The organism is Streptomyces sp. NPDC046727, assembly GCF_040645635.1.
In the GTDB taxonomy this organism is placed as follows: domain Bacteria; phylum Actinomycetota; class Actinomycetes; order Streptomycetales; family Streptomycetaceae; genus Streptomyces.
Map to the genome: position 1 here is coordinate 1 of NZ_JBEYYR010000044.1, position 82,170 is coordinate 82,170.

The 82,170-nt window shown below is 73.3% G+C and carries 80 protein-coding genes, 1 tRNA gene and 4 pseudogenes; 45 read left to right on the plus strand and 40 right to left on the minus strand.

Annotation, left to right across the window (positions count from 1 at the left end; genetic code table 11):
- Positions 1 to 99 precede the first annotated feature (99 nt).
- On the minus strand, positions 100 to 1,545 hold the full coding sequence (locus ABZ937_RS36400; RefSeq protein ID WP_361698491.1) for a glyceraldehyde-3-phosphate dehydrogenase: 1,446 nt from the start codon (positions 1,543 to 1,545) through the stop codon (positions 100 to 102).
- A gap of 247 nt (positions 1,546 to 1,792) precedes the next feature.
- Between ABZ937_RS36400 and ABZ937_RS36405 the strand changes: the two genes are divergently transcribed.
- Positions 1,793 to 2,485 (plus strand): alpha/beta hydrolase, encoded by a 693-nt coding sequence (locus tag ABZ937_RS36405; RefSeq protein WP_361698493.1) that lies wholly within the window; start codon positions 1,793 to 1,795, stop codon positions 2,483 to 2,485.
- A gap of 38 nt (positions 2,486 to 2,523) precedes the next feature.
- Here ABZ937_RS36405 and ABZ937_RS36410 read toward each other — a convergent pair whose 3' ends face one another.
- The gene (locus ABZ937_RS36410) at positions 2,524 to 2,838 is read right to left on the minus strand and encodes a hypothetical protein (RefSeq protein WP_361698495.1); all 315 of its coding nucleotides are present in this window, start codon (positions 2,836 to 2,838) and stop codon (positions 2,524 to 2,526) included.
- Between the two features lie 223 nt (positions 2,839 to 3,061).
- On the opposite strand from ABZ937_RS36410, the gene ABZ937_RS36415 reads away from it, so the two are divergent.
- The 5 genes and pseudogenes from ABZ937_RS36415 to selB form a co-directional block, all read left to right on the plus strand.
- On the plus strand, positions 3,062 to 3,382 hold the full coding sequence (locus ABZ937_RS36415) for a hypothetical protein (RefSeq protein WP_361698497.1): 321 nt from the start codon (positions 3,062 to 3,064) through the stop codon (positions 3,380 to 3,382).
- A gap of 109 nt (positions 3,383 to 3,491) precedes the next feature.
- On the plus strand, positions 3,492 to 4,328 hold the full coding sequence (locus ABZ937_RS36420) for a PP2C family protein-serine/threonine phosphatase (protein WP_361698499.1): 837 nt from the start codon (positions 3,492 to 3,494) through the stop codon (positions 4,326 to 4,328).
- 60 nt (positions 4,329 to 4,388) lie between these two features.
- Positions 4,389 to 5,402, plus strand: coding sequence for an MASE1 domain-containing protein (locus ABZ937_RS36425; protein ID WP_361698636.1), 1,014 nt, complete (start codon positions 4,389 to 4,391; stop codon positions 5,400 to 5,402).
- A 98-nt stretch (positions 5,403 to 5,500) separates the two neighbouring features.
- Positions 5,501 to 6,928: an L-seryl-tRNA(Sec) selenium transferase gene (gene selA / locus ABZ937_RS36430; protein WP_361698501.1), complete on the plus strand. Its 1,428-nt coding sequence runs from the start codon at positions 5,501 to 5,503 to the stop codon at positions 6,926 to 6,928.
- Positions 6,928 to 8,661, plus strand: a pseudogene (gene selB, locus ABZ937_RS36435) (selenocysteine-specific translation elongation factor); the annotation flags it as partial. The gene selA and the pseudogene selB, both read left to right, overlap by 1 nt.
- A 31-nt stretch (positions 8,662 to 8,692) precedes the next feature.
- Here the strand turns inward: selB and ABZ937_RS36440 are convergent.
- A tRNA-Sec gene (locus ABZ937_RS36440) sits at positions 8,693 to 8,789 on the minus strand.
- A 37-nt stretch (positions 8,790 to 8,826) separates the two neighbouring features.
- Between ABZ937_RS36440 and selD the strand changes: the two genes are divergently transcribed.
- On the plus strand, positions 8,827 to 9,840 hold the full coding sequence (gene selD, locus ABZ937_RS36445; protein ID WP_361698503.1) for a selenide, water dikinase SelD: 1,014 nt from the start codon (positions 8,827 to 8,829) through the stop codon (positions 9,838 to 9,840).
- A 6-nt stretch (positions 9,841 to 9,846) separates the two neighbouring features.
- Here the strand turns inward: selD and fdh are convergent, their stop codons facing one another.
- The 5 genes from fdh to ABZ937_RS36470 all read right to left on the minus strand — a co-directional run bounded on the left by fdh (position 9,847) and on the right by ABZ937_RS36470 (position 16,269).
- Complete coding sequence (gene fdh / locus ABZ937_RS36450; RefSeq protein WP_361698505.1) at positions 9,847 to 13,107, minus strand: formate dehydrogenase; 3,261 nt, start codon at positions 13,105 to 13,107, stop codon at positions 9,847 to 9,849.
- Between the two features lie 117 nt (positions 13,108 to 13,224).
- Positions 13,225 to 14,238, minus strand: coding sequence for an NrfD/PsrC family molybdoenzyme membrane anchor subunit (gene nrfD, locus ABZ937_RS36455; RefSeq protein WP_361698507.1), 1,014 nt, complete (start codon positions 14,236 to 14,238; stop codon positions 13,225 to 13,227).
- Positions 14,239 to 14,299: 61 nt separating this feature from the next.
- Complete coding sequence (locus ABZ937_RS36460; RefSeq protein ID WP_361698509.1) at positions 14,300 to 15,238, minus strand: 4Fe-4S dicluster domain-containing protein; 939 nt, start codon at positions 15,236 to 15,238, stop codon at positions 14,300 to 14,302.
- 138 nt (positions 15,239 to 15,376) lie between these two features.
- Positions 15,377 to 15,826, minus strand: a complete 450-nt coding sequence (locus tag ABZ937_RS36465) for an ATP-binding protein (protein ID WP_361698511.1) — start codon at positions 15,824 to 15,826, stop codon at positions 15,377 to 15,379.
- Between the two features lie 269 nt (positions 15,827 to 16,095).
- Positions 16,096 to 16,269, minus strand: a complete 174-nt coding sequence (locus ABZ937_RS36470) for a CsbD family protein (protein WP_361698513.1) — start codon at positions 16,267 to 16,269, stop codon at positions 16,096 to 16,098.
- Between the two features lie 157 nt (positions 16,270 to 16,426).
- On the opposite strand from ABZ937_RS36470, the gene ABZ937_RS36475 reads away from it, so the two are divergent.
- Positions 16,427 to 16,597: a hydrophobic protein gene (locus ABZ937_RS36475; protein ID WP_361698515.1), complete on the plus strand. Its 171-nt coding sequence runs from the start codon at positions 16,427 to 16,429 to the stop codon at positions 16,595 to 16,597.
- A gap of 92 nt (positions 16,598 to 16,689) precedes the next feature.
- On the opposite strand, the gene sph is transcribed toward ABZ937_RS36475, so the two are convergent.
- From sph to mgrA, 5 genes are all read right to left on the minus strand, one after another.
- Positions 16,690 to 17,673: a sphingomyelin phosphodiesterase gene (sph, locus tag ABZ937_RS36480; protein WP_361698517.1), complete on the minus strand. Its 984-nt coding sequence runs from the start codon at positions 17,671 to 17,673 to the stop codon at positions 16,690 to 16,692.
- 407 nt (positions 17,674 to 18,080) lie between these two features.
- Complete coding sequence (locus ABZ937_RS36485) at positions 18,081 to 19,298, minus strand: cation:proton antiporter (protein WP_361698519.1); 1,218 nt, start codon at positions 19,296 to 19,298, stop codon at positions 18,081 to 18,083.
- 5 nt (positions 19,299 to 19,303) lie between these two features.
- Complete coding sequence (locus ABZ937_RS36490) at positions 19,304 to 19,789, minus strand: TrkA C-terminal domain-containing protein (protein WP_361698521.1); 486 nt, start codon at positions 19,787 to 19,789, stop codon at positions 19,304 to 19,306.
- A 103-nt stretch (positions 19,790 to 19,892) separates the two neighbouring features.
- Positions 19,893 to 20,075 (minus strand): hypothetical protein, encoded by a 183-nt coding sequence (locus tag ABZ937_RS36495; RefSeq protein WP_361698523.1) that lies wholly within the window; start codon positions 20,073 to 20,075, stop codon positions 19,893 to 19,895.
- Positions 20,076 to 20,228: 153 nt separating this feature from the next.
- Entirely contained in the window at positions 20,229 to 21,272 is a 1,044-nt protein-coding gene (mgrA, locus tag ABZ937_RS36500; RefSeq protein WP_361698525.1) for an L-glyceraldehyde 3-phosphate reductase, read from the minus strand.
- A gap of 164 nt (positions 21,273 to 21,436) precedes the next feature.
- Between mgrA and ABZ937_RS36505 the strand changes: the two genes are divergently transcribed.
- The 3 genes from ABZ937_RS36505 (at position 21,437) to pgm (ending at position 25,841) form a co-directional block, all read left to right on the plus strand.
- A complete protein-coding gene (locus ABZ937_RS36505; protein WP_361698527.1) occupies positions 21,437 to 22,987 on the plus strand; it encodes an MFS transporter in 1,551 nt (516 codons plus the stop codon).
- 147 nt (positions 22,988 to 23,134) lie between these two features.
- Positions 23,135 to 23,974 (plus strand): chitosanase, encoded by an 840-nt coding sequence (locus ABZ937_RS36510; RefSeq protein WP_361698529.1) that lies wholly within the window; start codon positions 23,135 to 23,137, stop codon positions 23,972 to 23,974.
- A 226-nt stretch (positions 23,975 to 24,200) separates the two neighbouring features.
- Positions 24,201 to 25,841, plus strand: a complete 1,641-nt coding sequence (gene pgm, locus ABZ937_RS36515; RefSeq protein ID WP_361698531.1) for a phosphoglucomutase (alpha-D-glucose-1,6-bisphosphate-dependent) — start codon at positions 24,201 to 24,203, stop codon at positions 25,839 to 25,841.
- A gap of 40 nt (positions 25,842 to 25,881) precedes the next feature.
- Here pgm and ABZ937_RS36520 read toward each other — a convergent pair whose 3' ends face one another.
- On the minus strand, positions 25,882 to 26,799 hold the full coding sequence (locus tag ABZ937_RS36520; RefSeq protein ID WP_361698533.1) for an SGNH/GDSL hydrolase family protein: 918 nt from the start codon (positions 26,797 to 26,799) through the stop codon (positions 25,882 to 25,884).
- 242 nt (positions 26,800 to 27,041) lie between these two features.
- On the opposite strand from ABZ937_RS36520, the gene ABZ937_RS36525 reads away from it, so the two are divergent.
- The 4 genes from ABZ937_RS36525 (at position 27,042) to ABZ937_RS36540 (ending at position 31,211) form a co-directional block, all read left to right on the plus strand.
- The gene (locus ABZ937_RS36525) at positions 27,042 to 27,401 is read left to right on the plus strand and encodes a hypothetical protein (protein ID WP_361698535.1); all 360 of its coding nucleotides are present in this window, start codon (positions 27,042 to 27,044) and stop codon (positions 27,399 to 27,401) included.
- 64 nt (positions 27,402 to 27,465) lie between these two features.
- A complete protein-coding gene (locus tag ABZ937_RS36530) occupies positions 27,466 to 28,122 on the plus strand; it encodes a 1,4-alpha-glucan branching protein (protein WP_361698536.1) in 657 nt (218 codons plus the stop codon).
- Positions 28,123 to 28,423: 301 nt separating this feature from the next.
- The gene (locus ABZ937_RS36535; RefSeq protein WP_361698537.1) at positions 28,424 to 30,283 is read left to right on the plus strand and encodes a M1 family aminopeptidase; all 1,860 of its coding nucleotides are present in this window, start codon (positions 28,424 to 28,426) and stop codon (positions 30,281 to 30,283) included.
- 193 nt (positions 30,284 to 30,476) lie between these two features.
- Positions 30,477 to 31,211, plus strand: coding sequence for a lysozyme (locus ABZ937_RS36540; protein ID WP_361698638.1), 735 nt, complete (start codon positions 30,477 to 30,479; stop codon positions 31,209 to 31,211).
- Positions 31,212 to 31,216: 5 nt separating this feature from the next.
- On the opposite strand, the gene ABZ937_RS36545 is transcribed toward ABZ937_RS36540, so the two are convergent.
- Entirely contained in the window at positions 31,217 to 31,630 is a 414-nt protein-coding gene (locus tag ABZ937_RS36545; protein ID WP_361698539.1) for a DUF6234 family protein, read from the minus strand.
- 197 nt (positions 31,631 to 31,827) lie between these two features.
- On the opposite strand from ABZ937_RS36545, the gene ABZ937_RS36550 reads away from it, so the two are divergent.
- The gene (locus ABZ937_RS36550; RefSeq protein ID WP_361698540.1) at positions 31,828 to 32,808 is read left to right on the plus strand and encodes a hypothetical protein; all 981 of its coding nucleotides are present in this window, start codon (positions 31,828 to 31,830) and stop codon (positions 32,806 to 32,808) included.
- Positions 32,809 to 32,881: 73 nt separating this feature from the next.
- On the opposite strand, the gene ABZ937_RS36555 is transcribed toward ABZ937_RS36550, so the two are convergent.
- The 3 genes and pseudogenes from ABZ937_RS36555 to ABZ937_RS36565 form a co-directional block, all read right to left on the minus strand.
- The gene (locus ABZ937_RS36555) at positions 32,882 to 33,241 is read right to left on the minus strand and encodes a hypothetical protein (protein WP_361698642.1); all 360 of its coding nucleotides are present in this window, start codon (positions 33,239 to 33,241) and stop codon (positions 32,882 to 32,884) included.
- Positions 33,242 to 33,330: 89 nt separating this feature from the next.
- Positions 33,331 to 33,756: pseudogene (locus tag ABZ937_RS36560) on the minus strand (5'/3'-nucleotidase SurE); the annotation flags it as partial.
- Positions 33,757 to 33,794: 38 nt separating this feature from the next.
- Entirely contained in the window at positions 33,795 to 35,042 is a 1,248-nt protein-coding gene (locus tag ABZ937_RS36565; RefSeq protein WP_361698541.1) for an MFS transporter, read from the minus strand.
- Between the two features lie 322 nt (positions 35,043 to 35,364).
- Here ABZ937_RS36565 and ABZ937_RS36570 point away from each other — a divergent pair, with 322 nt between their 5' ends.
- On the plus strand, positions 35,365 to 36,366 hold the full coding sequence (locus ABZ937_RS36570) for a LacI family DNA-binding transcriptional regulator (RefSeq protein WP_361698543.1): 1,002 nt from the start codon (positions 35,365 to 35,367) through the stop codon (positions 36,364 to 36,366).
- A gap of 49 nt (positions 36,367 to 36,415) precedes the next feature.
- Here the strand turns inward: ABZ937_RS36570 and ABZ937_RS36575 are convergent, their stop codons facing one another.
- Positions 36,416 to 37,363 (minus strand): alpha/beta hydrolase, encoded by a 948-nt coding sequence (locus ABZ937_RS36575; protein ID WP_361698545.1) that lies wholly within the window; start codon positions 37,361 to 37,363, stop codon positions 36,416 to 36,418.
- 318 nt (positions 37,364 to 37,681) lie between these two features.
- Here ABZ937_RS36575 and ABZ937_RS36580 point away from each other — a divergent pair, with 318 nt between their 5' ends.
- The 4 genes from ABZ937_RS36580 to ABZ937_RS36595 all read left to right on the plus strand — a co-directional run bounded on the left by ABZ937_RS36580 (position 37,682) and on the right by ABZ937_RS36595 (position 40,752).
- Positions 37,682 to 37,876 carry a hypothetical protein gene (locus ABZ937_RS36580; RefSeq protein ID WP_361698547.1) on the plus strand — a complete coding sequence of 65 codons (195 nt, stop codon included), beginning with the start codon at positions 37,682 to 37,684 and terminating at the stop codon, positions 37,874 to 37,876.
- A gap of 142 nt (positions 37,877 to 38,018) precedes the next feature.
- Positions 38,019 to 39,194, plus strand: a complete 1,176-nt coding sequence (locus tag ABZ937_RS36585) for a PP2C family protein-serine/threonine phosphatase (protein WP_361698549.1) — start codon at positions 38,019 to 38,021, stop codon at positions 39,192 to 39,194.
- A 326-nt stretch (positions 39,195 to 39,520) separates the two neighbouring features.
- Positions 39,521 to 40,036: a molybdenum cofactor biosysynthesis protein gene (locus ABZ937_RS36590; RefSeq protein WP_361698551.1), complete on the plus strand. Its 516-nt coding sequence runs from the start codon at positions 39,521 to 39,523 to the stop codon at positions 40,034 to 40,036.
- Positions 40,037 to 40,083: 47 nt separating this feature from the next.
- Positions 40,084 to 40,752 (plus strand): hypothetical protein, encoded by a 669-nt coding sequence (locus ABZ937_RS36595; protein WP_361698553.1) that lies wholly within the window; start codon positions 40,084 to 40,086, stop codon positions 40,750 to 40,752.
- Between the two features lie 156 nt (positions 40,753 to 40,908).
- Here ABZ937_RS36595 and ABZ937_RS36600 read toward each other — a convergent pair whose 3' ends face one another.
- Positions 40,909 to 42,966 carry a heavy metal translocating P-type ATPase gene (locus tag ABZ937_RS36600; protein WP_361698555.1) on the minus strand — a complete coding sequence of 686 codons (2,058 nt, stop codon included), beginning with the start codon at positions 42,964 to 42,966 and terminating at the stop codon, positions 40,909 to 40,911.
- Between the two features lie 99 nt (positions 42,967 to 43,065).
- On the opposite strand from ABZ937_RS36600, the gene ABZ937_RS36605 reads away from it, so the two are divergent.
- Positions 43,066 to 43,464 (plus strand): metalloregulator ArsR/SmtB family transcription factor, encoded by a 399-nt coding sequence (locus ABZ937_RS36605; RefSeq protein WP_361698557.1) that lies wholly within the window; start codon positions 43,066 to 43,068, stop codon positions 43,462 to 43,464.
- Between the two features lie 100 nt (positions 43,465 to 43,564).
- Here ABZ937_RS36605 and ABZ937_RS36610 read toward each other — a convergent pair whose 3' ends face one another.
- Entirely contained in the window at positions 43,565 to 44,737 is a 1,173-nt protein-coding gene (locus ABZ937_RS36610) for an FAD-dependent monooxygenase (RefSeq protein WP_361698559.1), read from the minus strand.
- A 91-nt stretch (positions 44,738 to 44,828) separates the two neighbouring features.
- Here ABZ937_RS36610 and ABZ937_RS36615 point away from each other — a divergent pair, with 91 nt between their 5' ends.
- Positions 44,829 to 45,386 (plus strand): TetR family transcriptional regulator C-terminal domain-containing protein, encoded by a 558-nt coding sequence (locus ABZ937_RS36615; RefSeq protein WP_361698561.1) that lies wholly within the window; start codon positions 44,829 to 44,831, stop codon positions 45,384 to 45,386.
- Positions 45,387 to 45,422: 36 nt separating this feature from the next.
- Here ABZ937_RS36615 and ABZ937_RS36620 read toward each other — a convergent pair whose 3' ends face one another.
- The 3 genes from ABZ937_RS36620 to ABZ937_RS36630 all read right to left on the minus strand — a co-directional run bounded on the left by ABZ937_RS36620 (position 45,423) and on the right by ABZ937_RS36630 (position 47,885).
- The gene (locus tag ABZ937_RS36620; protein ID WP_361698563.1) at positions 45,423 to 46,592 is read right to left on the minus strand and encodes an AI-2E family transporter; all 1,170 of its coding nucleotides are present in this window, start codon (positions 46,590 to 46,592) and stop codon (positions 45,423 to 45,425) included.
- Between the two features lie 213 nt (positions 46,593 to 46,805).
- Positions 46,806 to 47,300, minus strand: coding sequence for an ANTAR domain-containing protein (locus ABZ937_RS36625; RefSeq protein WP_361698564.1), 495 nt, complete (start codon positions 47,298 to 47,300; stop codon positions 46,806 to 46,808).
- 162 nt (positions 47,301 to 47,462) lie between these two features.
- The gene (locus ABZ937_RS36630; RefSeq protein ID WP_361698565.1) at positions 47,463 to 47,885 is read right to left on the minus strand and encodes a DUF2267 domain-containing protein; all 423 of its coding nucleotides are present in this window, start codon (positions 47,883 to 47,885) and stop codon (positions 47,463 to 47,465) included.
- A 185-nt stretch (positions 47,886 to 48,070) separates the two neighbouring features.
- On the opposite strand from ABZ937_RS36630, the gene ABZ937_RS36635 reads away from it, so the two are divergent.
- The 14 genes from ABZ937_RS36635 (at position 48,071) to hypE (ending at position 61,970) form a co-directional block, all read left to right on the plus strand.
- Positions 48,071 to 49,339: an FAD-dependent oxidoreductase gene (locus tag ABZ937_RS36635; RefSeq protein WP_361698566.1), complete on the plus strand. Its 1,269-nt coding sequence runs from the start codon at positions 48,071 to 48,073 to the stop codon at positions 49,337 to 49,339.
- Positions 49,340 to 49,400: 61 nt separating this feature from the next.
- Positions 49,401 to 50,036: a GAF domain-containing protein gene (locus ABZ937_RS36640; RefSeq protein ID WP_361698568.1), complete on the plus strand. Its 636-nt coding sequence runs from the start codon at positions 49,401 to 49,403 to the stop codon at positions 50,034 to 50,036.
- Positions 50,003 to 50,554 (plus strand): PP2C family protein-serine/threonine phosphatase, encoded by a 552-nt coding sequence (locus tag ABZ937_RS36645; protein ID WP_361698570.1) that lies wholly within the window; start codon positions 50,003 to 50,005, stop codon positions 50,552 to 50,554. Before ABZ937_RS36640 ends, ABZ937_RS36645 begins: the two co-directional genes overlap by 34 nt.
- A gap of 95 nt (positions 50,555 to 50,649) precedes the next feature.
- Complete coding sequence (locus ABZ937_RS36650; RefSeq protein WP_361698572.1) at positions 50,650 to 51,057, plus strand: nuclear transport factor 2 family protein; 408 nt, start codon at positions 50,650 to 50,652, stop codon at positions 51,055 to 51,057.
- A gap of 153 nt (positions 51,058 to 51,210) precedes the next feature.
- Entirely contained in the window at positions 51,211 to 52,725 is a 1,515-nt protein-coding gene (locus tag ABZ937_RS36655) for an AMP-binding protein (RefSeq protein WP_361698574.1), read from the plus strand.
- A 273-nt stretch (positions 52,726 to 52,998) separates the two neighbouring features.
- Positions 52,999 to 53,526, plus strand: coding sequence for a hypothetical protein (locus ABZ937_RS36660; RefSeq protein WP_361698576.1), 528 nt, complete (start codon positions 52,999 to 53,001; stop codon positions 53,524 to 53,526).
- A gap of 91 nt (positions 53,527 to 53,617) precedes the next feature.
- Positions 53,618 to 53,986, plus strand: a complete 369-nt coding sequence (locus ABZ937_RS36665) for a hypothetical protein (RefSeq protein WP_361698578.1) — start codon at positions 53,618 to 53,620, stop codon at positions 53,984 to 53,986.
- A 66-nt stretch (positions 53,987 to 54,052) separates the two neighbouring features.
- On the plus strand, positions 54,053 to 55,756 hold the full coding sequence (locus tag ABZ937_RS36670) for a hydrogenase maturation protein (RefSeq protein WP_361698580.1): 1,704 nt from the start codon (positions 54,053 to 54,055) through the stop codon (positions 55,754 to 55,756).
- Positions 55,753 to 56,316, plus strand: coding sequence for a hydrogenase maturation protease (locus tag ABZ937_RS36675; RefSeq protein ID WP_361698582.1), 564 nt, complete (start codon positions 55,753 to 55,755; stop codon positions 56,314 to 56,316). Before ABZ937_RS36670 ends, ABZ937_RS36675 begins: the two co-directional genes overlap by 4 nt.
- Positions 56,317 to 56,391: 75 nt before the next feature.
- Positions 56,392 to 57,117, plus strand: coding sequence for a hydrogenase nickel incorporation protein HypB (gene hypB / locus ABZ937_RS36680; protein WP_361698584.1), 726 nt, complete (start codon positions 56,392 to 56,394; stop codon positions 57,115 to 57,117).
- Complete coding sequence (hypF, locus tag ABZ937_RS36685; RefSeq protein ID WP_361698586.1) at positions 57,114 to 59,465, plus strand: carbamoyltransferase HypF; 2,352 nt, start codon at positions 57,114 to 57,116, stop codon at positions 59,463 to 59,465. The genes hypB and hypF overlap by 4 nt, the downstream gene beginning before the upstream one ends.
- 3 nt (positions 59,466 to 59,468) lie before the next feature.
- The gene (locus ABZ937_RS36690; RefSeq protein WP_361698588.1) at positions 59,469 to 59,759 is read left to right on the plus strand and encodes a HypC/HybG/HupF family hydrogenase formation chaperone; all 291 of its coding nucleotides are present in this window, start codon (positions 59,469 to 59,471) and stop codon (positions 59,757 to 59,759) included.
- Positions 59,756 to 60,898: a hydrogenase formation protein HypD gene (gene hypD / locus ABZ937_RS36695; protein WP_361698590.1), complete on the plus strand. Its 1,143-nt coding sequence runs from the start codon at positions 59,756 to 59,758 to the stop codon at positions 60,896 to 60,898. The genes ABZ937_RS36690 and hypD overlap by 4 nt, the downstream gene beginning before the upstream one ends.
- Positions 60,891 to 61,970 carry a hydrogenase expression/formation protein HypE gene (gene hypE, locus ABZ937_RS36700; RefSeq protein ID WP_361698592.1) on the plus strand — a complete coding sequence of 360 codons (1,080 nt, stop codon included), beginning with the start codon at positions 60,891 to 60,893 and terminating at the stop codon, positions 61,968 to 61,970. Before hypD ends, hypE begins: the two co-directional genes overlap by 8 nt.
- A 50-nt stretch (positions 61,971 to 62,020) precedes the next feature.
- On the opposite strand, the gene hypA is transcribed toward hypE, so the two are convergent.
- The 8 genes from hypA to ABZ937_RS36740 all read right to left on the minus strand — a co-directional run bounded on the left by hypA (position 62,021) and on the right by ABZ937_RS36740 (position 68,555).
- Positions 62,021 to 62,362, minus strand: coding sequence for a hydrogenase maturation nickel metallochaperone HypA (hypA, locus tag ABZ937_RS36705; RefSeq protein WP_361698594.1), 342 nt, complete (start codon positions 62,360 to 62,362; stop codon positions 62,021 to 62,023).
- 7 nt (positions 62,363 to 62,369) lie between these two features.
- Positions 62,370 to 62,573 (minus strand): hypothetical protein, encoded by a 204-nt coding sequence (locus ABZ937_RS36710; RefSeq protein WP_361698596.1) that lies wholly within the window; start codon positions 62,571 to 62,573, stop codon positions 62,370 to 62,372.
- 19 nt (positions 62,574 to 62,592) lie between these two features.
- Positions 62,593 to 62,799: a hypothetical protein gene (locus ABZ937_RS36715; protein WP_361698598.1), complete on the minus strand. Its 207-nt coding sequence runs from the start codon at positions 62,797 to 62,799 to the stop codon at positions 62,593 to 62,595.
- Between the two features lie 22 nt (positions 62,800 to 62,821).
- A complete protein-coding gene (locus tag ABZ937_RS36720) occupies positions 62,822 to 63,421 on the minus strand; it encodes a DUF5947 family protein (RefSeq protein ID WP_361698600.1) in 600 nt (199 codons plus the stop codon).
- Positions 63,418 to 63,972: a NifU family protein gene (locus ABZ937_RS36725; protein WP_361698602.1), complete on the minus strand. Its 555-nt coding sequence runs from the start codon at positions 63,970 to 63,972 to the stop codon at positions 63,418 to 63,420. Before ABZ937_RS36725 ends, ABZ937_RS36720 begins: the two co-directional genes overlap by 4 nt.
- Positions 63,965 to 65,758 (minus strand): nickel-dependent hydrogenase large subunit, encoded by a 1,794-nt coding sequence (locus ABZ937_RS36730; RefSeq protein ID WP_361698604.1) that lies wholly within the window; start codon positions 65,756 to 65,758, stop codon positions 63,965 to 63,967. Before ABZ937_RS36730 ends, ABZ937_RS36725 begins: the two co-directional genes overlap by 8 nt.
- Positions 65,759 to 65,822: 64 nt before the next feature.
- Positions 65,823 to 66,926: a hydrogenase expression protein HypE gene (locus tag ABZ937_RS36735; RefSeq protein WP_361698606.1), complete on the minus strand. Its 1,104-nt coding sequence runs from the start codon at positions 66,924 to 66,926 to the stop codon at positions 65,823 to 65,825.
- 102 nt (positions 66,927 to 67,028) lie between these two features.
- A complete protein-coding gene (locus ABZ937_RS36740; protein ID WP_361698608.1) occupies positions 67,029 to 68,555 on the minus strand; it encodes a hypothetical protein in 1,527 nt (508 codons plus the stop codon).
- Between the two features lie 305 nt (positions 68,556 to 68,860).
- Here ABZ937_RS36740 and ABZ937_RS36745 point away from each other — a divergent pair, with 305 nt between their 5' ends.
- Both ABZ937_RS36745 and ABZ937_RS36750 read left to right on the plus strand, forming a co-directional pair.
- Entirely contained in the window at positions 68,861 to 69,802 is a 942-nt protein-coding gene (locus ABZ937_RS36745; protein ID WP_361698610.1) for a glycoside hydrolase family 11 protein, read from the plus strand.
- A gap of 44 nt (positions 69,803 to 69,846) precedes the next feature.
- Positions 69,847 to 70,545 (plus strand): annotated as a pseudogene (locus ABZ937_RS36750) (polysaccharide deacetylase family protein); the annotation flags it as partial.
- Between the two features lie 81 nt (positions 70,546 to 70,626).
- On the opposite strand, the gene ABZ937_RS36755 reads toward ABZ937_RS36750, so the two are convergent.
- Positions 70,627 to 71,523, minus strand: a complete 897-nt coding sequence (locus tag ABZ937_RS36755) for a LysR family transcriptional regulator (protein WP_361698612.1) — start codon at positions 71,521 to 71,523, stop codon at positions 70,627 to 70,629.
- Positions 71,524 to 71,585: 62 nt separating this feature from the next.
- Between ABZ937_RS36755 and ABZ937_RS36760 the strand changes: the two genes are divergently transcribed.
- Positions 71,586 to 71,936 (plus strand): DoxX family protein, encoded by a 351-nt coding sequence (locus tag ABZ937_RS36760; RefSeq protein ID WP_361698614.1) that lies wholly within the window; start codon positions 71,586 to 71,588, stop codon positions 71,934 to 71,936.
- Between the two features lie 11 nt (positions 71,937 to 71,947).
- Here ABZ937_RS36760 and ABZ937_RS36765 read toward each other — a convergent pair whose 3' ends face one another.
- The 3 genes from ABZ937_RS36765 to ABZ937_RS36775 form a co-directional block, all read right to left on the minus strand.
- A complete protein-coding gene (locus tag ABZ937_RS36765) occupies positions 71,948 to 72,526 on the minus strand; it encodes a hypothetical protein (protein ID WP_361698616.1) in 579 nt (192 codons plus the stop codon).
- 123 nt (positions 72,527 to 72,649) lie between these two features.
- Entirely contained in the window at positions 72,650 to 73,864 is a 1,215-nt protein-coding gene (locus tag ABZ937_RS36770) for a PP2C family protein-serine/threonine phosphatase (protein ID WP_361698618.1), read from the minus strand.
- A complete protein-coding gene (locus tag ABZ937_RS36775; RefSeq protein WP_361698620.1) occupies positions 73,861 to 74,934 on the minus strand; it encodes an FUSC family protein in 1,074 nt (357 codons plus the stop codon). Before ABZ937_RS36775 ends, ABZ937_RS36770 begins: the two co-directional genes overlap by 4 nt.
- Before the next feature lie 276 nt (positions 74,935 to 75,210).
- Between ABZ937_RS36775 and ABZ937_RS36780 the strand changes: the two genes are divergently transcribed.
- Positions 75,211 to 76,746: a hypothetical protein gene (locus tag ABZ937_RS36780; protein ID WP_361698640.1), complete on the plus strand. Its 1,536-nt coding sequence runs from the start codon at positions 75,211 to 75,213 to the stop codon at positions 76,744 to 76,746.
- Between the two features lie 12 nt (positions 76,747 to 76,758).
- On the opposite strand, the gene ABZ937_RS36785 is transcribed toward ABZ937_RS36780, so the two are convergent.
- From ABZ937_RS36785 to ABZ937_RS36795, 3 genes are all read right to left on the minus strand, one after another.
- Entirely contained in the window at positions 76,759 to 77,172 is a 414-nt protein-coding gene (locus ABZ937_RS36785; RefSeq protein ID WP_361698622.1) for an SRPBCC family protein, read from the minus strand.
- 84 nt (positions 77,173 to 77,256) lie between these two features.
- On the minus strand, positions 77,257 to 77,487 hold the full coding sequence (locus ABZ937_RS36790) for a helix-turn-helix transcriptional regulator (protein WP_361698624.1): 231 nt from the start codon (positions 77,485 to 77,487) through the stop codon (positions 77,257 to 77,259).
- A gap of 173 nt (positions 77,488 to 77,660) precedes the next feature.
- On the minus strand, positions 77,661 to 78,479 hold the full coding sequence (locus tag ABZ937_RS36795) for a serine hydrolase (RefSeq protein WP_361698626.1): 819 nt from the start codon (positions 78,477 to 78,479) through the stop codon (positions 77,661 to 77,663).
- A gap of 234 nt (positions 78,480 to 78,713) precedes the next feature.
- Between ABZ937_RS36795 and ABZ937_RS36800 the strand changes: the two genes are divergently transcribed.
- The 4 genes from ABZ937_RS36800 to ABZ937_RS36815 all read left to right on the plus strand — a co-directional run bounded on the left by ABZ937_RS36800 (position 78,714) and on the right by ABZ937_RS36815 (position 81,853).
- Entirely contained in the window at positions 78,714 to 79,712 is a 999-nt protein-coding gene (locus ABZ937_RS36800; protein ID WP_361698628.1) for a permease, read from the plus strand.
- On the plus strand, positions 79,709 to 80,497 hold the full coding sequence (locus ABZ937_RS36805) for a TIGR03943 family protein (protein WP_361698630.1): 789 nt from the start codon (positions 79,709 to 79,711) through the stop codon (positions 80,495 to 80,497). The genes ABZ937_RS36800 and ABZ937_RS36805 overlap by 4 nt, the downstream gene beginning before the upstream one ends.
- A 129-nt stretch (positions 80,498 to 80,626) precedes the next feature.
- Positions 80,627 to 81,229, plus strand: coding sequence for a hypothetical protein (locus ABZ937_RS36810; protein ID WP_361698632.1), 603 nt, complete (start codon positions 80,627 to 80,629; stop codon positions 81,227 to 81,229).
- A gap of 174 nt (positions 81,230 to 81,403) precedes the next feature.
- A complete protein-coding gene (locus ABZ937_RS36815; RefSeq protein ID WP_361698634.1) occupies positions 81,404 to 81,853 on the plus strand; it encodes a peptidoglycan-binding protein in 450 nt (149 codons plus the stop codon).
- A 53-nt stretch (positions 81,854 to 81,906) separates the two neighbouring features.
- Here ABZ937_RS36815 and ABZ937_RS36820 read toward each other — a convergent pair.
- Positions 81,907 to 82,170 (minus strand): annotated as a pseudogene (locus ABZ937_RS36820) (CTP synthase); the annotation flags it as partial.

Below are 82,170 nucleotides of genomic sequence, written 5' to 3' on the forward strand. Positions count from 1 at the left end.
GGCGACCGTCAACCAGCCTTCCGGCCCGTCAGGTCCCCACAACCCGACCGGCCGACCGGAACCCCGGTCGGCGGCCGTACGTGTACTGCGGGACAGGGGTCAGACCGCCGTCGCCGGGTACGTCGGGTACTCCACGCCCGACACGTGCTGGACGACCCGGACGACCTGGCAGGAGTAGCCGAACTCGTTGTCGTACCAGAGGTAGAGGATCGCGTTGTCGCCGTCGACCTTCAGGGCGCCGGCGTCCACGATCGAGGCGTGGCGCGAGCCGATGAAGTCGCTGGAGACCGCGTCCGGCGCCGTGATGAAGTCGATCTGGCGCTTGAGCGGCGAGGTCAGCGAGATCTCGCGCAGGTAGTCGTGGACCTCCTCACGGGTGGCCTCGCGGGCCAGCTGGAGGTTGAGGATCGCGATCGAGACGTCCGGCACCGGGACACGGATCGAGCTGCCGCTGATCTTCGCCTTGAGGTCGGGCAGCGCCTTGGCGACGGCGGAGGCGGCGCCGGTCTCGGTGATGACCATGTTGAGCGGCGCGGAGCGGCCACGGCGCTCGGACTTGTGGTAGTTGTCCAGCAGGTTCTGGTCGTTGGTGAACGAGTGGACGGTCTCCACGTGGCCGCGCAGCACGCCGTACTCGTCGTCCATCGCCTTCAGCGGCGGGACGATCGCGTTGGTGGTGCAGGAGGCGCAGGACAGGATCTGCTCGTCCGGCTTGATGGTGTCGTGGTTGACACCGTGCACGATGTTCGGGACGTCGCCCTTGCCCGGCGCGGTCAGCACGACCTTCTCGATGCCGGGGCGCAGGTGCTTGGACAGGCCCTCGCGGTCGCGCCACTTGCCGGTGTTGTCGATCAGGATGGCGTCGCGGATGCCGTACTCGGTGTAGTCCACGTGCGACGGGTCGTCGGCGTAGATCACCTTGATCTCGTTGCCGTTGGCCACGATCGTGCTGGTGTCCTCGTCCACCGTGATCGTGCCCTGGAACTGGCCGTGGATGGAGTCGCGGCGCAGCAGCGAGGCGCGCTTGACGATGTCCTGGGCGCCGCCGCCGCGCACGACGATGGCGCGCAGCCGCAGGCCGTTGCCGGAGCCGGACTTCTCGATCAGCAGGCGGGCGACGAGGCGGCCGATGCGGCCGAAGCCGTAGAGGACGACATCGCGCGGCTCGCGGCGCTCGATCTTGTTGGCGCCGGTGGCGCCGGCCACCGCCTCGGCGGTGAACTCGGCCACGCTCAGGCCGCGGTCGTCGGCCTTGTACATGGTGGCCAGCATGCCGAGGTCGATCTGGGACGGGCCGAGGTCGAGGGCGGTCAGGGCCTGAAGGAACGGCATGGTCTCGGTGACCGACAGCTCGGCACCGGCGATCTGCCGGGCGAAGCGGTGCGTCTTCAGAATGCTGACCACCGACTTGTTCACCAGGGAGCGGCTGTGCAGCAGGACGGTCACGTCCTGCTCGCGGTGCAGCTTCCCGATGAGCGGGATCATCGACTCCGCGATCTCCTCGCGGATCTTCCAGTTGGTGAACGAGTCGTCGTTGACAGTCACAGATCCATCTTTCGAGCTAGGCAGCGCTCATATGATAACCACATGCCCGAGCGGGGTCCGGAGGGGGTGCCCGGGTGACCCCGGACGGCTGGATCAGGGGGGAAGTGCGGCACGACGGCCCAGAGCGCGACCAGCGCGGTGGCGACCCCCCGCCGGACCGACCGGGCGTGGGTCGTCCGTCGAGGGTGGAACCGGCACCGGCCGTGATGACATGATCAGACGCATTGCGACGGGGGAGGAACTACCGATGAGGCTGCACACGCACGAGTGGGGTACCGGCGACCGGGTCGCCGTCCTCGTGCACGGGATCATGTCCGACCACCGCACCTGGCACCGGGTCGCACCCGTCCTCGCGGGCAAGGGATACCGGGTCATCGGCGTGGACCTGCGGGGGCACGGCGCGAGTGGCCGGGGCGAGTACAGCCCCGAGAGCTGGGCGGGCGACCTCGTCGAAACCCTCCCCGAGCGACCGGAGTTGGTGATCGGCCACTCGCTCGGGGCCATGGCGCTGGCCGGTGCCGTCGAGCGCCTGGCGCCCGAGCGGGCCGTCTACTGCGACCCCGCCTGGGAGATGCGCGAGAAACTGGTCCAGGCGTCCGCGTACTTCGCCGCCTTCAAGAGCGCGAACCGCACGATGATCAGAAGCCTCAACCGGCGCTGGGACGACCTCGACGTGGACATCGAACTGGCCACGCTCGCGGACTGGGATCCCGCCTCGGCCGCCGTCCTGCCGGGCATCTACTCGGTCAGCCGGACACCGGCTCGCCCGGTGGTGCCCTCGCTGGTGGTGCTGGCCGGCACCGGAGACCTCGTACGACCCGGCCTGGCCGAGGAGCTGGTGCGGCGCGGCTTCGAGGTCCGCACGGTCGAGGGGGCCGGGCACAACCTCTTCCGGGACGACTTCGACGGCTTCATGGGCGCGCTGGACGGCTGGATCTGAGGGGGGCTCACGCCCCCCGGGGGGGCGCGACGGTACGGTCAGCGCGGATTGAAGATCACGCTGGCGAAGCGGGCGCTGTCGGACGCCGACCTACCGGGGGCGAGCCGCAGCGCCGAGCCCTTGCACTTCTTCTTCGTGTAGACGACGAGCGGCTTCTTCGTCGCGTTGCGGGCGCCGCGCGCCTCCTGGGCCATGTCGAAGCACTTGTTGTCCGGCGGGCTGTCGATGGCGTACGCCTTGCCCTTGGGTCCGATCCAGGCGAACGTGCCGTCGGCGGCGAGCGCGGAACCCGTGGTGGTCAGAACGAGGGCGAGCCCGCCGAGTGCGGCGGCGAGCGGACGACACAGGCGCATGGGGGTCCTTCGGGAAGGAAGACGGGAAGGGAGCGGGCGGAGGCCGCACCCGTAATCTCCCACCCCCGCCCCGCCCTCCCCGGAGCCGACACGGGTACGTCCACCGTCCGGGGGACGACGGCGCGGCGGCGGTGACAGCGATATGGCCCCGCGGCCCGCCCTCCGCTGTGCGAAGCCCGCGAATCGGGGTAGACGGGGGGACGCCCGAGGAAAGGACCGTCTCATGACGACCTACGTGATCACCGTCCCCGGCACCTTCACCACCGGAATCGAGGACGGCACCCGCACCCGGCTGGCCCAGGCGCTCCGGCCCGCCGATCCGCACGGCACACGCATGGGCAGCGCCGAGGGCCTGGACGTGCTCAGCGTCAACGAGGACAACACCTTCATCCTCCGTCTGACCGTCGACGCGGACACCGGCCCGCACGCCGAGGAGGAGGCGCGCAGGCTCGCGGACTCCGCGCTCCGGGACGCGGGACTGGACGAGCGGACCGCACCGCTCGGGCCCGCGCTGATCACCGGCATCGACTCCGGGATCCGCTGAGCGGGATCTTCCCCGGGGCGCGATCACCTCATATAGGTAAAATCTAGACGTTTGCCGAAAATTCAGGTGGCAGGCATTCCGGGAGCCGCCGCCCCGCCGGAAGTGATCGATGCCCCGCAAGCGCCCCACGGACCACGGCGACGAGCTGCTGGCCAGGCTCGGTTCGCTCACCGCCCAGGCGCGCCAGCGCGCGGAGGCGCAGCGGACCCAGGTCGAGCTGGCCATCGCCCTGCAGCGCGGCATGCTCCCGCGGGACCTGCCTGCCGCGCCCGGCCTCCGTCTGGCCGTGCGGTACACGCCCGCCAACCGCGGTCTCAACGTGGGCGGCGACTGGTACGACGCCTTCGTCCTGCCGGACGGCCGGATCGGGCTGGCCATCGGGGACGTGCAGGGGCACAACATCGAGGCCGCGGCCTTCATGGGGCAGGTCAGGGCCGGACTGCGGGCGCTCGCCTCGGTCACCGGCGAGCCGGGCGAACTGCTGGCCCGCACCAACGACCTGCTGCTCTCACTGGGCAGCGATCTCTTCGCCACCTGCACCTTCATGCGGCTCGACCCGGCCACCGGCGTGCTGGAGAGCGCCCGGGCCGGCCATATCCCCTTCGTGTGGGCCACGGCGGACGGAAAGTCCGGCGTCGTCGATGATGAGGGCGGACCGCCGCTCGGCATCCAGCCGGGCGTCGAGTACCCGGTGAGCCGGCACCGGCTCACCACCGGCGCGGTGTTCGTCCTGCTCACCGACGGTGTCGTGGAAGGGCCCTCGCTGTACATCGACGACGGCCTCGACCAGGTGGTGCGGCTCGCGGGTATCGCCGCCGTCGCCGGTCTGAAAGTCCACGCGCTCGCGGCAGCCGTGATCAAGGGCGCGGAGAGCGTCGGGCACGAGGACGACGCCGCCGTCCTGGTCGTGGGCCTGGACGGACCCGACACCGGCGTTCAGCCATAGGGCCGGACGGGAACGTCTCTCGCCTCGCCGACCCGCGGCCATCGGTGTGGGATGGCTGCTGTGGTGGGTATCGAGGAGCTGCGCCGGCCGGGCGGCCTGGTCGTCCAGACGCTGGCCGTCGCCGCCTGCTACTACGCGGCGGCCCGGCTCGGCCTGCTGCGCGAGCTGACCATCGAGAGCGCCGTCGTCACCCCCATCTGGCCGCCCACCGGCGTGGCCGTCGCCGCGCTGCTGATCCTCGGCCTGCACTGCTGGCCCGGCATCACGCTCGGCGCCTTCTTCTCCGTCCTGTACCTCACCACGCCCGACATCTCCGTGCTCGGCATCCTCTTCGGCAACACCGCCGCACCCGTGTGCGCGGCGCTCCTGCTGCGCCGGGCCCACTTCCGCACCGACCTCAGCCGGCTGCGCGACGGCCTCGCCCTGGTGTTCCTTGCCGCACTGGCGGCCATGCTGATCAGCGCGACCGTCGGTGTCGGCCTCCTCGTCCTCACGGACCATCTGGCCGCCGACGGCTTCTGGCCCGTCTGGCTCGCCTGGTGGGTGGGCGACGCGATGGGCGTCCTGATCGTCACCCCGCTGCTGCTGTTGCTGTACCAGGCCCGCCGCCCGCTGCCCCTGGGGCGCTGGAAAGAAGCGACCGCGCTGGCCGTCGTCACCTGCGTGCTCGTGCCGCTGGCCGCCCACAGCTCGCTCAGCCTGCTCTTCCTCGTCTACCCGCTCATCATCTGGGCGGCCCTGCGCTTCCAGCTGGTGGGCAGTGTCCTCTGCGCGCTGTTCACCTCCGTGGTGGCCACCGTCGCCGCCACGGACGGCGTCGGCGCGTTCGCCGGGCTGAACCGGATCGAGGTGATGGTGAAGCTCCAGGCGTTCAACGGCGCCATGGCCCTGACCGCGCTGCTGCTGTCCGCCGTGATCACCGAGCAGCGCACCACCCGCCGGTCGGTCGAGAAGGCCTGCCAGGAGCTGGTCGAGGTGCTGGAACACCTCACCGCCGGCGAGGCCCCGCCGCCCCGGCCCGAGACCGAGATCGACGAGATCGACGACCGGCCCTGGCCGACCGGGGCGCCCTGACCTCCCTCCCGGCGTGTCGGACGGCCCGCCGGGGGCACTGGGAGACGATGAGCGGAGCCGTACAGGCACAGGGCCGGACCGGGAGGGACGGGGGCGCCATGGAGCAGCGGCCGGTACCAGGACGGACGGGCGAGGAGACCACGCCGAGCGTGCCAGGGCCCGGGGAGCCGCCCCGGCACCGCGACGCGGCCGACGCACGCCGCCGCATCCCGCGCACCGACACCCTCCTGAACGACCCCCTGCTGTCCGCCGCCGTGCACCGGCTCGGCGCGCGCCGCGTGAAGGCCGCCGTACGGCAGGCGCAGGAACGGGCCCGCACCGGCGGCATCACCCCGGAACAGGTCCCGCGGACGGCCCTGGACCTGCTGCCCGGCACCGCGAGCGGTCTGCGCCCGGTGATCAACGCCACCGGCGTGCTGCTGCACACCAACCTCGGCCGGGCCCCGCTGTCCGCCGCCGCCCGGCAGGCGGTCCGGGAGGCCGCCGGGCCCACGGACGTCGAACTCGACCTCGCGACCGGCGTCCGGGCGCGCAGAGGACGCTCCGCGCTCGCCGCGCTGCGCGAGAGAGTCCCGGCCGCCGGCGCGACGCACGTCGTGAACAACGGCGCCGCCGCGCTCGCCCTGGCCGCCACCGCCCTCGCGGCGGGCAGGGAGATCGTCGTCAGCCGGGGCGAGATGGTGGAGATCGGCGACGGCTTCCGCCTGCCCGACCTGCTCGTCTCGACCGGCGCCCGGCTCCGCGAGGTGGGTACGACCAACCGGACGACCGCCGCCGACTACGCGGCCGTCATCGGGCCCGACACCGGGTTCGTGCTGAAGGTCCACCCGTCCAACTTCCGTATCACCGGCTTCACCCGGTCGGCCGAGGTCGCCGACCTCACCGGCCTCGGCGTCCCCGTCGTCGTCGACATCGGCTCCGGGCTGCTCGCCCCGCACCCGGCCCTGCCCGGGGAACCCGACGCCGACACCCAGCTGCGCGCCGGAGCCGCGCTCGTCACCGCGAGCGGCGACAAACTGCTCGGCGGACCCCAGTGCGGGCTCCTGCTCGGCCGGGAGGACCTGGTCCACGCCCTGGCGCGGCATCCGCTGGCCCGCGCCCTGCGCGTCGACAAGCTGACCCTGGCCGCCCTGGAAGCCACCCTCACCGGCCCGCCCACCCCGACCGCCCTCGCCCTCACCGCCGACCCGGCCCGGCTCACGGCCCGCGCCGAGCGGCTCGCCGCCGCGCTGGCCGCCGACGGCATCGACGTACGGCCCGTCGAGAGCGCGGCCACGGTCGGCGGCGGGGGCGCACCCGGGGTCACCCTGCCCAGCGCGGCCCTGTCCCTGCCCGAGCCGTACGCCGCCGCGCTGCGCACCGCCCGCACCCCGGTCGTCGGCCGCCTGGAGACGGGACGCTGCCTGCTGGACCTGAGATCGGTACCACCGGAGGAGGACGACCGACTGGCAGAGGCCGTGCGATCGGCATCGACGAAGCGACCGGAGGCCGTGGTGGCGGAGGGCGCCGTGGAAGGGCGGGCGTGATGCGGGTTCTCGCCACCGCCGGTCATGTCGACCACGGCAAGTCCACACTCGTACGGGCCCTCACCGGCATGGAGCCCGACCGGCACGAGGAGGAGCGCCGCCGGGGTCTCACCCTGGACCTGGGCTTCGTGTGGACCCGCCTCGCCGGGGAGGATCTCGCCTTCGTCGACGTACCCGGGCACGAGCGGTTCGTCGCCACCATGCTGGCCGGCGTCGGCCCCGTCCCCGCCGTGCTGTTCGTGGTCGCCGCCGACCAGGGCTGGCAGCCCCAGTCGCAGGAGCACCTGGCCGTCCTCGACGCGCTCGGCGTCCGGCACGCGGTCCTCGCCGTGACCCGCAGCGACCTCGCGGACCCGGAACCGGTGCGCGCCGACGCCGTCGAGCGCCTGGCCGGGACCTCCCTCGGCAAGGTGCCGCAGGTCGCGGTCAGCGCGGTCACCGGCGCGGGACTGGACGAACTCCGCAGCGAACTGGCCCGCCTGGGGGACGAGTTGCCCGCGCCGGACACCGACGCCGACGTACGCCTCTGGCTGGACCGGGCGTTCACCGTCCACGGTCACGGCACCGTGGTGACCGGCACCCTCGGCGCGGGCACCCTGCGCGTCGGCGACCGGCTGGTCACCGCGGACGGCGAGGCCGCGCTGCGGGTGCGCGGCCTGCAGGCCCTGCACGAGGAGCGGACGGCCGTCGGCGCGGTGGCCCGCGTCGCCGTCAACGTGCACGGTGCGGGGGACGGCACCCTGCGCCGCGGGCAGGTGCTGCTGACCCCGGACCGCTGGCTGCGCACCGAGGTCGCCGACGTACGGGTCACCGGGGAGCCGGTGGCCGACCTGCCCCGGTGCGTCACCCTGCACATCGGTACGGCCGCCGTGCCGGTGACCGTCCGCCCGCTCGGCCCGGACACCGCCCGGCTCACCCTTCGCCGGGGGCTGCCCCTGCGGGTGGGCGACCGCGCGGTGCTCCGCGAACCCGGCGGCAGCCGCCTGCCCTGCGGTGTCACCGTCCTGGACGTACGGCCGCCCCGGCTGACCCGGCGCGGCGCCGGCCGGGCCCGCGCGGCCGAGCTGGACGGCATGCACGGCCGACCCGACGGAGCCGCCGAACTGCGCCGGCGCGGACTCGTCCGGCGCGCCGACCTGCGGGCGATGGGCATCGCGACGCCAGGCGATCCGGTCGCCGGGGACTGGCTGGCCGACCCGGCGCACTGGAGCGCCCTCCAGGACCGGCTGGCCGCCCAGGTCCGCGACCACGCCCGCGCCCACCCGCTGGAGCCGGGCCTGCCCACGGAGGCGGCCCGCCGACTGCTCGGCCTGCCCGACCGCGCCCTGGTCGACGCCCTGGCCGCAGCGACGCCCCTCCTGTCCCGGCAGGGCCGGTTGTACCCGCCCGACAGCCTCCGGCCCGCTCTGCCCGCGCCCGTCCGCGCGGCCGTGGACGCCCTGCGCCAGGACCTCGCCCGCACTCCCTTCCGGGCCCCCGAGGCCGGACGCCTCGCCGAACTCGGGCTCGACCGCAGGGCACTGGCCGCCGCGGCAGCCGCCGGGGCCCTGCTGCGGATCGCCGGCGGAATCGTGCTGCTGCCCGGCGCGGACGCCGACGCCGCCGCCGTCCTGCGCGCGCTGCCGCAGCCGTTCACGCTCAGCGAGGCCCGGCGCGCACTCGACACCACCCGGCGGGTGGCCGTACCGCTGCTGGAGTTCCTGGACGCCCGGGGGCACACGGAACGCGTCGACGAGCAGCACCGGCGCTGCCGTCCGGACGCGGTGGACGGAGACGGACAGGAATCGAACCTGCCTGCCCGAGATCCTCGGGCACCTCGGTTTTGAAGACCGGGAGGGCCACCAGGCACCCACACGCCTCCACCGCCCGTCAGGCTACTGCCCCAGGAGACCACCGGCATGACAACGACACCGGCCCATCAGACGCCCGTACGGCTCACCCAGTTCGCCCACGGCGGTGGCTGCGCCTGCAAGATCCCGCCCGGTGAACTGGAGGAGGTGGTCGCGGGGCTGACCGCGCCGCCGCTCACCGGCGGGGACACACCGCTCCTCGTCGGCCTCGCCACCGGCGACGACGCCGCCGTGGTCACGCACCGGGGGACCGCCCTGGTGTGCACGGCCGACTTCTTCACCCCCGTCGTGGACGACCCCTACGACTGGGGCCGGATCGCCGCCGCCAACGCCCTGTCCGACGTGTACGCGATGGGCGGCCGGCCCGTGCTCGCCGTCAACCTGCTCGCCTGGCCGCGCGACCGGCTGCCGTTCGACCTCGCCCGCGAGGTGCTGCGCGGCGGGCTGGACGTCGCCACGGAGGCCGGCTGCCACGTCGGCGGCGGGCACAGCGTCGACGACCCGGAACCCAAGTACGGCATGGCCGTCACCGGCCTCGCCGATCCCGAGCGGCTGCTGCGCAACGACGCGGGCCGGCCGGGGCTGCCGCTGTCGCTGACCAAACCGCTGGGCACCGGCATCCTGAACAACCGTCACAAGGCCACCGGAGAGCGGTTCGCACACGCCGTCGCGACGATGGCGGCCCTCAACCGGGAGGCCTCGGAAGCGGCGCTGGTCGCGGGGGCCGACTGCGCCACCGACGTCACCGGGTTCGGTTTCCTCGGCCATCTGCACAAGCTGGCCCGCGCCTCCGGGGTGACCGCCGTCGTCGACACCGCCGCCGTGCCGTATCTGGAGGGCGCCCGGGAGGCCGTACGGGACGGGTACGTCAGCGGCGGCACCCGGCGCAATCTGGAGTGGGTCGCGCCGCACACCGACTTCGGGGACACCGACGCGGACACCCGGCTGCTGCTCGCCGACGCGCAGACCTCCGGCGGGCTGCTCGTCGCCGGAGAGGTGCCCGGAGCGCCGGTGGTCGGCGAACTGGTGCCGCGCGGAACGCACTCCGTCGTGCTCAGGTAGGACCGCTCACAGCTCCGTCCCGGTGCGTGCGTCGATGCCCGCCCGGACCCGGTAGGCCCGCACCAGCGCCACGGCCGCCGGACCCCGCGGGCGCCGGCCGGGGCGGATGTCGACGGCGAACGCCTTCGTCTCCTGGATGTGCGTGTTCGGGTCCAGGGACAGATGCAGCAGCTCGTTGGCCGCGTCCCCGGTGCTGTAGCCGTTCGGACCCCAGTGGTACGGCAGCCCCACCTGGTGGAGCCGGCGCCCGTGCACGGTCAGCGGTGTCATCCGGTCGGTGACCAGCACCCGCGCCTCGACCACGCCCCGCGCGCTGACGATCGTCGCCCACCCGGTGTGCGCCAGGCCCCGCTCGGCGGCCAGCTCCGGGGACACCTCGCAGAAGAACTCCGGTTGCAGCTCCGCCAGATACGGCTGCCAGCGGGACATGCCGCCCGCCGTGTGGTGCTCGGTCAGCCGGTAGGTGGTGGCCACGTAGGGGAACACCCGGGAGCCGGGCTCGCCGCCGCTGGGCTGGTAGCGGTTGTCCGGATGCGGCGGCGGCAAGTGCCGTACCGGGTTGCGCTGCTGGTCGTAGACCAGGTTCCGGAACGGGGAGTCCTGCGGCTCGTAGTGCGCCGGCAGCGGTCCGTCGGTGAGCCCGGACGGCACGTACAGCCAGGCCTTGCCGTCGGCCTGCATGATGAACGGGTCCGTACCGGACAGGGCCTCCGGGCCGGTCGCGTCCTCGGACGGCCGGTGGTCCGGCGCCTTGTCCTTCTTGAAGTCGGGGACGTCGTGCCCCGTCCACTCACCCCGCTCCGGGTCCCACCACACCAGTGCCTTGCGCTCGCTCCACGGCCGGCCCCGCGGGTCGGCGGAGGCGCGGTTGTACAGGATCCGCCGGTTGGCCGGCCAGGCCCACGCCCATTCGGCGGCCACCCAGTCCTGCTCCCGGCCCGGCTTGCGGCGGGCCGCCTGGTTGACGCCGTCGGCGCGGACCCCGCAGTAGATCCAGCAGCCGCAGGCCGTCGAGCCGTCGGGCTTCAGCTGCTCGTAGGAGGAGAGCGGACGGCCGTCGGCGTCCCGGCCGTTGATCTCGGCGAGGACCGCCTCCGCGTCCGGTTCGGCGTGCCTGCCCTTCGTCGGGTAGTCCCAGGTCAGGTCGAGCACCGGCCGGTCCATCTCGTCGGTGGACCCGGCGAGCTTCTCCCGGATGATCCGGCCGAGGTGGTACGTGAACCACAGGTCGCTGCGTGCCTCGCCGGGCGGCTCGACCGCCTGGTGGTGCCACTGCAGCAGCCGCTGGGTGTTGGTGAAGCTGCCGTCCTTCTCGGTGTGCGCGGCGGCCGGCAGGAAGAACACCTCGGTGCGGATGTCCTCGGTCCGCAGCTCGCCGGTCTCGATCTCGGGGCCGTCCCGCCACCAGGTCGCCGACTCGATGAGCGAGAAGTCGCGGACCACCAGCCAGTCCAGGTTGGCCATGCCGAGGCGCATCAGCTTCGCGTTGGCGTTGCCCACCGCCGGGTTCTCGCCGACCAGGAAGTAGCCCTTGCAGACCCCGTCCAACTGGGCCATCGTCGTCTCGTACGTCGAGTGGGAGCCGGTCAGCCGGGGCAGGTAGTCGAAGCAGAAGTCGTTGTCCGCGGTTGCCGCGTCTCCCCAGTACGCCTTGAGCAGGCTCACCAGGTACGCGCGCATGTTGCCCCAGTAGCCCTTGTGCGCGGCCTCGGCCTCGACGAAGGCGGCCAGGTCCTGGTTCTGGTGGGCGTGCGGCATCGGGATGTAGCCGGGTAGCAGGTTGAACAGGGTCGGGATGTCCGTCGAGCCCTGGATGGAGGCGTGGCCGCGCAGGGCCAGGATGCCGCCGCCGGGCCGGCCGATGTTGCCGAGCAGTGTCTGCAGGACGGAGGCGGCCCGGATGTTCTGCACCCCCACCGTGTGCTGCGTCCAGCCGACCGCGTAGGCGAAGGCCGTCGTCCGGTCGCGTCCGGAGTTCTCCGTGAGCAGCTCGCAGACCTGGCGGAACAGGTCCCGCGGCACCCCGCAGACCTGCTCGACCAGCTCCGGCGTGTAGCGGGCGTAGTGCCGCCTGAGCACCTGGAACACGCAGCGCGGATGCGTGAGCGTCTCGTCCCGTTCCGGCTCGCCCTCGCCGATCACCGGGCCGCCGGCGCCGTGCGCCTCGCCGCGTGCCGCCTCGGTCACCGACCGGCCGGCGCCGGTGCGCTCCTCGTACTCCTGGTCGCGCTCGCCGGAGGCCGCCTGCATCTCGGTGCCCTCGTACTGCCAGGTGGTGTTGTCGTAGCTGCGGCCGGCGGCGTCGAGGCCGGAGAAGACACCGGCCAGGTCCTCGGTGTCCCGGAAGTCCTCCCGCAGGATCACCGGCGCGTTGCTGTACGCCACGACGTACTCACGGAAGTACTTCTCGTGCTGGAGCACGTGGTTGACGATGCCGCCGAGGAAGGCGATGTCCGTGCCCGCGCGCAGCGGCACGTGCACGTCGGCGAGCGCGCTGGTGCGGGTGAACCGCGGGTCGACATGGATCACCTTCGCGCCCCGGGCCTTGGCCTCCATCACCCACTGGAACCCGACCGGATGGCACTCGGCCATGTTCGAGCCCTGGATGAGGATGCAGTCCGCGTTCTGCAGGTCCTGCTGGAAGGTGGTCGCGCCGCCGCGGCCGAACGAGGTTCCCAGACCGGGAACGGTGGAGGAGTGTCAAACACGCGCCTGGTTCTCGATCTGGATCGCGCCCAGGGCGGTGAACAACTTCTTGATGAGGTAGTTCTCCTCGTTGTCGAGCGTGGCCCCGCCGAGGCTCGCGATGCCGAGTGTGCGCCGGGTGCGGGTCTCGTCGACCTCCCACTGCCAGCCGGCCCGGCGCGCCGCGATCACCCGGTCGGCGATCATGTCCATCGCCGTGTCCAGGTCCAGCCGCTCCCAGTCGGTGCCGTGCGGGCGCCGGTAGAGGACCTGGTGCTCGCGGGCGTCCCCGGTGGTCAGCTGGAGGCTCGCCGCGCCCTTGGGACACAGCCGCCCGCGCGAGACGGGGGAGTCCGGGTCGCCCTCGATCTGGGTGACCTCGCCGTCCTGGACGTACACGTTCTGGCCGCAGCCCACCGCGCAGTACGGGCAGACGGACTTCACCACCCGGTCGGCCGTGGCCACCCGTGGCGTGAGCCGCGCGCTGCGCGCGCTCTTGGCGGCGGCTCCCCGGCCCAGCGGGTCCGTGCCCGTGAGCTGGCGGTAGACCGGCCAGGAGTCGATCCAGGTGCGTACGCCCACGACTCCACTCCCTCCACCCGCTGGATTCCTGGATTTTCCCGCAGCCGCGCGATCACGGCATCTCGGCCGCGGAACGCCCCGGCCGGACAGGGCCGGACGGGGCGGGCTCCCCACGGGTCAACCGCCCCGCCCCCGGAGCCGTTCCCGCTGGGCTACGACCGTGTACCGGGGGTCCTCGGCGGAGGCCACGCCCGCGTGGAACACGCCGAAGCGCAGCGCCGCCGAGCCGGTGAGCAGCGCGGCACCGGCCGCCACGGCGACGCCCCGGCGCCGTCCTGAGCGAAGCGCCAGGACGGCTCCGCCCGCCGTGAGCGCCTCGGCCGCGCCCAGCAACAGGTGCGGCAGGCCCTGGCTGTAGGGCTCGGCGGCCAGGCCCATGCGCCGCCGCATGACCCGGAAGGCGCCCAGTTCCAGCGCGGCACCCAGCACGGCCAGCCGGCGGGCGGGCCCCGCCTCGGCGACCGGGGCCGCGGCCAGGGCGAGTCCGGACGCGGCGGTCGCGGCGGAGCCCGCGAAGACGAACGGCAGCTCCCGGTGGCCCTCGTGCCAGGCGGGCACCGCCGTGTCCGAGAGCAGCACCGCGGTGTACGTCGCCACGGCCGGGCCGAGGACGGCGGCGGCCAGCGTGGCGGCCGAGCCCAGCAGCCGGTACCGGCCCGCCACCTCGGTGGCCGCGGCGGTCAGCGTCAGCGGCGCGTACCCCGCCAGCAGCCACGAGCCCACGCTCATCGGGGAGGTGGGCTTGATCACCCGGAGCATGTTCAGGAACCGGGCCGGCCGGCCCAGGTCGTGGATGAGGGCCGCCAGGGAGAGCGAGACGGCCCCGGCCGCGCCCGCCTTCGCCGGTGCCGCGAGCCCCGCCCGGCCGGTCAGCTCGGCCCCGGCCGCCAGCAGCGAGGAGGCCCCGGCCAGCCCGCCGAGGTACAGGTACCCGGCGATGTCCAGCGGCTTCCACGTCGGCCTGTTGAGCACGGGTGTGCCGTAGTACGACGCGAACTCGGCGTCCGGCACCAACGGCTGCTCGCCCCGGCCGCGCCGGCGCCTGCGACGGCCCGCGGGGGCACCGGTCACCGCCTCCCGGCCGGGCCGCCCGCCCCGCACCCCGTCCCGGGTGACGTCCGACTCGCTCATCGCGGCCTCCTCGCCGAATCGCCGAGTGTCATCGTCCGTCTCCTCGCCGAACCGCCGAGCGTCATCGCGGCCGCCTCGCGAAGCTGCCGGCGGCGAACGCGGTCAGTGCGACGGCCGCCAGCGCCGCCTGCCGCCACATGCCGGGCAGGTCCCGGGTGGTGACCACGGGGTCCGGAGGCAGGCCGTACACCTCGGGCTCGTCCAGCAACAGGAAGAACGCGCCGGCGCCGCCCACCCCGTCGTCCGGGCTCTCGCCGTACAGGCGGGCGTCGGTCACGCCGGCCGCGTGCAGGCGCGCCATCCGCTCCCGCGCCCGCTCCCTCAGCTCCTCCAGCGGGCCGAACTGGATGGAGTCCGTCGGGCAGGACTTGGCGCAGGCGGGCTCCAGTCCGACGCCGAGCCGGTCGTAGCACAGGGTGCACTTCCACACCCGGCCGTCGTCCTTGCGCTGGTCGATGACGCCGTACGGGCAGGCCGGCACGCAGTACCCGCAGCCGTTGCAGACGTCCTGCTGGACGACGACCGAGCCGTACTCGGTGCGGAACAGCGCGCCCGTGGGGCACACGTCCAGGCAGGCGGCGTGGGTGCAGTGCTTGCACACGTCCGAGGACATCAGCCAGCGCAGTTCGGTCGCGGGGCCGGGGGAGGGGGCGTCGGTGCCGAGCCGGGAGGCGGCGGCGAACACGTCCACATCGTCGTGCGCGACGCCGGGTTCCTGCCCGCCGAGCAGCTTGCGCTGTTCCACGAACGCCACGTGCCGCCAGGTGTCGGCGCCGAGGCCGCGCGTGTTGTCGTAGGACATGCCGGTCAGTTCGAGGCCGTCCTCCGGGATCGCGTTCCACTCCTTGCAGGCCACTTCGCAGGCCTTGCAGCCGATGCACACCGAGGTGTCGGTGAAGAACCCCACCCGTGGCGGGGCGTCCGGGTAGCCGGAGGCCCGGGACACGTCCGGCTGCGGGCCGTACAGCGCGTTCCCGCGCCCCGCGTCGGCTTCGCTCATGCCGTCCCTCCTCGCTCACGATCTGGCTGCGGCCCGCCCTCCGCCCCGTGCCGGATCCCTCACTCTCGGTGCTCCCCTTCGAGCCTGGCACGGGTGCCCCCGCTCCGCGCGCCCGAAACGGGCCCGCCGGCCCACCGCTCAGCCCGCTGCCGCGGGCACGAGCGGCACGGTCACCGTGACCCGCTTGCCGTGGGGCAGCCGGGTCACCTCCAGGTCGCGGGCGAGCATCGCCACGAGATGCAGGCCGTGGCCGCCGATCCGCCGGGGGTCGTGGGGGCGTCGGCGCGGCGGCTGCCGGGAGGTGTCCGTGACGGAGACGCGCAGCGCCATCGCGCCGGGCAGCAGTTCCAGGCGCAGCGCGCAGGGGCCGGGCGCGTGCTGGGCCGCGTTGGTGACGAGTTCGCTGACGACGAGCTGGGCATCCTGCACCGGGCGCCGGCCGGGGGCGGGCCGCGCCCGGGCGAGCAGGGCGGCGACGGCGTCCCTCGCCTCGGCGATGCCGGATACGCCGGTGGCCCAGGTACGGCTGTAACGCAGGGGCGTGGCGCGGTCCTGCGTCGTCGCGTGGGTCCGGAGCGGGATGTTCATACGCGTTGCCCTTTTCCTACGGGATCAGGAGCCCTTCCGGCGCACAGGGCGGTGTGCCGTCCCTGCCCGGCTACCCGCTGCACCGCCGGGCAAGGGCGGTCTCCGCCAGGAATCCCCCGGATGCGCCGGAACGCCCGCTGAGGGCCGCGCGGCCGCGGTGACAGCCGTGGCCGGCCGCTCCCGGCCACCCGGGACACACCAGGAAACGGGCCCGGGAATTCCGCTTGCGCTGGAATTCCGGACCCGTTCCGCAGTCGAATCGGGGCACGTCAGTGCTTGAAGGTGTCCTTCGCCTTCTCCTTGGCCTGGCGGGCGTCTCCGCGCGCCGCCTCCGTACGGCCCTCGGCCTCCAGCCGCTTGTCTCCGGCGACGCGGCCCGTGGCTTCCTTGGCCTTGCCCTTGACCTGCTCCGCCTTGGCCTTCGCCTTCTGGTTGCGGGCCATCGCGTGTCACATCCCAACGTCGACGCGGTTTCCGGTCCATCTCCGGATTACCGCTCCGCCGTCGTCCAAACCAGAAATCCGGATCCCGTACCCGGCGGGACGGGGGAGGGCTGATCGCGGAATTCGAGGGCACCCGTCGATGCGGAGGTGGATGGAAATGGTCGCTTTGCTTCTGGTTCTTCTGCTGGCACTGATTCTCTTCGGCGCGGGTTTCGCCCTGAAGGCGCTGTGGTGGATCGCGCTCGTCGTGCTCGTGCTGTGGCTGGTGGGTTTCGTCGTCCGTCCGGCCGGGACCGGAGGCCGGCGGGGCCGCTGGTACCGCTGGTAGGCGCGGCACCCGCCCGTGGCAGGGGCGGCACCCGCCCGGAGGAGCGGGCCCCGGCTTCGGCCGGGGCCCGCCGTCGTGTGCCGTGCCGACGGCTATTGCGCGAAGGCCCGCAGCGGGTAGTGGTCCGAGAGGTTCGTGTACGTGTACGACGTCCCCCAGCTGCTCACCGTCCAGGGCGCCGACTGCTCCTTGACGACCTCGTTGCGCCACCCGGCCGGGCGGGCGTTGCCCGCGCGGGCGAGGACGTAGTCCAGGTCCTCGCGCGGGTCGTCCGGGTAGCGGTCGTGGGCGATGGAGTTCTCCTGCGTGTCGAAGGAGTACGGGTGACCGGTGCGCGCGTCGGCCCCCGCCAGGTCCGCGTCGGCGAGCATCGTCGCGTACTCGGCGCTGCGCGAGTCGACGTTCAGGTCGCCCGCGATCAGCACCTCCTCGTTCGCGGGGATGTTCTTGGCGTCCAGGAAGGCGTCGATGGCCCGGAACTGACGGGACCTCATCTGCGCCGCCTCACCCGCGCCGCACCCCGGGTCCGTGGACTGGGCGTGGGTGCCGATGACATGAACCTTGGTGCCGTTGACGTTCAGCACCACATACGCGAAGCCCTTGTTGGACCACCAGTCGGCACCGCAGGCGTCCTTGTAGATGTACTGCTCCTTGCGCAGGACCGGCCACTTGCTCAGCACGGTGACCCCGCCGTCCTCGGGCGTGGTGGCGGAGTACGCCCCGCCGGTCGCGTCCCAGCCGTCGCGGCTGCGTCCCACCACCGGCGTCTGGTACGGGTACTGGGCCGCCGCCGCGCGCTTCAGCGCGTCCGACGCGGAGTTGTCGAACGCCTCCTGGAGGACCACCACGTCGTTGCCCTGGAAGAAGGACGCCTTCGGTATCTCCGCGGCCCGGTGGTCCTGTCCCCAGTTGGGGTACAGGTTCTTGCTCATGAGAAAGACGTTGTACGTCAGGACCCGCAGTGCCGGTGCCGGTTCGGCGGCTGCGGCCGGCGCGGTACCGGCGAGCGCCGCCGCGGGCAGGGCGAGGGCGAGCACGGCCGCGGCGAGGGCGCGGCGCGGTGCGAAGGGCGTCACTGGATCTCCCTGTCGATGAAGGGGCTGAGTGGCGCCGCACATCAAACCATCCGGGATTACCCACAGGTAACACCCAGGCACGCATCAGATGGCGCCCAGCGGAGGAACGGGAGCCGGACACGACGAAGCTCCCCCAGCACTTCTCCGAACCGGGGGAGCCCGGACCGGTACGACTGACGACCGGTCTGCCATCCAGTCTGCTCCCGGCGGCCGGACGCATACCAATGGCTGTACCCCAGCGAGGTACAACCTGTCCCTATGGGTGCCCTGTACGGCACACCCATGGTCACGGCCGACGGCACGAGCCCGCCGGCCGGCCGATCGGAGAGCCGAGGTCGTCCCCGGTGACGGCCCCGGCGAACGCGGTGGCCGCCACGGCACGACGTCCAGCCGCCCCACCCGCTCGGTCAGGGGCCGGTGGCCGGTGCCTGGTCCTGGGGCATGGCCTCCGGTGCCGTACGCCGGTCCCGGGGGCCGGTCAGGCGTAGGGCGAGGGGCTCGGTGTACCGGGCGGTCAGCGGGCCGAGGACGACCAGGATCAGCACGTAGGCGGTGGCCAGCGGGCCGAGGTCGGAGTCGATGCCGGAGGTGACGGCGAGCCCCGCGATGACGATCGAGAACTCGCCGCGGGCGACGAGGGTGCCGCCGGCCCGCCACCGGCCGCGGGCCGAGATGCCCGCGCGGCGGGCCGCCCAGTAACCCGTGGCGATCTTCGTGAGGGTGGTGACGACGGCCAGGGCGAGCGCGGGCAGCAGCACGGGCGGGATGCTCGCCGGGTCGGTGTGCAGGCCGAAGAAGACGAAGAAGACCGCCGCGAACAGGTCCCGGAGCGGTGCCAGGAGGTGGTGGGCGCCCTCGGCGACCTCCCCGGACAGCGCTATCCCGACCAGGAACGCGCCGACCGCCGCCGAGACCTGCAGCTGCTGGGCGACACCGGCCACCACCAGCGTCAGGCCGAGCACCACCAGCAGCAGTTTCTCGGGGTCGTCGGTGGAGACGAAGCGGGAGACGTGCCGGCCGTAGCGCACCGCTGCCAGCAGGACCAGGCCCGCCACCCCGAGCGCGACGGCCAGGGTGACGCTGCCCGCGGCGAAACCCGTCCCGGCCAGCAGGGCCGTGACGACGGGCAGGTAGACCGCCATGGACAGGTCCTCCAGCACCAGGATGCTGAGGATCACCGGCGTCTCCCGGTTGCCGATCCGGCCCAGGTCGCCGAGGACCTTGGCGATGACGCCGGAGGAGGAGATCCAGGTGATGCCGGCCAGGACGACGGCGGCGATCGGGCCCCAGCCCAGCAGCAGGGCCATGGCGGCGCCGGGCAGGGCGTTGAGGGTGGCGTCGACGATCCCGGCCGGGTACTGGGTCTTCAGGTTGGAGACCAGGTCACCGGCCGTGTATTCGAGGCCCAGCATGAGCAGCAGCAGGACCACGCCGATCTCGGCGCCGATCGCGACGAACTCCTCGCTGGTGCCGAGCGGCAGCAGGCCGCCCTCGCCGAAGGCCAGGCCGGCCAGCAGATACAGCGGTATCGGCGAGAACCGCAGGCGGGCGGCGAGCCGGCCGAGCAGTCCGAGGCCCAGGATGATGGCGCCGAACTCGATCAGGAAGACCGCGGAGGAGTGCACCCGGATCACTCCCGCCCGAGTATCGCGGCGGCCGCGTCGACGCCCTCGCGGGTGCCGATGACGATCAGCGTGTCCCCGCCGGCCAGCCGGAAGCCGGGGCCGGGGGAGGGGATCGCCTCGGCGCGGCGCAGGACGGCCACGATCGACACGCCGGTCTCGGTGCGCATCCGGGTGTCGCCGAGCAGGCGCCCGTTCCAGTGCGAGACCGCGGACAGCTCGATCCGCTCGGCCACCAGGCCCAGCTCTGTCGTGGACAGCAGGGTCGGGCTGTGGTGGGTCGGCTTCAGGGCGTCCACCAGGGCCTCCGCCTCCTGACCGGTGAGGCGGACCGACAGCCCGCAGGCGTCGGGATCGTCGTGCCGGTAGGCGCTCAGTGTGCGTGAGCCGTCCCGGTGCGCCACCACCGACAGGTGGCGGTGCTCGCGTGTCGTCAGGTCGTACCGGACGCCGATACCCGGCAACGGCGTCCTGCTGGTGCGTGCGGCGCTCATGGCTGCCCCCTGCCCGGCTTGAACAGTTCTTGGTGAAACCGTTACCCGGACCCTACCCGGCGCATGATCGCGCGGGGAGGGTCCGGGGCAGGGGAGGCGAGTGCTACGAGCCGGAGGCGGCGGTGCCCTCGTCGACGGCGGGGTCGGACTGGCACATGTGGCACAGCTCGTGGTCCCCGTCGCGGGTGACGACGGTTCCCCAGCCGAGGCACGTCTCGCAGTCGCGGGCGAGGGTCAGGTCGGGGTGCGGCGGCAGAAGGTGGCTGCGCTGGGCTCCGTACGCCATGCGGTGAGCGGCTCCTTGCAGTCGTGAAGGGAATGCGCGGTGAGCGCGATCAGAACTAAGTCCATTATGTCCGACTTATCCGCCATGTCAGTGACGGGTGTCACCGGAGGCGCTCCGGACGCGCTCACCTATGCATTGACCAGCCACGACGGCTCAGCCGATATTCCCCATCCGGGCATCCCGCCACAGGTCCACGCCGCCGTCGGTCGCGTACTTGTCGATCTCGGCCAGCTCCTCGTCGCTGAAGGCGAGGTTCTCCAGGGCCGCGACGTTCTGCTCCAGCTGCTCGACCCGCGAGGCGCCGATGACGAGCGACGTCACCCGCTCGTCCCGCAGCGCCCAGGCCAGCGCCAGCTGGGCCAGGGTCTGCCCGCGCCGGGCCGCGATGTCGTTCAGGGCGCGCAGCCGGTCCCGCATGTCGTCCGTCAGCCAGGAGGCGTCCAGGGACGTTCCCCGCGCGGCCCGCGAGTCCTGCGGGACGCCGTCCAGGTAGCGGCCGGTGAGCAGCCCCTGAGCGAGCGCCGTGAAGCCGATGACCCCGAAGCCCTCCTCGTCGGCCGCGTCCAGCAGGCCGTCCGTCTCGATCCAGCGGTTGAGCATGCTGTACGACGGCTGGTGGATCAGCAGCGGAGTGCCCAGCTCGCGCAGGATCGCCGCCGCCTGCCGGGTGCGCTCGGCGTCGTAGGAGGAGATGCCCACGTACAGGGCCTTGCCCTGGCGGACGGCGGTGTCGAGCGCGCCCATGGTCTCCTCCAGCGGCGTGCTCGCGTCCAGCCGGTGGGAGTAGAAGATGTCCACGTAGTCCAGGCCCATCCGGCTGAGCGACTGGTCCAGCGAGGCCAGCAGGTACTTGCGGGAGCCGCCGCCCTGCCCGTAGGGGCCGGGCCACATGTCCCAGCCGGCCTTCGTGGAGATCACCAGCTCGTCCCGGTGGGGCGCCAGGTCGCGCTCGATCAGCCGGCCGAAGTTGCTCTCGGCCGCGCCGTACGGCGGGCCGTAGTTGTTGGCCAGGTCGTGATGGGTGATCCCGAGGTCGAAGGCGCGCAGCGCGATCTCGCGCTGGGTCTCGAACGGGCGGTCGTCGCCGAAGTTGTGCCAGTAGCCCAGGGAAAGGACCGGGAGGTCCAGTCCGGAACGGCCGGTGCGCCGGTAGCGCATGGTGCCGTCGTAGCGAGCGGGGTCCGCGACGTACGTCATCGGGTCTTCTCCGGGTGGTGCGGTACGGGTGCCCCTGCGTGTGCGCACGGGCCCGTCCACCCTGCTCCCTGGTGCCGCGCAAGTCCAACCGCCGTCCCGGATGGGATTGAGCGGTTCAGTTTCTGAATCGGCGAAAGGGGCAGGCGGCCGGGAAGGAGGTGCTCATGAGCGGTGCTACGGCCGGTGGCGAACCGTACGCCCCGAGCGACCCGCGGGCACCGGGGGCCGTGGCACGGCTGCCGCGCCAGGTCCGCACCGACCTGACCCGCAGGCTCTGCCGCGAGCGGCGGCCCTTTCGCGCGGACGACGTCCAGGTCGTCGAGCCTCCGCTGCTCCGGCGCGCCGTCGGCGCCTCCGCGCTCGGCAACTGCATGGAGTGGTTCGACTTCGGGGTCTACAGCTACCTCGCGGCCACCATCGGCAAGGTGTTCTTCCCGGGCGCCTCCCCGGCCGCCCAGGTCATCTCCTCGTTCGCGACCTTCGCCGCCGCCTTCGTCGTACGGCCTCTCGGCGGGCTGGTCTTCGGGCCGCTCGGCGACCGGATCGGCCGGCAGAAGGTGCTCGCCACCACCATGATCATGATGGCGGCCGGCACCTTCGCCATCGGGGTCATCCCCGGGTACGCCACGATCGGCATCGCCGCGCCCGCTCTGCTCCTGCTGGCCCGGATGGTCCAGGGCTTCTCCACCGGCGGGGAGTACGGCGGGGCCACCACCTTCGTCGCCGAGTACTCCCCGGACCGCCGGCGCGGCTTCCTCTCCAGCTGGCTCGACTTCGGCACCTTCACCGGCTACGCCCTCGGCTCTGCCCTGGTCACCGCGCTGAACGCGGCCCTGACGGACGGCCAGATGCTCTCCTGGGGCTGGCGCGTCCCGTTCCTGGTCGCCGGACCGCTCGGCGTGATCGGCCTCTACATGCGGCTGAAACTGGAGGAGTCCCCGGCCTTCCAGCAGCAACTGGACGAGCACGAGAAGGCGCTGGCGCAGGAGTCGGCGGGCAGCGAGTTCAAGGACATCGTCCGCAATCACTGGCGGCCCCTGCTCGTCTGCATGGGCCTGGTGCTGCTCTACAACGTCACCAACTACATGGTCACCGGCTACCTGCCGACCTACCAGACCGAGACCCTCCACCGCTCCAGCGGCTCCGCGGACCTCCTGGTGCTCATCGGCATGGTGTGGATCGTCGTCCTGATCACCTTCCTCGGCCGGCTCAGCGACCGCGTGGGCCGACGCCCGGTCTACGCCGTCGCCGCCGCGGCGATGATCGTGCTCGCCGTGCCGGCCTTCCTGCTCATCAAGGCGCACGGCACCTGGCCGCCGATCCTCGGGGCGCTGCTCCTGTCCACGCTGCTGGCCTGCTTCGCCGCCCCCAGCGCGGCCACCCTGCCCGCCCTGTTCCCGACCGCCGTCCGCTACGCGGCCATGGGCATCGGCTTCAACTTCGCCGTCGCCGCGTTCGGCGGCACCACCCCGCTGGCCACCGCCGCGCTGGTCGACCTCAGCGGCGACGACCTCATGCCCGCCTACTACCTGATGCTGGCCGGCGCCATCGGCCTGCTCACCGTCAGGTTCCTGCCCGAGAGCGCCCAGGTCCCGCTGAAGGGCTCGCGGCCGATGGTCGGTTCGCGCAAGGAACGGCGCGAACTCATCGCCACCTCGAAGGAGTTGTACGCCTTCACGCGGGAGCAGGAGCGGGAGCAGGCCCGGCGCGGCTGAGCCTGCCCCCGGGGGCGCCAGAGCTTGTTCGATCCTACGAACTTCTCGCGTGCCGGGTGACCGGTCCCCACCGTGTTTGATAGGAAACTTTCCTACCAGTATCGGTACGGACCAACTCACCACCCCCCACTCCCCCTTGGAGCCCCTGTGGTGCACACAGACCGCGAGACAGCTTCCTCCGCCCGCCTCTCCCGCCGGGCCGTCGTGGCCGCGCTGGGCGCCGTCGCCTCCGGCGCCCTGCTCGGTGTCGCGCCCGCCGCCACGGCCCGGGCCGCTGCGCCGGGCCTGGACGACCCCGCGCAGAAGGAGATCGCCATGAAGCTGGTGTCGAGCGCGGAGAACTCCTCGCTCGACTGGAAGGCCCAGTACAAGTACATCGAGGACATCGGCGACGGCCGCGGCTACACCGCCGGCATCATCGGCTTCTGCTCCGGCACCGGCGACATGCTCGACCTCGTCCAGCTCTACACCGACCGCAAGCCCGGCAACGTCCTCGCCAAGTACCTGCCCGCCCTGCGCAAGGTCAACGGCACCGACTCGCACACCGGCCTGGACCCCAACTACCCCAAGGACTGGCGCAAGGCCGCCCAGGACACCGCGTTCCAGCAGGCCCAGAACGACGAACGCGACCGCGTGTACTTCAACCCCGCGGTCGCCCAGGGCAAGGCCGACGGGCTGCGCGCCCTCGGCCAGTTCGCCTACTACGACGCCCTCGTCATGCACGGCGACGGCGACGACCCGACCAGCTTCCGCAGCATCCGGGCGCGCGCCCTGCGCAGCGCCAAACCGCCGGCCCAGGGCGGCGACGAGACGGCGTACCTCAACGCCTTCCTGGACGCCCGGGTCTGGGCCATGAAGCAGGAGGAGGCGCACAGCGACACCAGCCGCGTCGACACCGAGCAGCGGGTCTTCCTGCGCAAGGGCAACCTCGACCTGAACACCCCGCTCGACTGGAAGGTGTACGGGGACAGTTACCACATCGGCTGAGCCACCGGCCCCGCGAGGCGTGCGGCGGGCCGGCGGGCGCGGACCCGGCATCCGGGGTGCGCGGCCCGGCGGCCCGCCGTGCCGCGACACGCCGGATCGGCCGGGCGAGCACGGCCCGGGCGGCCGAGTCGCGTCGTTCCTGGAGGGGCGCACTCGCACCCCACGCCCCTGACGAGGAAAGATGGGCGGTGAGCGAACGATCCCACCGATGCGGAGGAACGGACTCATGCCGCACGAGCGAGCCGGCCGGCCGGCCGGTCCCGAGGACCTTGTCGACGTGGCCCGGCTGGTCACGGCCTACTACACGCTGCACCCCGACCCGGCCGACCCGGGACAGCGGGTGGCGTTCGGCACCTCGGGGCACCGCGGTTCGTCCCTGGCGAGCGCCTTCAACGAGGACCACATCGCCGCCACCAGCCAGGCCATCTGCGAATACCGCGCCGCCCAGGGCACCGACGGCCCGCTCTTCCTGGGCGCCGACACCCACGCGCTGTCGGAGCCCGCGAGGGCCACCGCGCTGGAGGTGTTCGCCGCCAACGAGGTGACCGTGCTGATCGACAGCGCGGACGGCTACACACCCACCCCCGCCGTCTCGCACGCGATCCTGACGTACAACCGGGGCCGCACCTCTGGCCTCGCCGACGGCGTGGTCGTCACGCCCTCGCACAACCCGCCCGCCGACGGCGGCTTCAAGTACAACCCGCCGAGCGGCGGCCCGGCGGCCTCCGACGCCACCTACTGGATCCAGGACCGCGCCAACCAGATCATCACGGGCGGCCTGAAGGACGTACGCCGACTGCCGTACGCCCGCGCGCTCGCCGCGGACACCACCCGGCGGTACGACTTCCTCGGCACGTACGTCACCGATCTGCCCAGCGTCCTGGATCTGGACGCCGTCCGCGCCGCCGGCGTGCGCATCGGCGCCGATCCGCTCGGCGGTGCCTCCGTCGCCTACTGGGGCCGGATCGCCGAACAGCACGGCATCGACCTGACGGTGGTCAACCCGCACACCGACCCCACCTGGCGGTTCATGACGCTGGACTGGGACGGCCAGATCCGCATGGACTGCTCCTCGCCGTACGCGATGGCCTCCCTCATCGAGCAGCGCGACCGCTTCCGCATCGCCACCGGCAACGACGCCGACGCCGACCGGCACGGCATCGTCACCCCCGACGCGGGCCTGATGAACCCCAACCACTACCTCGCGGTCGCCATCTCCTACCTCTACCGGCACCGCGACCGCTGGCCGGCCGACGCGGGCATCGGCAAGACCCTCGTCTCCTCCACGATGATCGACCGGGTCGCCGCCGACCTCGGCCGCAGGCTCGTCGAAGTGCCGGTCGGGTTCAAGTGGTTCGTGGACGGACTGGTCAGCGGGGCGCTCGGGTTCGGCGGCGAGGAGTCGGCCGGCGCGTCCTTCCTGCGCCGGAACGGCTCGGTGTGGACCACCGACAAGGACGGCATCATCCTCGCCCTCCTCGCCTCCGAGATCACGGCCGTCACCGACAAGACCCCGTCGGAGCACTACGCCGACCTCACCGCCCGCTTCGGCGCCCCGGCCTACGCCCGCATCGACGCCCCCGCGACCCGCGAACAGAAGGCGCTCCTCGCCAAGTTGTCGCCGGCCCAGGTCACCGCGGACACGCTGGCCGGGGAGGCGGTCACGGCCGTCCTCACCGAGGCGCCCGGCAACGGCGCCGCGATCGGCGGCATCAAGGTCACCACGGAGAACGCCTGGTTCGCCGCCCGGCCCTCGGGCACCGAGGACGTCTACAAGGTGTACGCCGAGTCCTTCCTCGGCGCCGACCACCTCGCCCGGGTGCAGGAGGAGGCCCAGGGCGTGGTGCTGGGCGCGCTCGGCGCCTGACCGGACCGCGGGGCGGCCTCCGTCGGGGGCCGCCTCCGGCTCAGCTCCGTCCGCGCCCCCGCTCCAGCCGGGCCAGCACGGCCTGCGCCATGGCCTCTTCCCCCTTGGCGTTGGGGTGTGCCGGGGCGGCGGGGGAGGCCGGTTGCAGCGGCTCGATCCAGCGGTCCGCCGGCGCCTTGCACATGTCGTGGCCGACCGTGGCGCCGTAGGTGTCCACGTACTCCGCCCGGTTCACGGCGGCCACCAGCCGCAGCATCAGGTTCAGCCGCTTCTCGGTGTCCCGCAGATAGGGGAAGTCCTTCTCGGCGAACGGGACCTGCGGGAAGCAGCCGCTGCCGTCGTCGGGCAGCAGGTCCGGGTAGCCGACGACGACCACCCGGGCGTGCGGCGCCCGGGCGTGCACGGCCCGCAGCACCCGGTCGACCTTGGGCGCGGCCCCCGCGATGCCGAGGGCCAACTGGTCATGGCCGGAGGCCTTGTAGAAGCGCTCGCAGGGGTTGCCCGCCGGGTCCTGTGCGGCGAGGCGGGCGCAGGTGCCGATGATGGAGCCGAAGCCGACGTCGTTGCCGCCGATCTGCAGCGTCACCAGGTCCGTGTGCCGGTCCAGGGCGTCGAGCTGGGGCTTGTTGGTGCCCTGCGCCTGCCACATCTCGGCGGTCGTGGCCCCGCCGCAGCTGACGTCGGTGAACGCGGTCACCTGCCGCCGGGCGGCCACGAGCGAGGGGTAGTTGTGGTCGGAGCGTGCGCAGTCGGCGTCCACCTGCCGGGGGATGCCGGGGCCCGAGGTGTAGGAGTCGCCGAGCGCCACATAGGCGGTCTCGCGACCGTGCCCGCCGGAATGCGCGGCAGCGGGTGTCGTGCCGCCGACGACGAGGGCGCAGCCGCCCAGCACCGCCCCGAGCACGGCCGCCCGCCGCCGGTTCCTCGTCCCGCCCGCCGGACGCGTGTCGTACGCCATGAATCCTCCCCCTGTGACCGCTGCGGCGCGCGGCGGCGGCACCGGAGAGCGGCCCTCGCGCGTTCGACCTGGCTTGTATACCGTCCGGTTGGTCACGCGGACCAGAAGCGGGAGGCAATGAGTTCCGGGGGAGGGCGAGGGCTGGGCCCCGGCGCCTGACACCGGCTCCCTGCGGCGCCGGCCCGCACCCACGCGGTCGTCCTCAATCCGGCGGGCGGGCGCGGCAGCGCGCCTGCCCCCGTGTGCACGGCCGCCGCCCGAGCCCTGCGCACGGCCGGGCCCGGCTGCTCGGCCACGTCAACACCGGCCACGGCGTCGGGGATCGGGACCGGACCACCGAGGGCGTGCGCCGGCACCGGACCTGGTACGCGGCCGACGGCTGCTGCGTGGACCGGGTGACCGCCGGCCCGGAGAGTCTGCCCGTCTGCCGTCGGCCGGGCCGGGAGGTGCGGCGGCTCGGCGCCGGGACCGTCGTCCTCGACCCGGACGTCCACCCGGGCCTCGGCCATGCAACCACGTACCTCTCGGCGTCCGCCCGGCCGTCCCGGAACGCCCGACACCCGGGCCGAGTTGCCGCCGCGCAGGTCGAGGCGGACGGCTGACCAGCGAGAACGGTGTGCGAAGCTACGGAGGTTCGTGTCCCGCACGACGGAAGGGAACCGCCGCATGGCCATCGTGCACCAGACCACCCTGAAGCCGACCAAGCTGGAACTGGTCACCGGCTGGCTGCCCGGCCGCCCCTGGTACCGGGCCGGAACGGGCGCCCCGGCGCTGGAGAAGTCCGGCGGCTTCCGGCTGGACGACCCCGCCGGTGAGGTCGGCATGGAGATCATCGTGATCACCGACACCGCCACCCCTGAGCCGACCGTCTACCTGGTGCCGCTGACGTACCGCGGCGCGCCGCTGCCGGACGCCGAGCACGCCCTCGTGGGCACGATGGAGCACGGGGTGCTGGGCACGCGCTGGGCGTACGACGGCTGCCACGACCCGGTGCTGGTCGCCGAGTTGCTGGCCCTGATCGAGGGCAGGGCCGAAGCGCAGGACCAGAACGCCAGCGAGGCACCCGACCCGGAGGTGACCCGCTCGTACACCGGCGCCCCGTTCACCGGCGAGCCGTCGGCCCCGGATCCGGTCGACGACGAGAACGGCACCCGCCTGCCCGCACCCCACGGCACGACGCTCCGCGTCCACCGGGTCCTCACGCCCCGGCCCGAGAACCCGCCGGTGCGGCCGGACGGGGCGATCGGCCATGTGGCGAGCGGCTGGCAGGCACCGGACGGCAGCCGGGCCCGCGGCGTCTTCGCGGTGCTGGAGCCCCACTGACCCGTCAGGCCCGACTTGCTGACGCCGCATCACCGCTGATCCCTCACGCGCCCGGACCTCGACCGCCGGAGGCCATCGCCCGCCGCGGGTCGAGCCGGGCGCGCACCCGCCGATGACCGTCTGGCATGCCCCGGACAAATCTGTCACTCTTTCGGCAGCCCGCGCCCCGACCCACAGGAGCGCGGCGCACCTCCCCGCACGACGAGCGCGCAAGCCCCATCCGGACCGCCCCCGGCGCACCCAGGCCGACCGGACGGTCATCGAGCAGGCCGGACCCCGGCCGCCGCAAAAGGAGTAGCGTGTGAGATCGACCCCCCACAGGGCCCTCGGCGCCGGTGCAGTCACCGTCGCCACGCTGGCCGCCCTCTTCCTCCCCGGCACCACCGCCACCGCCCAGCCCGCCGAGGCCCCCGACGCCGCCGCCTGCACCCCGGCCCAGGTGGTCACCAACGGCGGCTTCGAGAGCGGGACATCACCGTGGACCACCTCCGCGTCCACCGTGATCACCAGCCGCTCCGGACAGACCGCCCACACGGGCAGCTCCTACGCGTGGCTCGACGGCGTCGGCAGCACCCACACCGACACCCTCACCCAGAGCGTGACGATCCCGTCCGGCTGCGGCACCGCCACCCTCTCCTTCTGGCTGCACATCGACACCACCGAGACGACCTCGTCCGTCGCCTACGACAAGCTCACGGCCAAGATCGGCAGTACGACCCTGGCCACCTACTCGAACCTGGACAAGAACACCGGCTATGTCCAGAAGTCCCTCGACGTGTCGTCGTTCGCCGGCCAGACCGTGAACCTCTCCTTCACCGGAACCGAGGACTCCAGCCTTTCGACGAGCTTCGTCCTGGACGACATCGCGCTCGACGCCTCCGGTGGCACCACTCCGCCGGCGGACTCGACGCGCACCCCGGCGGCCCCGTCGTACACCGTGAACCTGAGCAGCGACACGAGCGGCACCGTCTGGACCGGACACGAGAGCGTGACCTTCACCAACGCCTCGGCCACCGCGCTCGGCGAGGTGTACCTGCGGCTGTGGGACAACTACCACGGCACCTGCGACGCGATGCCCATCAGGGTCAGCAACGTCACCGGAGGCACCGCCGGCGCCCTCTCCGTCGCCTGCACCGCCCTGAAGATCGACCTGCCGAGCCCGCTCGCCCAGGGCCAGAGCACCACCATCGGCTTCGACCTCGGCATCACCGTGCCCAGCGGCGCCGACCGCTTCGGCCACGACGGCGCGTTCAGCTTCCTCGGCAACGCCCTGCCCGTCCTCGGTATCCGCGACAGCGCGGGCTGGCACCTGGACCCGTACACCAACAACGGCGAGTCCTTCTACTCCCTGGCCGCCGACTTCAAGGTCACCCTCGACCATCCCAGCACCCTCCTGGTCCCGGCGACCGGCACCTCCACGGACACGCCCGGCTCCAGCGGCCGTACCGTCACCACGGCCACCGCCACGAAGGTCCGCGACTTCGCCTGGGCGGCCGGCCCCTTCACCAAGATCTCCGGCACCTCGGCCGCCGGCGTCCCGGTGAACGTCTACTCGGTCTCGGGCATCAGCTCCTCCAGCGCCCAGTCGATGCTCAGCACCGCCAAGACCGCGGTCGACGCCCACGCCGGACGCTTCGGCGCCTACCCGTACGGCGAACTGGACGCGGTCATCGACAACAACTACTGGTTCGGCGGCATGGAGTACCCCGGCTTCGTCCTGGACCTGGTCAGCACCACCGCGCTCACCCACGAGATCGGCCACCAGTGGTGGTACGGCATCGTCGGCGACGACGAGTACACCAGCCCCTGGCTGGACGAGGCGTTCACGGACTACGCCACCGACCTCGCCCTCGGCAAGACCGGCAGCAACTGCTGGAGCGGCGTCTCCTGGGCCTCCAGCGCCGAGAAGATCACCAACTCGATGGCGTACTGGGACGCGCACTCCTCCCGCTACTCCACCGTGGTCTACGGCTACGGCAAGTGCGCCCTGCACGACCTTCGGCGCGTCCTCGGCGACACCGCCATGGCCAAGCTGCTGAAGGACTACGCCACCGCGCACTGGTACGGCGTGTCCACCACGGCCGAGTTCAAGGCCGCGGCCCAGGCCGCCACGAGCACGGACCTGACCTCCTTCTGGACCCAGCACCGCATCGAGGGCTGAGGAGCACCCGCATGGGCTAAACGCCGGCCGCGGACAGCTTCGTTGGGCGCAACCCGGGGTGCGGGACGACCCGCCCCCGGGTCAGATGGACAGCGTGCGAAACTCCATCACCTGCATCCGCGGCCGGGCCCGCCGGTGCCTCCTCACCGGCACCCTGACCGGCCTGCTCCTGCTCCTGTCCAGCCCCCCGGCCATGCCGGATCCGAGCGGTGGCGTACTCACGCGTGGCAGCGCCTACATGGGCATCGGCGTCCTCGCCCACGACGGCACCGACGGCACGCCGCCCCCGGCCCCGCGCGCCACCCAGACCGAGGGGGTCGACGTCTCCAGCCACCAGGGCGACGTGGCCTGGTCGACGCTCTGGGGCAGCGGCACCAGATGGGCGTACACGAAGGCCACCGAGGGGACGTACTACACCAACCCCTACTTCACCCAGCAGTACGACGGCTCGTACGACGTCGGCATGGTCCGCGGCGCCTACCACTTCGCCACCCCGGACACGAGCGGCGGCGCCACCCAGGCCGACTACTTCGTGAACCACGGCGGGGGCTGGTCGAAGGACCGCAAGACCCTGCCCGGCGTCCTGGACATCGAGTGGAACCCGTACGGCGACTCCTGCTACGGCAAGTCCAAGAGCGGCATGGTGACCTGGATCCGCGACTTCCTGAACCGCTACAAGTCCCGCACCGGCCGGGACGCGGTCATCTACACGGCCACCAGCTGGTGGTCCGAGTGCACCGGCAACCACGCCGGCTTCGGCACGACCAACCCCCTGTGGGTCGCGCGCTACGCTTCGACCGTGGGTACGCTGCCGGCGGGCTGGTCGTCGTACACGATGTGGCAGTACACCTCCACCGGGAAGACGGTCGGCGACCACGACCGCTACAACGGCTCCCAGGACCGGCTGAAGGACTTCGCCGTCGGCTGAGTCGCCTACTGGCCGGTGCACCCGGCCGCTGACGGCAGGTCACGGCACACCGTGTCCTGGTGGGACTGCGCGGCAGACCCGCCGAAGACGACGAGGCAGATCAGCGCGGCCATGATGCCCTGGCTGACCACGGTCACGACGGCCCCGGCCCGCGCGGCGATCACGAGGGCCACGAGGGCGAGGGCGCCGACTCCTCCGGCGGCGGCCAGGTACCCCCACAGCGAGTCGGTCCGTACGGTCTTGCCCGGGTCGAGGTTGAACCCGGACAGGAACCAGAGCCCGAAGATCACCACCAAGGCGATCAGCTCCAGGAACACCAGACCACACCCGGCCCCGATGTCGGCGCCCCGGTCGGCACGGTGGCGCTGTCGGGGGCCGGCGGTGGCGTCGAAGGCCGGCGGGGCGACGGGCAGGTTCATGCCCGCCACCCTGCCCGTGGGGGCGAGGCGGGCGCATGAGTACGAGTACTCAGCTCCGTGCCGGACAGCGCCCCCGACCCGCCCGAGACGGCCAGGCGTGCTCGAAGGGCGAGGGGGGTGGGGCGGGAGCAAAATGGGAGGAGAACGAGGGGAGTGAGAGGGAAGGGGAAGGGGAGGGAGAGAGGGGGAAGATCGTCATGTTCCCCGATGTCCCGGCCTACGATCCGCGTCTGCGGTCCCGGGAGGCCAGACACCCGTACGAACGCAAACGGCTGGTCATGGCTGTGTCCTGGCTGACGCTCCTCTTTGTCGTCTTTCTCGGGACATTGGCAGCGACGGACCTCGCGGCTCTGCTCTGGACGATCCTCCTGATTGTGGTCGTCGTCGTGAGCATCTGGATCTTCATGCGGTTCTGGAACGCCCGCCTCCTGGGTCGCGCCGTCAAAGTGACGTCCGAGAGCTTTCCGGAGCTGCACGCCGAGATCGTCCGGCTTCGGAGCATGCTCGACTATCACCGGCCCATCGACGTCTACGTGGCCGACGACGTCGATGGGAAGATGACGATCACCAGTCTGCTGGGGACGCGTGTTCTGCTCATCGAGGGAGGATTCGCAGCCGATCTCCAAGCGGAGGGGCCCGCGCCGTTCCGCTTCCTCCTGGGCAGCTTCATCAGCTACCTCAAGGCCCGCCACGGACAACTGGCCATCTATGTGATCATCCTGGAGCGCCTGAAATGGGCCGCGGTCATCGATCCGTGGCTCCTGCCCTACGAGCGTTCCGCCGAATACACCCGCGACCAGATCGGCTATCTGTGTGCCGGGGACCTGAACGCCTCGCTCGGGGTCATCTCCCGGCTCACCGTCGGGAAGGAGTTCGCCGGAAAGGTCGAACCCGCGGGCGTTCTGGAGCAGGCCTGCCGAGTGGCCCGGAGTCCCCTGTCGCGCTTGGCTGAGGTGTGCCAGGCCATGCCCCACATGGTGAACCGCTACGTCAATCTCATCACCTACGCGGCAGCGATGAGACCGGCGGACTTCGAGAGGTACCGGGCCGGCCTGACCGACAAGGGCCGGGAGCGTCTCGGCGAGCTGCTGACGCAATCCCCGCATCACCGCAACCGCCCCGCCACGTGGACTCCCCGCCAGGCGACCGGCGGGAGCCGACCGAGGGGGGCGACCTGACCGCCCGCTACTTCTCCGGGTGGCCTCCGGGCGGAACGGCAGCATGCGACACCAGCCCTACGGTCGAAGTCCGTCAGCAGGGCCGCCGTGCGGGCGTGGTCGACGCTGTTCGTGTTCCAGCCGGGGTGATCGGGGACACGGAGATGCGGCCGGCCGTGACGGCGGCGATGTCGCTGCCGGGGCGTACCGGGGTGTCGACCACGCCGACGCCGACCTTCCAGGTGCCGTCGCCGTTGCCGGTGTAGTCGTACGCGAGCACGGGCCGTGGATCCTGGGTGGTGACTTCGGCGCCGCGCGCCGGGCCCGTGCCGTCCGCGCCGAGCACCGGATGGTTGACATTGAGACCGACGCCCGCCGGCAGCAGTCGGCCGTCGCGGGCCCGGTCGCGCAGCCGGTCGACGAGTTCGACCACGAAGTCGTCCGTGGGGCGCATCGCGCTGAGGATCCGGCCCGGCTCGGCACCTCCAGCCCGCCCGTGCTGACGGCGATCGCGGGAACGCCGTTCTCCACGGCCGTGACGGCCGCGCCGACCGTGCCCGAATGGGTCGCCACGGCCGCCGGATCGGGGCCGAAGTTCGGGCCCGAGACGACCAGGTCGGGTGCCCGGTCGGTGAACACGGCCGAGAGTCCGAAGCTCACCGCGTCGGCCGGAGAGCCGTCGACGGCCCACACCGCCGGCTGCGGGTGCCGTACACCGATCGTCGGCGCGCTGGAGATCCGGGTGCCGGCGCCGCTCTGGTTCGTCAGCGGGGCGACGATCGTCACGTCGTGTCCGGCCGCGGTGAGACGGTCGCGGAGCATCCGGATGCCCGGCGCGTCGTAGCCGTCGTCGTTGGTCAGGAGGATGCGCAGGGGCCGCGGTGCCGTGGGTGCGGCGGAGGCCGCGGTGTCGAGTGTGCCGCCGCACAGCAGCAGGGCGGCCAGGGGCAGGAGATGTCTGCGGCGCATGAAGGACTCCTTTGCCGGAAGGGCGGGGTGACGGCGGATCAGCGCACGCCGCGGATGGGAAGGATGGCGAGCGCGCCGAGCAGGGACAGCGCGCCGCCGAACAGGAACAGCGGGGTGTAGCCGCCGAACGCGGTGACCACGGCCGACGCGACGAACGGCGCCACGATCTGCGGGCCGGCGTTGGCGATGTTGAGCACGCCCAGATCGCGGGCCGCGTCCTCCGCGCGGGGCAGCACCAGCGTCACGACGGCGGTGTCCACGGCCATGAAGCAGCCGAACGCCAGCCCGTTGAGCGCGCTGAAGACCAGCATGCCCGGCCAGGTCGGGACGAGAACGGGGACGACCATGACGATCCCGGCGAGCGCCGCCGAGACGCCGACGAACACCTTGCGCCGGTTCCACCGGTCCGACAGCAGACCACCGGCCAGCGTGGACACCGCCATCGCCGCCATCGACACCGGCGTGAGCACGGCCATGGCCTCCGCCGGGCTCAGCCCCTTCGGCAGCGAGATGCGGTCGTCCAGGATGTACAGCTGGTATCCGACGACGGAGAAGTAGCCCAGCACCATCAGGGCACGGCCGACGAAGGCCCAGCGGAAGTCCCGGCTGCGCAGCGCGGACAGGAAGACCGCCGCACGCCGCCGCCAGGGCAGCGCGGGCGCGGGTACGGCGTCCTGGGCGCGCGGCACGTCCCGGCACATCGTGGTCAGCAGCAGCGCAGCCGCAGCGGCGACGAGCCCCAACACCAGATAGCCCACCGGGAGATGCTCGGCACTGGCCGAGGCGACCAGGACACCCAGCGTGCCGCCCACCGGCAGGGCCAGCCCCACCAGCGCGGAGGCCGTGCCGCGCCGGTCCGACGGGATCCGGTCCGGCACGATCGCGGTGACCGCCGCCTGATAGACGTTCATGGTCCCCTGGACCAGGCACCACCCGATTCCGGCCAGCAGCGCCGTGTGCACCCGGCCCAGGAAGGCGAGCCCGGCGAACGAGGCCAGCGCCCCGCCGAGCACCCACGGGTTGCGCCGCCCGGAGCGGTCGGACAACGCGCCGGCGACCGGATTGCAGGCGGTCGCGAACACCGAGCTGACCCCGCCGATCAGCCCCAGCAGCGCCACCTTGTGGTCCGGGTCGATCGCGGCGACCTGGGTGGGCAGCAGGACGGAGCCGACCCCCATGTACACGGCGTACATCGAGGCGTTGACGACCAGCAGCAGGGCCATCAGCCCGCGCTGCCGGGTGTCGGGGACGGCCCGCGCAGTGGCTGCTGGAGAGGACAGGGGCATGGCGCCTCCTGGGGAGGAAGGTGGCAGAGGGGAGGAAGAGAAGAACGAGGGGGACGGGCAGCGGCGCCGGGATGGCGAGGGCGCGTCGGGGGAACGGGGATCCGCGGATCTCGGGGTGGCCGGATTCCTTTGATTACACGAGTAACCGAGGCGGTGGTCCTTGTGTAGCAGCCGGGAGACCGGTTGAACAGGGTCCTGCATGGAGGCAGCCAGGTTCGTTGGTTACTCGTGTCACCGACAGCGGTGATCTCCCGCGATGCCGCCACTTGACGCGTGTAACGTAGTGATCTGCGTCATCAGCGCCGACGAGCGGAAGGGAAGCATGACGAGGACACCGGCCGCGGCCGTCACCAGCGCCGACGTGGCACGCCTGGCGGGCGTCTCCCGGGCCACCGTTTCCTTCGTGCTGAACAACACCCAGACGCACCGGGTCAGCGAGGCGACCCGCACGAAGGTCCTCGCGGCCGCGGACACGCTCGGCTATGTGCCGCACGCGGCGGCCCGCTCACTGCGGGCGGGCCGCACCAACCTGGTGCTCATCCCGGCCGCCGTGTCCGCCATCGGCCGCCTGGTGAGCGGCTGGATCGACGAGCTGCACACGGAACTTGAGCGGTACGGCTACACGACGGTCCTGCACGCCGGGCGGTACGCCGACGCCGTCACCGCGGCCCGCGCCTGGGCCGAACTGCGTCCCGGCGCCGTGCTGGCACTGGACGGCGCGAGCCTCACCGAGGCCGGCGCGGACGTGCTGCGGCGCGCCGGCGTGCAGGCCCTGATGGCGTTCGCGCCGGAGCCGGTGAGAGGTGTCGTCACGGTCCCGTTCGACGACCGGCGCGCGGGCGTGCTCGCCGTTGAACACCTCGTCGCGCGGGGGCGGCGGCGCCTCGCGGTCGTCATGCCCCGCGAACGCGGCCTGTCCGCGTTCGCCGCGCCCCGCCTGGCCGGCGCCCGCAGCGTGGCCGCCCGGACGACGGCGACCGTCACCCCGGTGGAGATGGAGTACACCTACGCGTCCGCGGCCGAACTGGCGCGCGGCTGGGCGGAACGCGGCCTGGACGGCGTCTTCGCCTACAACGACGAGTACGCGGCCCTTTTGCTGCGCGCACTGCAGGACGCCGGTATCGATGTCCCCGGCGACGTGGCCGTCGTCGGCTGCGACGACCTCGTCACCGCGATCCTGCAGCGCCCCGCCCTCACCACGGTCCGGCTGGACGTACCCTCCGCCGCACAGATCGCCGGGGCGCTGCACGGCCTCATCGAGCACGGCACCGCCGAGCCGCTGCCCGCGGTGGAACCGGTGCTCGTATGGCGCGAGTCCGCCTGACCGGGCCGGCTGCCGGGCGCGGGCCGGGGCGCCGCCGGTCAGGCGGTGCTCAGGCGGTCAGGTGACGGCGCAGGAAGTCGACGCTCTCCGCGACGATGGCGGGCACCTCCGGCGAGCCGAGGAAGATGTGGTCGGCCCCGTCCACGGGCCGCAGCGTGACATCCCCGCCCGCCGACGTCAGCGCCCGGGCCAGCGCCTCGCTCTGGCTGTACGGGACGACCCGGTCCTCCCGGCCGTGGACCAGCAGGAACGGAGGCGCAGTGGTGCCGCCCGCGTACGTCACCGGGCTGGCCACGCGGGCCCGTTCCGCCTGCTCGGCCACGGGGCCGCCGCCCAGCAGTGCCTCGAACGGATGCGGATACGGCGGCGCGCCCGGCGGGGCGGGCAGCGCCGGCATGGTCTGCCCGAGCAGCGGTTCGATGTCGGACACGCCGTACCAGTCGACCACGGCCCGCACCGCGCTGTCCCCGTCCGGTACGCCCTCCCTGCCTTCGAGCCGGGCACCGTGGGCGTCGGCACGGACGAGGCCGGCCAGAGCGGCGAGATGACCGCCGGCCGACTCGCCCCAGGCGCCGATCCGTTCCCCGTCGATGCCGAGGACGTCGGCGTGCCGCCGTACGTACCGGACGGCGGCCTTGACGTCGTGCAGCTGGGCGGGGAAGGGCGCTTCCAGGCTGTGCCGGTAGTCGATGCCGACCAGGGCCAGGCCCGCGCCGAGTACGGCTCCGTGCAGCAGCTCGACCGGCACGGTCGGCGGCGGATAGCGGCGGTCGCCCTCCAGCCAGCCGCCGCCGTGGATCCACACGACGGCCGGTACGGGCTCCTGGCCCGGCGGCACATGGACGTCCAGCAGGCGCGGCCGGTAGCCGGGTGAGGTGGCGTAGCTCAGCCCGTGGAAGCGGCGCACGCCGTCGGTGCCGGTCATGGCGGGGACGGGAGCCAGGAACGGGGGCGGCGGCCAGCCCGTGTCGAGCTGGGCGGGGGCTGCAGAGGTCATGTCGGGGGGCCTTCCGTCGTCGGCCGGGGCGGGGCCGACGGTGCGTGGACCGTCGGCGCAGCGAGGATGTTACACGTGTAACTACAAGGTGGCGAGGGTCTGCGGCCATGACGCGCGGCTCGTCCCCCGCCTGAGCCGAAAAGCCGCCGGGCCGCTACCGAGAGGCTGTCCGGAAGGTGGCGAAAAGTCGCCGGAAACCCGCTGAGAAGGCGCTCCGCGCGCCGGGCCGTCGTGGCTACCCTCCCTCCGTGACGGAACGCGTGATGGAACGGTGCAAGGTCCCACGTCCTGCGCCATCCCTGGGGCGGAGCCGTCGAGTTGACGCTTGCCTGGCACGCGGTGCTGCTGCTGTTCGCCAAGGTGCTGCTGCCCCCGCTCGCGCCGTCCTGTTTCCCCGCCCTCGGCGCGGCCGTGGTCAACCTGGTCTGGGCGACCGCGGTGGGCTCGGTGCTGTGGCTGCTGCGCCGCTACGGCCCCCGCTCCACCCCGGCCCCTCCCGCACCCGCGACGTGACGAGTCCCGGGCGGGCCGGACCTGAGCGCGGGTGGTCAACCGGTCTCAGGGGGGTACTCAGGTGCCGAGCGGCCCGGGTGGGCTTGGCCGGGTAGGGGGGCGGGGACTGCTGGGAGCACGACCCCTGGGTGGTGATGGAGAGGTGACGGCAGAACCGAACGGGGCGCCGCTGGAGGAGTTCCTCGCCGATCCCGCGAACTGCACGCTGGACCTGTCGACCGCCGTCGCCCACTGTGCCAAGTCGCTGGGCCTCAGACATGCGGTGGTGTACCTCGCTGACCTGCAGCAACGGTATCTCGTGCCGCTGACCGACGTGACCGCGAACCTGCCCATCGACGAATCGCTCGCCGGCTGGTGCTACCGCACGCAGTCCCTGCGCGTGGAGGAGTCCGAGCGGGACGGGATGACGGCGTGGTTCCCGCTGCTCGACGGTGCCGAACGGCTCGGCGCCCTCGCCGTCCACGCCCAGTCGATCACCGCGGAGTCCCTGCGGCAGGGCCGGGCGCTGGCTGCCCTCCTCGCGATGATGATCACCTCGAAGCGGGCCTACAAGGACTCCTTCGTCCGGCGGACCCGTACCGAGACGATGCGGCTGCCCGCCGAGATGCTGCGGGCCTTCCTGCCGCCGCGCACCATCGGCAACGGACACGTCGTCTCCACGGCCGTCCTCGAACCCGCCTACGACATCGGCGGCGACGCCTTCGACCACTCCCTGACCAGCACCGCCCTGCACGCCGTCGTCCTGGACGCGATGGGGCACAACCTGCTGTCCGGGCTGACCAGCGCGGTCGCCCTGGCGGCCGCCCGGAACGCCCGGCGCAGCGACGCCGACCTGCGCTGCTGCGTGGACGGCGTGGACCAGGCGCTCGGCCAGTGGCTGCCGGACCAGTTCTGCACCGGGATCCTCGCCCAGCTCGACGTCAGCAGCGGCGTGCTGCAATGGTGCAACTGCGGCCACCCGGCCCCGCTTCTCATCCGCGACCAGCAACTGGTCGTCGACGCGCTGGCCCGCGAGGCAGACCCGCCCATGGGCCTGCGCTCCCTGCTCTCCGCGCGGGACCGCCGGGTGCACGAGACGCGCCTCCATCCGGGGGACCGGGTGCTGCTCTACACCGACGGCGTCACCGAGGCCCGGATGGCCGACGGCCGGCTGCTCGGCCTCGAACGTTTCGCGGACTACGTCATCCGGGCCACCGCCACCGGCGAGATCGCGCCCGAGACGCTCAGACGCCTGATCCACTCCCTGCTGGACTCCCAGGACAGCCGGCTCCGGGACGACGCGACGATCCTGATGGTCGAGTGGCGGCCCGAGCGTTGAGCCGCCCACCCGTCCGGCCAGCTGGACCAGCGGCACGCACCGGACGAAGCCGATCACGGCCCAGATCACCGTGAAGGCGAGCAGGGCCGGCAGGACGGGAGCACCCCGCGGCACGAACTGCGGCAGGTACGAGACGGCGAACACGCCGGCCTTCGGATCGGCGACGTTGGTGACCAGGCCGTGCCAGCAGGCCCGGCGGAGCGACACCGCCCGCACCTCCGCCGGCGCCTCGTCCGGCCCGCCGGCCCGTCGTGCCTGCCACAGGGCCCGCCCCCCATCTATACCAGCACCGCCGCGCCGCGTTACGAAGGAACTAGGCTCGACGCGTGGTGCGTGTCGAGATACTTCAGTTGCTGGTGTCCCCGGTGCACCGGCTCGCCGGCCGGCCCGGCGACGGCCTGCCCGAGCTGCCGCCCGGTGAACTGGTGACGACGGCCGAGGTGCGCGCGGGCCTCGGCATCGTCGGGGACCGGTACTTCAACCAGCCCGCCCACCGCAACGCCTCGATCACCCTCATGGCGGCGGAGCGGCTGCCGCAGCCGGGGCCGTACCCGGCCGACCTGCTCCGGACCCGGCGCAACGTCCTGCTGCGCGGGATCGACATCGACGACCACATCGGCGCGACGGTCTTCCTCGACTGCGGCACCGGCCCGGTCGAACTGGAGGTCCGCAGAGCCGCCCGGCCGTGCGCCTGGATGGACACCACCCTCGGCCCCGGCGCCCAGCGTGCCCTGCGCGGCGGCGGGGGAGTGCGCTGCCGGCCCCTGACCGACGGCGTCCTCTCCGTGGGCCCCGCCGTGTTCGGGGTGCGCGCACCTGGGGACCAGACGCACGGCGCATGAGTACGACGACTCAGGCGCCGTAGCCCAGGACTCGGAAGGCTGAGGGCATGACAACGCCGATGCCCTCCTCGACGACATACCCGTCCCAGCCCCACTCCGGCCAGGCGCCACAGCCCGCGCGGGCCCGGTCCCGGCGGTGGGTGGTGGCCGGGCTCGTCGCGGTGCTGCTCGTCGTCGCGGGCGCGGCGGCGGCCGTCCGGTGGGCGCGCGGCGGGGACCCGGGTCCGCTCGCGGGCCGCCCCCGGGTCACCGACAGCCACGCCGGCCTCTCCTACGCGGTTCCCGAGGGCTGGAAGCACGACGCGGCCGAGGACAAGAAGCTGATCGGCGCGTTCTCCTCGCGGATCAGCAACTTCTCTTCCGCCGGGGACACCGGGACGGGCGGTACCGTGCTCGCGGGCCGCGCCGGGCAGACCGTGCCCCGCGCCGACCTGGGCCGGATGACGGAGTCGGTGGCCCGCTCGAACGCCGAGTTCTTCTTCCCCGACCAGCCCGCCACCCTGGCGGAGTCGCGCGACACCATCGTGGACGGCCAGCCGGCGCACACGGCCGTCGTGCGGATCAAGGGCGAGGACGGCCCAGCGAGGCTGGAGATGACCGTGGTGACGATCCACGGCGAACGCACCTCGTTCCTTCTCGGCCTCAGCACCGGAGCGGCGGACCCGGCGGTCGCGCAGGACGTCGAGGCGGTGCTCGCCGGCGCCACGGTCGACTGACCGGGATCGCACCCGTGTGTCCGGGGTGGGGGCGTCGGGTTCGTCGGTCGTGGTGCCGGGCGGGTCCCGGCGCGGGCGGCGGGCGCGGCGGGCGATGGCGACCTGGCCCGGCGCGCGGTTCCGTCACGGCCTCGCGTTGCGCGCCCCCGCGTCCGGTCAGGTGCGGTCCCTGCCCGTCCGCCCCGCCTCGGCCCAGGCGGCCTCGCGCAGCAGCCGCAGGCCGTTGAGGCCGACGAGGACCGTGGAGCCCTCGTGGCCGAGGACGCCGAGGGGCAGCGGCAGGGTGCCCGCGAGGTCCCAGACGACCAGGCCGGAGATGAACACCGCCGCGACGACGAGGTTCTGCACGACCAGGCGGCGGGCGCGCCGGGAGAGCGCCACGACGGCGGGCACCGCCGCCAGCTCGTCCCGCACGACGACCGCGTCGGCCGTCTCCAGGGCCAGGTCGGAACCGGCGCGGCCCATCGCGATGCCGGTGTGCGCGGCGGCCAGCGCGGGCGCGTCGTTGACGCCGTCCCCGACCACCAGCACCCGGCGGCCGGCCTTCTGCCGCTCGCGCACGGCAGCCACCTTGTCCTCGGGCAACAGCCCGGCCCGGACGTCGCGGACGCCGACCTCGTCGGCGAGCCGGGCGGCGGCCCGCGGGTTGTCGCCCGTCAGCAGCGTCGGGCGGTCTCCGGTGAGCGCGGTGAGGGCGTCGACGGTCGCGGCGGCGTCCGGCCGCAGCCGGTCGGCGATCCCGAGCACGCCGACCGGAACGCCGTCCACACGGACCAGCACGGCGGTACGGCCGTCGGCTTCGAGTTCCGCGACGACGGCAGCGGGAGCGGCGGGGCTGCCCGGCGCGGTGACGATCGGGGCTGTCGTGGCGGCGGAGCCGGCCCGCCCGGCGAGCACCGGCGCCGCGGGACCGGCCGGCAGCCGCGTCGGCGCGCCCACCGCGACCGAACGCCCCCCGACCATGGCGGTGACGCCGACGCCCGGTGCGGAGCTGAAGTCCCGGGCGGTGGGGACGGTGCAGCCCTGGGTGCGGGCGGCGTCCACCACGGCCCGGGCCAGGGGGTGCTCGCTCGGGTGCTCGGCCGCCGCCGCGAGCGTGAGCAGCTCCCGCTCCGTGAGGCCGGCACCGGGCAGCGGTACGACGTCCGTCACCCGTGGGGTGCCCTCGGTCAGCGTGCCCGTCTTGTCCAGCGCCACCGCGTCCACCTGGCCGAGGCGTTCCATCACCACGGCCGACTTCACCAGCACTCCGTGCCGGCCGGCGTTGGCGATCGCCGACAACAGCGGGGGCATGGTCGCCAGCACGACCGCGCACGGCGAGGCGACGATCATGAAGGTCATGGCCCGCAGCAGCGACCCGGTCAGCGTCGCTCCGACGGCGAGCGGCACCGCGAACACGGCGAGTGTCGCGGCGACCATGCCGAGCGAGTAGCGCTGCTCGACCTTCTCGATGAAGAGCTGGGTCGGCGCCTTGGTCTCGGACGCCTCCTGCACCATGCGCACGATCCGGGCGATCACCGAGTCGGCGGCGTCCCGGCCGACCCGCACACGCAGCGCGCCGGTGCCGTTGAGGGTGCCGGCGAACACCTCGTCGCCGGGCTCCTTGGCGACAGGCAGCGGCTCCCCGGTGATGGTGGCCTGGTCGACCTCGCTGGTCCCCTCCAGCACCCGGCCGTCGGCACCGATCCGCTCCCCGGGCCGTACCAGGACCGTGTCGCCGACGGCGAGGTCCGCCGGTGCGACCGTCTCCTCCGTGCCGTCGGAGCGCAGCCGGGCCGCCGTGGCGGGCGCGAGGTCGAGCAGGCCGCGCACCGAGTCGGCGGTCCGGGCGGTGGCCAGCGCCTCCAGCGCGCCGGAGGTGGCGAAGATGACGATCAGCAGCGCCCCGTCCATCACCTGGCCGACGGCCGCGGCCCCCAGCGCCGCCACGACCATCAGCAGATCGACGTCCAGCGTCCGCTCCGCCAGCGCCCGCAGACCCGCCCACGCCGGTTCCCAGCCGCCGGCCGCGTAGGCGAGCGCGTACGGCACGCCCCAGGACCAGCCGGGCGCTCCGGTGAGCTGGAGGGCGAGGGCGAGCAGGAACAGCACCGTGGCCGCTGCTGCCCAGCGGGCCTCGGACAGGGCGAAGACCCGGGTGCGGCGCCGGGGAGCGACGGGTTCGGCGCGGGCGGCCCCGGTGGGCAGCGGGCGGTCGGTCAGGACGGAGGGCATGGCGAAGGAACCCTTCGGCGGGGCGGACGACGGGACAACGAGGTCACCATACAGGTACATATGAAGAAGTCTTCAAGTGTCGTCTGTATGATGACTGCCATGGGTCATGGAGCAACTCCCGCGCGGACGGCGGTTCCTCGTACACGCCTGGACGCGGACAGTGCCACACGTGTGGCGACCACGCTCCAGGCCCTCGCCACCCCGTCCCGGCTCCTGATCCTCGCCCGGCTGCGCGAAGGGCCGTGCGCGGCGACCGAACTCGCCGCCGAGGTCGGCATGGAACAGTCCGCGTGCTCGCACCAGTTGCGGCTACTGCGCAACCTCGGCCTGGTCGTCGGCCGTCGCCAGGGCCGCTCGGTGATCTACGCCCTGTACGACGGTCATGTCGCCGAGCTCCTCGACCAGGCCGTCTACCACATCGAACACCTGAGGCTCGGCCTGAGCGACGGCGCGGACGCCGGACAACCCGAGGAACTGCCGTCCGGCACCGCTCACTAGGCCTGCCCGTCACCCATGGGCGCGGCCGCACGTGTCTGTCTCGACGTGTGCCTCTTCCGGCCCTTCCATTCGGCGACGGCGGCGCGGCCCTCGGCGGTTCCTAGGCCCCGCTCGGTCCCGTCAGAGTCGGAGGCGCCCAGTCGGCGTGCCGCAGGATCGCCCGCAGCGACGCCCGGGACGGAGCGAGCCGCAGACCGGTGTTCCGCAGGGCGACGGCCAGCGGATGGGACAGCTGCTGGCCCAGCCGGCCGGCCTGCCGGGCGGCGCGGGCGACCGACTGGGCCCGGGGGCGGCGCTCGGCGTCGTACCTGGCCAGTGCCGCGCCGACCGAGGGTTCCGTGGCGAGCGCGGCGGCCAGCGTGGCCGCGTCCTCCAGGGCCTGGCAGGCGCCCTGACCCAGATGCGGCGTCATGGCGTGCGCCGCGTCGCCCAGGAGCGCCACCCGTCCGGCCGTGAACGACGGCAGGGGTGTGGCCAGTTCGTGGATGTCGTGGTGCAGCACGGCCTCGGGCCGGGTGGCGGCCAGCAGCGCGGGGATCGGCTCGTGCCAGTCGCGGAAGCGGTGGCGCAGCATGCCGAGCGGGTCGGCGTGGCGGACGCCGGGCGGTGCGGTGAGCACCGCGTGCCACTCGGCGCGGCCGTCGGCGAAGGCGATGTGCCCGAACTCCGCTCCCCGGCCCCAGGTCAGCTCGAAGTCGGTGGCCACCTCCAACGGGCGTTCGGTGATGGCGCGCAGGACCGTCGAGCCGGCGTACACCGGGCCGGGACGGTCCGGGAACAGCAAGCCGCGCAGCCGGCTGCGCACCCCGTCCGCCGCGACGACCAGGTCCGCGTCCAGCACGTCGTCCCCCACGGGCACGCCCACCCGGTCGGGAGCCGACAGGTCGAGCGTGTCCACGGTCGCGCCGACGAGGAGGCACTCCGCGGGCAGCGCCGCGCGCAGCAGACGGTGCAGGTCCGCGCGCGGGATGCCGACGATGGGCGCGCCCAGCTCGCGTTCCAGCAGGGTGCCGTCCATGCGCGCCAGCCACCGGCCCGCGGGGGTGCGCGTCCCGCCGGTGTACTGCGGACGCGCCGCCGCCCGGACCGCCGCGCCAACGCCGACGGAGTCCAGCGCGCGCAGCCCGTTGGCGTGCAGGGAGATGCCCGCGCCCGCGTCGGCCAGTACGGCGGCCCGCTCCACCACCCGGACCTCCCAGCCGATCCGGCGCAGCCCCAGGGCCGCGGCCAGCCCGCCGATACCGCCCCCGACCACCACCGCCGTACCACCCATGCCGGCCCCCTCCGTCCTCGGGTTTCTACATCTGTAGAAGCACCCTACCGCCGTGTTCTACGGATGTAGAAGGCGGGTGTAGAAAGAGGGGGTGGCCACCGACCGACGTACTCTGCTCGCCGACACGGCGATCGCCGTCCTCGCCGACACCGGCATGCGCGGGCTGACGCACCGCGCCGTGGACCGGGCGGCCCAGCTGCCGCCGGGCACCACGTCCGCGTACTACCGCACCCGCCAGGCCCTGCTCACCGCGCTGGTCCGGCGCCTGGTGGCGCTCGACCAGGCGGAGCTGGAGGACACCGGAGCCCGCACGCCCGTGCCGCGGACCGCGGACGAACTGACGGCGGGCATCGCCGCGCTGGTCGGGGCACGGCTCACCGGGGAGGGCCGCCAGCGGTCCCTCGCGCGCTACGCCTGCGCCGTCGAGACCGCGCACCACCCCGAGCTGCGCGAGATCCTCGTACCCCGCGAGAACGAAGGACGGCGGGTGGTCCGCGCCTTCCTCGCCGCGCAGGGGGTGGCGGACCCGGAGGACCGCACCGTGACCTTGCTGACCTGCGTGGACGGGCTGGTCTTCGACCGGCTGGTGAACGGCGGGAGCGTCCAGCAGGAGGAGATCCGGGGGCTGGTCGCCGCCGCGCTGCGCTGAGCGGCGGCCGAGGGGGCCAGAGCGGTCACCGCCGCATCAGGGTGGCACCGTGCGCAGGGCGCTCAGTACCGCCCAGACGACCGAGACCAGGGGGACCGCCACGACGGCGCCGATCACCCCCGCGACGATGCTGCCCGCGATGACCGACACAGCCACGACGAGCGGATGCAGCCGGACCGCCCAGCTCATCACCAGCGGGTGCAGCACATGCCCCTCCAACTGGCCGATCATCACGATCAGCACCAGCACAGCCGCCGCCGTCAGCGGACCCCGCCCGGCGAGCGCGACGACCGTGGCCACCCCGAGCGCCACCGGTGAGCCCACCAGCGGCACGAACGCGGCGAAGAACTCCAGCAGCGTCAACGGCAGCGCGAGCGGCACCCGCAGCACGAGCAGGGCCACGCCCACGAGCACGGCGTTGGTTGCCGCCACGATGATGATGCCGCGCGTGTACCCCGAGAACGTCCGCCAGGCAGCCCGCCCCGCCCGGTCCCACACCGGGCGGGCGGCGCTCGGCAGCAGCTGGTCGCGCACCCAGCCCCACAGGCGCTCGCCCGAATGCAGGAAGAAGACCGAGGCGAACAGGGCCAGCGCGCCACCCGTGACCAGCTCCACCACCCGGCCCAGCTCGTTGACCGCGCTGCTGAGCAGCGCCGCCCGGTGCTCGGAGACGTACTTCGTCACCTGGCGCTGCAACTCGGAGAGCGCCCCGGGACCGAGCCGGAACGGCGGCCGTCGCAGCCAGTCCTCGATACGGCGGACACCGCCGCGGAACTCGTTCGCCAGTCCGGCCGATTCCGCCGCCACCAGGCTGCCCACCAGTGCGAGCAGGGCGAGCATGAGCAGCACACTGCCCACCAGCGCCACGGCCACGCTCAGCGGACGCGGCAGGAACCGGCTCAGCAGATCGGTCAGCGGGCGCAGCACGGACGTCACCACCAGCGCGAGGAACAGCGCCACGGCGATGAGCTGGAAGCTGCCGAGGACGATGAACACGCCGTAGACGGCGACACCGACGAGGATGAGCCGCCAGGAGTAGGCCGCGGCGACCCGCAGCCACGGCACCGTCCGCTCCGCCGCCGGCACCACCCGCTCCGGGCGGGGCGGGGCAGGCCGCACGGAGTACGCCGGGCGGCTGCCCAGCACCGTCCCCGGGGCCCGGCGCCCGCCACCCCTCCTGTCCGCCGCCCGGCGCGCATCGCCCACCACCGCTCCCGCCTTCTCTGCACCGCCCGGCTGACGGCCGGTCACCTCCACAGCACCGTAAGCACACGGCGCGCAAGGGGCGCGTCCAACGCACCCGCACGCCGCCGCGCGACTCCATGCGCGCACAGGACATTCACAGCCGGCGTGAGTGGACGCACCAAGCCCGGGGCACTCGCCGACGTGTTCCCGGCAGAGAGGGGGAACCCGCAGTGATCATCGTCGCGGTTCTGCTGCTCCCGGCCCTCGGGGTGCTGCTGTACGGCCTTGACCTGGTCGAGGACCGGTGGGTGTTGCGGCGTTCGCCGGCCCGTCGCTCCCGGCACCGCCGGCCGGCGCGGGCGGGTCGTCGCCGCTGAGCACGGAGGGCGTCTCCCCGCACCGGCGGTAGCGGATGATCGCCTTCGCGAGTTCGTTCCGCTCCGGCTCGGGCAGCGTGCCGCCCTGCGCGTAGGCCAGGATGTGCGCGGCGACCGTCCGCAGCTTGACGTTCGTGCGCTGGGAGACGTCCCGCAGCGCCCGCCATGCCTCTTCCGGGGCCAACCGCCCGAGGACGACAACGGCGCCGATGGCCTGGTCGATCACGGCATGGGAGGTCACAGCGCGCCGGAGTTGCCGGTTCTCGTCCTGCAGCCGGTCGTACTCCGACGCGAGGTCGGTGACCGAGAGCAGGGCCAGCGGCTGCTTCCGGGAGAGGGCGAAGAAGGTCATGGAGCACCTTTTCGGGTGGGGGGCGTCACTGCTCCGCCTGCCCCCGGAGGGCGCTTGCACTCGCATTGAAGCAGCATCGCGGACCCGGGTCACGCTGTGCGGCCCCCTGCGGTGCGGCGCCGCCCCCCTCCCGAACACCCGTCCCCGGCGTCGCCCGGACCCTCAGATCTCCCGGACCGCGCGGCCCACCGGCAGCAGCTCGCGGATGTCCGCGGGCAGCGCCCCTGCCATCCGCTCGGTCAGCTCGGGGGCGAGGGCGGCGTCCAGCACCTCCAGTACGGCGGCGGCGTCCCGCAGCGCCGTGTTCTCGTCGGTGCCGGCCCGGGCGGCGATCCGTCCGGCGAACGCGGTCAGCCCGAACCGTTCGCCCGCCGTGCCGGAGTCAGGGCCGGGGGACGCTTCGGCCGCCTCCCGCATGGCCGCCGCCATGTCCGGCGGCAACTGGGCCGCCACATGCCGGGCCAGCCCGGCCGGCAGCCGCTCCGACAGCGTGCTCACGACCGCGTGCGCGGCCCGCTCGGCCGTCCCCCGGTCGGGCAGCTGGGCCAGCGCCTGCACCTTTCCGATCATCTCGTCGTGCCGCATGAGACCGGTCCCTTCCGCACGAAGTGCCGACGGCGCGCCCGTCCGGCGGGCGCAGCGGCACCCGTCGGGTACCCCGCACGCGCTCCCGGTCACCGTCCCCGGGCGGTACCGCACGACGGCCGGGAGGAGTATCGTATTCATCACACGATGAATTACTGCTCTCGATCGAGAAGGGCAGAACCGCCATGGAAAAGACCACGTGCTGTGTCGTGGGCGGCGGCCCCGCGGGCATGGTGCTCGCCCTGCTGCTCGCCCGGGCCGGGATCGCGGTGACGGTGCTGGAGAAACACGCCGATTTCCTGCGGGACTTCCGCGGTGACACGGTCCACCCGTCGACCCTGGCGCTGCTGGACGACCTGGGCCTCGCCGAGCGCTTCGCGCGACTGCCGCAGCGCCGGGTCCGCACCGTCCAGCTGCCCCTGGGACCCGGCCGCTCGCCGGTCACCGTCGGGGACCTCTCCGTGCTGCCGGGACCCCACAACTATGTGGCGATGGTGCCCCAGTGGGACCTGCTGGACCTGCTCGCCGACGAGGCCCGGCGCGAGCCGTCCTTCCAGCTGCGCATGAACACGGAAGCGACCTCCTTCCTGATCGAGTCCGGGCGGGTGACCGGGGTGCGCTACCGCACCTCCGACGGCCGCACCGGCGAGCTGCGCGCCGTCCTCACCGTCGCCTGCGACGGCCGCGGATCACTGGCCCGCTCCCGGCCGGAACTGCGCCTGCACCGCTTCAGCTGCCCCATGGACGCCTGGTGGTTCCGCCTGCCGCGCCACGAAGGCGACCCGTCCGGGCTCGTCGGCGGCGCCGGCGACGGCTTCCTGACCGCGATGATCGACCGGGGCGACTACTGGCAGTGCGCCGCGCTCATCCCCAAGGGCACCGACGCCGAGCGCCGCGCCGCCGGACTCGACCGCTTCCTCGCCGCCTACACCACCGCCGTCCCCTGGCTCGCCGGCCGTACGCACGCCCTGCGGTCCTGGGACGACGTCAAGCTGCTCGACGTCCACCTGGACCGCCTGCGCCGCTGGCACCGCCCCGGGCTGCTGTGCATCGGCGACGCCGCGCACGCCATGTCCCCGGTCTTCGGCATCGGGATCAACCTCGCCGTGCAGGACGCCGTGGCCGCCGCCCGCCATCTGATCGGGCCGCTGCGCCGCGGGACCGTGCGCCTGCGCGACGTACGCGGGGTGCAGCGCCGCCGGCGTCCCACCACGGTCGCCACCCAGGCGCTCCAGCGCACGGCCCACGCCCGCTTCATCGCTCCGGTGCTGCGCGGTCGGCCACCGCTGGGCAGCGCGGAGCGGGCCCGGCGCGTCGCCGGCCTGGCCGCCGGCTCACCCTGGCTGCGCCGCCTTCCCGCCTACTTCATCGGGTACGGCGCCCTCCGGGAACGTCCGCCCGCCGAGGCCGTCCGGCGACAGGATCCGGTCACCCCGCGCGCCGAGCGGTCATAGCCGTACGCACCGGCTTCCCGCGCGAGCACAGGATTGACGTGGTCATGGGAAGGCCCTGGGGGTGGTCGCGTCGCGTACCGCGGCGGCCGGGATCGGCACGACCCTCGACGAGGGCACGACCTGCGCCGATCTGACCAGAGCGGCCGTCGCGCAGGCGGGCGGTGCGGCGGCGGTGCTGCGCGCCGGCCGCGCCGCCGGCCCGGAGTACGCGGCCGTCAGCGGGAACCCGGACCTGCAGCCCGAGGCCCGGCAGGCCGAGGCAGCGGCACGCGAGTACGGGGACCCGGGGGAGAGCAGGCCCGTCGCCCGGGCCACCCGTGGCACCCGGACCGTCCTGTCGGTGCCGCTGGCCACCGGCGGACACGCCTACGGCACGCTGGTGTGCGTCCGCGCGGAGGCGCCCTTCACCCGCGCCGAGGCGGATCTCCTGGTATCCCTCGCCGAACGCGCCGCCTCCCACATCCGGCACGCCCGCGAGCACAACGCGGTGAGCAGCATCATCGGCACGATGCAACGGGCCCTGCTCGCCGAACCGGGCCGGCCGCACCCGAACGTGGACGTCGCCATCCGCTACCTGCCCGTCGGGGAGAGCGCACTGGCGGCGACTGGTGCGAGACCGTCCGGCTGCACTTCGGCCGCACCCTGCTGGTCGTCGGCGACGTCATGGGGCACGGCCTGGAGGCCGCCGTCGACATGACCGCCTACCGCGCCTCCCTGCGCTACATCGCCTCCTCCGACCTGCCACCGCACCGGGTGCCGCGCCAGCTGGACGACATGGCCTCCCGGGAGCCGGACCGCCGGCCCGCCACCTGCCTCATCGCGCAGATCGACCCCGATCGCGGGCAGGTGACGATGGCCGGCGCCGGCCATCTGCCGCCGGCCGTGATCGACGGAGCGGGCCACCTCCCTGCTGTCCGTGCCGGTCGGCCCGCCGCTCGGCACCGGACTGGGCGGCTACGAACCGGCGACGTACCGGCTGGACCCCGCCAGACCCTGATGCTGTTCACCGACGGGCTCGTCGAACGCCGCGGGGAAGACATCGACCAGTCCCTGGACCGGCTGACCCGGGTCGCCTTCGGGAACGCCTCGGGTGTCGAGGAGGTCCTCGACACCGTGCTCGCCCGGCCGGCCGCCCACCAGGCCGAGGACGACGTCGCCGTACTGGCCGCCCGGCTGCGGGACCGCCGCGGCCACGCGCACGGCACGCGGGACTGAACACCGCCCGGGCCGGCCCCTTCGCCGAAACCGCCACCGGCGCGGCAGCCCTGTGATGAAGTGGTCCTCCCGTGCCCGCGTCGAGGGAGGCCGACGTGTCCAGGTCGCCGCAGGAAATCTTCGAGAGCTATGTCCACGCCGGTACGTTGACCGGGAATGCCGATGCCCTGGCCGAGATGTTCACCGAGGACGGCGTGTTCGAGGCACCGCTCGTGCCGGCCGGCACCGTCTTCCCCCGGCGGCTGGAGGGGCGCGAGGAGATCCGCCGGGAGATGGCCGCGTACTACCAGCGGAACGCGAAGGGCGGCGGAGCGCCGAATCCGCAGAAGACCGGGTACGTGCTGCACACCACCTCCGACCCCGACGTGTTCGTCGCCGAGATCGACGTCGTCTTCGACGGGGCCGGAGAGGACGCGACGATCTCGCTGGTCCAGATCTTCCGCATCCGTGACGGGAAGATCGCCAGGCTCCGCGACTACTTCGCGCCGCGGTGGGCGACCTGACGGACCCGCCGATCCGGCCCGCCGGCGAACCGCGTGGCTCCCTGAACGCGCGACCGCGGGTCACCCCGTCGGCGGCTTGATCGGCCGGGAGCGGAAGCCCATGGTGATGTGTGCCCGTGGGGCCGCCCCGACGAAGCCCGCGAGGGAGTCCCCGTGCCCGCTGCCTATGTCACCGATCTCGTCGACGCCTTCCACGACCACGCCGGCCGGCCGGCGATCGGCTCCGGGGCCCGGGTGCTCACCTTCGGACATGCGCTGGAACAGGTGTGGAGGCTGGCCAGGGCGCTGCGCGAGCTGGGTGTCGAGCGCGCCGTCGGGCTGGCGTGCGTCACCGGCAACCGCCCCGAGACGCTGCTGGTCCGACTGGCGGCGCATGTGCTCGGAGCCCGGCTGACCCAGGTGGTGATCGAACCGTCCACCCACGACCTGGCGCACATCCTGACCGACTGTCGGCCGGCGCTGGTGGTGGCCGACACCCCCGTCCCCGACACGGGAGCACGCCGGGTCGGCCTCGAAGAGCTGCTGCGCTCGGCCGCGCGCCTGCCGGGCGATCCGGTGCCGGTGGCGGCGCGGGAGGAGGACATCGCCCGGGTCACCTACACGAGCGGCACGACCGGCCGGCCGAAGGGCGTGATGTCCACCTTCGCCGCCATGCGCGTGCGCGCGGGCTGGACCCGCCGTCACGAGGGCGTCGAGCCCGTCTTCGTCTCGGTGACCTCCCTGGCCCAGCGGGCCGCCGGCCGATGCCTGGAGCACCTGGCCGGCGGGGGACGGGTGGAGATCCTCGACTCGTTCGACCCGCCGGAGTTCGCCGCGGCCTGCGCCCGCCTGGCCCCGGTGACCACCTATCTGCTGGCGCCGATGCTGTACCGGCTGCTCGACCACCCCGCCACCGCCGACGGGATCCCCGGGCTGATGTCGGTGTCCTACGGCAGCTCGGGGATCCTCCCCGACCGCCTCCGCGAGGCCCTGCGCGTGTACGGCACCGACTTCCGGCAGGGCTACGGGACGAACGAGGCGGCGGTGATCTCCCGGTTGTCCCCCGCCGACCACGCCGCCGCCCTCCGCGACAAGCCGCACCTGCTGGCCTCCGCCGGGCGGCCGGTGCCCGGCGTACGGCTCTCCCTGCGCGACGAGGACGGGCGGGACGTGCCTCCCGGGCGGGCCGGTGAGGTGTGGATGCGCTCGCCGGCCATGATGGCCGGCTACTGGCACCGCCCCGACCTGGACGCACAGGCGCTGCGGGACGGCTGGCTGCGCACCGGCGACATCGGGCGCCGCGACGAGGACGGGTACCTCTATCTGGTCGACCGGATCAAGGACATGATCATCGTGGACGGCGACAACATCTACTGCGGGCCCGTCGAGGCCGCTCTGGCCCGGCATCCGGCCGTGGCCCAGGCCGCGGTGGTCGGCCGCGAGAGCGCCGTCACCGGCGAGGAGATCCATGCCTTCCTCCAGCCCGCGGCGGGCCATGCGCCCAGCGACCGGATCGCCGCCGAAGCATGCCGCCTCGTGGCCGACGCGCTGGCCGAGGCCCACCGGCCCGCCGCGGTGCACTGGGTGGACCACATCCCGCTGGCGGCCTCCGGCAAGCCGGACAAGCGACGGCTGCGGGCCATGGCGGCGGCCTCGCCGCCGGGCCCCGACAGCCGCCGCAACGGCTGAGCCGGGCGGCGCATCAGTCAGGCCCAGGCGGTGACGAGAGGAGTACGGCGAAGGCAGTGACGAGAGGGGGACGACGAGGGTAGTGACGAGAGGAGGACGACGATCAGGCCGTCGCCCTCGCCGGGCGCCAGGCGCCCGCCGCGGTCCCTGCCGACGGCAGGCGTGGGTGAGGTCACATATGACCTGGTTCGCACCCTCTCCCGGCCGTGCCGGATGCCCGGCTACCGTTGCGTCGAGCTCCTGTACCCCTCTCGCACCTCGGACGGCCCGGCTGTGCTCACTGACCTGTCCCCCCTGATCGCCGCGACGGCGCGCTGGCTCACGGCCGCCTACCCGCCGTGCGGCGGCGCGCTGGCCTCCGCGCTGTGCGAGGCGCAGGCCCGGCAGGCGGTGACGGTCGCCGCCTGGCTGCGGTACCCCACCGAGATCGACGCGGGCCTGGTCACCGTGGCGGGTCCCGGGGGCGCGGCCCGGCTCGACTGGATCACCGGCGCGGAGCCCTCCGCCGACCACCCCGCCGAGGAGTGGGCGTGGCGCACCTGGGTGGACGAGGTCGTGGCCAGCTGGGCCGCCGCCCTGCTCACCGACGCCGAGCTGGCTGGCCTGGCTGTCGCCGCACTCGCCGACGGCGAGCACACCGTGGCCGCGCCGGTCGAGTTCCGCCGGCTGCTCACCCCCGACGACGGCGACCGCCGCGCCGCGGCCCTGCTCCGCCACCCCGACCTGCTGGCCCCGGTGGCCGAACTGCACCTCGACCAGCTCATCGACCGCCTCAGCCCCGGCAGCTCCCTCGCGGCCTGACACCCGAACGGCGCACCCCGGAGCCCGCCCGGTACGACATCCGGGCGGCGCCCGGTGGCCGTGGCCGCCCCGCCGTGGGAAAGGCTCGGGCATGACCTTCAAGAATCCCGTCCACCGTGGCGGGGCCCGCCGCGGCCGGTTCGAGCAGTTCGCCGAGTACGCCTCGAACTTCACCAGCTCGCCGCTGTTCTTCCTCTTCTGCCTGCTGCTCGTCGCCTTCTTCGTCGCCGCCCACGTCGCCCATCTGCGGCTCGAGCTGCTGCTGCTCGCCGGCGAGTCCATGACGGCGGTCACCCTGCTGCTCCTGGCGCTGCTGAAGAACGCCGAGATGCGCGCCGAGCACGCGATCCAGCGCAAGCTCGACGCGATCGCCGCGGCCCTGCTGGAGGTGCACCGGGACGAGCGGGGCCGGGCGTTCGAGGATCTGCGCAACGCGATCCGGATGGAGGAAGAGACCTGACCGGGGCGGGCGAAACGCCGCGGCGGTTCTTCCCGGCACCCCGCCGAACGACGACCATGCCATGACATGAACATTCTGCTCGTCGCCAGCGCGTTCAACAGCCTCTCCCAGCGCCTCTACGCTGAACTGTCGGACCACGGCCACCGGGTGGACGTCGTGCTCGCCGCGCACGGCCCCGACCCCGTACGGGCCGCCGTGCACGAGGTCCGCCCGGACCTGATCGTCGCGCCGATGCTCAGGACGGCCCTGCCCGAGGACGTGTGGCGGGAGCACACCTGCCTGATCGTGCACCCCGGGCCGCCGGGCGACCGCGGCCCGTCCTCGCTGGACTGGGCGATCTCCGGCCGGGCGGCGCGGTGGGGCGTGACCGTGCTCCAGGCCGAGGCGGCGATGGACGCCGGCGCGATCTGGGCGGCCGAGCCGTTCCCCGTGCCACCCGTCGGCAAGAGCGACCTCTACCGCAACGAGGTCTCCGACGCCGCCGTCACCGCCGTCCTGACAGCCGTACGGCGCTACGCGGACGGCTCCCACAAGCCGCTCCCGCAGACCGACGAGTCGGTCACCGTCGTCTGGCGTGACTTCTTCCGGCAGGAGCGGCGGCGGATCGACTGGGAGCGGGACGACACCGAGACGGTCCTGCGCAGGCTCCGCGGCGCCGACTCGCAGCCGGGCGTCCTGGACGAACTCCTCGGTCACGAGGTGTTCCTGCACGGCGGCCATCCCGAGGACCGGCTGCGCGGCCGCCCCGGCGCACTGCTGGCCCAGCGCGCGGGCGCCGTCTGCCGGGCCACCCGGGACGGCGCGGTCTGGATCCCGGAACTCCGCCCCCGCCGCAACTCCGGCGACCCGGCGCCCTTCCGCCGGCCGGCCGCCTCGGTGCTCGCCGCGTACCAGCCAGGCCTCTCGCTCCCGGAGGACCCCGCCCCGCTGGAACTCCCGCCCGGCCGGCACACCTGGACCGACATCCGCTACCGGCAGCACGGCGACGTCGGCTTCCTCGGCTTCTCCTTCCCGGGCGGCGCGATGAGCACCGACCAGTGCCGCAGACTGCTCGCCGCCTACACGGAGGCGCTCACCCGCCCCACCCGCGTCCTCGTCCTCGGCGGAACCCGCGACTTCTTCTCCAACGGCATCCACCTGAACGTCGTCGAAGCCGCCCCCGACCCGGCCCAGGAGTCCTGGGCCAACCTCAACGCCATCGACGACCTCGTGGAGGCCGTGCTGCGCACCACCGACCGGCTGGTGGTGGCCGCGCTCGCCGGCAACGCCGCGGCCGGCGGTGCCATGCTCGCCCTCGCCGCCGACCAGGTGTGGTGCCGCACGGGCGTCGTCCTCAACCCGCACTACCGGCGCATGGGCCTGTACGGCTCCGAGTTCTGGACGTACACCCTGCCGCGCCGCGTCGGCCCGGAGCGGGCCGGCCGGCTCACCACCGAGGCGCTGCCGGTCAGCGCCGCGACCGCCGAGCGGCTCGGCCTCGTGGACCGGCTCGTACCGGCCGCACCCCGGGAGTTCCCCGCCGAGGTGGCGCGGCTCGCCGCCGAACTCGCCGCCGCCCCCGACCTGGACCGGCGGATCGCCGCCAAGGCGGCGGCCCGCGCGGCGGACGAGCGGGAGAAACCCCTCGCCCGCTACCGCGAGGCCGAACTGGCCCGCATGCACGCCCTCTTCTTCGACCCCGAAGCCCCCTACCACGCCCTGCGCTCGGCCTTCGTCCGCAAGACCCCGGGCGGCTCGCCGCGGCCCCTCGCCCCCGGAGACGTGCGGTGACGGCGCGGCTCCTGGTGGCCGGCGTCGGCAACATCTTCCTCGCCGACGACTCCTTCGGCCCCGAGGTGATCTGCGCCCTCGAACACCGCCCGCTGCCGCCCGGGGCACGGGTCCACGACTACGGCATCCGCGGCCTGGACCTCGCCTACGACCTGCTGTCCGGCTACCCCGTCGCCGTCCTGGTCGACGCGGCCCCGCGCGGGCACCGCCCCGGCACCCTCTCCCTGATCGAGGCCGAACCCCCCGACGGATCCGTCCCGCCCGAAGCCCACGGCATGGACCCGGCGAAGGTGCTGGCCCTGGCCACGCACCTGGGCGACGAACCGCTGCCCCGGGTCCTCGTCCTCGCCTGCGAACCCGCCGTACTGCCGAGCGGCGACGACCTCCTGCCGGGACTCAGCGCACCCGTGCGGGACGCCGTCGATCGGGCCGTGGACGCGCTGCACCGGCTCGTCCCCGCCCTGCTCGCCGACCCCACCGGGCCGCTGCCCCCGTTGGGCCGCCCGATGGAATCCGGAGCACCCCACTCGGCTGCGCTGCCCAAAACGGCGCCCGCCTGAGCCGAAGATCGGTGAGACCCCGGGCCGCACGGGATGCGACCCGGGCTCCGCCACCGCATCCGAGGAGCAGTGCCCATGTGCCGGTCCGACGTCAAACAGGCCGTCCTGGCGAAGAACGACGACCTGGCCGCGAGCCTGCGCGACGACCTCGCCCGGCAGGGCGTGACCCTGGTGAACCTGTTGTCCAGCCCGGGCAGCGGCAAGACCGAACTCCTCGCCCGGGTGCTGGCCCGCGCCGGCGAGCGGGGCGTGCCGGTGGCCGCGCTCACCGCGGACCTGGCCACCGAGAACGACGCCGCCCGGCTGGCGCGGTCCGGGGCGCCCGTCCAGCAGCTGCTCACCGACGGACTGTGCCATCTGGAGGCCCGTCAGCTCCGCACCCGGCTCAAGGACTGGCTGCCGCCGGACACCTCCGTCCTCTTCGTGGAGAACGTCGGCAACCTGGTCTGCCCGGCCGCGTACGACCTCGGGGAGACCCTGCGGATCGTGCTGATGGCGGTCACCGAGGGCGAGGACAAGCCGCTGAAGTACCCGACCGCGTTCGGCTCCGCCCATCTGGTCGTGATCACCAAGACCGACCTCGCCGGGCCGGCCGGCTTCGACGAGAGCCTCTTCCACGAGAACGTGCACCAGGTCAACCCGGGCGTGGAGATCGTACGGTCGTGCGCCCGCACCGGCACCGGCGTCGGCACGCTCCTCGACCGCGTCCTCGCCGCCCGCGACGGAGATTCGCCGCACCGCCCGCCGCTCGGCCCGCGCCCGCACAGCCACGACCACCCCGTGTCCGCCCCCGTCGCGTGACCGCGCCCGCCACCGGCCCGGTCCGCCGCCGGATCACCGTCCGCGGCACGGTGCAGGGCGTCGGCTTCCGGCCCTATGTGCACCGCCTGGCCGCCGGGCACGCGCTGGCCGGGTTCGTGAGCAACACCGCGGACGGCGTGCTCATCGAGGTCGAGGGGCCCGCCGGCGAGGTCGACCGGTTCGCCGACCGGCTGACCGAGCAGCCGCCCCCGCTGGCGACCGTGACCGGCGTCGGCTGCGAGGACGTCCCCGCCACCGGTGCCACCGGCCCGTTCACCATCCGGCCCACCGAGCGGTCCCCGGGCCGCACCCACCTCCCGCCCGACACCGCCACCTGCGCCGACTGCCTGCGCGAACTGGCCGACCCCGGCGACCGCCGGCACCGCCACCCCTTCGTCACCTGCACCCACTGCGGCCCCCGCTTCACCATCGCCACCGGGATGCCGTACGACCGGCCGGCCACCACCATGGCCGGCTTCCCGATGTGCCCCGCCTGCGCCCGCGAGTACGGCGACCCGGCCGACCGGCGCTTCCACGCCCAGCCCGTCGCCTGCCCCGACTGCGGCCCGCGCCTCACCCTGACCCCCGCGGCGGGCCTCGGCGTCCGCCCGGCCCGGGACGCGGAGGCCCTCGCCACGGCACGCGCGCTGCTCACCGCCGGGCGGATCGTCGCCGTCAAGGGCGTCGGCGGCTACCACCTGGCCTGCGACGCGACCGACGCCCGGGCCGTCGCCACGCTGCGCAGCCGCAAGGAGCGGGGCGGCAAGGCCTTCGCCGTGATGTGCGCCGACCTCGCCACGGCCGAGCGGATCGCACACCTCTCCGCCGCCGAACGGGCCGCGCTCACCAGCGCCCGGCGCCCCATCGTCCTGCTGCGCAGACGGGAGCGCACGGACGGCCTCCGCCTCGCCGACCCGGTCTGCCCGGGCAGCCCGCACGTCGGCGTGCTGCTGCCCTACACCCCCGTGCACACCCTGCTGTTCGGGCTGCCCGGCGATCCGCCCGGCCTCCGGCTCCTGGTCATGACCAGCGGAAACCGCTCCGGCGAGCCCATCGTCACCGACGACACCGAGGCACGCGTCCGGCTGGCCGGACTCGCCGACGCCTGGCTCGGCCACGACCGGCCCATCGCCTGCCCGTGCGACGACTCCCTGCTGCGCGTCCGCCCCGACGGCACCGAACAGGTCCTGCGGCGCTCCCGCGGCTACGTCCCCCGCCCCCTGCGCCTCCCGCTCCCGGTCCGCCCCACGCTCGCCGCCGGCGGCGACCTGAAGAACGCCCTGTGCCTCGGCGAGGCCGACCACGCCTGGTTCGGGCCGCACATCGGCGACATGGGCGACCTGGCCACCCTCGAAGCCGCCGACCGCGCCGAACAGCACCTCACCCGCCTCACCGGAGTCACCCCCCGGCTGGTGGCCGCCGACCGCCACCCCGGCTACCACTCGACGCGCCGGGCGCACAGCAGAGCCGCCCGACTCGGGGCACCCGCACCGGTGCTGGTCCAGCACCACCACGCCCACATCGCCGCCGCGATGGCCGAACACGGCCTCGACGGCAGCCGGCCCGTGATCGGCGTCGCCTTCGACGGCACCGGATTCGGCGACGACGGCACGGTCTGGGGCGGCGAGATCCTGCTCGCCGACTACGCCGGCTACCGGCGCCTCGCCCGCCTGACCCCCGCCCCGCTGCCCGGCGGCGACGCCGGCGTCGCCAACCCCTGCCGGCTGGCCCTGGCCCGGCTGTGGGCGGCGGGGCTCCCGTGGGGACCGGAGCTGCCGAGCGTCAAGGCCTGCACCGAGACCGAACTCACCGTACTGCGACGACAGTTGACGCGCCGGTTGGCCTGCGTGCAGACCTCCAGCATGGGCCGGCTCTTCGACGCGGTGTCGTCCCTCGTCGGGCTGTGCCACCGCGCCGGGTACGAGGCGCAGGCGGCGCTGGAGCTGGAGGCGGCGGCGACGGAGGCGAGGGACGCGGACGAGGTGGCGTACCCGTTCGGGTACACCCCCGGCGGACGGGACATCGACCCGGCACCCCTGCTCCGCGCACTGCTGCACGACCAGGCCCGCCACACCCCCGTACCCGTCCTGGCCGCCCGCTTCCACCGGGGCGTCGCCCGGGCCGTGGCACACGTCTGCTGCCGGGCGCGGGAGGAGACCGGCCTCACCGCCGTCGCCCTCACCGGCGGTGTCTTCGCCAACGCCCTGCTGGAGGAGGAGGCCGCCGCACTGCTCGCCACCGCCGGCTTCACGGTCCTCCGGCACGGCGAAGTCCCCCCGAACGACGGCGGCCTGGCACTCGGCCAGCTGATGGTCGCGGGAACCACAGTCCACCACGAGACGGAGTGACCCATGTGTCTGGCAGTGCCCGGCAAGGTCGTGTCCATCGACCACCAAGCCGACCCGCTCACCGGCCTGATCGACTTCGGCGGCGTACGCAAACAGGCCTGCCTGGAGTACCTGCCCGACGTCCGGGTGGGCGAGTACGTCATCGTCCACGTCGGCTTCGCGCTGCAACGCCTGGACGAGGAGTCGGCCCGCGCGTCGCTGGAGCTGTTCGGGCAACTGGGGCTGCTGGAGGAGGAGTTCGGCGACGCCTGGGAACAGGCGGCACGGCAGGAGAGCGGGAGCGAGGCCCGGTGAAGTACATCGACGAGTTCAACGACCCCGATCTGGCCCGGCGGCTGCTGGACGAGATCCGCGCCACGGCCACCCGGCCCTGGGCGCTGATGGAGGTCTGCGGCGGCCAGACCCACTCCATCATCCGGCACGGCATCGACCAACTCCTCCCGGAAGAGGTCGAGTTGATCCACGGCCCGGGCTGCCCGGTGTGCGTGACACCCCTCGACGTCATCGACAAGGCCCTGGAGATCGCCGCCCGCCCCGGGGTGATCTTCTGCTCCTTCGGGGACATGCTGCGCGTGCCCGGCACCGGCCGGGACCTGTTCCGGGTCAAGAGCGAGGGCGGTGACGTACGGGTCGTCTACTCGCCGCTGGACGCCGTGGACCTCGCCCGCGCACACCCCGACCGGCAGGTCGTGTTCTTCGCCATCGGCTTCGAGACGACCGCCCCCGCCAACGCCATGGCCGTCCACCAGGCCCGCCGCCTGGGCCTGGCCAACTTCAGCCTGCTGGTGTCCCACGTCCGGGTCCCGCCGGCCATCGAGGCCATCATGACCGCCCCCGACTGCCGGGTGCAGGGCTTCCTCGCCGCCGGGCACGTGTGCAGCGTGATGGGCACCGCCGAGTACCCGGACCTCGCCGACAAGCACCGCGTCCCGATCGTCGTCACCGGCTTCGAGCCGCTCGACATCCTCGAAGGCATCCGCCGCGCCGTCCACCAGCTGGAGCGCGGCGAGCACCGGGTGGAGAACGCCTACCCCCGCGCCGTACGCGACCAGGGCAACCCGGCCGCCGTCCGGATGATCGAGGAGGTCTTCGAGGTCACCGACCGCAACTGGCGGGGCATCGGCCGCATCCCGGACAGCGGCTGGCGGCTCAGCGACGCCTTCCGCGCGTACGACGCCGAGCACCGCTTCGACGTCACCGGCATCCGCACCGAGGAACCCGCCGTGTGCCGCGCCGGCGAAGTCCTGCAGGGGCTGATCAAACCCGTCGAGTGCGCGGCCTTCGGCACGGCCTGCACCCCGCGCACCCCGCTCGGCGCCACCATGGTCTCCAGCGAGGGCGCCTGCGCCGCCTACTACCTGTACCGCCGGATGAACACCCCGGCAGACCAGGGATCCCGCATCCCGCAGGAGGAGATGAACCCCGTTGGCTGACCTCGTCACCACCGATGCGGCCCCGGTCGACCCCGCGAACTGGACCTGCCCCGCAACCCTGCGCGACCAGCCCGTCGTCGTCATGGGCCACGGGGGAGGCGGCGCCCTCTCGGCGGAGCTGATCGAGCAGGTCTTCGCCCCCGCCTACGGCAACCCCACCCTGGCCGCGCTCACCGACTCCGCCGTCCTCGACCTCGGCGGCGCCCGGCTCGCCTTCTCCACCGACTCCTACGTCGTACGCCCGCTGTTCTTCCCCGGCGGCAGCCTCGGCGACCTCGCGGTCAACGGCACCGTCAACGACCTCGCGATGAGCGGCGCCCGGCCCGCCTTCCTGTCCACCGCCTTCATCCTGGAGGAGGGCGTCGAACTCGCCGTCGTGGAACGCGTGGCGCGCGCCGTCGGCGCGGCGGCCGAGGCGGCCGGGGTCACCGTGGCCACCGGCGACACCAAGGTGGTCGAGTCCGGGCACGGCGACGGCGTCTACGTCACCACCGCCGGCGTCGGCCTCGTCCCCGACGGAGTCGACATCCGCCCGCAGCGCGCCCGGCCAGGCGACGCCGTCCTCGTCAGCGGGCCGATCGGCCGGCACGGGGTCGCCGTCATGAGCGTGCGGGAGGGCCTGGAGTTCGGCGTCGAGATCACCTCCGACACCGCGCCCCTCGCGGACCTGGTGGCGGCCATGCTCGCGGTCACCCCGGACATCCATGTGCTGCGCGACCCCACCCGGGGCGGGCTCGGCGCGTCCCTGAACGAGATCGCCCGCGCCTCCGGCACCGGCGTACGGCTGCGCGAGCGCGCCGTCCCGGTCCCGGACGAGGTCGCGAACGCCTGCGGCTTCCTCGGCCTGGACCCGCTGTACGTCGCGAACGAGGGCCGGCTCGTCGCGTTCGTGCCCCCGCAGCACGCCGAGGCCGTCCTCACGGCGATGCGCGCGCACCCGCAAGGCACCGGCGCCGCCCGCATCGGGGAGTGCGTGGCGGACCATCCGGGCATGGTGGTCGTCGCCACCGGCCTCGGCGGCACCCGGGTGCTCGACCTGCCGCTGGGGGAGCAACTGCCGCGCATCTGCTGATCGCATGCACCGCGTGACCGGTCCAGGGCCGGTCACGCGGTCCATGCGCATCACGTCTCGACGCCGGTGATCTCCAGTTCGCGTCCGCTGCGCAGCTCCTGCGACGGCCGGTCACAGCGCGGGCACCAGAAGAACGGCGGCATGCCGACCGCGAACTCCTCGGCGCACTCCCCGCACCACGCCTGGGCGGGCACCCGCTCGACCCGGAGCCGGGCCGCCGCGAGGGCCGTACCGTCGCGGGCCACCTCGAAGGCGAAGTGCAGCGCGTCCGGCACCACACCCGCCAGCTCCCCGACCCGTACGGTCACCGCCGCGACCCGGTCGGCGCCGTCCGCCCGGGCGATCTCCCCGGCCCGCTCCACGATCGCGGTCGCGATCGACAGCTCGTGCACGCCGGGCTCACGGATACCGGCGGTTCGCGCGCAGGCCCCCGGTCATCCGGTAGATGCGCAGCTCGCGGACGATGCCCGGGAACTCCTTGACGAACAGGGCCGCGACGAGGCTGCCGACCACCGCGGCCTGGGCCACGAGCAGCTGCCGTCCCGAGACTCCCGGCCGCGCGGTCCTTCTTCTCCTCATGCCCACGTTCACGCTCACGTTCATGGCGTCACTTCCTGCTCTCTCATCCCGGCGAGATGTTCGGCATGTCCTTCACCAGGGCGTCATGCCGCTTCCAGTGGATACCGGTGGAGCGGCGCGCGTCGGAGCTGCCGTCCTTGTGGTGTCCGGGCTGGTGCTTGTAGGGGCCCTTGTTGCCCTGGTGCAGTCCGCGCACATGGCTGGGCGTGTCGGGCTTGGCCTGGGGGCGGCCCACTCGGATGGTCCCCATGTCCGATCTCCTTCCGGGTCAGTCACGACCGCTCGGTCAGCTCCCTGAAAAACTGTTCTACGGCCGACCAGACCCGGCCGCCACCGGACAGGCCCCGCCACTCGCGGCGGACCAGGGCGATCATCCGGTAGCAGTCGTCGACCGGCACGATCCAGTGTTCGTGGAGGCCGCGCACGGTGTTCACCAGCAGCGCCTCCACATCGTGTGTCATGGCGGCGACCTGCGGGACGCCGGCGGCCAGCCGCCGCCAGGCCGCCGCGTCCACCTCCCAGCGCATGGCCCCGGCCGGGCTCGGTCCCTGCGCGGTGACCGTGCCGTCGGAGCGCGGCACGAAGAACACCAGCCCCACCGGGACACCCAGCACCCCCGTGTCCACCGGCGGCAGGCGCAGCCGGCGCCGGGGCACCAGCCGGTAGCGGCCCTCGCCCGCGCCGTCGTCGGCGAACAGCACCGAGCAGGGGCGGCACACGCACCGCACCTCGGCGGCACCGGTGTCGTACAGATGGGGGTGGTCCACGGGCACGCGGGCGGCGCACAGCTCGCAGACCTCGGCCTCGGCCCTCGCCGCGCGGTCGGCGGCGGCGGAGCGGATCACCCGGGCGAGTGCTCCGTCCAGGGTCACCGCGCCTCCTGGGGCACGGCCCGGCGCTTGATCGAGTTCAGCGGTACGAACGCGGGGGCCGCCGCGCGGGCCGCCTCGACCGCCTCGACCGACTCCAGCTCCGGCGCCACGGCGAGGACGGCCGCCCGTACGGCTTCGACGACCTCGCCGGACCCGCCGCCGCAGCCGGAACCGCAGCCGCCGCCGGTGCTCAGCCGCACCCGCGCCACCTGCCCGTCGATCCCGGCCCACTCCAGGTCACCGCCGCGCTCGCGCACCGCCGGCCGCAGCTTCTCGACCGCGCGCGCGGCCCGGCGCTCGGGGGGCTCGGGGTGGATCCGGTGCAGGACCAGCAGATGCCCCAGCAGCTCGTCGTCGGCGAGCCGCTCGCGCAGCGGCTCCTCCGCGTGGTCGAGCACGCGGGCGAGGGCCTCGCCGTAGACCTCGGTCAGCAGCCGGACCGCCTCCAGTGCCGGGCCCGGCGTGGCCTCCAGCCCGGCCAGCACGTCGTCCAGACGGGCGAGCCGCGCCTCGACCACCGGGTCCGGGAGCCGCACGGAGGCCTCAGCCATGACCGGCTCCGTACGTCGGCGAGTGCACGGTGGTCAGCGTCTTGCCCTTGCCCATGTACATGTGCACACCGCACGGCAGACAGGGGTCGAAGCTGCGGACGGTGCGCATGATGTCGACCCCCTTGAAGTCGTCGGGCCCGTTCTCCTCGAAGATCGGCTGCCCCTGCACGGCGTCCTCGTAGGGGCCCGGGGTGCCGTGGACATCGCGCGGGCTGGCGTTCCACGGGGTCGGCGGGTACGGGTGGTAGTTGGCGATCTTCTTGTCCCGGATCACCAGATGGTGGGACAGGACACCGCGCACCGCCTCGTGGAAGCCGCAGCCGATCGCCTCGTCCGGCACCTCGAAGTTCTCGTACACCTTGGTGTCGCCGTTCCTGAGCATCCCCATCGCCTCCTCCAGGAAGTGCAGGGCCATGGCGGCGGCGTAGGCGATGAAGTAGGGCCGGGCGCGGTCCCGTTCGAGGGTGTTGCTCCACTTCGGGATGCGCCACTCCAGGGTCGTCTCCGGCAGCTTCTCGCCCTTGGGCAGGGTGATGCGGATGGCGCCGCCGGTCGCCTTGACGTACGGCGTGTCCACCAGGCCGCTCAGGGCGGTCGACCAGAGCCGGGCGAGGGGGCCGCCGCCGGTGTCCAGGGCGAGGTGCTCGCCGGTCTGCGGGTGGTACCAGCGGGGGCTCATCACCCAGCTGTAGTTGCCCTCGAAGTCCCGCTTCTGCGGCACCGGGACCGTGGTCTGGTTCCACGGGTGGCGCATGTCGACGGGGTTGCCGAGCGGGTCGTGGGTGACGAACGGCTCCTCGTTCACCCAGTCCTCGTAGAAGGAGCTGCCCAGCATGATGCGCAGCCCGAGGTTGATGTCGATCAGGTTGTTGGTGAGCAGCTCGCCGTCCACGATGACGCCCGGGGTGACGTACATCGCCCGGCCCCACTCGTTCATCGTCGCGTAGCGGTAGTCGACCACGTCCGGGTCCTGGAAGGCGCCCCAGCACCCCAGCAGGATGCGGCGCCTGCCGACCTCCTCGTAGCCCGGCAGGGCCTCGTAGAAGAAGTCGAAGACGTCGTCGTTCATCGCCACCGCCTTCTTGATGAAGTCGATGACGCGCATGAGGCGGCTGAGGTAGTCGGTGAAGGTGTTCGGCTGCGGCATCGTGCCGACCCCGCCCGGATACATCGTGGAGGGGTGCACGTGCCGCCCCTCCATCAGGCAGAACATCTCCCGGGTGATCCGGCTGACCTTCAGCGCCTCCTTGTAGACCTCGCCCTCGAAGGGGTTGAACGCCTTCATGATGTCGGCGATGGTCCGGTAGCCGTGGACGTCGCCGCGCGGTGCGTCGGTGCGCTCGGCGCGGGCCAGGACGCCGGGGTTGGTGGCCTTGACCATTGCCTCGCAGAAGTCCACGAAGACCAGGTTGTCCTGGAAGATCGTGTGGTCGAAGATGTACTCCGCCGCCTCGCCGAGGTTGGTGATGTGCTCGGCCAGCTTCGGCGGTTTGACGCCGTAGGCCATCTGCTGGGCGTAGTTGGAGCAGGTGGTGTGGTTGTCGCCGCAGATGCCGCAGATCCGCGAGGTGATGAACCCGGCGTCCCGCGGGTCCTTGCCCTTCATGAACACCGAATAGCCGCGGAACAGCGACGAGGTGCTGTGGCACTCCACGACTTCCTGGTTGGCGAAGTCGATCTTCGTGTAGATCCCCAGGTTGCCGATGATCCGGGTGATCGGATCCCACGACATGTCCACGATCTGGGCGGATTTGCGTCCCTTTTGCCGGGACTCGGTGGTCGTCATCTGCGGTGCTGCCCCTCGCTGTTCGGGTTGGGCGGATGGATGGCGGGACGCGGGTCGGACGCGGTCAGCGGTGACTCGCGCCCGCGCGCCAGTGCGGGTCGTAACCGCTGGTGAGCTTGCGCTTGTTGTGGCGCCACTTGGGCTCGTGGTTGACCACGTCGTTGGTCAGACCGCGCAGCCGGCGGACGACGGCTCCGTACGGCTTGACGAGCAGGGTCGACAGCGTGCCGCCCGGGGGTTCGTCCATGAACGGCATGAAGGCGTCCGGGAAGCTCGGCATCGTGCAGCCGATGCAGATGCCGCCGACGTTCGGGCAGCCGCCGATGCCGGCCATCCAGCCGCGCTTGGGCACGTTGCAGTTGACGACCGGGCCCCAGCAGCCGACCTTCACCTGGCACTTGGGGGAGTTGTAGTCCATCGAGAAGTCGGCCTGCTCGTAGTACGCGGCCCGGTCGCAGCCCTCGTGGACGGTCTTCCCGAACAGCCACTGCGGACGCAGCATGTGGTCGAGCGGCGGCGCGGGAGCGGCACCGGCCGCGTGCTGGAGCACCCAGATCAGGGTCTCCATGAAGTTCTCCGGCTGGATCGGACAGCCGGGCACGTTGACGACCGGCAGCCCCGACCGCGCCTTGAAGTCCCAGCCCAGGTAGTCCGCGAGGCCCATGCAGCCGGTCGGGTTGCCGGCCATCGCGTGGATGCCGCCGAACGTCGCACAGGTACCGGCGGCGACCACCGCCCAGGCCCTGGGCGCCAGTTGGTCGATCCACTCGTTCAGCGTCTGCGGCTCACCGGTGTCCGGGTCGTTGCCGAACGAGGTCCAGTAACCGTCGCCCTCGATGATGTTCTGGTTCGGGACCGAGCCCTCGATGACGAGGATGAACGGCTCCAGGTCTCCGCGGGCCGCCGCCCGGTAGGGGGCGAGGAAGTCCTCGCCGCCCAGGCTCGGGGAGAGGACCTTGTTGACGAGGTTCACCTTGGGCAGGCCCGGGATGAGCCCGAGCACCACGTCCTCGATGGACGGCTGGCCCGCGGCGGTCAGCGACACCGTGTCGCCGTCGCAGCTCATGCCCTCCGAGATCCAGAGGATGGTGATCTCGTCGAAGCCACCGCGCGCCTCGGCCCCGCCGGGCTCGCCGCGGACTTCGGTGCTACCGCTCTGTGTGGTCATGTCTGCGGCCTCCGTTGCTGCCGGTTGCGGAATCGTTCCTGGGCCGCGGCCGACGGAGCCGCGAGGGTCGGGGCGACCGTCCGCCGGTCGTGCGCGGGCGCCTCAGGCATGTGCATCGGACCGTCCCCTTTCCGGGCGGTCGGCCGGCCGCGCGGGACGCGGGGCCTGCGGCCGGGCCGGCGGGACGGGGCCCGGTGCGTCCGCGCTGCGCGGGACCGGACCCGGTGCGTCCGCGCTGCCGAGCGGCTCGATCTCGTCGGGCCGGAAGTAGTGGAACCGGCCGTACCAGCCGTGCAGTTCGGCGGCGGGATCGTCGTCCACGGTGACGGCCAGGCGGACACCGCCGTCCACGTCGTGGAAGACCCCGGCGACCCGGGCGGTCCGCCCGGCGAGGAACATGTCCTGGGCGTCGGCACCCCGGCCGCGCGGACACAGCCGCACCCGGCTGCCGCCGCCCACGGGCACCCCGCCCACCAGTACCGTGTCCGTCGCCGGGGACAGCCCGTCGTCCCCGCCCTCCTGCCACCAGGCGGGCCGCCCGGCGGCGGGAGCCGGTGCGGGGTTCAGGGACCGGATGGCTCCGTGCAGCCGGGCGAGGACCTCCCGGGGCATGGTGTCCACCCGGTCGAGGATCCGCGCGGCCCGCGGATCGGTGGCCCGCGCCTCCGCCTTCTCCTCGTCGGTCAGCAGCATCGTGCGCAGCGTGAGGATCTCGTCGATCTCCGCCGCGTCGTGCAGGTCGCCCGGGCTCTCCGGCGCCACCTGCGGACGGTCCGGGAGGATGATCGGCGCGGAGAGCAGGAGCGTGCTCGTCGCCCCGTCGCCGTCCGCGGCCTCGGGCGGTGCCCCGCCGAGCACGGGAAACGTGAACGCGTTACGGCAGTTCCGCGCATGCTCCGCGAGCGCGGCGGGCGGATCGATCAGCGACACGAACTCCACTCCGTCGCCGGCGAGGAGCGTGTGCGTGGCGAGCAGCGCTCGATCCAGCACCGCACCCCGCGGGGCCTGCGGGTCGGCCGCCGTCGCGGCGTTCTCGGTGCGCACCCGCAGCCGGTACAGCTCCGGCCCGAGCGGCTCGGCCACCACCGTGGTCTCGGCCGGCACCTCCCGGCGCCGCCGCACCGTACGCCCGGCCCCCGAGGGCAACGGCTCGTGCTCCGCACCGGCCGGCGCTCCCACGGCGGCGGTCCGGCCGCCCCGCAGCAGCTCCGCCAGGGGCAGCACCAGCTCGGTCTCCCGGGGCACCGCCTCCTCGAACGACAGGTGGGTCACCCCGTCGGCCGTCCGCAACGACTCGACCGGCCGATGCCGCCCGTCCCCGTCGGCCGCCTCCACCTGCTTGTGCTGGAGCTGGAGATACCGCACCCGCACCCGTACGGCCGCGTCCTCGCGCGGGACCCGCAGCAGGCACTCGGTCTGCTGGTACCAGGAGTCGGCGGAGCCGGAGATCCCCGGTGTGACCGGTCCGTCCCGCTCCACCCAGTCGCGGGGCAGCAGCACCCCGAACTGCCAGCGCACCCGGTTCTTCGCGGAGGAGCGGCGATAGGGGTAGAGCAGGTAGCCCTCGTACAGCACGGCGTCCGCCACGGCACTCAGCTGCGCACAGCCCTCGCCGACTCCGTTCGCCATGCCCTCTCCTCGCCACTCGTGATCGCGGTTCCCTCCCCTTCACGGTCACACCCGTCACGCCCGCCCGCCCCTCCGGCGCACCGTCATTGCGCCGGACAGGGGAGGGAGCACGCTTTTCCGAAACATTCGATGACATCGAGCATCCGGCTCGTCAGCCCTTTCCCGATCCCTCCTCCAAGGTGGGGAATTCCCAGACCAGCGCCCTTGCCTATAGACGAATGTTTCGAAATTTCGACCGAAACTGTTGACAGTGCCGGGAGCCGCTTCAACACTCATCGGCGTCAGCGGACGCACAAGGAGGAACCATGCAGCGGTTCAGACGTATGTACGTCCTGGTGCTGGTGGCGTTGGGAGCGCTGCTCCTGCCCGCCGTGGCGCGGGCCGACACGGTGCTCACCACCAGCAGGACCGGCACCGACAACGGCTACTACTACTCCTTCTGGACCGACGGCGGCGGCGCGGTCTCCATGAACCTGGGGGCCGGCGGGAGTTACAGCACCCAGTGGAGCAACAGCGGCAACTTCGTCGGCGGCAAGGGCTGGAGCACCGGCGGGCGCCGCAGCGTCACCTACTCGGGCAGCTTCAACCCGTCCGGCAACGCCTACCTCGCCCTCTACGGCTGGACGACCAACCCGCTCGTGGAGTACTACGTCGTCGACAACTGGGGCACCTACCGCCCCACCGGGACGTACAAGGGCACCGTCACCAGTGACGGCGGCACCTACGACATCTATCAGACGACCCGGGTCAACGCCCCCTCCATCGAGGGCACACGCACCTTCAACCAGTACTGGAGCGTGCGGCAGACCAAGCGGACGGGCGGCACCATCACCACCGGCAACCACTTCGACGCCTGGGCCCGCGCCGGCATGAACCTGGGCTCCTTCAACTACATGATCCTCGCGACCGAGGGCTACCAGAGCAGCGGGAACTCGGCCATCACCGTGGGCGACAGCGGTTCCGGCGGTGGAGGCGGCGGGAGCGGATGCACGGCCACGCTGTCGGCGGGCCAGCAGTGGAGCGATCGGTACAACCTCAATGTGTCGGTCAGCGGCTCCAGCGACTGGACGGTGACGATGAACGTGCCGGCGCCGGAGAAGGTGCTGTCCACCTGGAACGTGACCGCGAGCTATCCGAGCGCCCAGACGCTCGTCGCCAAGCCCAACGGCAACGGGAACACCTGGGGCGTCACCCTCCAGTCCAACGGCACCTGGACCTGGCCCACCGTCAGCTGCGGCACGGGCTGACCCTGCCCCCCCGACACCCCCTATCCGAGAAGAGCTGATTCCCCATGCGCATCGGACCGCGCCCGTCGTTACGCTCCCTCGCCGTCACGACGGCCGTCGCCGCCCTGGCCGTGACCAGCACACTCACCCTCGGCGCGCCCGCGTCCCACGCCGCCGCGTGCACCGGGTACGTCGGGCTCACCTTCGACGACGGCCCGTCCAACGACCACACCCCGGCCCTGCTCAACGCCCTGAAGCAGAACGGCCTGCGGGCCACGATGTTCAACGAGGGCCAGTACGCGGCCGCCTACCCGGCTCAGGTACGGGCCGAGGCCAACGCCGGGATGTGGATCGGCAACCACAGCTACACCCACCCGCATCTGACCCAGCTGAGCGGCCCGCAGACCGACTCCGAGGTCTCCCGCACCCAGCAGGCGATCGCCGCGGCCGGCGGCGGCACGCCGAAGCTGTTCCGGCCGCCGTACGGCGAGACCAACGCCACGGTCCAGGCGGTGGCGGCCAAGTACGGCCTGACCCAGATCCTCTGGAACGTCGACTCGCAGGACTGGAACGGCGCGAGTACCGACGCGATCGTGCAGGCCGTCTCCCGGCTGGCCAACGGCCAGATCATCCTCATGCACGAATGGCCGGCCAACACCCTCGCCGCCGTTCCGCGCATCGCCCAGGCGCTGACGAGCCGCGGGCTGTGTGCGGGCATGATCAGCCCGCAGACCGGCCGTGCCGTCGCGCCCAGCGGCAGCACGCGCACCTGAGAGGGCACCCGCCGCGGCGACGGCACGCGGACCCGGCCCGCCGTCAACCGCCGTACGTACCAGCTCGCTTGGTCAGTCGGTGCGGGCCAGGTCCAGGCAGCAGCGGACGAAGTCCCGTACGACGGGATTCCGGTCGTCGGCCGGTGACCAGGCCACGGCCACCCGGCTGGGGCTCACCCCCCTGACCGGCCGGTAGACCACACCGGGGCGGGCGTAGAACCGCGCGGCGGACTCGGGCGCGAGGGCGATGCCGTACCCGTTGGCGATGGCGCTCAGCCAGTCGTCGGGCTGCTCGGTCACCGCACCGACGCGGACCGGACGGCCCTCGCGCTCATCGGCGGCCAGCCAGTGGTCGCGCCAGGCACCGGTCTCCGGCGGCGCGGCCACGAACGGCTCGTCCCACAGCTCCCGGAAGTCGATCTCCGCCCGCTCCGCGAGCCGGTGCGTACTCGCCAGGGCCACGCACCGCTCCTCGCTGAACAGCACCTCGACCCGCAGCGCCTCCTGGCCCGGGAACGGCAGCCGCAGCAGTGCCACGTCCACCTCGCCGTCGGCCAGCCCCGCACTCGGGTTCGTCCAGGACGCCTGCCGCAGTTCCGCACGCCACCCGGGCCGGCGCCGGGCGAACTCGGCGACGATCTCCGGCGTCGCCTCGTTCGCCGCGCTCGCCACGAACCCCACGCGCAGCACCCTGGCCGTGCGCCGGCCGGCGGACTGCGCGGCCCGCAGGGCGTCGTCCCAGGCCGCGAGCACCGCCGGGACGCGGCGGGCGAGTTCCCGGCCGGCGTCCGTCAGCGCCATGCCGGCGCGCGAGCGCTCGAAGAGCCGTACCCCGAGCCGGTTCTCCAACTGCCGGATCTGCTTGGTCAGCGCCGGCTGGGACACGAACACCCGCTCGGCGGCGCGGACGAGGCTGCCCTCCTCGGCGACGGCCAGGAAAGAACGCAGGAGACGGGAGTCGACATCCATTCCGGAAGGTTATGGATGCTGGTATTGGACGTCACGGCGACCCTCCGAGGAACGTGGGCAGCATGAACCTCGCCTATGTGACCGTCACCTCTGTCACCGTCCTGGCCAACGCGGGCATCGCGGCGGCCGACCTCGCCAAGACACCGTTCGTCCTCGCCAACTCGGCCGCGGTCGGCGTGGCACCCCGCCGGCTGCCCACACTGGCGCTGCTCAAGGCCGCCGGAGCGGCCGGACTGCTGCTCGGGCTGGTGGGCGTACGCCCCCTGGGCGTCGCCGCCGGTGTCGGCCTGGTGCTGTTCTACGTCGGTGCGGTGGCCGCGCATGTGCGGGCCCGGGTGTTCCGCACGATGGGTTTTCCGGTCCTGTTCCTGGCCCTGGCGGCCGGGGCGCTGGCGCTGGCGGCGGCCCGCTGAAACGGCCGGGCTCAGCGGAGCAGCAGATACCGGGTGACGAGGGACTGGGCCCGGTCCGCGCCGATGCCCAGCGCCCGGCCGAGGGCCTCCCACCGCTGGTCGCCGTCCTCCTCGATCACGCCGGCCGCCTCCCGGCCGGCGCGCCGGGTCAGCCGGTCCAGCGCGGTGACGGCCCGCAGGGCGGCGGCCGGCGCGTCCTCGGCCAGCGTGAGCAGCTTGCACTCCAGGTCGCTCAGCATCTGGGCCAGATCGTCCGGCAGCGGCACCGTCTGCCGCTCGACCGTGTCGATGTGCTCGCTCCAGTCCCGGCGCGGCCCCGAGACGTCCAGCTCCTCCAGGCCGTCCTCGTCCAGCTCGCCCCACGGGACGGGGGTGCTCGGGCCGCGCCAGCCGCAGCTGCACGAGGCCCGTACCGCCGCCGCCCTCGGCCGGCTCAGATTGCCGTCGTACGCCCACCACTCGCTGGTCTCGTACATCTCGGCGCCGCTGCCGATGTCGAAGTACGCGGGCTTCGGCTCACTTCCGTCGTCCAGTACGGCCCCCACGATGCCCTCGTGCGACTCACCGAACTCCTCGGTCGTCCAGCCCACGGCCGCCTCCCTCCCCTCGCCGGCTCTGTTCCGCCCATCATCGGCGACATCGTGCCCGGCCGGACCGCGGACGGGGAAAAGGGGCCGAAATGTGGGGCGGTCGCACACCGGGACCGCGGTCGGTCACAGCGGTCCCGGCCGCTCGGGCAGCCGCTCCAGCGCCACCAGCGCCGCGTCGTCGCCCAGGTCGCCGTGGGCATGGCGGACGAGGTCCCGGCGCAGGCCGGTCACCATCGCCTCCAGGGTCCGGCCGGCATGGCTCTCGACACGGGTGGTCAGATCGAGGAACCGGCCCCGCCGGTCCCGGGCCTCGATGAACCCGTCCGTGTACAGCAGCAGACGGTCACCCGGGCCGAACGGCACGGTCTGCGCGGCCGGTGCCGTGTCCAGCAGGTCGCCGAGCCCGAGCGGGGCGCCGGGACGATCGGGGAGCAGGCCGCCCACCTCGCCGGCGCGCACGAGGAACGGCTCGGGGTGCCCGCAGTGCACCAGGCGGGCCACGGGCTCGCCGGGCGGGAACTCCACCAAGAGCGCGGTCGCGAAGCGTTCCGCGAACAGCGATCCGGACGCCCCGCCGTCCGGCCGTTCGCCGTCCAGAATGCCGTCCACGGCCGCGATCTGCCGCCGGGCACGCTCGTCCAGCCGCTCGGCCACCCTCGTCAACAAGGGTTCCTGGTAGGCCAGTTCACGGAACGCGCCGAGCAGGGCGGCGGAGGCCCCGACGGCCGGCAGCCCCTTGCCCCGGACGTCGCCGACCAGGATCCGGGTGCCGTACGGCGTCTCCAGCGCCTCGTAGAAGTCGCCGCCGATCCGCGCCTCCGACTCGGCCGGCAGATACACGCCACGCAGCGCCAGCGAACCGAGCCGGTGCGGGAGGGGATGCATCAGCGCCCGCTGCGCCGTCTCCGCGACCGTGCGCACCTGCTGCAACTGGCGTTCCCGGCGCCGGCGCAGGGTGCAGGCGGCGAGTGAGGTCAGCCCGACCACGAACAGGCTGAACAGCACGACGTCCGAGTCCGGATGCCCCCACTGTCCGGCGTCCACCTGGAGCACGGCGGTCAGGGCCGGCGCGGCGCAGCCCAGGGCCGCGGTGGCCCACAGGGGAAGCAGCACCGAGGCCAGCACGGGCACGGCGACCATGACCGGGGAGACGTGCAGCCAGTCGGGCGTGAGCAGATCGGTGAGGGCGACGGCCGCCATCAGCAGTACGGGCGCCGCCATCAGCAGGGGACGGGAGGAGGCGAGGCGGCTCAGCGGAGTCCGGGCCGGCCGGCGGGCGCCGGTGCGGGTGGTGGGGTGCGGGGCGGTGGTCCGGGAAGCGGTGTGGTGGTAGGTCATCGTCGCTGGGAGGGTTGTAGCGGGCTGAGTGCCCGGCGGGTGCGGACGGGCGGGGCGGGTGCCGGGGCCGACAGGCAGGTCAGGGCCGACTCCAGGGGGCGGAGCAGGCGGCCTGCCTCGGCGTCGGCGGCCGGGGGATCGCAGCCGGCGGCGCCGAGCCGGGTCAGGGCGTGCCGGGCGGCGGGCAGGGCGGGGTGCGGCCGGCCGCCCCGGCAGGAGTAGGCGCACAGGGCGGTCGTCCGCAGCAACCGCGCGTACGGCTGGGCGAAGGCCGCCCCGGAGGGGCCGGCGGCACGGGGGTGCGCGTCCAGGAGCCGGCCCGTGACGGTCAGTTCGCGCGCCACGTCGGTCAGGGTCCGCAGCACCCGCCGGTCCAGGTGCCAGCGGCGGCGCCGGGCGCACGGCCGTACGTTCCACCGCAGGCTCTCGTGCGCCTCGTCCACACAGGTGCGGGCGCGCTCCAGAGCCGCGTCGAGGTCCTGCTCCCAGGCGGGCCCGAGCACCTCCCGGGGCCGCTCGCGCCGGACGACCGTGTCGGCCAGACCGTCGAGATACCGGGCGACCAGCACCCGCAGCTCCTCCAGCGCCCGCTCGGCGGACCGCACGCGCACGGCGGGGAACAGCAGCGCGCTGCACGCCAGCCCGAAGGCGATGCCCAGCACGATCTCCGCGAGATGGGAGGCCAGCTCACCGGGGTGGCGGCCCCGCACCAGGGCGAACGTGATCAGCGCGGTCGTCGGCACATGCACGCCGTGGTGCCCGAGGAACCCGCGCCGGGCCAGCAGCGCGGAGGCGAAGACGACCAGGGCCAGACCCGCCATGCCGGGCCGGGCGTACAGGGCGCCGGGTACGGCGACGAGGACGCCGAGCAGGCAGCCCGCGCCGTACCGCAGGGCGGCGGAGACGGTGCGCACCACCGTCGTCCCGACGATGAGCAGCGCCGCGACGGCTCCGGCGTAGGGCGCGGGTGTGTGCAGCAGCGTCGTACAGGTCTGCCAGGTCAGTCCGGCGGCCACGGTCGCCCGGGCGGCGTCGGCGCAGTCGGTACGGCCGATGCCTCTGACACGCATGCCGTCCTCGCCCCCATCCTCGTCGGGTCCCGCGGGCCGCTCGGACGACCCCGGCAAGGCCGCCCAGGATAAACAGGCATATGGGGCATAGGGCAAATAAGGATTATGTGTGAACGGGCGGGTTTTCGGTCCTCTGTCGGGTTCGCACCCACGCCCGTACACTGCGGATCCGCAGACATGCGGGCAGTTGACCCGGGGGGAGTCATCATGTCCGGAGGTCCGTACGGTCCGAGCGGTCCGAGCCAGGGGTTCGGCGGCGGACCGCCGCTGCCGCCCATGCCGCCGAGTCCGCCACCTCTTCCGGCGAGCCCGCCGCCCGTGCCGCCGGACGCCTGGCGGGCCGCCGCGGTCGCCCTGCTCAACCTGAGCGGTCTCGGACTCGGCTACGCGCTCCTGCGCCGCCGTCTGCTGGTGGCCCTCTGCTGGGCGGCGACCGGCGCGCTCCTGCTCTTCGCGCTCCCCGCGGACGCCGACGGCGTCCCGGGCGCCGCGCTCGCCGGCTATGCCGTACTCCTGTCGGCGGCGGCCGTCCACGGTGGGTTCGCCGGACTGCGCACCCGGCCGGTTCGGCCGCCGAGGACGCCCCTGGCGCTGCTCCTGGGCGTACTGCTCCTCGCCGTACCGGCGGGCGGCGCCCTCTGGTACGAGGACGCCCGGGACGAAGCCGTCGAGCAGGCGCTGCTCGGCCGCCTGGAACGGGCCGACGACCTGGTGGCCAAGAGCGGCCGGCAGGCGTTCACCGCCGCCGTGTCGGACTACCGCACGGCCCTGGAGGTCTACCGCGACATCGCCGTGGACCACTCCGGCTCCCGCGCGGCCGGCAAGGTCCCCGGCAGCCTGCGGACCTATTACACGACGGTCGGCGCCGCCTACGGCCACCAGGAGTACTGCGAGGCCGTAGAGCCGCTGAAGTACCTGCGCACCGTGCCCCGCACCATGCCGAGAGAGCGGCTCGGCTCGCTGGCCCGCTGGCCCGACGAGCGCCTCGCGACCTCCCTGTACGAGTGCGGTGCCGAGCGTCTGGCGGCCGGCGAGGCGGACTGGGTGACCCGATTCGGCGATCTGCTGGACACCTTCCCCCGGTCCGGGGCGGCGGCCGAGGTGGTGCCCGCCGTCGACTCCGCGGTGAAGAAGGCGGAGAAGGCCGTCGGCGGCGACGAACCCTGCGGCGCCGTCGAGCGGTTGCGCACCCTCGGCACCCGGATCGGCGACCTGTCCGGTGCGGCCGGTGACGCGGACGGCGGACTGGCGAAGATCGCGAGCCGGGCCGGCCGGAGCGGCGACGCGGGCGCGTACGCGTGCGGAGTCGACCAGTACAGGGACGGCGACTTCGGCGCGGCGCAGGAGACCATGGAGAAGTTCGCCGCCGACCACCGGCACCACAAGAACCGGGGCCGCGCCCAGAAGATCGCCATAGCCGCCGAAGTCGCCCGGACGCTGCCCGCGGCCGGCCGTAAGCTGCCCACCACCGCCACCGGCGGCAGCATCTCCGTCACGGTCAAGAACGACAGCCCGGACGACATCACCGTCCTGTACACCGGCCCGGTCACCGGCAGCTTCACCCTCAAGGGCTGCGGCGGCTGCAAGGCGTACTCCCTCGCCGACACCCTGTTCTCCGGCTTCAGGCCGTGCAACGACAGCGGAAGGCACTACCCGCAGCGCACCATCGGCCTCCCCGTCGGTACCACGTACTTCGTGCACAAGCCGAACGGCGACAGCACCGCGACCCCGGCCTCGGACACCGCCAGGCTCAGGCCCGGCTACCTCTACACGGAGTGCGCCTACTCGACCCAGCGGCTCGGCTCCGGATAGTGACCGAGCAGGTCAGCCGCCCGTGTTGTCGGCCCGCAACCGCACCTGCTCCTCCAGCCGCCGCAGGCTGCCGTCCAGGGCGTCGTACACCGCCTGCTCGCCCGGGTCGTGGCTGTCGTCGAAGAAGGACAGATGCACGGTCACCTCGCTGGCGCCGCTACCGATGCCCGCCACCTGGAGCCAGCCGGTGTAGCTGCCCTGCTCGCGGGTGCCCCACTCCATGCGCATCTGGTCCGGCTGCGAGCGCAGCAGTGCGGGCATGTCCTGGCCGGAGCGGTCCTCGTGCACGGTCACGGCGGGCGGGTCCTCGATGTCCACGTGCACGGCGTCCGGGAGCCAGGCGTCGAGCTGGGCGACATTGGCCACCTGGTCGAAGACGTGCTCGGCCTGTGCGGGCATGGTCCGGGATCGTTCGTACTCGGTCATCGTCCTACCGCCCCTTTGGTCGGGAGTCGTATCCCGACCGCGTGCCCCTTCGGCGGCGAGTGAAAAGCCCGCGCCGCCGGGGTGTCACAGGCCCAGGGCGATGGCCACGCGGGTCAGCTCGGCCGTGTTGGTGATGTTGAGCTTGGCCCGGATGCGGCGCAGGTAGGCGTCCACGGTGTGGGTGGACAGTCCCATGTGGCGGGCGGTCTGCAGATAGGTGCGGCCGGCGGCGATGTGCCGGAGCGTCTCCCGCTCGCGCGGAGCCAGCGCGGGGGCGGGGGCTTCGGCGGGCGACGCGGCGAGAGTGGCGCTCATGGGTGATTCCTCCGGCGGAACGGATCGGGGCTGTCCGTTTAGGGTGATTTGCCCTTGTTCCACCAGATTCCTCGCCGTACTTCATGGAGGTGTCCGCCGACTGTCACAGGCGTGTCACAGCGGTCGGAGATTGGTTTGAACCACTGGGGTGCGGCGTGTCGGGCGGCGCGCTCTCACGCCATGGCCGCACGTGCCGTCCGCTCCACCAGGGACACCCCGTCGCTCATGGACGCGCTGCCGTCCGACAGGACCGCGACGAGATACCGGTGCCCCTTGATCGTGACCTGGCCGACGCTGTTGACGTCCCAGAGGTCCGTGGTGCTGCGCTGCAGCCAGCCGTTCTTCAGCGCCCGCCGGGAGCCCGGACCGCCGGCCGCGGAGACGCCCCAGGTCTGCTCGGGTACGACGTGACTCATCAGGGTCCGGACGTAGGCGCGGGACTCCGCGTCGAGCCCGCCGGATCCCGCGCGCGCCGTGCCGCCGGAGTCGAACACGGCCCGCAGCAGCCGTATCTGGTCACTCGCGGTCGTCCGGGTCAGCCCCCACTTCGCGCCGGGCCCGCCCGTCGTCGCCGTCAGTCCCAGCCGCTTGTTGGCCGCCGCCAGCCCGGAGGCCCGGCCGATCTGCCGCCACAGCGTGTTGGCCGCCGCGTTGTCGCTGCGCCGGATCATCGGCTCGGCGAGTTTCCGCTCCCGTGCGGTGAGGTGCCGTCCCTGGTCCTGCGCCTGGAGCAGCAGCGCCGCGAGGATGTCGACCTTGACGATGCTGGCCGTGTCGTACGCCCTGTCCTGGCCGTGGATCTCGGGGGTGCGGCCGGTGCCGTCCAGGTCGAGCACGGCGGCCGTGGCGTGCGCCGGGGCGTGCCCGGAGGGTGCGGTGGTGGCGGCAGTCGCCGTGGCCGGGTCGAGGAGGCCGACGGAGAGGAGGGCCGCTGCCGAGGCCGTGAGGGCGCCGGCCTTGGTCCGCGCGGTGCGGAAGGGGCGGGAGGGCATGGGTCATGAACGTAGACAAGATGTGCGCCCGGCGACGTGGCGCCCGTCACCTCAGACCCCTGTTCGACCCGGATTGTGAGAAGAGCCACCGATGGGGCGCATTGTTCCGTTCGGGTCGCTCCGCGGCGGCGTGTACGCGCGGCCGGGCCGTCCTCCTCGCCTATCGTCGGCTCGAAACCGACATCCGGAGTGATTATGAAAAAATCGGATGAATTGGTTGGTGTGGTGGAGGGCGTGGCCGCCGTACCCGTCGGGCCGCCCGTGCGCCGCATCCGGCCGTGGCCGCTCGGCACAGCCCTCGCGCTCACGGCCGGTGCCACGACCGTGCTCCTCCTGGCCGGCACCCAGTGGCTGAACCATCCCGCCGTCCAGGCCTGGCGCACCGTCTGCCTGGCCATCACCGTCCAGGCGCTCCCCTTCCTGCTCCTCGGCACCGCCCTGTCCGGCGCCATCAACGCGTTCGTGCCGGCCGACCTCTTCACCCGGGTGCTGCCGAAGCGACCGGCCCTCGCCGTGCCGGTCGCCGGCGTCGCCGGCGCGGTCCTGCCCGGCTGCGAGTGCGCCTCCGTCCCCGTCGCGAGCAGCCTGATCCGCCGGGGCGTGACACCGGCCGCCGCCTTCGCCTTCCTGCTCTCCGCACCGGCGATCAACCCCGTCGTGCTCACGGCCACCGCCGTCGCCTTCCCGGGCAACCCCGCGATGGTCGCCGCCCGGCTGCTCGCCTCCCTCGCCACCGCGGCCGTGATGGGCTGGCTGTGGCTCTGGCTCGGCAAGGAGGAGTGGCTGCGCCCCCTGCTGCGCCACCGGCACACCGGGCACCGGCACGGCCACAGCCGCTGGACCGAGTTCCGGCTCGGCTTCCAGCACGACTTCCTGCACGCCGGCGGCTTCCTCGTGCTCGGCGCCATGGCCGCCGCCACCTTCAACGTCACCGTGCCGGGTTCCGTCCTCGACGCCTTCTCCGGCTCGCCCTGGCTGTCGGTGCTCTTCCTGGCGGCCCTCGCCGTGCTGCTCGCCGTCTGCTCGGAGGCGGACGCGTTCGTCGCGGCCTCCCTCACCGGCTTCTCGCCGACCGCCCGGCTGGCGTTCCTGGTGGTCGGGCCGATGGTCGACCTGAAGCTCATCGCCCTGCAGGCCGGCACCTTCGGCCGTGCCTTCGCCTGGCGGTTCTCCACGGCCACCACGGTGGTGGCGGTCGCCGCGAGCGTCCTGATCGGAGGCGCGCTGCTGTGAAACGCCCTGTCCAGACCCTGCTCCTGACCCTGACCGGCATCGGACTGCTGCACGTGGCCCTTTTCACCGACACCTACCTGCGCTACGTCAAGGCAGGACTGCGCCCGCCGCTGATCGTCTCCGGGGCGACCCTGCTCCTGCTCGGCCTGGCGGGAGCGGTCACCCGGGACCGACAGCACCCGGCCACGGACACCGGCCACGAGCACGCGCACGGCGACGACCACGGTGACGTCCCGGGCCACGGCCCCGGGCACGCCCATGGCCACGACCACACCGGCACCCCACGCGTCGCCTGGCTGCTCTTCCTCCCCGCGCTCAGCCTGCTCTTCTACGCCCCGCCCGCGCTCGGCGCGTACACCGCGGCCCGCGCGAACGCCAAGCCCGTCGCCGTGCAGAAGAAGAGGTTCGACCCCCTGCCCGCGACCTCGCCCCTGCCGCTGACCCTCACCGACTTCACCAAGCGCGTCCAACAGGACCCCAGCCGCGCCATCACCGGCCGTACCGTCCGGCTGACGGGCTTCGTCACCCCGGCCGGCGCCGACGGCTGGTACCTGACCCGCATCATCTTCACCTGCTGCGCGGCGGACTCACAGACGGTCAAGGTACGCATGTACGGCACCGAGGCGCCGCCCGCCGACACCTGGCTGGCCGTGACCGGCACCTGGCACCCGCGGGGCACCCTGGGCACGCGCACCGCGGAGGCCGCCCTCGACGTCCGGGACGCCACACCCGTCGCCCAGCCGGTGAACGCCTACACCGACGACCTTCCGCTGATTCCTTCCTAGCCTGCGGCGGACGACGGGCGAAGAGAGGTGCACGATGGTGGGGTGACGCTCGCTCGGAGACCGGGTCCGGCACACGGCGGGGGGCCGCCCCGGGCTCGGGCCGCCGGCGCGCGAGAGGAGGCGGTGACGATGACGCGGACACCTCCCACGACGGTCACCCGGGTGCGGCTGTGGCGGTGGCGGCGCAACCCGCTCAGGCGGCACAGCGATGTGATCGAGGCCTGGATCGTCCTCGCCACCTGGGCGCTGGCCCTGGCCGTCGCCGCCTTCGCGGGCCTGCTGGCGGCCCACATCTCGCAGGAGTCGTTCGCGGCGCGGCTGGCCCAGGTGCACCCCGTGTCCGCCGTGCTCACCGACGACAGCGCGCGCACCCCGCCCGCAGGCGGCGGCTACGACGACGGGCGGGTGTGGGCCGCGGTGCGCTGGACGGACGCGGACGGCTCGGTGCACACCGACCGGGCGAAGGTCTATCCGGGCGCCACCGCCGGCAGCCGGGTGACGGTGTGGACGAACCAGGCGGACCGGGTCGTGCCCGCCCCCGTCAGCGGAACGGCGGCCGACCTCCAGTCGGCCCTGACCGGCGCCCTCGTCGCCCCGGCCGCCGGCGCGCTGGTCTGGGGCGCGGGACGGCTGGTCCGCGGCCGGCTCATCCGGCGGCGCATGGCCGAGTGGGACGCGGAGTGGAAGCAGATCGGACCCCGCTGGGGGAACCTCAGCGGAGGCAGGGGCTGACCGCGGACCGCGAGCGGCGCGCCCCCTCGGTCCTACCGCGGAGGTTGTAGCCCGGCCCGGTGCTACCGCGGCCGGTGGAGCCGGGGATCAACTCCTTGGTTGGCGACGTGGCGAACCCACGGAACGTAGCTTGTGGGCCGTGCCGAGAGGCACTCGTCAACCAGGGGGAAACACATGCGGACGAACATCTTCACCAGGACGCTCCTCGCCGCCACGACCACGGTGGCGCTGGCAGCGGGCAGCCTCGCCGCCGCCGGGACCAGCTTCGCCGCGCCCGCGGCGGCCCACCCGGCGGCAGCCGGCGAGGCGGTCACCCCGCAGGCGGTCGACAACCTCGGCCTGAACGCCACCCAGGCCAAGAAGGTCCAGCGCTGGCTGAAGACGTACTGGAACTACACCGGCGCCGTCGACGGCAAGCTCGGCACCAACAGCTGGAAGGCCTTCCAGCGCTGCCTGAAGAAGTACTGGGGCTACACGGGCCCGATCGACGGCGTCGTCGGCAAGGGCACGATCAAGGCGCTCCAGCGTCTCCTGAAGGAGGGGTACGGCTACACCGGTCCCATCGACGGCAAGGCCGGCTCCGGCACCAGGGCCGCCTTCAAGCGGTTCGCCAACGCCCACTGAGCACGGCAGGGCGGCCTGACCGGCACCGGCCGGGCCGCCCGTCGGCGCTCGGCTCAGGGGACGCTCACCGGCGCGCGGTCGGCCGTGGCATGGACGACGGCGGCCTTCACCAGTCCCGTGAAGAGGGGGTTCGGGCGGGTGGGCCGGGAGCGCAGCTCGGGGTGCGCCTGGGTGCCGACCAGGTACGGGTGGACCTCGGCCGGGTATTCGAGGTACTCGACGAGCTTGCCGTCGGGGGAGGTGCCGGAGAAGACGATGCCGGCCTTCTTCTCCAGCTCGGCGCGGTAGGCGTTGTTGACCTCGTAGCGGTGCCGGTG

Excerpts from the sequence above, each read along its gene's own strand:
- ABZ937_RS36405 (WP_361698493.1), top strand. The coding sequence starts at position 1,793 with ATGAGGCTGCACACGCACGAGTGGGGTACCGGCGACCGGGTCGCCGTC.
- ABZ937_RS36670 (WP_361698580.1), top strand. The coding sequence starts at position 54,053 with ATGAACATTCTGCTCGTCGCCAGCGCGTTCAACAGCCTCTCCCAGCGC.
- ABZ937_RS36540 (WP_361698638.1), top strand. The coding sequence starts at position 30,477 with ATGCCGGATCCGAGCGGTGGCGTACTCACGCGTGGCAGCGCCTACATG.
- ABZ937_RS36605 (WP_361698557.1), top strand. The coding sequence starts at position 43,066 with ATGGGTCATGGAGCAACTCCCGCGCGGACGGCGGTTCCTCGTACACGC.
- ABZ937_RS36815 (WP_361698634.1), top strand. The coding sequence starts at position 81,404 with ATGCGGACGAACATCTTCACCAGGACGCTCCTCGCCGCCACGACCACG.
- ABZ937_RS36725 (WP_361698602.1), bottom strand. The coding sequence starts at position 63,972 with ATGGCTGAGGCCTCCGTGCGGCTCCCGGACCCGGTGGTCGAGGCGCGG.
- ABZ937_RS36710 (WP_361698596.1), bottom strand. The coding sequence starts at position 62,573 with ATGAACGTGAGCGTGAACGTGGGCATGAGGAGAAGAAGGACCGCGCGG.
- ABZ937_RS36420 (WP_361698499.1), top strand. The coding sequence starts at position 3,492 with ATGCCCCGCAAGCGCCCCACGGACCACGGCGACGAGCTGCTGGCCAGG.
- ABZ937_RS36415 (WP_361698497.1), top strand. The coding sequence starts at position 3,062 with ATGACGACCTACGTGATCACCGTCCCCGGCACCTTCACCACCGGAATC.
- ABZ937_RS36790 (WP_361698624.1), bottom strand. The coding sequence starts at position 77,487 with ATGAGCGCCACTCTCGCCGCGTCGCCCGCCGAAGCCCCCGCCCCCGCG.
- ABZ937_RS36770 (WP_361698618.1), bottom strand. The coding sequence starts at position 73,864 with ATGACCTACCACCACACCGCTTCCCGGACCACCGCCCCGCACCCCACC.
- ABZ937_RS36575 (WP_361698545.1), bottom strand. The coding sequence starts at position 37,363 with ATGACCTCTGCAGCCCCCGCCCAGCTCGACACGGGCTGGCCGCCGCCC.
- ABZ937_RS36600 (WP_361698555.1), bottom strand. The coding sequence starts at position 42,966 with ATGCCCTCCGTCCTGACCGACCGCCCGCTGCCCACCGGGGCCGCCCGC.
- ABZ937_RS36755 (WP_361698612.1), bottom strand. The coding sequence starts at position 71,523 with ATGGATGTCGACTCCCGTCTCCTGCGTTCTTTCCTGGCCGTCGCCGAG.
- ABZ937_RS36465 (WP_361698511.1), bottom strand. The coding sequence starts at position 15,826 with ATGAACATCCCGCTCCGGACCCACGCGACGACGCAGGACCGCGCCACG.
- ABZ937_RS36775 (WP_361698620.1), bottom strand. The coding sequence starts at position 74,934 with ATGCGTGTCAGAGGCATCGGCCGTACCGACTGCGCCGACGCCGCCCGG.
- ABZ937_RS36810 (WP_361698632.1), top strand. The coding sequence starts at position 80,627 with ATGACGCGGACACCTCCCACGACGGTCACCCGGGTGCGGCTGTGGCGG.
- ABZ937_RS36530 (WP_361698536.1), top strand. The coding sequence starts at position 27,466 with ATGGCCATCGTGCACCAGACCACCCTGAAGCCGACCAAGCTGGAACTG.
- ABZ937_RS36760 (WP_361698614.1), top strand. The coding sequence starts at position 71,586 with ATGAACCTCGCCTATGTGACCGTCACCTCTGTCACCGTCCTGGCCAAC.
- ABZ937_RS36545 (WP_361698539.1), bottom strand. The coding sequence starts at position 31,630 with ATGAACCTGCCCGTCGCCCCGCCGGCCTTCGACGCCACCGCCGGCCCC.
- ABZ937_RS36625 (WP_361698564.1), bottom strand. The coding sequence starts at position 47,300 with ATGACCTTCTTCGCCCTCTCCCGGAAGCAGCCGCTGGCCCTGCTCTCG.
- ABZ937_RS36645 (WP_361698570.1), top strand. The coding sequence starts at position 50,003 with ATGGGGCACGGCCTGGAGGCCGCCGTCGACATGACCGCCTACCGCGCC.
- ABZ937_RS36740 (WP_361698608.1), bottom strand. The coding sequence starts at position 68,555 with ATGGCGAACGGAGTCGGCGAGGGCTGTGCGCAGCTGAGTGCCGTGGCG.
- ABZ937_RS36780 (WP_361698640.1), top strand. The coding sequence starts at position 75,211 with ATGCCGCCGAGTCCGCCACCTCTTCCGGCGAGCCCGCCGCCCGTGCCG.
- ABZ937_RS36460 (WP_361698509.1), bottom strand. The coding sequence starts at position 15,238 with ATGAGCGAAGCCGACGCGGGGCGCGGGAACGCGCTGTACGGCCCGCAG.
- ABZ937_RS36735 (WP_361698606.1), bottom strand. The coding sequence starts at position 66,926 with ATGACCACACAGAGCGGTAGCACCGAAGTCCGCGGCGAGCCCGGCGGG.
- ABZ937_RS36635 (WP_361698566.1), top strand. The coding sequence starts at position 48,071 with ATGGAAAAGACCACGTGCTGTGTCGTGGGCGGCGGCCCCGCGGGCATG.
- ABZ937_RS36630 (WP_361698565.1), bottom strand. The coding sequence starts at position 47,885 with ATGCGGCACGACGAGATGATCGGAAAGGTGCAGGCGCTGGCCCAGCTG.
- ABZ937_RS36565 (WP_361698541.1), bottom strand. The coding sequence starts at position 35,042 with ATGCCCCTGTCCTCTCCAGCAGCCACTGCGCGGGCCGTCCCCGACACC.
- ABZ937_RS36410 (WP_361698495.1), bottom strand. The coding sequence starts at position 2,838 with ATGCGCCTGTGTCGTCCGCTCGCCGCCGCACTCGGCGGGCTCGCCCTC.
- ABZ937_RS36610 (WP_361698559.1), bottom strand. The coding sequence starts at position 44,737 with ATGGGTGGTACGGCGGTGGTGGTCGGGGGCGGTATCGGCGGGCTGGCC.
- ABZ937_RS36505 (WP_361698527.1), top strand. The coding sequence starts at position 21,437 with ATGAGCGGTGCTACGGCCGGTGGCGAACCGTACGCCCCGAGCGACCCG.
- ABZ937_RS36550 (WP_361698540.1), top strand. The coding sequence starts at position 31,828 with ATGTTCCCCGATGTCCCGGCCTACGATCCGCGTCTGCGGTCCCGGGAG.
- ABZ937_RS36730 (WP_361698604.1), bottom strand. The coding sequence starts at position 65,758 with ATGACGACCACCGAGTCCCGGCAAAAGGGACGCAAATCCGCCCAGATC.
- ABZ937_RS36470 (WP_361698513.1), bottom strand. The coding sequence starts at position 16,269 with ATGGCCCGCAACCAGAAGGCGAAGGCCAAGGCGGAGCAGGTCAAGGGC.
- hypB (WP_361698584.1), top strand. The coding sequence starts at position 56,392 with ATGTGCCGGTCCGACGTCAAACAGGCCGTCCTGGCGAAGAACGACGAC.
- ABZ937_RS36745 (WP_361698610.1), top strand. The coding sequence starts at position 68,861 with ATGCAGCGGTTCAGACGTATGTACGTCCTGGTGCTGGTGGCGTTGGGA.
- ABZ937_RS36690 (WP_361698588.1), top strand. The coding sequence starts at position 59,469 with ATGTGTCTGGCAGTGCCCGGCAAGGTCGTGTCCATCGACCACCAAGCC.
- ABZ937_RS36715 (WP_361698598.1), bottom strand. The coding sequence starts at position 62,799 with ATGGGGACCATCCGAGTGGGCCGCCCCCAGGCCAAGCCCGACACGCCC.
- ABZ937_RS36475 (WP_361698515.1), top strand. The coding sequence starts at position 16,427 with ATGGTCGCTTTGCTTCTGGTTCTTCTGCTGGCACTGATTCTCTTCGGC.
- ABZ937_RS36570 (WP_361698543.1), top strand. The coding sequence starts at position 35,365 with ATGACGAGGACACCGGCCGCGGCCGTCACCAGCGCCGACGTGGCACGC.
- ABZ937_RS36555 (WP_361698642.1), bottom strand. The coding sequence starts at position 33,241 with ATGCGCCCCACGGACGACTTCGTGGTCGAACTCGTCGACCGGCTGCGC.
- ABZ937_RS36665 (WP_361698578.1), top strand. The coding sequence starts at position 53,618 with ATGACCTTCAAGAATCCCGTCCACCGTGGCGGGGCCCGCCGCGGCCGG.
- pgm (WP_361698531.1), top strand. The coding sequence starts at position 24,201 with ATGCCGCACGAGCGAGCCGGCCGGCCGGCCGGTCCCGAGGACCTTGTC.
- ABZ937_RS36520 (WP_361698533.1), bottom strand. The coding sequence starts at position 26,799 with ATGGCGTACGACACGCGTCCGGCGGGCGGGACGAGGAACCGGCGGCGG.
- ABZ937_RS36595 (WP_361698553.1), top strand. The coding sequence starts at position 40,084 with ATGACAACGCCGATGCCCTCCTCGACGACATACCCGTCCCAGCCCCAC.
- nrfD (WP_361698507.1), bottom strand. The coding sequence starts at position 14,238 with ATGAGCGAGTCGGACGTCACCCGGGACGGGGTGCGGGGCGGGCGGCCC.
- selA (WP_361698501.1), top strand. The coding sequence starts at position 5,501 with ATGGAGCAGCGGCCGGTACCAGGACGGACGGGCGAGGAGACCACGCCG.
- ABZ937_RS36795 (WP_361698626.1), bottom strand. The coding sequence starts at position 78,479 with ATGCCCTCCCGCCCCTTCCGCACCGCGCGGACCAAGGCCGGCGCCCTC.
- ABZ937_RS36495 (WP_361698523.1), bottom strand. The coding sequence starts at position 20,075 with ATGGCGTACGGAGCCCAGCGCAGCCACCTTCTGCCGCCGCACCCCGAC.
- mgrA (WP_361698525.1), bottom strand. The coding sequence starts at position 21,272 with ATGACGTACGTCGCGGACCCCGCTCGCTACGACGGCACCATGCGCTAC.
- selD (WP_361698503.1), top strand. The coding sequence starts at position 8,827 with ATGACAACGACACCGGCCCATCAGACGCCCGTACGGCTCACCCAGTTC.
- ABZ937_RS36490 (WP_361698521.1), bottom strand. The coding sequence starts at position 19,789 with ATGAGCGCCGCACGCACCAGCAGGACGCCGTTGCCGGGTATCGGCGTC.
- ABZ937_RS36785 (WP_361698622.1), bottom strand. The coding sequence starts at position 77,172 with ATGACCGAGTACGAACGATCCCGGACCATGCCCGCACAGGCCGAGCAC.